We start from the raw sequence: 115,343 nt of genomic DNA, 5'->3' as shown, positions 1-115,343 counted from the left end.
TTCTTGTATCCGATTTATCCCTTGTGAGTTGCTGGCTCCTGTCGGGTTGTGCGCACATTTCAACTGGGTTGTCATGGCTGCCTGTCGGGGGATCCGTTATGGTGTGAGAAAGGTTGGCAGGGGTCGCCATCCTCCATCTTGGCAGGGAGAATCACTAGATATGGAACATCTTACCCCGAGCGCGGCTCATCCTATGGTGCTGCTGGTTGATGATAAGAGTGGCTGCCACAAGTTGATGAATGCGCTGCTCGGTGAGTGCCTTTTATTGCACGTCTTCACCTGTGAGGCGGTGCTGATGATGGTCAGGCAGAACGATGGAGTATGCTGTCAACCATGAAATCGCGTCTCTGGCACATTGCTGCCGTGCTGTTGCTCTCCCTGATGTTGGCCACGCTGGTCGATGCCTTCTATCTGGAGCTGGAGCGGCAGGAGTATCGCCAGTCGCTGGATACCCGCATTCAGCGCGAGGGCGACAATCTGCAGCAACTGACCCTCTCAAGCAAGGGGATGGGGGCAGTGCAACTGGCTGGCCGCCTCAACCGCGAGATCCAGCAATCGTCACTGCTCGAGCGGGGGGAGCTGAGCCCGAGCGAAGCTCTGCAGGTGTTGGCGCAGGGGGTGAAGGCCAATCATGCCTTTGTTACTAATAAAGCAGGGGTGATTGTCCGTGATTGGGATGCGCTTGGTCGCCATGTCGTCGGGCAGGATGTGTCGTTTCGCTCTTACTTCAGACAAGGGATCCTGGGGCTGGAAACGGTAGATGCCGGGGTTAGCCTCAATACCGGCAAGCGGATGATCTATGTGGCGGCGCCAGTCTCTCACGATCGGGCGCAAGGAAGCGACATTACTGGGGTGGTGGTGGCGCGTTACGAGATGGCGCTGCTCGATACCTTTCTGGCCGGGTGGGGCGATACCATCGGTTTGCTGGTCTCGCCAGATGGAGTGGTGATGGCCAGCAACAAGAGCGACTGGCAAATGGCGGTGGTGGGGCCGAACTCTGCCGCCAGGCAACAGCAGCTCTTTGCCTCTCGCCTATATGGACACTACTTTGCCCCGGATCGCAAACCGGTGGTCCTGCCTGCACTCGATGGCAGTGAAGTTCGGATAGGGAAAGATAGCTATCTGGTGAGCCGCATGCCTATCGAGTGGCACGATGCCAAAGGGCAGTGGACGCTGCTGCTGTTGGGCAATGTGGAACAGGCCGTGTCAGGATGGCGGCGAGTGGCCTTGTTCGGCACCGCCCTGTTGATATGTCTGAGCTCGGCCCTGCTCTGGCAGGGGCGGATGTTGCGTCGCCGCAGTATCCGCGAGCGCAACGAACAGTTTGCCTTCCAGCAGGCATTGATCGATACCCTGCCACATCCTCTCTTCTATACCGATAATCAGGGTCGCCTGCTGGGGGTAAATCGCGCCTTTACCAGCTCATTTGGTGGTGCCCGCCCGCTCGAGGGCAAGCGGTTGGCGGAGTTGCCCCAACTTGCCGGGTTGGACTCGGCGGATGAGGACAACACCTTGTTGAGGGTGGCTGGCAGCCAGGCCAGAACGCAGCATGAGGTGCGCCTGTTTTCGCCGGATGGCCGTCCTCTGGACATGCTCTATTTTCTCTCGGGGATTGAGCTTGCCGAGAGCGAGCGAAGCGGTGCAGTCGGCAGCCTGGTCGACATCACCCCGATCCGTGCCGCCGAGCAGGCCATGCGGGAGGCTCATGACCGGATAGCGGCAGATCGCCAGCGGCTGCACGAGAGCGAGCAGCGGATCCAGTCCATGGTGCGCAACGTACCGGGTATGGTCTATCGCTGCTTGCCTCATCATCCCTGGACCATGTTGTTCGTCAGCGACGAGGCGGAAAAATTAACCGGCTATCCCGCCAGCGATTTTGTCGATAACAGCCGCGATTTTGGTGACTTGATCCATCCTGATGACCTCGAACTGAGCAACCGCAACACCATCGATGCCATTGCCGAACATCGGCAATACATCAACGAGTACCGCATCTTCGATCGCTGGGGTCAGCTCCGCTGGGTCTACTCCATCGGACTCGCCACCTATGATGCCGAGGGTAAGGCCATCTATCTGGACGGGATCATCTTCGATTTCAGCGACCGCAAGCAGGCTGAGGCCGCCATGCTAGAAGCTAGGCAGATCGCCGAAGATGCCACCCGAACCAAGAGCGAATTTTTGGCCAACATGAGCCATGAGATCCGCACGCCAATGAATGCCATCATCGGCATGGCCCATCTGGTGCTGCAAACCAACCTCTCCCCCGAGCAGCACAACTATGTGAGCAAGATAGACAGAGCGGCGAACAACCTGCTCGGGATCCTCAACGACATCCTTGACTTCTCCAAGATGGAGGCGGGCAAGCTGCAACTGGAGAAGGTGGATTTCCAGCTCAACGAAGTGTTCGAGTGGCTGGCGGATCTTACGGCGTTTCGGGCGCGGGAAAAGGGGCTGGCGCTGCTGTTCGATCTGGCCGCTGATCTGCCTGACCGTTTGTGCGGCGATCCCCTGCGGCTTGGCCAGATCCTGCTCAACCTGACCAGCAATGCCATCAAGTTCACCGAGCAGGGAGAGGTGATTGTCCGGCTGGCCCGCAGTAACGAGCGAGATGGCAAGATCTGGCTGCAGGGCAGTGTGCAGGATAGCGGTATCGGCATGACAGCCGAGCAGTGCCAGCGTCTCTTCCACTCCTTTGAACAGGCTGACAGCTCGACCACCCGCAAATATGGTGGCACCGGTCTTGGTTTGGCCATCACGCACAATCTGGTGCAACTGATGGACGGTGAGATCCGGGTGGAGAGCGCCCCGGGGCAGGGCAGCGAGTTCCACTTCCGTATCTGTCTCGCCACCCTGGCGGATCAGGGTAAGGAGAAAGAGCTACGTGTGGCTATGCCGCTGGCGCCGCAGCGTCTGCTGTTGCTGGAGTCGTGTCCTGCTTCGCGAGCGGCCATTCTCCACCACCTGGCGGCGCTGCCTGTTGAGCTTGTCTGCGCGGACGAGCCCGCCGCACTGCTGGCACTGCTGCATCAAGGCATCGCGGCGGGCAAACCCTGTGATCGAGTTGTGCTGGGCTGGCAGGAGGGGGAGAGCTGGTTGTCAGAGGTGCTGCAGGAGGTTGGCACGCTGGCAGCGCCGCCCGCGATCTTGCTGATCACCTCGGGCGATCCCGCACCGCTTGCCAGCAATGTTGCTGCGCTGGGGTTGGCGCCGTGTGATGTGCTGGCCCATCCGTTTACCCCGCAGGCACTGTGTCAGGCATTGTGTAAGGCGCAGGGGGGCGATGCCGTGGGACGAGAGGCGTTATCGGATGCAAGCCCCCATCATCAGGTTGCGCTGCCCGCTCATGGGCTGGCGGGGGCTCGTCTGCTGTTGGTGGATGATAACGACATGAACCGGGAGGTGGCGCTGGCCCTGCTGGGCAAGGAGCAGATTTCCCTGGTCTGTGCTTGCGATGGGGCACAGGCGCTCGCCCTGTTGGCGCAAGATCGCGGGTTTGACGGCATCCTGATGGATTGCCAGATGCCGGTGATGGACGGGTACACCGCGACCCGGTTGATCCGCGCCGATCCGGCGCTGGCCCGGATCCCCATTATTGCCATGACCGCCAGCACCATGGCCGGGGATAAAGAGAAGGCGCTGGCGGCAGGCATGAATGACCACATCGCCAAACCCTTGAATATGCCGCTGTTGCTGGCGACCCTCTCGCACTGGATCACACCCGCCAGACCTCTGGCTGCCGCCAGCAAGTTGCAGGTGACTGACGATGCGACCCCTTGGCAAGGCGTGCCCGGCCTTGACGTGCAGTGGGGCATGGCCGTGATGGGGGGCGACAGTGCGCTCTACCGCAATATGTTGCAGCGCTTTTGTAACGGGCAGCAGGGGTTTGAAGCCAGTTTCCACTCGGCGTGGGCCTCGGATGACAACGTCACGGCCCGGCGTCTGGCTCACACCCTCAAGGGCAGTGCCAGCACCATAGGGGCGACCGGTGTGGCGGATCAGGCGGCGCTGCTCGAGCAAGCCTGTGAAGAGGGGGATGATGCAGGGGTCGCAACCCGCTTGCCATCCCTGATGGCCGAGCTGAAGCCCCTGCTGTCTGGGCTGGAAGCCGCGCTGGCAGTGTCCCCTGTGACGATGGGCGCTTCCCGAGGCATCGATGCCGGGATGCTGGAGGCGCAACTCCAGCAGTTGGGTGCCTTGCTGGCACAGAGCGATGCCCTGGCGTTGGCGCTTTGTCAGCAGATTGAGGCTGATCTGGCTGGCAGTGCATTGCCGCTGCGTGCTGCATTTCAAGAGGTGAGCCGGGCGGTCAACGAGTTCGAGTTCGATAAGGCGCTGCAGTTGCTGGCACCACTGCTTGGGTGATGGTTAACACCCTTATCGCTTGTCATGTTCATCGTCATCCCAACTCATTTTTTAGGGTTGCCATTGAACAAGAACAATTATCATCTATATCGATAGAGATGGATATTTACGCTCTGGTTAATTACGCAGGGTGACGTGAAGGTAAATAGTGTAAATGTGGGCGGTAACATCTGTAACCGGATGAGCGAATGTATCGCGAGTTAAATATGTTCACTATGTTGCAGGCAGCCTTCCACCTTGCCTTTTCTCTCATTATTAATTTGAATGCAGATTCACGATGATGCGTAAACATATCCGTGATCGCGATATTTTACTCACTAGCATCCAGGACAATAAAGAGTGGGGGGAGCGTATTGATATGCATACCTCGGCGGCATCTTTTCACTAAGCTGCGTTAAACGGCAGGGAGGCCAAGCGGGGTTGTGCTGTGTGGGCTAGCAGGAGCAATCATCGCCCTTCAGCGCAGGCAAGATGCAAGCAGATATCAAGCGACAGCAGGTAAATCGTGCCGTGCAGGCCGTGCTTGCTACCGGTGGCAGCTGGCCGTGAGACAGTTCTGGTGTGGGGAGGCAAGTCAGGAGGTTGTCCCGTGGATGACTGCATGAAATATGCAATGAGATGAGTAAAGATATATTCAACGGATCATTTATTGGTGGGCATCAGTATTGTGAAATGAGCGGTATAGCCAAGATTTCAATCATGTTAATTTGGCTCACAGTGAAAGAGAGGATATGCGGTGATTAATTATTTAATATCCAATTAAGTTCATAAAATTTACGGTGTCGCTAAATATCCCTTAGGGGGTAATTAATTTCATTTGTGATGTGGCTCGCTATGAAAATAGGGGTAAGCCGGTCGAAATTGATAGAGATCAATACTGCAGGGTGGGTGAGTCCTTAGCATTTCCGCTATTAAGCATTTATCAAACAAGTGCTCACTACGGGAATAAGTAGAATGGTCGAGGATAATTTTTTATCGGCTCATGGGATTAATCGCCGTGATTTTATGAAATTGTGTGCCGGGATGGCCGCAACCCTGGGATTAAGTCAGCATGCCGTCGCCAAGATGGCCACTGCGCTCACCAGCCCCGAACGGCCGCCGGTGATCTGGATTGGGGCGCAGGAGTCACACCGGCTGTACCGAATCGCTGCTGCGCGCCACCCACCCCACCATCGAGAACCTGATCCTCAACACCATTTCGCTGGAGTACCACGAGGTACTCTCGGCGGCCTTTGGTCATCAGGCTGAAGAGAACAAGCACAACGCCATCAAGCGTTATAAAGGCAAATATGTGCTGGTGGTGGATGGCTCCATTCCGCTCAAGGATGGCGGCGTCTACTGCATGGTGGCCGGTGAGCCTATTGTCGACCATATTCGCCGTGCTGCCGCCGACGCGGCTGCGGTGATTGCCATCGGCTCCTGTGCCGCCTGGGGCGGAGTGCCTGCCAGCGGCGGCAACCCGACCGGCGCGGCCAGCCTCGAAGAGGCCCTCGGCAATATCGGTACTCCCATCATCAATATCCCGGGCTGCCCGCCCAATCCCCACAACTTCCTCACCACGGTTGCCTACTACATCACCTACGGCAAGCTGCCAGCGCTGGATAGCAAAAAGCGCCCGCTGTTTGCCTATGAGCGGCTGATCCACGAGAACTGCGAGCGTCGTCCGCACTTCGACGCGGGGCGTTTTGCCAAGGAGTTTGGCGACGAGGGCCACCGTCAGGGCTGGTGCCTATACCATCTGGGCTGCAAGGGGCCGGAGACCTATGGCAACTGTTCAACTCTGGAGTTCTGCGATGTGGGCGGCGGCATCTGGCCGGTCGGCATCGGTCACCCCTGTTATGGCTGCAACGAGCAGGGGGTCGGTTTTAGTAAGGGGATCTTCCAGCTCGCCAAGGTCGAGAACCCGACCCCGCGGGTGGATAAACCCGACGTGAAAATTCAGGAGGGGGGCTATACCTCGCCCACCGCGACCGGCCTTATCGGTGGCGCCCTCGGGGTGTTGGTGGGGGTGAGTCTGATGACGGTGCGTGAACTCGGTCGCCAGCAGAAACGCCACGAAGCCGGGCAGCACCCATCACGGGAGGAGTAACCGTGAACAGACGCAACTTCCTCAAATTCGCCTCCGTCGGTGCGCTGGCGGCGGGCACAGCCGTACCCGGCACCGCAATGGCGGCGGCCAAGAACAAGCCGCCCATTCCCGGCGCACTCGGCATGCTCTACGACTCCACCCTCTGCGTTGGCTGTCAGGCCTGTGTGGCGGAGTGTCAGCGCCTTAACGGCAATCCGGCCAATCCAGCCGGGGCGCAAACCTGGTCCAACAACGACAAGCTGACCCCCTACACCAACAACATCATTCAGGTGTGGAAGAGCGGCACTGGCGAGCACAAGGATCAGCTGGTGGATGGCTACGCCTACATCAAGAAGCAGTGCATGCACTGCGTCGATCCCAACTGCGTCTCCGTCTGCCCGGTGCAGGCTCTTAAAAAAGATCCCAAGACCGGCATCGTTCACTACGACCCGAGCGTCTGCACCGGCTGTCGCTACTGCATGGTGGGCTGCCCGTTCGATGTGCCCAAATATGACTACGACAATCCGCTGGGGGCGATCCACAAGTGCGAGCTCTGCAACCAGAAGGGGCTTGAACGGATCGATCAGGGCAAGTTGCCTGGGTGTGTCGAGGTGTGCCCCACCGGCGCCGTCATCTTCGGCACCCGCGAGGAGCTGATGGCAGAAGCCAAGCGTCGTCTGCTGGCGACTCCGGGCAGCGAATATGCCTATCCGCGCCAGACCCTCTCTGCCAACGACCCTTACCTGCACGAAGTGCCCCACTACCAGCCTTACGTCTATGGCGAGAAGGAGGGGGGCGGCACCCAGGTGCTGGTGCTGGCCGGGGTGCCCTACACCAGGCTCGACATGCCCGACCTGCCGGAGCTCTCCTCCGGTGCCCGCTCCGAGCATATCCAGCACACCCTCTACAAGGGGATGGTGCTGCCCATGGTGGTGCTGACCGGCCTCTCGGTGCTGATCCGCCGCAACACCAAGAATGGTCACGATCACCATCACGATGATGGCCATGATCAGGGGAGTGCGCAGATCAAGGATCAGGGCACCACAAAGGGAGGCAAGGATCATGAGTAATCACAAGGCACATCCCCTCGGCGGCAAGCTGGTCAGCTGGCCTGTGCTGGTGCTGGCCCCCTTTGCCGTGCTGTGCGGCATGTTGATCTTGAAACGCCTCGTCTTCGGGCTGGGCTCGGTCACCGATCTGAATGGCGGCTACCCCTGGGGGCTCTGGATCTCGTTCGATCTCTTGATCGGCACCGGTTTCGCCTGTGGCGGCTGGGCGCTGGCCTGGGCTGTCTATGTGTTCAACCGGGGCGAGTATCACCCGCTGGTGCGACCGGCCCTGTTGGCGAGCCTGTTTGGCTACTCGCTGGGCGGCCTCTCCATCACCATCGACGTGGGGCGTTACTGGAACCTGCCGTACTTCTACCTGCCCGGTCACTTCAACACCTCCTCGGTGCTGTTCGAGACGGCGGTCTGCATGACCATCTATATCGGGGTGATGGCACTGGAGTTCGCTCCCGTGCTGCTGGAGAAGTTCGGCTGGAAGGCGTCCCTCATTCGCCTCAACAAGATCATGTTCTTCGTGCTGGCGCTGGGGGCTCTGCTGCCCACCATGCACCAATCCTCCATGGGATCCTTGATGATCGTCGCGGGGGAGAAGATCCATCCGCTCTGGCAAAGCTACGAGCTGCTGCCGGTCTTTTCGCTGCTGACCGCATTTATCATGGGCTTCTCCATCGTGGTATTTGAGGGCTCTTTGGTGCAGGCCGGATTGGCGGGGCGGGGCCCCAACGAGAAGTCGCTCTTCTACAAACTGACCCAGGTGATCGATATCTTCCTGATCCTGTTTGTGGCGCTGCGCTTTGCCGAGATCGTCATCCACGACAAGTCGGAGTATCTCTCCGAGTTAAATCGCTTCTCCATCATGTTCTGGAGCGAGATTGCGCTGATGATCTTCCCGCTGCTGGTGTTCCACTGGGACAAGAGCCGCCGGGATTCGCGCATGTTGTTCCTGGGGGCCCTCAGCATGCTGCTGGGCGCCGCCCTCTGGCGACTGGATTACTCCCTGCTCGCCTTCAACCCCGGCAATGGCTACCACTATTTCCCCTCCGCTACGGAGGTGCTGATCTCTCTGGGCTTTGTTGCCATCGAGGTGTGTGCCTATTTGCTGTTGATCCGGCTCTTGCCGGTACTGCCATCACTTGAACGTGTTCACCAAGATTATCAGGCCCGAGGGAAAGCCAACGTATGAGCCAACGTATCACCATAGACCCCATCACCCGCATTGAGGGGCACCTGCGTATCGACTGCGAAATCGAAGGCGGTAAAGTGACCAAAGCCTGGTCGTCCGGCACCATGTGGCGCGGGATGGAGGAGATCGTCAAGGGCAACGACCCGCGCGATGCCTGGATGATAGTGCAGCGCATCTGCGGGGTATGTACCTCCATTCACGCCATCGCCTCGGTGCGGGCGGTGGAGAACGCCATCGGCGCCAAGGTGCCGGTCAATGCCCAGTACATCCGCAACCTCATCATCGCGGCCCACAACATCCACGATCACATCGTCCACTTCTATCAGCTCTCCGCGCTGGACTGGGTGGACATCACCGCGGCCCTTGAGGCCAATCCGCAAAAAGCGGCAGACATGCTCAAGGGGGTATCGACCTGGTCCCTTAACAGTGCCGACGAGTTGACCAAGGTGCAGGAGAAGATCCGCGCCCTGGTGGCGAGCGGCCAGCTTGGCATCTTTGCCAACGGCTACTGGGGTCACAAGGCGATGAAGCTGAGCCCGGAGGTGAACCTCATCGCCGTGGCGCACTATCTGCAGGCACTGGAGTGCCAGCGCGATGCCAACCGCATTGTCGCCATTCTGGGGGGCAAGAGCCCGCACATCCAGAATCTGGCGGTGGGCGGCGTGGCCAACCCCATCAATCTGGATGCACCGAGCGTGCTCAACCTGGAGCGGCTGCTCTACGTGAAGAGCTTTATCGACCGGCTCGGCGAGTTTATCGAGCAGGTCTACAAGGTGGATGCCGCCATCATCGCCGCGCACTACCCCGAGTGGCTGAGTCTGGGGCAGGGGGCCAAGCACTACCTGAGCGTGCCGGAGCTCCCCACCGACGGTGACGGCGGCAGCTTCCTGATGCCGGGCGGCTATATCGAGAATGGCAATCTGGCGGGTTATCGCCCCATCGAGAGCCATCAGGATGGCTGGCTGATGGAGGGCATCGCCGAGAGCAACAAGCACGCCTGGTACAAGGATGACGAGCCCCTCAAGCCGTGGGAGGGCAAGACCGAGCCGAACTACACCGGCTGGCAGGATGACGGCAAATACTCCTGGGTCAAATCCCCCACCTTCTACGGCAAGGTGGTGGAGGTGGGGCCGCTTGCCGACTTGCTGGTGAAGCTGGCCGCCAAACACCCGGAGACGGTGGCGCATTTCGACCAGTTGAATGGCATCTACAAGGCGCTCACCGGCTCGGCCATCAAGACCGAGCAGCTGCACTCCACCATGGGCCGCATCATCGGTCGCGCGGTGCGCTGCTGTGTGCTCAAAGATACCCTGTCCCATCAGTGGAAGGCGCTGGTGGACAACATCGGCAAGGGGGACACTACCGCCTATATCAAGGCCGAGATCCCGGCGGATAAAGAGTTTCGCGGAGTGGGCTTTGAAGAGGCACCGCGCGGCATGCTCTCCCACTGGATCGTCATCAAGGGCGGCAAGATCGAGAACTATCAGGCGGTGGTGCCATCGACCTGGAACTCGGGCCCGCGCAACTTCAACGACGAACCAGGCCCCTACGAGCAGGCGCTGGTGGGCACCCCGGTGGCGGATCCCGCCAAGCCGCTGGAGGTGGTGCGCACCGTCCACTCGTTCGACCCCTGCATGTCCTGCGCGGTGCATGTGGTGGATACCCAAAATGGTGAAACGACTCAGGTGAAGGTGTTGTGATGAACATCCTGATCCTGGGCGTCGGCAACCTGCTCTTGAGCGATGAGGCGGTGGGGGTTCGCATCGTCGAGGCGCTGGGGCGCAACTACCGTTTCGCCCCCGGCATCGAGCTGCTCGATGGCGGTACCGCCGGTATGGAATTGCTCGAAGCGATGGCCAGTCGCGATCACATCATTCTGGCGGATGCGGTGCGCAGCGGTAATCCGCCGGGCACCGTAGTGACCCTGAAAGATGAGGAGATCCCGACCCTGTTTGGCCGCAAGATCTCCCCCCATCAGCTGGGGCTGGCGGATGTGCTCTCGGCGCTGCACATGACGGGGGAGTCGCCCAAGCGGCTCACCCTGATCGGCATAGAGCCCGAATCCCTCGAACCCCGCATCGGCCTTACCCCTGTGGTGGCGGCGGCCATGGGGGAGGCGACGGATCGGATCTTGACCCTGCTGGCCAGTGTCGGTGCCCCCGCCATCCCGCTCTCTGAGCAGGAGAAAGCTGAACAAGCGCGGGAGGGCCTATGGCGCAGTCCCATTTAAGCGAGGTTGATAGAGTGCTGGAGAGAGTACCGGAGATGGCGCAGGAGTTTGCCGGTTTTGCCCGCAATCCCGCGCCCCTGCTGGTAGCCCAGTACGAGCGGATCGCTCGCGAAGAGATGCAGGCGTTGCCCTTCTATCACGCCACCATGCCCATAGTTGCGGAGTGCACGTTGTTTGAAGGTCAGTGGCTCGGCTGTGTGCTCACCCCCTGGATGTTGAGCGTGGTGGTGCTGCCGGGGCCGGATCAGCTTTGGCCGGTGCGAAGCAGCAGCGATCGGCTCGCCCTGCAGCTCCCCTGCGGCAACATGACCTTTATGGTGGGTGAACTGCCCGAGACGGGACAGTTGCTGGCCTGCTCCCTGATGTCGCCGCTCGATCCCCATCTCGGGGCCGGGGAGGGGCGCGCACTGGTGAGCAGCACCCTCAAGATGCTGCTCTCCTTGCCGGTGCAGCAAGGGGCTGGCGATGTGGATCTGGGCCGCAGACGGCTATTCGGTGCCCGGCGCGGTCAACCGGCATAGTCGCTAGGTTTCACGCGAAATCAAGTTTAGAATAGGGGGCCATTTTGGCCCCTCACTCCCATGTTCAGACACGCATTGCGCCTCTTTTTTGAGTGATGATCCGTGAGTGGTACAAAACAAGAAGGATCCCCATGACTGTTTCTCGCAATTCCCTTCGCCATTACGCCAGATCCGGCGCTACCGCCCTGTTGACCCTGCTGCTGGGCACTGCCTCTCACGCGGTGCTGGCCGCCGCCCAACCTGTGCCTGCCGAGCTCAAGCTCGCCATCGGAGCCGAACCCACCGAAGGGTTTGACCCTCTGCTTGGCTGGAGTCACGGCAGCTACCTGCTGCTGCACAGCCCGCTGCTCAAACAGATTGCTGGCGATAGTGCCGATCTCAGTTGGCAGAATGTGCTCACCCAATCGGTGACCCCGAACAAGGATGGCAAAGGGTGGCTTATCACCCTCAAGCCTGACCTGAAATTCTCCAACGGCGCGCCGCTTACCGCCGAGGATGTGGCCTTTACCTACAACAGCGCAGCCCAGGGCGGCGGCAAGATCGACATGGGCAACTTTGTCTCGGCCAAGGTGCTCTCACCCACCGAAGTTGCCATCACCTTGAGTGCCCCCCAGAGCACCTTCGTCAACGTGCTGGGATCCTTGGGGATAGTGTCGAAGCAGGATTACGACGCAAAAGCGTACGCCCAAAAGCCGGTCGGTGCCGGCCCTTACCGGTTGGTGAGCTTCCTGCCCGGTCAACAGTTGGTGGTGGAGGCGAACCCCTATTACGCCGGCGGCAACAACGATTTCAAACGGCTGGTCTTTGTCTTTATCGATGAAGAGAGCGCCTATGCCGCTGCCCAGAGTAGCCAGCTTGATGTGGTGCGCATCGCCCCGTCGCTTGCGCCAACCGTGCCTGCTTCCCTCAAGCTCTGGGTGCGGCCGAGTGTAGAGAACCGCGGTATCGTCTTCCCCATTCCGCCTGCGGGCGGCAAGGATGCCAAGGGTTATCCCATCGGCAACGACGTGACCTCGGATGTGGCGGTGCGCCGCGCCATCAACTACGCCATCGACCGCAAGCTGCTGGCCGACCAGCTGCTGGAAGGACATGCCATCCCCGCCTACAGCGCGGTAGAAGGCCTGCCTTGGCTGAACAAGGCCACCGCCTTCAAGGATGGGGATGCGGCCCACGCCAATGCCCTGCTCGACGAGGCGGGCTGGAAGATGGGCAGTGACGGCATTCGCCACAAGGGCTCCCTGCGTGCCGCCGTTACCCTCTGGTACACCAGTGGCGACAGCACCCGCCGGGATTTGGCAGAAGCGGTGCGGGCCATGCTCAAACCCATCGGCCTCGAGGTGAGCCTCAAGTCCGGCAGCTGGGAGCAGGTGGAGCGGGAGATGCACGCCAATCCGGTGCTGATGGGGTGGGGGAGTCTGGATCCCATGGAGCTCTATCACCACTACCAGAGCGGCTCCGGTGGTGTAGAGTTCTACAACCCGGGCTACTACAGCAATCCTGTGGTGGATGGCCACCTCAAGCAGGCGCTGGATGCTCCGAACTGGCAGGCGGCCGTGCCGTTCTGGCAACAGGTGGAGTGGGATGGCAAAACGGGCGCCGGAGTGCAGGGAGATGCCGCCTGGGCCTGGCTGCTCAACGTGCAGCACACCTATCTGGCCAACCGCTGCATCGATCTTGGCAAGGGGGCGCCGGAAATTCACGGTAGCTGGTCCCTGCTCAACAACCTGCAGGATTGGCGGTGGACGTGCCGTTAAGTTCGCCTTTGAGTCATTCAGGTTATCTGTTGCTAAAAGCCCTGCTGCGTCTGGCAGGGCTGCTCTGTCTGGTCTCGGTCGCCACCTTTGTGCTGCTGAGTTACTCCCCCATCGACCCCATCAAGGCCTATATCGGCAACGATCTGCTCCATGTGCCGCCGGAGCAGTACGCCCGCATTGCCGCTCGCTGGGGGCTGGATCAACCGCTCTGGCTGCGCTACTGGCACTGGTTTACCCAGGTGCTGCAGGGGGATCTCGGTTACTCCATGCTCTACAACGCGCCTGTGGGTGAAGTCATAGGCCAGCGCTTTGCTGCCTCCTTCCTGCTGCTGGCGGGCGCCTGGCTGCTCTCCGGCTTTTTCGGGATTTTGCTGGGCCTCTGCGCCGGTCGCTATCTCAACCGCTTGCCCGATCGCCTGATTTGCCGTTTTGCCTATCTGCTCGCCTCCTTGCCCACCTTCTGGGTCGGCCTGTTGCTGCTCGCCCTGTTTGCGGTGCACTGGCCGCTACTGCCGGTCTGCTGCGCCTGGACGCCGGGACTGGCTGCCGATGAGGCGGATTGGGTCATGCGGTTGCGTCATCTGCTGCTGCCGGTGACCACGCTCGCCTTGCTCGGGCTGGGCAATATTGCCCTGCATACCCGGGCGCGGGTGGCCGAGGTGCTGGAGAGCGACTTTATTCGCTACGCCCGCGCTCAGGGCGATGGCGGCTGGCCCATGCTGCGTTTTCATGTGCTGCGCCACGCCCTGACCCCGGCGCTCTGCCTGCAGTTTGCCTCCCTTGGCGAGCTGATTGGCGGATCGCTCTTGGCCGAAAAGGTCTTCTCCTATCCGGGGCTCGGCCAGGCCACCGTGGATGCGGGGCTGCGGGGCGATATCCCCCTGCTGATGGGCATAGTGCTCTTCTGCACCCTGCTGGTCTTTATTGGCAACACTGTGGCCAGTGTGCTGTTGGCCCGCATCAATCGGGGCTGGGAGGGTGAGCATGCTGTTTAATCCGTTTCCCTCCATACTGCGGCTGGTTTTTGCTCTGCTCGGATTGGCGCTGCTGGCCACTTACGGCTGGAGCCTCTCTCATCAGGATGTGCCGATGGATCTGCTGGCCCGTCAGCAGCCCCCCTCGCTGGCCCACTGGTTCGGCACCGATCAGATGGGGCGGGATCTCTGGTTGCGGGCCTTTCAGGGCACCCTCACCAGTCTGGAGCTGGGCATCAGCACGGCACTCTGCAGTGGCCTGCTGGCCATGGTGGCGGCAAGCCTTTCGCTGGTTCATCCCAGATGTGATGCGGCGGTGCGAATGGTGATCGACGCTATGCTGGCGTTGCCCCATATGCTGCTGCTGATCCTTATCTGCTTTACCGTGGGGGGTGGTATGCGCGGGGTGATCCTGGCGGTGGCGCTCACCCACTGGCCCAAGCTGGCGCTCATTCTCTGCGCAGAAGCGCGGCGGATCGCCTGCAGCGACTATGTGGTGCTGGCCCGCTGTCAGGGGATGGGGGCGCTGCGTCGCTGGCGTACCCACCTGTTGCCGGGGCTGTTGCCCCAATGGTTTATCGGGACTTTGCTGATGTTTCCCCATGCGGTGCTGCACAGCGCGGCCTTGAGCTTTCTCGGCTTTGGGCTGGCGGCCCACGAGGCCTCGCTGGGCCTGCTGCTGGCCGATGCCCTGCGTTATCTGGCCGGCGGTGGCTGGTGGCTAGCCCTCTTCCCGGGACTGATGTTGCTGCTGCTGGTGTTGCTGTTTGATCAGGCTACCCGCGCCTTGCAACAGCTGTTGTGGCACAGGAGTGAACCATGCTGAGTTTTGACCATGTGACCATAGAGGCGGCCCACTACTCCTGGCTGGGGCGGCGCAGCTGGCAGCCTTTGCTGACCGATATCAGCCTGCAACTGGCGCCTGGGGAGATAGTGGCGCTGGTGGGGGGAGCGGCGAGGGCAAGAGCCTGCTGTTGCAAAGCGCTCTGACCCTGCTGCCGGACAACCTGAGGATGCGCGGCACCATCTCCCTCGATGGCGTGCCCCTGTGTGATGCCAGTAGGGCCGGTCTGCGCGGCCACACCCTCTGCTATGTGCCGCAGGGTGTAAGCGCCCTCAATCCGCTGCTGACGGTGGAGCGCCAGCTGGGCCGTGCGGCACGTCTCTGCGGCCAGAGCGGTTCTCGCGAGCGGCTCGGCGAGCAGCTGCTGCGCTACCAGCTGCCCGCGACCACCCTGGACAGGTACCCGCGCCAGCTCTCCGGCGGCATGGCCAAGCGCATTCTTGCCTGCACTGCGGCGCTCGGCGGTGCCCGCTACATTCTGGCAGACGAGATCACCGCCTGGCTCGACGAGGGGCTGGCCTGCCAGCTGCTCGGCCAGTTGCGTGAATTGGCCAATCATGGCAGCGGTATCCTCTGGGTGACCCACGATCTGGCGCTGGCGGCCCGCTTTGCCGATCGCATTGTGGCGCTGCATCAGGGGCAGGTGAGCGATACCTTGAGTTGCCACCATCTGCGCCAGGGGCAGGGGAGCGAGATGCTCCGCACCCACTGGCAGGCGCTGCCCGAGTTCAATGCGCTCTTCTCTGTGCCGGAGGTTTCCTGATGTTTGAAGTACGAAATCTCACTATCGCCCAGGGGGAACGTCCCCTCTGGCAGGGGTTATCGCTGACGGTGAAAGCGGGCGAGCGACTCGGTATCTCTGCGCCGAGTGGCCATGGCAAGACCACGCTGGGGCGGGTATTGGCGGGTTGGCAACCGGTTGGGGCTGGCGGGCGGATCCTGCTGGATGGGCAGCCTGTACCTGAACAGGTAAAAGGTTATAACCCTATCCAGCTGGTGCCCCAGCACCCGGAACTCACCTTCAATCCCTATCGCACCACCGGGCAGGCGTTGTGGGATGTATGGCGCCCCGATGAGGCCATGCTTGCCCGCTTTATGGTCAAACTTGAGTGGCTCGGCCGTAAACCCGGTCAACTCTCCGGCGGCGAGCTGGCCCGCATCGCGTTGCTGCGCGCCCTCGATCCCCGTACCCGTCTGCTGATTGCCGATGAGGTGACCGCCCAGCTGGATCCGCAAATCCAGCGCCAGCTCTGGCGGGAGTTGATGATTGAGTGCGAGCAGCGCGGGCTTGGCATGGTGATCTTCAGCCACCAGCAGGCGCTGTTGCGTCAGATCTGTCATCGGGTGCTGCGCTTTGGTGAGCCGCCTGCGGAGCAGGAGGCGATGGCCCGTAGCGTGGCCTGAGGATTGGCTTCCACCTCATCCCCAGCCCTTCTCCCGCAAGGGGAGAAGGGAGCAGAAGGTGCCATTTCGCCAGGCTCGGGGTTTAGGGTTTGGAGAACCTTGGGGTTTGAAAATATGGCTGGTTGTTATGCTCGAAGCCCCCTGAGGGGTTTGAGGGCATCGTATAGCCGCGGCATCCACAAACCGATTCCCTCACCCTGGGGAGAGGGCCAAGGTGAGGGGGCGCGAGTATGAAACGTTGGCCATTCTGTATACAGAGAGAATCGTTGGCAAAGCGCGCAGATAAAAGAGAGGGAGGCATCAGCCTCCCTCTTTTGTTTTCTACCGTTATCAGCGGCATTTAACCGGTTCTGGTTCAGGCCGTGGCCAGCCAGTTAAGCCAGGCATCCATCCCTTCGCCTGTGGTGGCGCTGACCTGGATCACCTGAATATAGGGGTTGACCCGTTTGGCGTTCTCGATGCAGCGGGCCACGTCAAAGCTGACGTAGGGCAGCAGATCGATCTTGTTGATCACCATCAGCTGGGCGGCGGCAAACATGTCCGGGTATTTCAGCGGCTTCTCTTCCCCCTCGGTGACGGAGAGGATCGCCACCTTGTACTTCTCGCCGAGATCGAAGCTGGCGGGGCAGACCAGATTACCCACGTTCTCGATAAAGAGGATGCCCCCTTGATTGGCGGGCAGCTGGTGGCAGGCGTCGTGAACCATTTTGGCGTCCAGATGGCAGCCCTTGCCGGTGTTGATCTGCACGGCAGGGACGCCGGTGGCACGAATGCGATCCGCATCGGCGCTGGTCTGCTGATCCCCTTCGATCACCGCGCAGGGGCGTTTTTCGGCTAGCAGGCGCAGGGTTTCGCACAGCAAAGTGGTTTTGCCTGACCCCGGACTAGAGACCAGACTGAGCACCAGCTGGTCGGCGGTTGTGAAGTGCTCGCGGTTGTGGGCGGCCAGCGCATTGTTCTTGGCCAGCACATCCATCTCGATGGCGATCAGCTGGCGCTGCCCCATGCCGGGCACCGACAGTCCCGCTTCCCCTTTGCCGTAGTGCAGATCACCCTGCTGGTGGTCATGGTCATGGTCATGGTCATGGCTGTGATCATGGGGATGCGCGTGGGAATGGCCGTGGTCATGAGAGTGGGCATGATCATGATGATGGTGGTGGGGGTGATCATGATGGTGCTCATAGGGCTGATCATGCCCCTCATGGCTTATGGGAGCCCGTACCCCGTGGTAGTGGTGATGGACATCCCCCTGATGGTGGTAGTGGTGGTGAATGATCAGGGTGCGCGGTGCACTCTGCTCGTGATCATGATGGTGATGGGCGTTATGAGCATGATGATGGTCGTGTTCATGACCATGTTCATGGTGATGTTCATGCTCGTGATGATGCTCATGATCGTGCTCATGGCCGGCGATTCGCGCCTGGCCGCATCCGCATATGCTACACATATCAACTTACCTCGATGTCGGTGATGCGCAGGCTATCACCCTGCGCGACTCGTAATTTGTATCCGCCACACTCGGGGCAGGCCTGCCCGCGCTCGGTGAGGGTGACCGTCTGGTTGCAGTCGTAACACCAAGCCTCTGCCGCTTGGCGCTGAAAGTGCAGCTGGGCCCCTTCGACGGCGGTGCCCTTGGCGGCCGCCTCGAAACAGAAGGCAATGGTGTCCGGGTCGACGCAGGAGAAGCTGCCGACCTCGAGCCAGAGGGCGGTCACCCTGGTAAAGCCCCGCTGGGTGGCCTGTTCGGCTGCCAGATCGATAGCGGCCATGGCCAGAGACATTTCGTGCATGGTGGCTCCTTAACCGATATGGGGAGGAGTAGTGACTCCTCCCTGTAAATGACGGAACGGCATGGCTGCTCAACAGATCCGCGGCAGCAGCTCACCTTGCGGCAGCTCCAGATAACGGCGGCTGCCCCAGGGGTTGTTGAGGATCACCTTGTGGCGATCGCTCGCCTGCACCACGCCGATTTGGCTGGCGGCGGGGTTGAATTGCCGCAAGATGCCCAGTGCGTCCTGCGCCTGCTCGGCAGGCAGGGCCAGCACCATGGTTCCCTCGTTGGCGAGATCATGGGGCTCGAAACCGTAGAGCTCGCAGAGGCCCCGCACCGGATCGCACACCGGAATGGCGGACTCCTCCAGCTCGATGGCAACACCGGAGGCGCTGCTCCACTCGTTGAGCACGGCGGCAAGGCCACCGCGGGTGGCGTCGCGCAGGGCGTGAGGGGTAATGCCAGCCTGCAGCAGCGCTTCGACCTGCGGCCAGAGGGTGGTGCAGTCGCTCTTGAGATCGGATCCTAGTTGCAGGGCGTCACGGGCCATCAGGATGCAGGCGCCGTGGCTGCCGATATCCCGCGACACCAGAATGGCGTCACCGGCCTTGAGGTTGCGTACCGAGATGCCCCGGCTCTGTTCAGGCCGCGGGAAGGTACCGACCCCGCTGGTGTTGATAAAGATCTTGTCGGCCGCCCCCTTGGGCACCACCTTGGTGTCGCCGCAGACGATGCGGGCGCCGCTCTTGGCAAGCTCGGCCGCCATCGACTCGACGATGCGGGCGAGATCGGCGTAGGGGAACCCCTCCTCGATGATAAAGCTGCAGCTCAGATACTCGGGCTTGGCCCCCATCATGGCGAGATCGTTGACCGTACCGGCGATGGCCAGCTTGCCGATATCCCCCCCCTCGAAGAAGAGCGGCGAGACGGTAAAGCTGTCGGTGGTGAAGGCTACGGGGCCGTTTACCGGCAGCAGGGCAGCATCTTCACCGCGCAGCAGGATCTCGTTGCCAAAGTGGCGAAAGAAGAGCTGATTGATCAGCTGGTTCATTTCTACACCGCCGCCGCCGTGGCTTAACTGAATTTCTCTCATTGGATCCCCATATATCGGTAGTAGGCATTGCAGGCCCCTTCGGAGCTGACCATGCAGCTGCCCATGGGCTGGGTCGGGGTGCAGCCCCGGCCAAAGACTTTGCACTGGTTCGGTTTGGCCAGGCCGCGCAGGATATCGGCGCACTGGCACGCCTTGTGGTCATCGATGGGAGTCTGATTGAGCGCGAAGTGGCGCTCCGCATCACGTTTGGCAAAGGCATCGCGCAGGCGCAGGGCGGAGGCGTTGATATCGCCGAGGCCTCGCCAGCGAAAGTGCTCGCGGGTCTCGAAAAAGCGCTCGACCAGCCGCTGGGCGGCTTTATTGCCGCTGGCGGTGACGGCGCGGCTGTATTGCACCTCCAGCGCGTAGCGACCCTCCACCTTCTGGCGCACCATCATCAAGAGTGCCTCCATCACATCCACCGGCTCGAAGCCACTCACCACCACCGGTACCTGATAACGATCGACGATGGGCAGGTAGATATCGGCGCCGGTGATGACGCTGACGTGGGAGGGGCCGATAAAGGCGTTCACCTTGGCCACCCCGTCAGCCATCACCGCATGAATGGCGGGGGGCACCAGCACATGGTTGATATGAAACAGCAGGTTCTCAATCCCCTCAGCTTCAGCGGCAGCCAAGAGTGCCGCTGTCATCGGGGTGGAGGTCTCAAAACCGATGGCGAAGAAGACCACGGTTTTCTCCGGATGCTCTTTGGCGATACGCAGGGCATCGAGGGGGTCATAGACCGGGCGGATATCGCTCCCCTTGGCCCGTTGCTGGGCCAGCGTGCCCCTGGATCCCGGCACCCGGATCATGTCCCCCAGGGTGACCAGAATGACGCTGGGCTGGCTCGCCAGCTCGATGGCCTGATCGATGCGCTCTTTGGGCATGATGCAGACCGGGCAACCGGGGCCGTGGACAAACTCGATGCTGGCCGGCAGCAACTGGTGCAGGCCGTACTTCATGATGGTGTGGGTATGGCCGCCACACACCTCCATCACCCGCAGCGGCTCGGGGAGATCTTTGGCGAGTTCATTAATTTGGGCGGCGAGGGCGCGGATCACCTCGGGCTGGCGAAAGCCCTGAAACAGATCATTCAAGGTCAGCATGGCAAGATATCCTGCTTGGGCATCAGGGCCACCATCTGGCGGAAGCTCTCGAGGCTGGCCTGCGCCTCCTCTTCGTCAATCTTGCTCATCACAAAGCCGATATGGAGCAGCACATAGTCGCCCACCTGGAGAGGCTCTTCGAGCAGCATGCAGCTGACGCGCCGCTGCACCCCAAGGGTGTCGACGGTGACGCAGTTATCTTCGGGGTGCAGTTGCACCACCTGAGAGGGGATGGATAGACACATGAATTTCAGGACTCCGACAAGGTGGCACAACCGGCTGTGGCAGGCTGGTGCGTGGCAAGATGGTGGATGGCAAACCAGAGCTGACCGGCGGCGATGCCACCGTCATTGAGCGGCAGGGTTTCGCTGGTCAATACCTGCCGACCGGCGGCTTCGAGCGCGGGCACCAGCTGATCCATCAGCACCCGGTTTTGAAAGACGCCGCCCCCGAGTACCACCGGATAGCCGGGGAAGCGCTCGGCCAGAGCGATGACCAGAGCGCTGATGGCGCGGATAAAACCGGCGGCCAGGCTGGCGGTGGAGGTGCCTTGGCGCCGCTCGCTGACAAGGGTATTGATGAGCTCGGCCCACTCGATATGCAGTGGCCCCTCTGCTGATTGGCTGAGATCAAAGGCGAGGGGGAAGGGCTGTTCATCGGGGGTCAGCTGCAAGGCAGCCGCCTCTAGCAAGAGTCCCGCTTCGCCCTCGTAATCCGGGGTGTCGATCACCCCCAAGAGCGCTGCCACCACATCGAACAGCCGCCCGATGGAACTGGTGTAGGGGGCGTTGCGACCCAACTGCCAGAGCTGGTGCAGATTGCTGATCCGTTCAGCTGGCAACTTGTTGATCAGCGGAATATCGAGGGCGCGGATCTCCTCAGGACTGTGCGATTCAAACAGCAGCCCCAGCAGCTGGCGCACCGGCTCGCGGATCGCCGCTTCGCCGCCGATCAGCTTGAAGGGGGCAAGGTGGGCAACCCGCTCAAATCCCTGAACGTCTGCGATCAGCAGCTCGCCGCCCCAGAGGGTGCCGTCATCGCCAAGGCCGGTACCATCGAAGGCAACCCCCAGCACCGGGCCCGTGATGTTGTGCTCGGCCATCACCCCCAGCAGGTGGGCGTGATGGTGCTGCACCTCGAGGTGGGTCACCCCCTGATTGCGGCAATAGCCCTTGGCCCACTGATGGCTGAGGTAGCCCGGGTGGCGATCCGACACCAGCAGTTCTGGCTTGAGATCGTAGAGGTCGCGAAAGGTCGCCAGGGTCTGCTCAAAGTGCTCCTGCATCGGCAGGCTATGCAGATCGCCGATATAGGGGCTGTAGATGCGCTGGCGGCTGAAGGCAAGCGCCAGCTGGTTCTTCTGCTGCGCCCCGACCGCCAAGAGCGGTACCTTGACCGCCTCTTGCAGGCTGGGGGTGCAGGGGGCATAGCCCCGGGCGAGGCGCAACGTCTGGCGTCGCCCGCCTGCCCACTGCACCAGACTGTCGTCGCAGGGGTGCAGGATGGGGCGATTGTGATCCAGGATGCCGTCAATCTCACTGCCGAGCTCCCTGACCACCACCTCGGATTCGATAAGGATTGGGCTGCCGCGACCATTGGCGCTGGTGGCCACCAGCGGCATGGCGCACGCGTCCAGCAGCAGCTGATGGAGCGGGGTATAGGGGAGCATGACCCCAAGGTAGGGGATGCCGGGGGCGATCCCCTCGGCCAGCGGCGCGGTTGTCAGTAGGGATTCTGAGTGCCGATCATCGTTAATGCGCTTGCGCAGCAAGGTGATGGGTCTGGCCTGAGAGGCGAGCAGCTTCCACTCTGCCTCGCAGCCGGTGACATGCAGTTTGGCCTCGGCAAGGGAGCCCATCATCACCGCCAGCGGCTTGCGCGCGCGCCGTTTGAGCGTTCGCAATCTGGCCACACTCCGTTCATTGCGGGCATCGCATATCAGGTGATAACCCCCCATCCCCTTGACCGCAATCAGGGCTCCCGCTTGCAGGGCGCGGGCGGCTTCGAGCAGGGCATCCTCGCGCTCGGCCAGGGCATCGCCGCGACCGCTGCGCCAGGTCAGATGCGGCCCGCACTCGGGGCAGCTCACCGGCTGGGCGTGGTAGCGTCTGTCCAGCGGGTTTTCATAGGCCGCCGCGCAGCGCGGACACATTGCAAAGCCGGCCATGGCGGTGTGGGGGCGGTCGTAGGGGAGGCGGCGGATAATGGTGTAGCGCGGACCGCAGTGGGTGCAGTTGGTAAAGGGGTAGTGGTGGTGGCGATCTTTGGGGTTGGCCACATCGTTGGCGCACGCCTCGCACATCCCCTGATCCGGCGAGATGGCGACCGTGGCGGCGCTCTGCTGCTGGCTGGCTTTGATATGAAAGGCGCCGTTGTAGTCGGGATCATGAGCGAAGGGCAGTTCCCGTTCGCTGAAATGATCGATACGGCTCAGCGGTGGTGCCAGTTCCCGCAGTTCGCGGGCAAAGCTGGCCAGTTGCTCGGGGGAACCCTCGGCACCTATGGTGACGCCATTGGCATCGTTCAAGACATAACCGGCAAGGCCGTGGCGCAGTGCCAGTCCATAGACGAAGGGGCGAAAGCCGACCCCCTGCACGATACCGTCGATATGAAATTCGCGGCGCAGCCTGTTGGTCACAGGATTGGCAGAGCCAGAGGGGGCAATGGTGGCGCTCATGCCGGCTCCATCTCATCTTGAGTGGCTGGCAAACGCAGCACCCGGCGCTCGTTCTCCTCGCGCCGCACCCAGCCATCCATCTCCATGCGCAGGCAGAACGGAATGGCGTATTTGCGCGACAAGCCGGTGATCTCCTTGAAGGATGCCATGTCGATCAGATCTCCCACCTGATGGCCCGCCAGCACGGCGGCGACCATCTGGTTGTAAAGGGCGGCGTCGTAGTAGATGGGGCCATCGAGCTGCACCAGATACTTGAGTCGCGCCAGGTTGCGAAGCTGCTTTTGCAGGGCACCTTTTTGCTGCAAGGCCTGCTGCAAGGCCTGCTGCAGGGCCGCGGGCAGCTTGCGGGTGATAAAGGGATCCAGCGCCACGCCGCCGGGGCCCAGTTTACCGGGCTCGTACCCCTCCTTGCCTTGATCTCGCACCACCTTGAGCACCAGCTGTGCCTCTTCTCCCAGATCATCTTCCGACTCGCCGCTGCCCGGCTGCCACTTGTCATGGTGCAGGCGGATTAGCTGCTCGCTCTTGAGCTGCTGGAGCAGGGCTTGCATGACCGGCAGGGCGATACCAAAGCGGGTCGTGAGCTCCGCAGCGCTGAGCGGTTCGCTGGCCAGGGTGGCCAGCAACTGGTCGCGGCGCTGGGCCAGCCAGCAGCTATCCAGTAGCCAGTCACCGAGAGGGGTGACCTGTTCGGGCCGCTGGTCAAAGCGGCTGGCCAGCACATAGCCATTGAGCCCCAGCTGCAGGGTGGCCGGGTTGTAGTGATCGAGCTCATCTGGCAGCTCGCCCAGCAGGGCGTGCAGCGCCTTGCGTCTGGCGGGATGGATGTCGCCGCACCAGACGATGCGGGCGCCGTGCAGCAGTTCGCTGCTGCCGTGGCGAATGATGGCGAGTGGCTGGCCGAAGAAGCAGGGGATGGGGCTGGCAAAGATCAGCCGCGCAAGCCGGGTCTCTTTTATCGGTACAAAGCGCGCACGGCCATGCCAGCTGCCAAGGGCCACCTCGATCTCCTGCGTGCGTAGCGCCTTGTCGCTCAGGCTCTCGGCGTTGAGTCGCACGATAAGGTGGGTCGCCGCCTCGCACTGGCCGACAGTGCTGGTGAGGCAGTGACCGCGGGCCACCTCCTTGTGGGGCACTTTTTTCAGGCCCACCGCCACCCGGCAGACGGCGCCGATCTCGTCGACGCTCTGGTGATAGGCCTGCAGGGAGCGCACCTGCACCTCCCGATCGGCGGGGTAGAGGCGCAGCTTGTCCCCCACTTTGAGACTGCCCTGTTGCAGGGTGCCGGTGAGCACAGTGCCGGTACCATTGGCGGTAAAGACTCTGTCTACATACAGTCGCGGGGAGGCCTGTTCGCGGGGAGCATGATGCTCAGCCATATCTCCCAGCTGGCAGACGATGGCGGTGTGCAGGGCAGTCATATTCTCGCCGGTTTTGGCGCTGACGCTGACGATATCGGGCACCATGCCGCTCTCGTCCATCACCCGTTCCAGCAGACTCTCTTCAAGCAGTAAAAGCTCGTCGGGGGAGACCAGATCGCACTTGTTGATGCAGACCAAGAGGCGCGGCACCCCCATCGCCTTGAGCAGGCGCAGGTGATCGCCGGTCATCGGCATCCACCCCTCGTCGGCGGCAATCACCAGCAGCACCAGATCCAGACTCCAGAGCCCCGCCACCATGTTGCGGATATAGCGCTCGTGGCCGGGCACGTCGATGACGCCTAAGGTGTTGCCCTGACTGTCGTCGAAGTGGGCAAAGCCGAGATCCTGGGTCATGCCGATGGCCTGCTCGTGGGCGCGGGCGGTGGTGATGCCGGTGAGGGCCTTGATCAACAGGGTTTTACCGTGATCCACGTGGCCGGCAAGACCGATAACGGCGCGATAGGGGGTCATGGGATCAGGGCTCCTCGGTCGCATTTGTTGCATTGAACGGGGCGGGCTGCAGCAACTCCCTGAGTTGGGCGATCAACAGCTCCATCTCCGCCGGCTGCAGGGTGGCCATATTGAGCAGCACCTTTTGCTGGCGCACAGTGGCGATGACCGGGACGGGGAGTTCGCGCAGAGCATCGAGCAGCTGCTGGGCCGGACGCGGGTCGGTGCATTCGAGCGCAGGGGCCGGGTAGAACTCGTCCGGCAGGGTGCCGCCGCCCACCACCAACTGGGCGGGGACCGGCACAAAGCAGCCGGGCAGGGCGGCCATCAGCTGGGAGGCTCTCGCCTGCATGGCTGCCGGGTTGCTTAAGGTGCGCTGGGCGATGCCTTCGCCGACGGGGGACTTGTTGAGCTTGTGGATGAGCAGGCGTTCCAGCAGGGAGTAGACGATGCGGCTCGGGCGGAAGGTGCGCATCATGGGGTGTTTTTCCAGCCGCTTGATGAGGTCGCTGCGGCCGCTGATGATGCCCGATTGCGGGCCCCCCAGCAGCTTGTCGCCGGAGTAGCAGACCAGATCCGCCCCCGCCTTGATGTACTGGCGCACCGAGGTTTCATCCGGCGCAAACTCCTCTGTGGTCAAGCCCGAGCCCTGATCCACCGCCAGCACCACGTGCTCGGGCAGGGCGCGGGCTACCTCGCCAATATCGGGGGATTCGGTAAAACCGCGAATGGCGAAATTGGACTTGTGCACCATCAGCACCAGCGCGGTCTGATCGGTGATGGCATCGAGGTAATCTTTGGCGGTGGTGATATTGGTGGTGCCCACCTCCACCAGTTTGGCGCCGGAGAGGGCCAGAATGTCGGGGATGCGAAAGCCGCCGCCAATCTGGATCTGCTCGCCGCGCGAGACGATCACCTCGCGCCCCTTGGCCACCTCCTGCAGCAGCAAAAAAAGCGAGGCGGCGTTGTTGTTGACCACCAGCGAATCCTCGGCCTGGGTGAGGCAGCCTAGCAGGGGAGCGATCAGCCCCTTGCGCCCGCCGCGCTTGCCGGTGGCGAGATCCAGCTCCAGATTGTTGTAGCCGGTGTTGAGGTCGCGCACCTCGTCCCACAGATCGACACTTAGCGGTGAGCGCCCCAGATTGGTATGTACCAGGGTGCCGGTGGCGTTGATCACCCGGGTTTGACGCTGGCGCAACTGCTGTTGGCAGCGTTTGGCAATCAGCGCCTCGATCTGCTCGGGGGCGACGCCGTGCTGGCGAAAATCTTCGCTCTGGCGCAGCTCGCTCAGGGTGTCGCGCACCGCCTGAGTCACCAGCGGGCGGCTCAGCGCTTCGATAAACCCGGCGAGAAAGGGTTGCTGCAGCAGCTGTTCCACTTGCGGCAAACGGCGCGTTGGTTGCTGGCTGGGCTGTTGCTGTGAATCTGGCAGTGAATCGTCGGCAGCCGTACCTGATGCGGGCTGGCGGTGGGGGATAGCTGACGCGTGAGACGAGTTCGGCATGGGATTACCAGTGCAGTGCGTGGGTTCGGGATGCGCATCGGTTTGCCGATAGAGAGGCCGAGCTGACGGGTTATGGCACTGCTGGCGATTTGCGGATGACTGCAAACTGGGTGCATCAATGAGCGGGTATAAATTAATGCTGCATCGATGCTGATAAATTAATTTTTGGCCAGCGAGATAACCTGAGTTCGGATTATATTGGCAAGCGGCAAGCACCTTTTTTGAAGTATTACTTCAAACATATTGAACAAACAATGGAAATAACATCCAGACTGAAAAATTCAGCGGGAGAGTATTTGTTCAATAGATAAATTTGGCGGAAGAGGCAGGAATCGAACCTGCCAAAGCCTTCTCGGCTCACATCGGTTTTGAAGACCGAGGAGGCCACCAGACCCCATCAACTTCCATAACGGTCGCCATTTTGTGGCAAATTTCTGTGACTGGCAACGCTTTTTTTGTCATAAAAAAGCGAGAGTTAGCGATTTTTTGAAAAAATCAAAGAACCTTGTTTTATATCAAATTCAGCACAATTAGCCCGATGTTTTTAATTTAACATCGGGCCTCGATCACATTGCCGGAACCGTCGGTCAATAACGGTCGTTAACAACTCGCTAAATAATCACCGCTTGGCGTTGGCAATATTCCACTGATCCAGTTTATCTATTAACAGACCGGTATCCCTGGCGGCATCAAGATGCTGATAAAGATAATCCATCGCCTCGCTCACCATCTCGGTCATCGGGAAGGAGAACGCCACGATGGCCGGTTGTACCCCGACAAAGATCACCTCGGGGATAAAGGTCTTGAGCTCGTCGATCAGGAAATTGAGCGGCATATTGTGGGTCGAGAAGATAAACATCTCGGCGATGGTCTCGGGGGGGATCACCTGCAGGGTTCCCGCCTTCTCGCCGATCTCGGCGGCATCCACCAGCACCACCCGCTCCGGTTGCAGCTCCCGCACCTTGTAGACCACATTTTCCGGCGCGATGCCGCAGTCGATATGGATCCAGCCGGGCAGGGAGGCGGCCAGCAGCTTGTCGGCGAGATAGGGGCCAGCACCGTCGTCCCCCATCATGGCATTGCCCACGGTCAACACGAGATTGCAGCCCATCAGCGGCTCCTTACCATCAGGTACATATGGGGGTCGTTAAAGAGGGCGGTGAGTTGATCCATAAAGGTATTGGTCCAGCCCAGCTCCTGCTCATCGAGCAGATTGTCGGCTTTGCGCAGTCGGTCGAAGGCGCAGGCCAGCATATGGCAGTGCTCGCGATAGATGGTGATCTCGCCAAAGGTGAGAAATCCCTCCATCTTGCGGCGTGCTTCACTTCCCTCTGGCAGCTTGGCCACCCAGTCGCGATAACCGATCAGCGAGCAGACCAGGTCTGCTCGCAGGCAATCGACGATGCCAAGGTGATGGCCGATGGCGAGGCTGTAGTACATCACCTCCCTGGCCTCTTCCGGCACGTCGAACTGCTCGTCGACGAACTTGCGCGAGAGTCGATAGAAGAAAACCTCGTCAGCCATGCACCGCTTCTCCCTTGCCGGCCGCCCGGTTGAGCAGGCGTTTGCGAGGTTGTTGACGATCTCCGCCAGGCGCGGATCGTCGTGCTGATCGAGGTAGCTCTGGATGCGCAGATCCACATCCTGCTGGGTCGCCCCTTCGAGCAGGGCCATGAACTCGTCGGCGATGATCCGCCCCTGCCGGTAGCCGGCCATGCGGCGTGCTTCGCGCTCGATCATTACCCGAATTTCGTTGGGGATGCCGGTGTGGCGCAGTTCGACCCGCTCACCCGGTTGCACTTCGTGGCTGGTGGCTTTGAGTTTCTGCTCAAGCATACCGAGCGCCACCGCAAAGCCGTAGATGGTGGCTGCCGGAGTGGGGGGGCAGCCGGGGATATAAACATCCACCGGCACGATCTTGTCGGTGCCGCCCCATACGCAGTAGAGGTCGTGGAAGATGCCACCGTCACAGCCGCAGGCGCCGTAGGCGATGCAGATCTTGGGATCGGGCGCCGCCTCGTAGGCACGCAGGGCCGGCACCCGCATCGCCCGGGTCACCGCGCCGGTAAAGAGCAGGATGTCGGCGTGGCGGGGGGAGGCGACCACCTTGATGCCGAAACGCTCGGCATCGAACAGCGGGGTGATGGTGGCGAAGATCTCGATCTCGCAGGCGTTGCAGCCGCCGCAATCGACCCGGTAGACATAGGCCGAGCGGCGAATGTCCTTGAGCAGGGTCTTCTTGAGTTTGGTGATCTCGGGATCCTGTGCCAGCGGCACGGCGCGGGTATGGGCATGGCCGACAACCGGTTCTATGCCTTTGATCTTGCTCATCATATCCACTCCTTTTGTGCGGCCATCGGTGTGGCTATCGGTGTGATCAGGGCCGAGTCAGGCTGGCTCAGCATGCTCTGTTTTCGTTTGCAGTCGGGGCAGTGGTGCAGCCGCTCCGGGGTGGCCAGCGGTGTGCCCGCCTGCTTGAGGGTGTCCTCCACCAGCGCCACCAGCTTGCTCGGGGCAAAGTAGGTGCCGCACAGGGTGCAGGGGGCCAGCGCGAAGCGGGCCTCCTCATAGAGATCGGCCTTGTTGGTCACCGCCAGCTCGAACTCGGGGGAGAGGGCGATGGCGCGGGTCGGGCAGACCTCTTCGCAGCGGCCGCAGAAGATGCAGCGCGCCATGGAGATCTCCCAGCGCCGTTCGCCGGTCTCCATGTCCACTTCCATCACCAGCGCATTGGCCGGGCAGGCCTTGGTGCAGGCGGCGCAGGCGATGCACTGATCCGCCTGATATTTGGGTTTGCCGCGAAAATCCCGGTTCACCTCAATAGGGGCGAAGGGGTACTTGGCGGTTGGGGTGCCAGCCTTGAGGATGGTCTTGAACAGCTTGATCATGATGACCCCTTATTTCAGCGGAGAGTTTTTGCGATCGATGCCGTAGCGCTCGATCTCCTTGTAGGAGACCACGGTGGATTTGCCCTTCCTGGGGTCGACCAGAGTGACCCGGTCGGTACAGGAGTAGCAGGGATCCAGACTGCCGCTGATGAGCGGTGCATCCGCCACGGTATTGCCGCGCAGCATGTAGCGCAGGGCGGGCCAGTTGGCGTAGGTGGCGGCGCGGCAGCGCCAGCGGAACAGCTTCTGGTTGTCCCCGGTCATGCTCCAGTGGACGTTCTCGCCGCGGGGCGCCTCGGTAAAGCCCAGCGCAAACTTGCCCGGCTGGTAGGTGAACCCTTCGGTCAAAAGCGGCCCCTCCGGCAGGTGCTCCAGGCCGAACTCAATCATGTCGAGGGAGTCGTAGAGCTCGTGGATGCGCACCAGCACCCGGGATTGCACGTCGCAACCCGCCTTGGTCTGGATCTCCATCGGCAGCTCGCGGTAGCCGGCAAAGTCGTGAACCCGACGCACGTCGCGCTTGAAGCCGCTCGCCCGCACCATGGGGCCGACGCAGCTGAAATCGCGGGCAATCTGCGGGTCGAGCTTGCCGATACCGATGAGGCGGGAGGAGATGTTGGCGGTATCCAGCAGCATGGCCACCAGGGGTTTGAGCTCATCACGGAGCTCGCGCACCAGCTGGGCACCCTTGATGCGATCTTCCTTGAAGATGTCGCGGCGCACCCCGCCAATCAGGTTGAGGCCATAGGTCTTGCGCGCGCCGGTGAGCAGCTCGGCCAGGGTCATGGACTTCTCCCGCACCCGGAAGAACTGCATGAAGCCGGTGTCAAAACCGGTGAAGTGGCTCGACAGGCCGATGTTGAGGATATGGCTGTGCAGGCGCTCCACCTCCAGCAGCACGGCGCGGATCATCTTGGCCCGCTCCGGCACCGGAATACCCATGGCGTTCTCCACCGAGGTGGTGTAGGCGACGCTGTGGGTAAATCCGCAGATGCCGCAGACCCGATCGGTCAGAAACGCCACTTCGTTGTAGCCCATACGGGTTTCAGCCAGCTTCTCCATGCCGCGATGGACATAGAAGAGGCGGTAGTCGGCATCGATGATGTCTTCGCCATCGACGAACAGCCGGAAGTGGCCCGGTTCATCGGAGGTGATGTGCAGCGGGCCGACCGGCACGATGCGGTTGGCATCACTGCCGAGCTCGTTGACGAAGGGGTAGGTCTCGGTGTCGGTGGTGGGCATAGGGCGCTGGCGATAATCCATGGCGTCCTTGCGCAGCGGGTGGATATCGTCCGGCAGCACCAGACGGCGTTCGTCCGGCAGGCCGATGGCACGCAGGCCGTACATGTCGCGGATCTCCCGCTCACCCCACACCGCTGCCGGAATGGTCGGGGTGATGGAGGGGTACTCCTGGGTATCGGCATCCACCAGCACCCGGACGGTGATCCAGCACTTGGTGTCGCCCTCCATGGAGAAGACGTGGTAGACGGCGAAGTGACCGTTGAGGCTGCGCTCGTCATTGGCAAAGGAGAGCGGAAGCCAGCCCCCCAGCTGATGGAAGATCAGGCTGGCGGTCTCGACCAGACTGGTGGGTTTGACGGTAATGGTGGCCTGATCGGCGGTTTGCCACTCCTCGTCGACGATGGCGTGGGGCAGTTGTGCTCGCACCTGCTGGATGTAGTCGCAGCCGATGCGATCCGAAATGGCGATGGTCATGCAGTTCTCACTTTAATGTTCGGGAATGAGCATTCGGTAAAGGTGAAATCGGAAAAAGTCGCTGTGCTGGCGGGCATGATTCAGATCCCGACCAGATAGGCGAGCAGCGCCAGCAGGGCCAGCCCCAAGGCGTAGCGGGTGAGCTTGTGGGTGCGCACAAACTGGGTGCGGGCCATGGCGTTTTCGATGATGCCGGCAAGCCCAAAGGCAACCAGCAGCTTGCAGGCGAGGATCAGCGCCGCGCCGATGAGCGCGGGCAGACTCCAGTTGGCCGCCTTGCCGAAGGGCAGGAAAATCACCAGAAAGAGCTGCACCACCACCAGCTGCTTGAGGCCGATGGAGAGCTTGAGCAGGGCCAGGCCCGCACCGGAATACTCGGTGAGCGGCCCCTCCTGCAGCTCCTGCTCGGCTTCGGCGCAGTCAAAGGGCAGCTTGCCCATCTCGACAAACACCGCGAAGGCGCAGGCGGCGCCGGCCAGCAGGGTGGCGATGGGGGCGGCCAGCGGCTGGGTCGCCACATAACTGCTGATATTGCCCAGATCCGAGCTGCCCACCATCATCGCCATGATGAAGCAGGCGAGCACCAGAATGGGCTCCACCAGAATGCCGAGAGTCAGCTCGCGGCGGGCACCGATCCCTGCAAACATGCTGCAGCTGTCGAGCCCCGAGAGGGAGAAGAAGAAGCGGAAGATGGCGAACAGATAGATATCGGTGATGAGATCCCCGGCGATGGGGAAGGGGGACTCGTGAGTCAGGGTCGGCAGTGCCATCCCTACCAGCAAGAGGGCGGCGATCAGCAGCGCAGGCATCAGGTTGAAGAGGATGCCGGCAGGCTCGGGGGTCACCTCCTGGCGGCGCAGGAGCTTGGCGATATCCCGGTAATCCTGCAGCAGGCCCGGCCCCTGACGGGAGTGCATCTTGGCCCGCAGCACCCGGTTGAAACCGGTGGCGAGCGGCGCCAGCGCCAGCATGGCGATGGCCTGGGTCAGGGCGAGGGTAACCATGCCCCAGCTCGGCATTTCAAGAACAGGCATATCAGACTCCTACAGCCATCAGGATAAAGAGCGCCAGCACAATGCCGTGCAGCAGCCAGCCGGTCGTCCCGCTGGTATCGCTCACCCCGTGCAGGGCGCTGGCCAGATCGAGCTGCGGCTGCTTGCGATAGAGCGGCGCGCAGAGTTGGCGCAAGGTGTGGGTGACACCGCCGGAGGTAAGGCTCATGCGCTCCTCATAGGCGTAACCACTGGCCCACGGGGTGCCAGCGTGACGACGACCCAGCTTGGGCCCCTTGAAGATGGCCAGTACCAGCAACGGGATGAGGAACAGACCCAGCAAGGTGATGGCGATAACGGGTGGGGAGAGGATCGCCTGGCTGCTATCGAGTGGCAGCAGGGTGGCGCCGGTGGCGACACTCATTTGGCTGGCAACCAAGGCTTGGCCATAGCTGGCGATATGGGGGGCAATCCAGGGGGCGCCCAGACCCAGCACCAGACAGACCGCGGCCAGCAGCAGGGTGCCTGCCACCATGGTGCCCGGCACTTCGCGGGCGTGGCTCGCGTGTTCGCTGCGCGGTGCGCCGCAGAAGCAGATGCCGTACACCTTGACGAAACACATCACCGCCATGGCGCCGGTCACCGCCAGCATTACTACCGCGAGCGGCGCGACGACAGAGGTGCCGAGTTTGGTCATGGAGAGCAGCGACTGGTAGATAAACCACTCGCTGACAAAGCCGTTGAGCGGCGGCAGCGCCGAGATGGCCATGGCACCGATGAGGAACGCCAGCGCGGTCCAGGGCATCAGCTTGGCGAGGCCCCCCATCTTGTCCATGTCGCGAGTGTGCAGGCGGAACATCACAGAGCCGGTGCCCATAAAGAGCAGGCTCTTGAAGATGGCGTGGTTGAGCAGGTGATAAAGCGCGCCGAGCAGCCCCAGCACCACCAGCGCCGGCTGCTGGTTGGCGATGCCGATCATGCCGATGCCCATCCCCATCAGGATGATGCCGATGTTCTCCACCGTGTGGTAGGCGAGCAGCCGCTTGAGGTCATGCTCGGCCAGCGCAAACAGCACCCCGAGCACTGCCGAGCAGGCGCCGAAGATCAGTACCACATAGCCCCACCAGAGCTGGCTGGCGCCGAGAAAATCGATGCTGACCCGCAAGATGCCAAAGAGACCCAGCTTCACCATCACACCGGACATCAGCGCCGAGATATGGGACGGCGCAACGGGCTCGGCCACCGGCAGCCAGCCGTGCAGCGGCACGAAACCGGCGCGCAGGCCAAAGCCGCAGAAGCTGAGCAGGAACACCAGAGAGGCCAATGCGCCCGCCAGATGGTGCTCGCGCAGCGCGGCGAACTCCAGCGAGCTGCTTTCGCGGCAGAGCAGCCAGAAGGCGATCAGCACCAGAGCCATGCCGATATGGTTCATCACCAGATAGAGGCGGCTCTGTTTGGCGGCCTCGGGGTTGGTCTTGACCAGCCAGTAGGTGGTGAGGGTCACCAGCTCGTAGCAGAGCAAGAAACCGAGCGCATTGTCGGCCAGTACCATGCCCACCATGGCAAAGAGGAAGAGGTTCATCAGCGCGCCGATGGCCACATCGCCCTTGCCCTGATATTCGCGGATATAGGCAAAGGAGTAGAGGGCGACGGCGACGCCGACAGTGCTAATCACCAGCAGCATCAGCGCGGCCAGCATGTCGAGATGAACCGAGCCCAGCAGCCAGAGCTGGCCGTCGACGGGGGCGCCTTGGGCAAAGATCTGGATGGCGGCGACCAGACCCGCGAGCGAGCCCAGCAGGGCAAAACCGCTGTTGAGACGGTTGGCCAGTGCGGGCAGCTTTTGCAGGAGCAAACCGGCGGCAGCGCCCAGCAAAAAGAGCAGGAGCGTGGCCATAACAAGGGGGGACAACATCAGCGAACTCCCTCTGTGGTGGATAAATCGGAGGCAGGGATCGCCGTGGCAGGCGCCGAGAAGGCGGAGGCCCCTTGCGGGTTGGTGTCGGCCGCTTGCTGGCGACGGATACGGGCGGCGCGTTCGGTGTCGCCGTCATTGACCAGCTTCAGTGCCTGGGAGGGGCAGGCTCCGACACAGGCCGGGCCGTCGGTGCGAAATTCGCACAGGTCGCACTTGACGGCGATGCTGCGCACCCCCGGCTCCCAGCTCAGCAGATCCTCGCCAAAGCAGCGCAGGCCAGCGGAGGTGGAGGGGTTGCTGGAGCGGATGGAGCAGGGGATATAGGTGTCGTAACTGGTGGCCATGGCCACCGGACGGCTGCCGCCGCTCTGGATGGCGCCGAACGGGCAGGCCACTGCGCAGAGATTGCAGCCGATGCAGAGCGACTCGTTGAGTTGCACGCAATCGCCGGTCTGGCGAATTGCCTCGACCGGGCACACCTTGATGCAGGGGGCATCGTCACAGTGACGGCACTGAACCGGCATGGTCGCCTGCTCGTGTCGTATAACGGTTAAACGGGGGGCTTGCTGCAAACCTTGCGCCTTGTGTACCTCGCTGCAGGCCGCCATACAGGTGCCACAGCCGATACAAAGCTTGGGGTCAGCGATAACGAAGCGGTTCATAGCCTACCTTGTCGTGTCGCGAACGGAGAAAGTAGGGGCAGGTTGGCAAGATACGGGCCAGATTGGTTTTTGCAGCAAAATTGGTTTTAAGTTGCTGTTTTTAAATAAATAAAAATCTTGGTGTGGTTGGGTGAAAGGGCTGGCATGGCTGTCGAACTGTGACGTTCGTCACTTGTGACGAAGCCGCCAAGAGGGTTCGTCACCTTGGAAAACGCAGCATAAGCAGGGTGTAAAGAACGCAGTGAATTGCACCGCTATCAAATATGTTCGCGGTGCACGGCGCTGCGCTTGTTGCACCCTACGGTGGGATGTCTATGGGGGGCGCCGTGGTTTGCCCCCTTCTCCCCTTGCGGGAGAAGGGCTGGGGATGAGGGGGGCGGTAATCGGGGTTAACGGAAAAAGAGAGGGAGGCTAATGCCTCCCTCTCTTTTTGCTGACGTTTTTTATGCCATCAAAAGGCCATCAACCCGCCATCAGATATCCACCTGCGAACCCAGCTCGATAACTCGGTTGGGCGGGATTTCGAACTGATCCGGGGCGCGCAGGGCGTTGCGCTGCAGCAGCATAAAGAGCTTGCCGCGCAGATAGAGATACCAGGGGCGGTCTTTCATGATGAGCGACTCGTGGGCCATAAAGAACGAGGTCTCCATCATCCGGCAGCTGAGCCCCTCGGCGTTGCAGCGGTGGAAGATCTCCTCCACGTTCGGGGTCTCGCGCCAGCCGTAGCTTGCCACCACCCGCCAGAAGGTGGGGGAGAGCTGCTCGATGCAGACCCGGCGCACATTGTGGACGTAGGGCACATCCTCCACCCGCAGGGTGAGCAGGATGATCCGCTCGTGCAGCACCTTGTTGTGCTTGAGGTTGTGCAGCAGCGCATGGGGGATCACATTGACCACCCGCGACATATAGACGGCAGTGCCCGCCACCCGGGTCGGCGGGGATTTCTCCAGCGAGGCGATCATCGGCTCAAGGGAGTTGCCGTGCTCGTTCAGGCGACGAATAAGCTGGAAACGCTCGCTCTTCCAGCTGGTCATGACGGTGAACATCACCGCGCCCAGAGTGAGCGGCAGCCAGCCACCGGAGAAGATCTTGGCGAGGTTGGCGGCAAAGAGCGGCACGTCGATACAGAGCAGCGCGGCAAACAGGATGGCCACCAGATACTTGTTCCAGTGCCAGCTGTTCTTGGCCACCGAGCAGGAGAGAATGGAGGTGAGCACCATGGTGCCGGTCACGGCGATGCCGTAGGCCGCCGCCAGATTGCTGGAGTGCTCGAAGCTCATGATGACGATCACCACCGAGATATAGAGCATCCAGTTGATGACCGGAATATAGATCTGGCCGGACTCCTGCTCGGAGGTGTGAACGATGCGAATGGGGGAGAGATAACCGAGGCGCACCGCCTGCCGGGTCAGCGAAAAGACCCCGGAGATCACCGCCTGCGAGGCGATCACCGTCGCCATGGTTGCCAGCAGCAGCAGCGGCACCAGCGCCCATTTCGGCGCGAGCAGGAAGAAGGGGTTGGCAATGGCGGCGGGGTTACTCAGCAGCAGCGCCCCCTGACCGAAGTAGTTGAGTACCAGCGAGGGTAGCACCACGATAAACCAGGCGAGGCGGATTGGATTCTTGCCAAAGTGGCCCATATCCGCGTAGAGCGCCTCCACCCCGGTGATCGCCAGCACCACGGCGCCGAGGGCAAAGAAGGAGGTGGTCTGGTACTGGATAAAGAAACGCACCGCCCAGATGGGGTTGAGCGCACCCAGCACCTCGGGGTTGTGGATGATGCCGCGCAGCCCCAGCACCGCCAGCGTCATAAACCAGATCAGCATGATGGGGGCAAACAGCTTGCCCACCATGGCAGTGCCATGTTTCTGGATGGCAAACAGCAGGGTCAGCACCAGCACCGAGAGGGTGACGATATAGGGGTCGAGGGCGGGGGTGAGAATGCTCAGACCCTCGATGGCCGACATCACCGACATCGCCGGGGTGATCACCACCTCGCCATAGAAGAAGCTGCCGCCAATCAGGCCGAGGATGATCAGCAATGGCGTCCAGCGGGTGGAGGCGTTGCGGGTCGCCAGCGACATCAGGGTGAGAATGCCACCCTCGCCGGCGTTGTCTGCCCGCATCACAAAGGAGAGGTACTTGACCGACACCACCAGGATCAGCAGCCAGAAGATCAGCGAGAGAAAGCCGAGAATGGAGGCCGGCTCGACGCCGAACCCGAATTGACCTGACAGGCACTCGCGCAAGGTATAGAGCGGGCTGGTGCCGATATCGCCATAGACTACGCCAATCGCCGCCAGCATGACGCCGGACATGGCTTGTTGTTTATCACAGTTCATGAGTTCATCTTGTCAGTTTGATGTTTACACGTTTGCCACAGCAGATCGCCCCGAACACATCAGGTATGTGTGGATACAACATCGGGGGAAATCAAAGGATTGCGATGGGAAGGGAGCTAATCGGATATAAAGATGCGTTTCATGGGACACAGTCTGTTCATCTGTCGTTAAGCTTATAATGACACACACTCTGCGGGACTATGCTCAGTTATAAATAATCAAAAGTTCAATTTGAGTAAGGGAATTAATTATCCGGCGATTGAAATAGGCCGCGACAATGCAGGCAACTGTTTGTTTTATCTAGCGAAGTGGTTTGGCTACTCTCTTTTACCAAAATGGATAATAAATAGACGATAAAGTAATCACTAATTAAATGCTGGCAGGATGGCAAAGGGGAGAGGGTTGGGTATCAATGGAGTCTTTATTTCCTAAAGGAGAAAAGGGTATGATGCAATGAACGAAGTGAATTGCATCAAGTATTAAAAGAGGCAAGAGGTGCAATGCTTTATGTGGGTGTCTCGATGTGAAATGCAAGGTGCAATATTTTCTATAGCACCTTGCGATTATATTTTTATTTTTAGATAGTTAGCATTCTTTTATATCTTTTTTGAAGTGCTAACTCTCCACCTTCCATAATTTCACATACATTTTTCCTAACATTAATTTCTTGCAGCGCGCCAGATGCAGTTTGTATTATCTGGCCCTTATCCGCTAAAGCGATGACATATTCTGAATCACCATTCACAACAATGTTTGGATTGTGAGTTACAACTATTATTTGACGTTTTGATTTGCTTTCATGTAGCTTCGACACTATCAGATTTGTAATTAAACCATTATCTAAGTCATCTTCAGGTTGATCCAAAATGAGAGGCTCAGTTCCATATGAAAGAAGAAATGAAAGAATAGCAGATGCTTTTTGACCGGCGGATCCTTGAGATACATCTTTATATCTTTTCCCATCGAAGAACTTTATTGTTAACTTATCATCAGGGAACCACAAGTTTAGTTCATCAAATTTCTGTGGTTGCTGCTGAGCCATAAAGTCAATAAAGCGCTTTCCAACTTTCTCACCAAGAATATCTCCGGAATTAAAATTAAATAGCTTTCCTTTGAAATCGTGAAGTGCTGAAAACCTCAAAGACAAATCATCTCTCGGTTCAAGATTTAACATCAATTGATTTAATTTGTATAAAAATCCACTCTTTTTCTCTGAGTCAAAAATATCTGATGCGAATGCACCATCTAAGCGTCCAATCACATCTCTAAAAGAATGCTCTATATTTTCAGTATCACCTAAAGGAGTGATTTCAATTTTAATTCCACTTTGTTCTTTTATATTTTCTTTTAAAAATTGTAACCTGTTATAAGTAAGGTTTCCTCTTAATTCTACTATTGAGGCATAAGCAGAGTTCATTTGAAGGTTGAGGTCAGCAATTTTTGACTCAATAACAGTTAATTCATTAATTGACTTAATTAAGGAGCTTTTCGTATCTATTAACTTAGAGTATTCTGCAGGGTTATTCACTCCCTGTGTTTAATGTTGTCATTAATTCATTGTATTTATTGTAAACATCAATGTGCTTTCGATTAAAACTACTGCCAGCATACCACAGCTTGAATTTTACAAGCTCATTTTCAAGTTCAGAGCCTGCCGACTCAATTGCGGTTTTAAATAATGTAACTTTATCTGAAAGTTGATTCATTTCCTCTATGATTTGAAGTTCTGAATCAGCATGAACATCAAACACATCACTATCAATTTCAGGAGTTTTAGCTGAGGTTAAATAGACATTTAAATCCTTAGCTAACAGCTCAACATCACTTTCTAATTTCGCTACGATAGACCTCTTTGTGCTGAATTGTTGAAACAAACTAAAAATCTCTTTATTTTCAGAGTTCTCTAGAGTTTTTAATTTCTGTTCAACATCAGATAGCTGACCGAGTAAAATATCTTTATTGGATAGTCTAGATTTCAACTCTCTAATTTGACTGCTTAATGTAAGAAAGTGTGAGCATTTATCCTCCCAATCCATTTTCCATTGCTGACTTTTAACAATAGATGACTCATCCATTAGTTTTAAAAGTGCATTAGGGTTTTTGGCTAAATCAAAAATTTGCTTCTGACTGAATATTTTAATTGGGAACCTAGAGTGTGCTTCACCATTTTCTAAAATCCATGAATCATTATCCTTACGTGAAATTGATACAGAGTTGGTCGACTTATTCCAATTCAGCTTGTATTGGATATTGTCTCTAATATAAATGCAGCTTATTTCAGAGTCATCAAGTAGGACCCCCTCTGATTCTCTAGATGCCGATGTTTTAATAAAGCTTTCAAATGAACGTCTGATTTCATTATCAGGTTTTAATAAAGTAAGATCTTTGCTTCTATCCATTCCTATTCGGATAAATTCAAGAACAGAGGATTTGCCACTTCCTCTGCCACCAATAATTGAATTCAACCATGGATTGAAAGTTATTTCTAAAGGTGATTTTCTGCCAGCATACTTTGTATTTTTTATTGTGATAGAGTGTAGAGTGGTGCTGGAGTATTGATTGGGATTCCCTGATTCTGCATCAGAACGAATTAAAGACGATACTCCATCAACTAAAGCTAATTTTAAACCATCAATAGAAGGGGTAGACATCTTTACCCATGTATAAGCACGATTAATATCATTAGGGTGATGAGAGTCAGAGCCAATTATTGAAGGTAAATCAAGGTCGAGATTATTAAACCGTGACAATCTACTTGGCTCGGTGTCTTTATCTGGATAAATAATTTCAACCGCATTAGATAATTCACATGCTTGTTTGATGGTGTTAGAGGATGTAATCTGGCAAAGGCCTGCTTTCATATCAATGTGTGCAGGAATTGCAACGCCACCCGAACGTACTATTTCTCGTATTATATTCTCTGCACTTTCTTCGGCAACCGCATCACTATCACCTTTTGTCCCTCTGAATTTTGTCGCACCTACGATAGCACTTATATCGGAGCTAGTGAATGTAGGATCAAAAATTCCAATAATATGAATATTTGAATTTGCGGTAATTTCAACCCCTGGGAAAATATATATTGAATGCCCTTCCGATCTTAAAGTTTCTGCGGCATCTTTTAGTTTATCAACCCATTCACCGGTGTTATGATCTGTTACTGCTACACACTCTATATTGTTTGAGATAAAGTCGAGCAACCACTCTCTAGGATTTTTATTATATCTTAAGTCGTGATCCCCCTTCCCATAATCACAAGAAGCCGGTGAGTGGGTATGAAAATCAAATTTCCACCATCTTGCGCCAACGACATTCATTATTGATTCCTTACTGAAAAATTACAGTTCTATATAAATTTTTTCAAAAATCATGTGGCATAAACGGAGCTGGTTGCCAAGTGGCACATATTAACCGGAGGGATAGAAAACAGAAGGGGCAGGGGCCTAAAACCGGCTCTGGCTCAATAAATTAGTCAATAAGTGGCTCATTTCTGTTCTGTTTAACTTGATGATTGCCTTCCAGCTAGATAGAAAAATCAAACAACTTGGCCGCCGCTCCAAGCCGTTTTTGCGTGCTGCACAGTCCATTTTGGATCCTTGGTATGGTTTTTCTCCCCGGATGTCGTTCCTCCACTTGTCCGGTTTGGGGCGGCCGATCCTGGTTGCAAACTCCTTCGAATGGTTCCGTCACACGACTGGGGCAGGGGTTGGTCAGCCGGTGTCGAGCTCGTCACTTTTGTCGTGTCGATCACACTTCCCACCCCGTCGTCACCCTCGTCAGTTGTGGCATGCAGCACGTTTCTCTTTCTAATTAACCCTTTATTTTCAGTTACTTGTGAATTTTTATCGCACCCTTGGCCCATTTTGGTCTGATAAATGCTTTGTGGGGGGCTGGCCGCCTCTTTGCCTGTCGGCGGGCGGCCCGGTGTAACGAACCATTTAGGATCCCTCTCTATGAACAGCTTCGTGATTGCAGATCCCAGTCTCTGTATTGGGTGTCGTACCTGTGAGGTGGCCTGCGCCGTTTCACACCAGTCAGGGTCTTGCAGCGGGACCCTTGAGCGGGAGGGCGGCCTGCATCTTGCCATCGAGGATGGACATCTGGTCTCCAAGGACAGCTACTTTCAGCCGCGCCTGAAGGTGATCGTGGGCAGCAAGGTGACCACGCCGGTGCTCTGCCGCCAGTGTGAAGACAAGCCGTGCGCCATGGCCTGCCCGAACAATGCCATCGTCAGCGAGGATGGTTGCGTCAAGGTGTTGCAGGAGCGCTGCATCGGCTGCAAGTCCTGCGTGGTGGCCTGTCCTTACGGCGCCATGGCGGTGGTGCTCAAAGAGGTGGCACCCGCTGCCGATTCGCTCTTCAAGCGTCCGCAGACCAAGGCGCAGGCGCTCAAGTGCGATCTCTGCCGTCACCGCGAGGCGGGCCCGGCCTGTGTCGAGGTGTGTCCGACCCAGGCGCTGCGGCTGGTCACACCGGAGCATCTTGAAAACCTGAACCGGCAGAAACAGCTGGCCAGTGCCGAGGCACTGCTGGCGATGCCGGCGCGGGTGTGAGCGGGCTTGCCGAGCCGTTTTTCGTTAACAAACAAGAGTGTGAGTCATGAAAAAAGTCATTACCGTGTGCCCCTATTGCGGCACCGGTTGCAAAATCAACCTGCTGGTTGAAAACGACAAGGTGGTGGGGGCCGAAGGCGCCAACGGCCGGACCAACGAGGGGCAGCTCTGCCTCAAGGGCTATTACGGTTGGGATTTTTTGAACGATACCAACCTGCTGACCCCCCGTCTCAAGAGCCCGATGATCCGCCGCGAGCGCGGTGGCAAGTTCGAGGCCGTCTCCTGGGACGAAGCGATCGAGTTCGCCAGCAGCCGTCTGGCTGCCATCAAGGCGAAATATGGTCCGGACGCCATCATGACCACCGGCTCTGCCCGTGGCCCCGGCAATGAAGCCAACTATGTGATGCAGAAATTTGCCCGAGCGGTGATTGGGACGAACAACGTCGACCACTGCGCGAGGGTGTGACACGCACCCTCAGTCTCCGGTCTGGAGACAACTGTAGGCAACGGCGCCATGAGCAACGCCATTCCCGAAATTCAAGAGACCAAGTGCCTGCTGGTGTTTGGTTACAACGCTGCTGACTCTCACCCCATCGTCGCCCGCCATATCCTCAAGGCGAAGGCAAGCGGGGCCAAGGTGATTGTGTGTGATCCCCGTATGGTGGAGACCGCCCGCATCGCCGATCAGTGGCTGCCGCTCAAAAACGGTTCCAACATGGCGCTGGTTAACGCCTTCGCCAACGTGTTGATCAATGAAGGGCTCTACAACAAGGCATTTGTCGCCAACTACACCGAAGGGTTCGAGACCTTCAAGGCGACGGTGGCCAAGTACACCCCGGAATATGTGGAGGGGATCACCGGCCTGAAAGCTGCCGATATCCGCGCCGCCATTCGCACCTATGCCGAGTCGCCTGCGTCCATGATCCTGTGGGGCATGGGGGTGACCCAATACGGTCAGGCGGTGGATGTGGTCAAGGGGCTGGCGGGTCTGGCGCTGCTGACCGGCAACTTTGGTCGTCGCGGTACCGGTTGCGGGCCGGTACGTGGTCAGAACAACGTGCAGGGCACCTGCGACATGGGGATGCTGCCCCACCAGTTCCCGGGTTATCAGTCGGTGGCCGATCCCGCCATCAGCGCCAAGTTCGCCAAGGCGTGGGGCGTGGAGTCGCTCTCCCGGAAACCCGGCTACCGCTTGACCGAGCTTGGCCACAAGGTGGAGGAGGGCAAGTGCAAGGCTTTCTACATCTTCGGTGAAGATCCGGCCCAGACCGAGGCTGACTTGGGTCAGTTCCGCCGCACTCTGGCGGGGATGGAGCTGGTGATCGTGCAGGATATCTTCATGACCCAGACCGCCGAGATGGCCGACGTCATTCTGCCCGCCACCAGCTGGGGCGAGCACGAAGGGGTCTACAGCTCGGCGGATCGCGGCTTCCAGCGCTTCTACAAGGCGGTGACGCCCCCCGAGAACGTGAAACCGGACTGGGCCATCTTCTCGTTGATGGCGACCGCCATGGGTTATCCCATGGAGTACCACAACACCGAAGAGATCTGGGACGAGATGCGTGCGCTCTGCCCGCTCTACGCCGGGGTCAGCTACGACAAGATGGCCGATCTCAAGAGCGTGCAGTGGCCCTGTCCGACCGAGGATCACCCGGGCACCAGCACTCTGTTCGAGGGGAATGTGTTCACTACCCCGAGTGGCAAGGGTCAGCTGATTGCCTCCGAGTGGCGGCCGCCGCTGGAGCAGCCCTGTGCCGAGTACCCGCTGGTGCTCTCCACCGTGCGCGAGGTGGGTCACTACTCCTGCCGCTCCATGACCGGCAACTGTTCGGCGCTGCAGACTCTGGCCGATGAGCCGGGCTATGTGCAGATCCACCCGAGCGATGCCAAAAAGCTCGGGGTGAAGGATCAGGCGCTGGTGTGGATCTCGTCGCGCCGTGGCAAGGTGATCACCCGCGCCAACTACAACGATCGGGTCAACGCCGGGGTGGTCTACATGACCTACCAGTGGTGGATCGGGGCCTGTAATGAGCTCACTATCGAGCACGTCGATCCCGTCTCCCACACGCCGGAGTACAAGTACTGCGCGGTGAAGATCGAGCGCATCGACAATCAGCCTGAGGCGGAAGTGTACGTCCAGACTGAATACAGCGCGCTCAAGGCGAAATTGCGCAGCGCAGCCAAGGGCTGATCGCCCTAAAAAAGAGGTTCTGCACAAATAAGGGAACCCGACTCGGATTTATCGAGTCGGGCACCCTTTTATTACCCAAAAAAAGGGGAGTAAATGATGCAACATGAAATTGGTCGCTTATTCGGACTTTTCTATATTGGCACCTATCTGGCGGCGATATTGCTGGGAATAGGTTGCTATATTTGGCGCGACGAGATGATATTTCTGCTCGGCTTCGGCTTTTTCGGCTGTTTTATGGCGGCGCGGCTTGCCATGAGCAGCGTATTTTCTGCCTTGAGTATTTCCAGTGCCTGGCTGATCGGGTTTATCTCCACCACCTTGATCAACGGCCTGCTGCTGGGGGTGATCACCCTGCTGATCTACCTCACGCACCAGAGCGTCGCCGTCGAGCTTGCCGATAACGCCAGCTGGCTGCTGATGGCCTTCCAGAGCCTGTCGGCCCTCTTTATCTTCGGTGGCCTGAAGTGCTGCCACAGCCGGATCATCACCTCGTAAATTGCCGATGGATGGGCAGCAAACGCCATCTTGAAACCCGCAGCCAGCGAAGAGGAAAGGGCAGATCTGACAGTTGACGGCGGCCCACTTTTCAGGCGCCTTAATTGAGATCAAGAACTGATGAAATAACCGGTTAAATATGGCCATCAGATATATTAAATCGGATTGTAATGAAATTTGAGCTCATCTATGATGAGTCGCCATTCCAATATATCCCCCGATAACGATGTTACTTTTTGTTGTCGTTCGTTAATAACAACTCTGGAATTGCAACATGCGACAAGTGTCGTCACCGCCTTCCTTTTGGCAGCGTTGATAGTGCGCTGCGGCTATTAATTCTGGTGAAACGCTTGTGTCGCGATGCGATGGCATGGACAGCCTGACTGGTGACTGAAATTGATATAACGTGAGGCCGCAATGCTTACTGTGAGTGCCATCCCCCTGGACGAGATCTCTCCCATCTGGGACGACGGTTTCCTCCTGCTCTCCAAATCCCTCCTGTCGGCCGTGACGCTCGATGACTTTATCCACAAACTCAACAAGATAGATGCCGGCTTTGGCGGCGTAACCCGGGTCAACCTGATCCTCAACCGGGGCTCCGGCGAGGAGGCCACTTTCTGTTATATGGGAGAGAGCGGCCCAAAGCACCTTGTCTGCCGCAAGGCAGACCTGCACGCTCCCACTGATGGCACCGAGCAGGCGATCATCCTGCCTGCCGCCCGTTTTGCCAACCGCTGCGCCCCCCTCGATTCCGAAGGGATTTATGAGGGGCTGCGCTCCTACTGCCAGCTCCCCATCACCACCGCCCGCAGCCATCTGGGCGGGGTCGAGTTCATCAATACCCGCCTCGACAGCTTCACCATGGAGACCTTGGCCAAGCTGACCCAGCTTGCCGCCATCATCGCCATTGCGCTGGAGAACGTGCAGGACAAGGAGCGCACTCTGGAGCAGGCCAACTCCCTGCGCCTTGAGCGCGACAGCTGCAAAATTCTGGTGGATGTGACCAATGCGGTGATCAAGCTGGTGCGCATCGCCGAGCTGCCCAAGAGCCTGTTTGCCATCCTGCACCACCACTTTGGCATCAGCAGCCTCTGTCTGGCCGAGTACAACGCCACCTCGGACAGCTTCAAGAGCTATCTGGTCAATCAGCAGCAGAGCGAGCAGCCGGGGATCATCGATCACTCCTGCTTCGAGAAGAACTGCCTGCAGGGGGCGCTGCGCCACAGCGAGCCCTTCTTCGTTTATCGCGAGCAGGGCCACGGCTGCCAGTCGAGCTGCCGCTTTACCTCCCAGATCCTGCCCCCCGAGGCCGACAGCTCCTGCATTTTGCCGCTGCGCTATCGGGGCAACCTGCTGGGGGTGCTGATCCTCTCTCACCCAGAGGCCAACTTCTTCGCCGATATCGATATCTCCCTGCTGGAGCAGGTGGCGGCACGTACGGCCATTGCCATGAACAACGTGCAGGCGCAGCAGGAGATCTCCAACACCAACGGTGCAAAAGAGAAGACCATTCGCATCAACGAGCCGCAGATGCAGGGGGAGTTCCCCCACATCATCTACCAGAGCGCGGTGATGGCGAACGTGCTGGAGAAGGTGCGGCTGGTGGCCGAGAGCGACAGCACCGTGCTGATCCTCGGCGAGACCGGCACCGGCAAGGAGCTGATCGCCCAGGCCATTCACGCCCTGAGTGCCCGCCATGACCACGAGATGGTGAAGGTGAACTGCGCCGCCATCCCGACCGGCCTTATCGAGAGCGATCTGTTTGGCCATGAGAAGGGGGCTTTTACCGGCGCCCTGACCCAGCGCATCGGCCGCTTCGAGCGGGCCCACAAGGGGACCCTGTTCCTCGACGAAGTGGGGGATATGCCGCTGGACTTGCAACCCAAATTGTTGCGGGTATTGCAGGAGCACGAGCTGGAGCGGGTGGGCAACAGCAACCCCATCGCAGTGGATGTGCGGCTGGTGGCCGCCACCAACTGCGATCTGCTCTCCATGGTCAAGAACAAGCGTTTCAGAAGCGATCTCTACTACCGCCTCAACGTCTTTCCCATCGAACTGCCGCCGCTGCGCGAGCGCCGCGAGGATATTCCGCTCTTGGTCAATTTCTTTATCAAGAAGATCGCCAAGCGGATGCGCCGCACCATCACCTCGATCCCCGCCGATGCCATGAAAATGCTGGTATCGCTCCCCTGGTACGGCAATATCCGCGAGCTGGAGAACGTCATCGAGCGCGCCGTGGTGATGACCCGCGGCCATGTGCTCAACCTCTCGCCGGAGGAGCTGATGCCCCTCAAGGGCTACCACAAGATTGAGACCCTGGTTTATGACGAGCCCGCCACGCCGCTCTTTGCCGAGGAGGGGCCGACCGATGAGCGCGAGGCGATCATCGCCGCCTTGCGTGACTGCAACGGCATTGTCGCAGGTGAGCGGGGGGCGGCCAACCGCCTTGGCATGAAGCGCACCACCTTGCTCTCCAAAATGAAGCGGCTCGGCATTTCGGCCAGAGATCCCGAGATCATTGACGGGGTTGCACCATGAGAGAGCTACTTGAGCTGGAGGCGCAGAACGAGCTGGCACGCTGCGCCATCCATCGCGAGGTGGTGCACTACCGCGCCGATGCGCTGACCTGCGACAGCGAGATGGCGCTCCCCTCCGAGACGCCGGTGGCGCTGGTCTACAACGGTATCGCCCACAGCGTGATGATGTGTTCGGCCTCCGATCTGGAGGATTTCGCCATCGGTTTCTCGCTATCGGAGGGGATCATCGACAGCCTGCTCGATATCCACGACATCGAGCAGATTGAGGGCTGTCAGGGGATTGAGCTGCATATCACTCTGGCCAACCGCTGCGTTCATCGCCTCAAAGAGAAGCGGCGCACCCTGGCGGGGCGCACCGGTTGCGGCATCTGCGGCAGCGAGAGTCTGGAGCAGGTGATCCGCACCCAGCCAAGCTTGCCAGACAGCCAGCGTCTGGCGGTAGGGCATATCGACAAGGTATTGACCGCGTTGCGCCCGCTCCAGCTGCTGGGCCAGCGCACCGGCGCCACCCATGCGGCAGTGCATCTGGATGGTGAGGGCAATATTCTCGCCATCCGCGAGGATGTGGGGCGCCATATTGCGCTGGACAAGCTGGTGGGCCATCTGTGCCGCACGGGTCGCCGTGACGGCGCCATTCTGGTGACCAGCCGCGCCAGTTTCGAGATGGTGCAAAAGTGCGCCAGCGCCGGGGTGGAGATCCTGCTCGCCATCTCCGCCGCCACCGAGCTTGCGGTCGAGCGGGCCGAGCAGACCGGGCTCACCCTGGTGGGTTTTTGTCGCCCCGGGCGGGCCGAGATCTACAGCGGCTGCCAGCGAATCCTGCTCAAGTAATGGCAAGGCCGTGAACCCGTTAAACGGGTCATAAAAACAGGCAATGAAAAAGGGCGGGGAGTGTGACTCCCCGCCCTTGTTGTCTCTGCTTTTGTGGCGGATTAGCGCGCCAGCAGGATACGCAGCATGCGGCGCAGCGGCTCGGCGGCGCCCCACAGCAGCTGGTCACCCACGGTAAAGGCGGCCAGATACTCCGGGCCCATGTTGAGTTTGCGCAGACGGCCCACCGGAATGCTGAGGGTGCCGGTGACGGCAGCCGGGGTCAGCTCGCGGGCGGTGATGTCGCGATCGTTGGGGATCACTTTCACCCAGTCGTTGTGGGCAGCCAGCAGCGCTTCGATCTCCGCCAGCGGCACGTCCTTTTTCAGCTTGATGGTGAACGCCTGGCTGTGGCAGCGCAGGGCACCGATCCGCACACAGAGACCATCCACCGGAATGACGGCGTTCTCGATACCCAAAATCTTGTTGGTCTCGGCCTGACCCTTCCACTCTTCACGGCTTTGGCCGTTGTCGAGCTTGGTGTCGATCCAGGGGATAAGGCCACCGGCCAGCGGTACGCCGAAGTTGTCCACCGGCAGGGTGCCGGAGCGGGTCTTCTCGGTGATCTTGCGCTCGATGTCGAGAATGGCGGAGGCGGGGTCTGCCAGCTCAACCGCCACTTCGTCGCGCAGCATCCCCATCTGGGTCACCAGCTCGCGCATATGGCGGGCACCACCACCGGAGGCAGCCTGATAGGTGGCCACGCTCACCCACTCCACCAGATCGGCCTTGAACAGGCCACCGAGGGCCAGCAGCATCAGACTGACGGTGCAGTTGCCGCCGACGAAGGTCTTGATGCCATCGTTCAGAGCCTGCTCGATGACGTCGCCGTTGACCGGATCCAGAATGATGACGGCGTCTTTCTCCATCCGCAGGGAGGAGGCGGCGTCAATCCAGTAACCCTGCCAGCCAGCGGCTTTCAGGCGCGGATAGACATCCTTGGTGTAGTCGCCGCCTTGGGCGGTGATGATGATATCCTGCTTGGCCAGCGCCTCGATATCGAAGGCGTCCTGCAGAGTACCGGCATCGACGCCGAAGTTGGGAGCGGCCTCACCGGCCTGGGAGGTGGTGAAGAATGTGGGTTGAATATGGGCGAAATCCTGCTCTTCCTGCATCCGGCTCATCAGAACCGATCCCACCATGCCACGCCAACCGACCAAACCTACTTTTTTCATAATGTCCTACCCTGGATTGCTGCTAAAGAAACTCGCGATGACACCCGTAACCCCTTGTCTGGCGACGCCTGTTTACAAGCGGTTTACAGGCCATTTAAAAATATGCGCTGCGAAAAATGCGTCTATCCACATTACGGATTGTGGCGGCTTGCGCAAGTCGAATTGCGCAATATTCTGTGCCGTTTGCTGCATTAACCGGCAGCCAGAGCACCGCTCAGGCAGACGGGGAGCGAGAAGGTCAACATCAGACGAAAAGGCCACCGTTTATGGCGGTGGCCTGTCAATAAAGCGGTTGGGAACGTCCTGTGCTGTTGTCTGAGGGCGCAGTCGGCGAGTGAAACAGCCCGACCTGTTAGGCGCTTAGCCGTAACGGGCCAGGGTGAGCCCCTCATCGCTGATAGCGGGTTCGCTGCCGCTGATAAGATCGCACAACAGCTGACCCGAGCCGGCCGCCATGGTCCAGCCCAATGTGCCGTGGCCGGTATTGAGCCAGAGGCCGGGAATGGGGCTGGGCCCCACCAGTGGGGTGCCGTCCGGCGTCATGGGACGCAGGCCGGTCCAAAACTCGGCTTGGCTGATATCGCCCCCCTCGGGGAAAAGATCCCCCACCACCATCGCCAGGGTGTCGTGACGTCTGGGGTTGAGAGCGAGGTTGTAGCCCGACAGTTCCGCCATGCCGCCGACCCGGATCCGCTCGTCAAAACGGGTGATGGCCACCTTGTAGGTCTCGTCCAGCACGGTACTGCGCGGGGCGGCCTCGGCATTGATCATCGGCAGGGTGAGGGAGTAGCCCTTGACCGGATAGACCGGCAGCTCCAGCCCGAGCGGGCGCAGCAGCGGCCGCAAAAAACCGGTGGCATAACTGCCGAGCGCACAGACGATGGCATCGGCGCGATAGCGCTGCTCGCCCGCCCGCACCGCCACGGCGCGGCCGCGGGCTTGCTCAATCTCGTCGATGTCGCAGTTGAAGACGAACTTGACCCCGAGCTTCTCGGCTTCAAGGGCAAGGGCCTTGGTGAAGCGGAAGCAGTCGCCGGTCTCGTCGCCGGGCAGACGCAAGCCGCCGACGATTTTGCCACGCACCCGCGCCAGCGCAGGCTCTGCCGCTTCACAGCCGCTGGCATCCAGCGACTGGTAGGGGACGCCATACTCCTCCAGCACCTCGATATCGCGCTGACTGGCATCGAGCTGGGATTGGCTGCGAAACAGCTGCAGGGTGCCGAGCTGGCGCCCTTCGTAATCGATGCTCAACTCGTCGCGCAGCAGTTTCATGCAGTCGCGGCTGTATTCGGCCAGACGCACCATGCGCCCCTTGTTGGTGGCATAGGCGGTCGGAGTACAGTTGGCGAGCATTCTGAGCATCCAGCGTAGCTGGAAGGGGTCGGCAGTGGGGCGCACGGTGAAGGGGGCATGCTTTTGCAGCATCCACTTGGCGGCCTTGAGGGGGATGCCGGGGGCCGCCCAGGGGGCCGCATAACCCGGGGATATCTGCCCGGCGTTGGCATGGCTGGTTTCAAGGGCGACGCCCCCTTGTCGCTCCAGCAGGGTCACCTTGTGACCCGCTTTGGCCAGATACCAGGCGCTGGTTACCCCAATCACGCCGCCACCGAGAACCACTATCTCCATATCGTCTTTCCTTGACTGATCTCCTGATGTGGCCACCACCATAATCAGCCGCCACAGGATATTCAACCGCTCTGCGCAGGATTGGGATCTCCATCTGCTTGCAAGTCACAGGCTGGTGTTTGGTGCGATGGTGAGCCTGATTGCCAGCGCAAAGCGCTGCGCTGTTGTGAGGGACATGGCCCGCTTACAACTGCTCCAGCTTGATCAGGCAGTGCTCCGCCGTCGCCAGAATGGCCTGCTGTTGTTCTGCGGCTTGGCCATCCCAGTTGGCATAGGGGAGGGCGAGGCGGGGATTGCCGCCCAGTTTGTCCCGATTGCGCCAGAGAAAGTGCCAGTAGAGGCTGTTGAAGGGGCAACTTCCGTCGCCGTGGCGGGCTTTCACCTGATAGTGGCACCCCTTGCAGTAGTGGCCCATCCGCTCGAGATAGGCGCCGCTGCTGGCGTAGGGCTTGCTGCCCATCAGGCCGCCATCGGCAAACTGGCTCATGCCGCGGGTGTTGGGCAGCTCCACCCACTCGATGGCATCCACATAGATACCGAGATACCACTGATCCACCTCGTCAGGATCGATCCCCGCCAGCAGGGCAAAGTTGCCTGTCACCATCAGCCGCTGGATATGGTGGGCGTAACCGTGCTTAAGGGATTGCTTTATGGCGTGACGCACGCAGGCCATCCTGGTTTCTCCATTCCAGAAGAAACCGGGCAGCGGTCGGTTGGCCCCGAGAAAATTGGTCTGCTTGTAGTCGGGCATCTTCTCCCAGTAAAGGGCACGGACAAACTCGCGCCAGCCGAGGATCTGGCGGATAAAACCCTCCACCTGCGCCAGCGTGATGTCGGCCTGATTGGCCTGCCAGTGGGTCTCTGCGGCGCGGATCACCTCAAGCGGATGAAGCATCTTGCTGTTGAGGGAAAACGACAAGCGGCTGTGAAACAGGCTCCAGCCACGCTCGCTCAGGGCATCCTGATAGCGGCCAAAGTGAGGCAGGCAGTGGGTGAGAAAATGGGCCAGCAGCTCACGACTCTGGCGCCTTGTGATGGGCCACGGCAGGCTGCTGGCATCCGCCTCGCCGATGGTACTGACCCCGTGGCGGGTCAGCATGGCATCAATATCGCTCACCTCGTTGGCAAAGGTGAGGGGTTCCGGGATCGGCTGACGCTCCGGCAGCTTGGCGCGGTTCTCGTCATCAAAATTCCAGCGCCCGCCAAGGGGTTGGCCGCGCTCATCAAGCAGTACTTGATATTGCTTTCGCAGGGCGCGGTAGAAGAACTCCATCCGGCTGTGGGGATAGCGCTGCCAGCCATCACGGGGAGTGAGAAAATGTTCGCTCTCCACCTCGGTGGTTGGGATGGCAAGGCCCGCCGCCCAGCTTTTCAACTGGCTGGCGAGGCGCCACTCGTCCGGGCTCTGCCAGGCGAATCTGTCGGCATGATGTGCCGCGATTTGGGCTGCCAGCAGGCTGGGCAAGTCTGGCCAGCGGGCACTCTCATCAAGAGTCAGGTAACACACGCGGTGGCCCGCTTGGGTGAGGGCCGCTGCGAAGGCGCGCATGGCGGCAAAGAAGGCCAGCACCTTCTGGCGATGGTGGTGGCAGTAGTCAGTCTCCTGACGTAGCTCTGCCATCAGATAGCAGATTGCCGGATCCGGGGTGCGAAACCAGCTGTGACCGGCGTTCAGCTGATCGCCGAGAATCAGGCGCAGCTCCATCAGACTCGCTCCCCCTCAGGTTGCTGGCTGCTGTGACGAGCGTGGCGACAGCGCTCGCTGCAGTAGCGAATCTCCTCCCAGCTGCGCGCCCACTTGCGCCGCCAGCTGAAGGGGCGTTGGCAGACGGGGCAGATCTTCTCGGGCAGATGGGGTTTGCGATGCATGATGGCTTCCGGCCTTGGCTGATGGGGGATGTGGCGTGTGGGTAGGGAGAATAACGAACCGGGGGCGCGGGCGGATCAACCTCACTGCCAGTTTGCCGCGCAGATGCGCACTTTGTGAGCGGGCGCACAGCCCGTCGGTGCACCCCTTGTTTGCAAATTAACCAGCCGTTAACGTGGCGAGGCTGCCTGTTGGCAGCACCCATCAATGGATCTTGTTGGCCACCGACTGTCTACAACCGATATGGAGGGGAGTGATGCCAATCATGACAGCTACGCCCCGGGCAGCTTGCCTGCTCGCCCACTGGTATACCCGAGATCCCATTCTCACCTTCGACTTTCCTCACCGCTGATTGGCGGCACCCGCCGTTTGAATTTGTCAGCCGGACGACCCTGATCGCCCCGGCCTCTTTGCCAATCCCGATTTCAAACACACTGGCCCAGCGCCGGTGAGGAGTCTTTTATGCGTCGTATACCCGAGCCGTTTCGTATCAAGATGGTCGAGCCCATCAAACAGACCACTGGCGCCGAGCGCCGCGCCGCCCTCGAGGTCGCTGGCTGGAACCCCTTCCTGCTGCTGGCCGAGGATGTCTATATCGATCTGCTGACCGACAGTGGCACAGGCGCCATGTCCGACCGCCAGTGGGCCGGTATCATGATGGGGGATGAGGCCTATGCGGGCAGCCGCAACTTCGTCGAGTTGGAGCGAACGGTGCGCGACATTTTTGGTTACCAGCATGTGATGCCCACTCACCAGGGGCGCGGGGCGGAGCAGATCCTCTTCCCCGAGCTGGTCAAACGCTGCAAAGGCAAGGCGCCGGTCTTTATCTCCAACTACCACTTCGACACCACCAAGGCCCATGTGGAGTTGGCTGGCGCGCGGGCCATCAACCTGCTCACCCCGAAAGCTCTCGACACCACTGCCCCCTACGCCTGGAAAGGGGATTTTGATCTCCCTCGCCTGACCGACACCATCGAGACCCTGGGGGCCGACAACGTGGCCGGCATCATCATCACGGTGACCTGCAACAGCGCCGGTGGTCAGCCGGTCTCCATGGCCAATATGGAGGCGGTCTCCGAGCTGGCCCGTCGTCACCATATTCCGGTGGTGATCGACGCTGCCCGCTTTGCCGAGAATGCCTGGTTTATCAAGGAGCGGGATCCGGCTTATGCAAAGTGCAGCATCAAGGAGATAGTGCGCCAGATGTTTGCCCTGGGGGACATCTTCACCATGTCGGCCAAGAAGGACGGGTTGGTCAATATCGGCGGGCTCTGCTGCTTCAAAGAAGATCTCGACCTGTTTCGCGCCGTGCAGGTGCGCTGCGTGGCGATGGAGGGGTTTGTCACCTATGGCGGCCTTGCGGGGCGGGACATGGCGGCGCTTGCCATCGGTCTGCGGGAGGGGATGGATGAGGAGTATCTCACCTATCGCATCAGTCAGGTGGCCTATCTCGGCGAGCGGTTGGCCGAGGCGGGCATCCCGATCCAGACCCCCACCGGCGGCCATGCGGTGTTTGTGGATGCCAAAAAGCTGCTGCCCCATATTCCGACCGAGCAGTTCCCCGCCCATGCGCTCGCCTGCGAGCTCTATCTGGAAGGGGGCGTGCGCGGGGTGGAGATTGGCTCCCTGTTGCTGGGGCGTGATCCCGCCACCGGCAAGCAGGAGGCGGCAGACTTCGAGCTGTTGCGGCTCACCATTCCGCGCCGGGTCTACACCCGGGATCACATGGACTATGTGGCCGACTGCCTGATCGCGGTGAAAGCGCGGGCCAGCGACATTCGCGGGCTCACCTTCGACTACGAGCCGCCGCTGCTGCGCCACTTCACGGCTCGGCTGAAACCGGTCTGATCAGCAACCGGTTAGACGGGGTGATCAACCGAGCCAAGCCGTGAAGATCACCGGCCACTCCCGGTTAAACGGCCAAGTAAAAAAGCCCCCGCACCAAGGTGCGGGGGCTTTCGTTTATTGAAGCAAACTGGGTCAGACCGCCTGATACTCCAGCTCGACGGAGCCCAGCGCCTTGAGGGTGGACTGGGCGGAGTCACGCTGGCTGATCTGGCCGTTCTTGTTCTCCAGCAGCACGGCGCGGCGGATGGTGGCAAGCTCTTCGCCATTAAGCACTGCATGGGCGCAGGCCATCTGCATCGGCGGCAGGCTGGGGTTGAAGGCGGCGTTCTCGGCGTAGCGGCCAGAGAAGATGCGGCCATCGGCAAACTGCAGCGCCACCGCGGCATAGCCCTGGCTATAGGGGGCGTAGCTTTGACGGGCGGAGGCCAGCGCGGCTTGCCACAGCGGGTCTTCGCTTTGAAGTTCAAGCTCTGCGTGATCCTGCGGGCTCATCAGCGCATCTGTGATGTCGAGATCCGCCGGGCCAAACGAGTGGGGCAGGAAGGATTGCAGGGCGCTCAGGTCATCGGGCAGAGAGACTTTCAGGATCTTGGCGGTGCTCAGCTCGTTCATAAACTGACGGCAGTGGCCGCAAGGGGTGTAGTTGACGGTGATTTCAGAGATCCCGGTCTCGCCACCCAGCCAGGCGTTGGAGATGGCGGACTGCTCGGCGTGGACCGAGTGGAACAGACCTTGTCCTGCAAACTCCATGTTGGCACCGAAGTACCAGGTGCCGCTCAGGCCGCAGGCGATGGCACCGACATAAAACTTGGAGATGGGGGCCACCGAGCAGGCGGCGGCCAGCGGCAACAGGGCGAGACGCAGAGCGAGATCATCAAGACCTGTGGCGGCTTTCAGGGTGGCGACTTGCTCCGGCGTGAAGCGGGCGTTGAAGTCGGCACTATCCAGCATGGGCTGCACGGCTGCTTTGAGCGGGGCAGAGAGGGTATCGAATGGCTTGGCAAAACGGGGATGCATAGTGTGTCCTCAAAGGCCAATTGGGCGGCCATTGTAGGGAGCAAGCTCGGGTAAATGTGTGAGCAGGCTCACGCCCTGACGGGCAAACGGAGGGGGATGGTAATGGAAACGTTTGTCTTGTGCAAATTGTGCGGCAGGTCGCACCCCGAGAGGCCAGCAGGCCCCTCGGAATGGTCAACAGGTGGTCAATGGGGTGATCAGATCAGCCAGTGATAGATGGCAAACAGCAGCGGCGCGACGGCAGCGGTGAGGATCCCGCACACCACCATGGCCAGCGATGCAAAGGCCCCCTGGGTGATCCCCTTCTCGGCGGAAGTAGCTGTGCCGATGGCGTGGGCACAGGCCCCCATGGCGAGCCCTTGCGCTTCCGGATCGGTCACTTTGAACAGTTTGAGCAGCGGGTAGCCGATCAGGGCACCGACAATCCCCACCACCACCACCACGGCGGCCGCGATGGCGGGAATGCCGCCGATGGACTGGCTGACGCTCATGGCGAGCGGGGTGGTGATGGATTTGGTGGCAAGGGAGGCGAGCAGTGCCGGATCTGTGCCCATAAAGTGACCGATCAGCAGGGTTGTGCACACCGAGATCAAGACGGAGGCGAGGGTACAGATTAGGATGGGCTTGAGCTTGGCTTGGATCTGGCGCGCCTGCTGATAGAGCGGCAGCGCCAGCGCCACCACTGCGGGTTCTAGCAGCATGGTAATGGGGCTGCTGCCGCGCTCGTACAGCTCAAGGGGCAGATCAAACCAGAGCAGCAGGCCGATGAGCACCGCGGTCGGCACCAGCACAGGGTTGATGATGGGCCAGGGCAGGCGTCGATAGAGGGCGCGGGTGGCGAAATAGAGCGCCAGGGTCAGGGGAATTGCGAGCCAGAAGATCATTTGTTCATCCTCTGGTAGAGCCGACCGACGGTGGCGAGGATCAGCACGATCCCGAGCACGATGCAGAGCATGATGACGCCGAAGGATTGGCGCAGGGGCTCAAGCCAGGCCACCAGCCCGACCGCGACTGGCACGAACAAAACGCCCATGTGGCGCAGCAGCAAGCCAGCGCCCAGCTCGACCCAGTGCAGCTTGATCAGTTGCAGGGAGAGCAGCACGAAGAGCAGCAGCATGCCGATGATGCTGCCGGGAAAGGCGAACGGCAGGATGGCTGCCACGGATTTGCCTGCCAGCAGGCAGGCGACGATGACCATAAAGTCACGAAAGTACAGCAAGGCGCGTTGCGCGATCACGTGAACCTCATCGACTGGGAAGAAAAATCGCAGTTTACCAGAGAGGCCGGGTCGCGGCATTAAAACAATAACAACTGAAATCAGTTCATTTGAAGCTGATTTGATTGGCATTTTTTGAAAAGTGCCTGATAGAACCCTTTTTGAACTACAAGGAGTAGTGATGACATCCCTCTTGTCCCGAGTTCGCCAGCTGGCGAACGATAATGCGTTGCCACCCCATCTGCTGCAAACCCGTCAGTGGGAAGGGCCCCTGTGTCGGGTGCGACTCGACAACACCGGTTCTGATGCCACCCCGGTCGAGCGCTGGGTGCTGTTTGACGGCAAGCTTGGCCTGCCGGTGGAGAGCTCCATCTATGGCGAAGGATTCCAGATGCTGGCCCAGACCATGGGGTGCTGGCAATCACCGCAACATGTCGGCCGTTGTCCCGATGCCAGCGTCTATCGCATCACTGATGACAATGACTATCACACCATTCACAACCTGCTGCTGGTGGAGCATGGCAAGGGGTGGCTGCTGCTCGCCTTTGCCAGCTGCCACCGTTTTGGCGGGGAGTTTCGTCTCTATCCCGATGGTCGCTTGCAGATCCTGATGAATTGCGAAGGGCGAAAACTTGCGGCTGGTGAGCATTGGCAGAGCGAGGCGCTGATCTGCCTCGAAGGGGCGGAGCGCGAAGATCTGCTGGCCGAACTGGCACGGCTGATCGAGGTCGAACATGGCTCGCTGATCGGCAAGGTGAGTGAGCGCCCGAGCGGCTGGTGCTCCTGGTATCACTACTACGCCGAGGTAAGTGCCGCCGATATTCGCGAAAATCTGCAGGTGCGTGCCGAGCGTTTCCCTGCCCTGCGTTACGTGCAGATCGACGACGGCTATCAGGCTAAAATGGGCGATTGGCTTACTCCATCGGCCAAGTTCGAGCAAGGCGTTGCGGCACTGGCTGCGGAGATCAAACAGGCTGGCTGCGAGCCCGCCCTCTGGGTCGCGCCCTTTATTGCCGAACCCGGTTCACAGGTGTTTCAGGAGCACCCCGACTGGTTTGTGAAGGGGGATGACGGCCTGCCGCTCCCCTCCGAGCGTGTCACCTATGGCGGTTGGCGTTGTACTCCCTGGTATGTGCTGGATGGTACCCACCCCGAGGTGCAGGCGCACCTTGAGCAGGTGTTCCGAACCCTGCGCGAGCAGTGGGGCATCCACTACTTCAAGCTAGATGCCAATTTCTGGGGCGCCATCCACGGTGGTCGTTTCCACGATCCGGCCGCCACCCGGGTTGAAGCCTATCAACGCGGTATGGCGGCCATCCTGCGTGGTGCTGGTGAAGGGGCTTTCCTGCTCGGTTGCAACGCCCCCATCTGGCCAAGTCTTGGGCTGGTGCACGGCATGCGGGTGAGTGATGATGTGGAGCGCAACGGCCACCGCTATCGCCAGATCGCCCGCGAGGCCTTCTGCCGCGCCTGGCAGAACGACAAGCTCTGGGCCCTCGACCCCGACTGTATCTGCCTTCGGGATCTGCCGAGCCAGCAGGCAAGCAATGCGGATTACAGCTTCCATCTGGCAGCGTTGGTGGCGAGCGGCGGCATGATGCTGGCCGGTGATCGACTGCAAGATCTCGATGAGGAGCAGGCGGTGCAACTGCGCAAGCTGCTTGAGCTTTGTGCGTCCCGTGCACCCTCTGCCCGTTTCGAGTCGATGGACTTTGCCTGTGGTGAAGTAAGCCTGCCCGAGGGCGGCACCTTGCTCTGTCTGTTCAACTGGGAGGAGCAACCACAGGAGTTTCTGCTGCCGGAAGGGGGAACTGATTTTTGGCATGGGCAGGCAGTCGGTACGGCTGTGACCCTGCAAGGGGGCGAAGGGCGGGTGATCCGCTACGCCTGATCACAACCTCACCATAAACAATTCAGGCTCCATCACGGAGCCTGAATTGTTTCAATCAGCGGTTATCAGTAACGCCACTCAAAGCCGACGGCGTATTTGGCTGAGCCATAGCCCGGGATGTCACTGCCGGAGGCGATCGCCTTGAGGGTCAGCAACGGGGTGATGGGCACCCCCAGACCAAAACCGATGGCCAGTTGATCATTGGGGTTCCCCATCAGATCGACCCGCATCACCCGATAGAGGGACATGTCCTCGCTCAGGTGCATATAGGCTTGCGATGCGCGGTTATAGACCTGACCAAACACCTCCAGCTGGAAACCTGACTGGGCGCTGATGGCCAGCGGTACCCCGACAAACTTGTAGAGATGGGAGCCGTTGAAGTAGCTGTTGGTGATCAGGGGAGTGAAATCAGTCTGCTGATAAAGGGTATTGAAGTTCTGTTCTACGATGCGATAGGTCTGCTCGGGCAGGCGAGCAAGATAATCCGGCACATCGAACCGGTATGCGGCGTTGGCTGCCAGCGGCAGCAGGGCCAGTAATCCGAGCAGTGCGTGGTGACGAGGCATCAGCAAATGGCTTCCATTCGGCCAAAGAGATCTCTTGCTTGGGAGACATCCGCTCAGGATGTTGCAAGATATTGGTTTTTGGGGAAATCCCCTTCGTCATTATGACCTGAAGAAGGGGACGGGCGGGAAGGATTTATTGTGAAACTACTCACAACTCATAAATCTTCCAGATAGTGATAGAGACTCTTTAGAATCGCAAAGTTCCGTTCGTTACTCTGGTTCTGCTCGGCCAGCGCCTCGAGACGGGGCACATAGTCCGGCAGACGGCGGCTGAAGTAGTCGCTGCAGTGCAGGCGCCAGCGTTTCTGCTCCGCTTCGCTCAAGGTGTGCGGCCAGTTGCGGGCGCGATAGCGGAACAGCATCTCCGGCAGCCGAGCGTCGGTAAAGGCGAACTCCCGTTCACCCAGCAGATCCGCGGGGGTGGCACGCACCAGATCCATGGTGGACTTGTCGCCATGGCCAAAGAATCCTGCGTAGAGCTGGGTATCGGGGTCGCTCTCATTGCTGCCGGCGAACTCCTGATTGAACACCTCCACCAGTTTTTCCCGCACCTCGGGGTGGGCGCGCAGCAGATCCAGGCTCTTGCGGCACTGCTCCCGATTGATGCCGAGCTCGTCGGCCCGTTCCGCCGTCAGGGTGGCGGCCGGCGCCAGCACCGGGCACTTGTTGATGTGCACCAGTTTCACCGGAATGCCCGCCAGATCCCCCAGCTCCTCTTTTTTGGTATAGAGGCGTTCGCGGATCTCCTCACTGGAGAGTTCAATGAGCGGGGTGGGGTCACGGGTCAGATCCACCATGATCACCGCGTTCTGGTTGGTGGGGTGCCAGGCAAGTGGCGAGACCCAGCTTGCACAACCCTGCCAGGGAGAGAACATGCCGGAGACATGCACCAGCGGCTTCATGGTCACCACGTCAATCAGCGCCTTCACCTTGTTCTTGTTGCGAAGGTCAAAGAGGTAACCAAACAGCTTGGGTTGGGCTTTTTTCACCAGCTTGGCCATCTCGATGGTGGCCAGCACGTCGGAGAGCGCATCATGAGCATTGGCGTGGGCGACGCCGTTGGCGACCGTCAGCTTCTCCAGCCGGAAACTCGGCTTGCCCTCATCGTCAAACGCCCACTCGATCCCCTCCGGGCGCAGGGCATAGCAGGCCCGCAGCATGTCGAGAATATCCCAGCGGGAGTTGCCATTCTGCCAGCTGTAGGCATAGGGGTCATAGAAGTTGCGATAGAGGGTGTAACGGGTCACTTCATCATCGAAGCGGATGCTGTTGTAGCCAAGCACACAGGTATTCGGCGTGGCGAACTGCTCGTGGATCTGGTGAATGAAATCTGCCTCGCACAGCCCGTCCTTCATCGCCTTCTGTGGCGTGATACCGGTAATCAGGCACGCCTCCGGATCCGGCAGATAGTCCGCCGGAGGCTTGCAATAGATGACCAGAGGCTCGCCAATGATGTTGAAATCCGCATCGGTACGAATACCGGCAAACTGCGACGGCCTGTCCTTGGCGGGGCTGATGCCGAAGGTCTCGTAGTCGTGAAAGTAGAATGTTGGCTCGTTGCCCGCGTGTGCTGTTTTGCTCATGTTGCTCGAGATGAGGTATCCGATGACGGTAGCGCCTGGCGCTAGGGTGGGCGGTGCCAGGCACCACAATTGTGTGCATGGTAAACCATAGCGCAGGCAGAACGAAGGGCGAGCCGCGCAGGTGGCGGTTTATTGGGCGGTTGCTCCCGATATCTTATGCACTTCTGTCTTGCTCACCGAAACTATAAGGCCAATCTATCTCTCAGGATATGATGATTGTTTAGTGATATCTGTAGTGACCGGTTAAGAGGACCCTCATTGGCGATCCTGTCCAGGTTCGGGGTCTGGTAGCCCATCATCCCCTGGTTGTAGGCACTGATGTTCCAGTAGCCGATGTCATCGCCCATGATGGCAAGAATATTGGGCTTGGCGGCTGCTGTGGCACTACCAGCGGTGGCCATTAAGGCAAGGCTCATGGCTATTTTGTTTATTTGAATGGCCATTATTGGCTCCACGCCTAATCTGATGTGAATTGGTACACAAAATAGGCGATGAAAGCAGCGTGCGTTTAACGCGGTGGAAATATCATCCCGTGCAGGCTTTTGGAGGGGATGGAATACCCGGATGGGCACATTCCCCTTTATCGCTGTCGTTATGACCTGCAAAGAGTGATATGACCTAATAGCTCGAGTTAACCGCAGCTTGGAAATCAGCTTTCAACAGTTTCAATCTATAAATCCCGTTTATCCTTGTCGCCTTATAGCGAATATAACCGCTGGTTATCCGATATTTTTTCTCCAACCTTTTGGTCGCAAGCTATCGGGTGGGCTCGAGCGAGCATGGGAAGGTGTATCCAGAAGGCGGAGGTGTCTACCGCTATCGATGGCGATAAGGCGAATAAATGGGTGATGGAGTTCACAGTTCGGCTAATCAATTTAGGGGATGAGAGCTGTTATTAGCGTTGTGGTGTGCCTTTATTCAAAATTCTTACTGGCCAACCGAGCACTCTTTAATTCTGATTAAGTCATAATTAAGTAAAGCTGGGGTGTTGATTGTTTCGCTTAGATATGAATTTTTAAAACTGCTCACAATGTCATCGCGAGATTTAAAAAGCCTGCTCGCATATTTTTGAACGTATACATATGACTTGAATGGGTGTGGCCAAATAAATCCAGCTGTAATCTTTGCCTTTTCAAGGTGTCAGGGTCATAAATGCCTATAAAAACAAGGTAAAAGGCTCGGCTATTGACTAAGTTGATAGAAGGCGAAGCATAAAACAGCGCCAGTTTGATACAACAACATCGCATGGGACCCGGATCATGGACAGAGCGCAGGGCGCAGCCCCCTTTTCATTGCAAGTGGATCTAAGGCAGGTGGTGTATGCCCTGTCAGCCTCGCTGGATCTGGTGGGCATTGGCGATGTGGCCCACGGTAAACGGGTCGGGATTATGGCTGCCGAGTGCAGCCGGGAGCTGGGGATGAGTGAGGCCGAACGCTGTCTGCTGTTCGAGCTGGGGGTGCTGCATGATATCGGTGTCTCCTCGACCATCACCCATCACCATCTGGTCAGCGAGTTCGATTGGGAGTCCTCCCAGCGCCACTGCGAGGTAGGGTATCAACTGCTCAAGGATTTCCGTTTGCTGGCCCCGCTGGCCCTGCCTATCCGTTATCACCATACCCACTGGCACCTGTTGCGCGAGATGGCCGATGTGGACCCCAATGTAGCCCGTCAGGCCAACCTTATCTTTCTGGTGGATCGCTGCGATGCGTTGGCGGCGCCCTACTATGGTGATGGTTCATTGTTGATGCATACCAACGAGATCCGCGCACGCCTGCAGGATTTCCGTGACGAGTTCTTTGCCCCTGAGCTGGTGGATGCCTTCCTCAAGGCGTCTCGCTCTGAGGCATTCTGGCTGCAGCTGGAAGCACGCTCTATCAATGATTACATGCTGGAGATGCTGCAGGTGCGGGAGCCTTGTCTGACCTTCAACGGGGAGCTAAAAGCGCTGGCGCAGATCTTCTCTGGCATTGTCGACGCCAAAAGCCCATTCACGATGACGCATTCACTCGGTGTGAGCAGGTTGTCTCGTGCGTTGGCAGAATTGATGGGAGTCAGTGCCATCCATTGTGACATGCTGGAGATCGCCGGTTTGCTGCATGATCTTGGCAAGCTCAGGGTGCCGGACGAGATCCTCGACAAGCCTGCCAGCCTGACGAAAGAGGAGCGGGCCATCATCAATACCCACAGCTTCGAGACTTACCAGATCCTGCGTCATATCGAAGGGTTTGAGGAGATTGCCTGTTGGGCGGCCTATCACCATGAGGAGCCTGACGGGGAGGGCTATCCGTTCCACCTGCCGGCATCCGCCATGGCGCTCGAAGCGCGGATCCTGCGGGTCGCTGATATTTTTCAGGCAATGGTACAGGACAGACCTTATCGGCGCGGCCTGCCTGCCCGTGACGCATTGACCTTTATGCAGCAACTGGCGGATCAGGGGCGGGTTGATCCAGCTGTGGTGGCGGTGCTGGCCGATCACCTGCCGCAGATGATGATGGCAGCCATTCCGGATCGCGAGCCGGATCATGCCATCAATTGAGGGAGAGGCTGGCCGCTGACTCATACTGCCGCGAGCCAGCTATGCTTGGAACAAGCCGAGCATGGTGCCGGTACCGGCGCACAAGACGCCAGCTTGATGGACTACCGTAGGGGAGCAGATATGGAATCGCTAAAAGCCAAGGATTATATGCAGAGCAGACCCATCACCTTCACTGCCGACATGATGGTGCAAGCTGCGGTTGAGAAATTTCTGAACAGTCATCAGCTCGGTGGCCCGGTGGTGGATGGGCAGGGTCATCTGATTGGCTGGATCTCCGAGCAGGATTGCATCGCAGTGCTGCTTAAAGAGGCCTATCACTGCGAACAGGTGGCGCAGGTCAAGGATGTGATGCGCAAGGAGGTGTTGTCGGTGGGGCCAGATACCAGCATTTTGAGCCTGGCGGAGATGATGATGGGGCAAAAGCCGAAAATCTATCCGGTAGTGGAGGAGGGGCGTCTGCTCGGGGTCATCAATCGCCACAACGTCATGCAGGCCATTCACGCCCAGCTCACTACCTGTTTTGTCCATCACACCCACGGTTAACCCTGTTTTCCTCTCTCCCAAGGCAAGCTTCGGCTTGCCTTGGCTATTTCATATGCTGCCATTTATCTATGTTATGCCATCTTACAATGGTTGTTTTGTCATGTTTGAGGAGCGGCCAATCTCTCTGTCTTCCCATATATAACGCTACGTTAAGGCTTGCACCGCCCCCGCTCGCTCTTTAGGATCGCTCCCAGCTTATCGATATGGCCCCTCTGGGCACCTATTTAAGGAATTTGTACCTTGTCTCTCTCTATCGAGGCGCTGCGCCGCCGTCTCTCTGCCTGCATGAATCTCGACGCCCGCCGCCTTTCCAGCCGTCTGCACGGGGTCAAGAAGCTGCCTGAAGGCAAACAGGCCGCCGTGCTTGAGACCATCGCCGCTGATTTGGCCGCCGCCGAAGTGCGCTATCAAACCCGTCTGGCCGGAGTGCCCAAGGTCACTTATCCGGACAACCTGCCGGTCAGCCAGAAGCAGGCTGAAATCGCCAAGGCCATTCAAGAGCATCAAGTGGTGATCATTGCAGGGAAACCGGCTCGGGCAAAACCACCCAGATCCCCAAGATCTGTCTGGCGCTCGGGCGCGGAGTGAAGGGCTTTATCGGCCACACCCAGCCACGCCGTTTGGCGGCCCGCACCGTCGCGGCCCGTATTGCCGAGGAGATGGAGTCCGAGCTTGGCCACTACGTGGGTTACAAGGTGCGCTTTACCGATCAGGTGAGCGAGCAGACCCACATCAAGCTGATGACCGACGGTATCCTGCTGGCGGAGATCCAGAATGACCGGATGCTGACCCAGTACGACACCATCATCATCGATGAGGCCCACGAGCGCAGCCTCAATATCGACTTCATCCTGGGCTATCTAAAGCAACTGCTGCCCAAGCGCCCTGATCTCAAGGTGATCATCACCTCGGCCACCATCGACCCCCAGCGCTTCTCCCGCCATTTCAACAAGGCGCCGGTGATCGAGGTCTCCGGCCGTACCTATCCGGTGGAGGTGCGCTACCGCCCACTGTTTGTTGATAAAAAAAGCAGTGACAAGAGCGAGGGGCTGGAGGAGCGCGACGAACTGCAGGGGATCTTCGACGCGGTGGAAGAGCTGTCCCGCGAGGGGCTCGGGGACATCCTTATCTTCATGAACGGCGAGCGGGAGATCCGCGATACTGCCGATGCCCTGCGCAAACTCAACCTGCGCGATACCGAGGTGCTGCCGCTTTACGCCCGCCTCTCCAACGCCGAGCAGAACAAGGTGTTCCAGCAACATGCCGGACGGCGCATCGTGCTCGCCACCAACGTGGCGGAGACATCGCTGACGGTGCCAGGCATTCGTTACGTCATTGACCCGGGCACCGCCCGCATCAGTCGTTACTCCTGGCGTACCAAGGTGCAGCGCCTGCCCATCGAGCCGGTCTCCCAGGCCAGTGCCAACCAGCGTAAAGGACGCTGCGGCCGGGTGGCAGATGGTATCTGTATCCGTCTCTACTCGGAGGAGGATTTTAACAGCCGTTCCGCCTTTACCGACCCCGAGATCCTGCGTACCAACCTGGCATCGGTCATCCTGCAGATGCTGGCGCTCGGCCTTGGCAATATGGAGGCGTTCCCCTTCGTCGAGCCGCCGGAGTCCCGCCATATCAAGGATGGTCTGACTCTCTTGAAAGAGCTGGAGGCGGTGCGCGAGCTGCCCGCCACCGGCGATCGCGAAGCCAAGTTGCAGCTGACCGAGACTGGTCGCCAGCTCTCGCGCATCCCCCTTGATCCGCGTCTGGCGAAGATGGTGATCAGCGCGGCGCAAACTGGCTGCCTGAGCGAGGTGATGGTGATTACCGCGGCCCTCAGCATTCAGGATCCCCGCGAGCGGCCTATGGAGAAGAAGCAGGCCGCCGACGAGCAGCACAGGCGCTTTGAGGACAAGGATTCCGACTTTCTCGCCTTCGTCAATCTGTGGAATTACCTGAAAGAGCAGCAGGATGCCCTTGGCAGCAATCCGTTCCGCCGCATGTGCCAGAAGGAGTTTCTCTCCTATCTGCGGGTGCGCGAGTGGCAGGACATTCACTTCCAGCTGCGTCAGACGGTCAAGGAGCTGGGTTTTAAAGCCAACCATGAACCGGCAGATTTCAAGACGGTGCACTGCGCGCTGTTGACCGGCCTCTTGAGCCATATCGGCAACAAGGATCTGGAAAAACCCGAGTTCCTTGGCGCCCGCAACGGCCGTTTCCACCTGTTCCCGGCTTCGGGTCTGTTCAAGAAGCCGCCCAAGTGGGTGATGGCCGCAGAATTGGTGGAGACCTCGCGCCTCTATGCCCGCATCAACGCCAAGATTGAACCCGAGTGGGTGGAGCCGCTGGCGGGGCACCTTATCAAGCTGCACCACAGCGACCCCCACTGGTCGAAGAAAAATGGCGCAGTGATGGCCAAGGAGAAGGTGACGCTTTATGGCCTGACCCTAGTCAACGAGCGCATCATCAACTTCAGCCGCATCGATCCGGCGCTGTGCCGCGAGCTGTTTATCCGCCGCGCGCTGGTGGAGGGGGATTTCGAGACCCGTCACCGTTTCTTCAGCGATAACCGCAAGCTCCTGGCCGAGGTGGAGGCGCTGGAGCACAAATCCCGTCGGCGCGACATCCTGGTGGATGACGAGGATCTGTTCCGCTTCTACGATGCCCGTTTGCCGGAGGAGGTGATCTCCGCCCGCCACTTCGACAAGTGGTGGAAAGAGGCGCAAAAGCAGGATCCCGAGCTGCTCAACTTCGAAAAAGAGATGCTGATGAAGGGAGATGCCGCCCACATCAGCGATCTCGACTACCCCAACGTCTGGCAGCAGGGGCGCCTCAAGCTCAAGCTGACCTATCAGTTCGAGCCGGGGGAGGCCGCCGATGGCGTGACCCTGCATATCCCGCTGCCGCTCCTGAATCAGGTGGAGGTGAAGGGGTTTGAGTGGCTGATCCCCGGGCTGCGCCATGAGCTGTTGGTGGCCCTTATCAAGTCGATGCCCAAGCCGATGCGCAAGAATTTCGTGCCGGCGCCGAACTACGCCGATGCGCTGCTCGCCAGCATCAACCCCGAGCAGGGGCCGCTGCTGGACGAGATGGAGCGCCAGCTGCGGCGTATGACCGGTGTGACCGTGCCCCGCGAATCCTGGGACTGGTCTGCGGTGCCCGATCACCTGAAACTCACCTTCCGGGTGGTGGACGACAAACACAAGAAGGTGGCGGAAGGGAAAGATCTGGAAGCCTTGAAAGAGTCGCTGCGCGGCAAGGTGCAGGAGACGTTGTCACAAGTGGCGGACGACGACATCGAGCAGTCCGGCCTCACCCTCTGGAGCTTTGGCGAGCTGCCGAAGGAGTACAGCCAAAAGCGCAGCGGTTTCGAGGTGAAGGCCTATCCGGCGTTAGTGGATCAGAAAGATTCGGTCGCCATCCAGCTGGTGGAGAGCCCGGTGGTGCAACAGCAGCTGATGTGGGCCGGTCAGCGCCGGCTGGTGCTGCTCAACGTGCCATCTCCTATCAAGTATCTGCAGGAGAAGCTGCCCAACAAGGCCAAGCTGGGGCTCTATTTCAACCCCTTTGGCAAGGTGGCCGAGCTTATCGACGACTGCATCGCCTGTGGCTGCGACAAGCTGATCGATCAGCATGGCGGGCTGGCTTGGGACGAGGCCGATTTCGAGGCGCTCAAGGAGTTTGTCCGCGCCGAGCTCAACGATGCGGTAGTTGAGGTGGCCAAGCAGGTGGAAGCCGTGCTGACGCTGTCCCACGAGATCAAGAAACGGCTCAAGGGCAAGATGCAGCTCGACACCGCTTTTGCCATGTCGGATATCCAGCAGCAGTTGGGCAACCTTATTCACAAGGGCTTTGTCACCGAGACCGGCTGGCAGCGGCTGCCGGACCTCTTGCGTTACCTGCGGGCCATCGAGCGTCGCCTGGAGAAGCTGGCCATCGATCCCAACCGGGATCGGGTCTACATGCTCAAGGTGCACAGCGTGGAGTCGGAGTACAAGGCGCTGCTGGCCAAGATCCCCAAATCCCAGCTTATTCCCACCGAGGTGGCCAATATCCGCTGGATGATCGAGGAGCTGCGGGTGTCGTTCTTTGCCCAGAATCTGGGGACCCCTTATCCGGTCTCCGATAAACGGGTGCTTAACGTCATCGCTCAGTGCTAAGCTGCTATCTAACTGTTTTAACAGCATGATAGCGGGTGCTGAGAAGGGGTTGCCGGTCAGGTAGCCCCTTCAAACCGCAAGTCAGGGAGGCAAGGATGCTGGGGATCTGGTTGAGTGTGGCGCAGGTGGTGATCAGCGGTTATCAACCCATCGCGGAACAAACCTGGGTGCAGTTGAACCCGGAATATTACCCGCTGGCGCGCACGCCGCCTGCGATGTTTGTGGCCTGGCGTGGCAATCAGTTTCCGCCGCTGGCCCAAAAGCAGAAGCACGGTCGCTGGCAGATCCTCTTTCCCGCCCGGCTGGTCCCCCCTTTCGATCTGTTCGAGGGGGAGGCGCAGCTCTCCAAAACCTATCTGGCAAGGCTGCGGCGCATCGACGAGATGGCTTACGGGGTTGTCCCCGGGCAGGCTGTTGCGGCTGGTGCAATCGTGCAGCAGGGGAGTGGGTCCCCTGCTTATCACGCGCAACCTGTCGCGCCCTTTATCGCCGAGTTCCGTACACCCCAAGACGCGTTCGGTGGTGTTGATATGCCCAGCGACCCCGACGCGAGCGAACCTCTGCTCGCTCAGCTGGGGGTGACCTTTCGCACAGCGGGGATGAGTGGTGCCCAAGGATATGAGGGAGTAGCGAGCACCGATATGGCGCTCGCCAGCCACACGGCTAGCTTATCCGCAGGCAGTGACGCCATGCTTACCCTCTCGGCTCCTGCGGCCGGCGGTCCACAAACCGTGTGTCATCAGGTCGCCGCAGGGGAGACCCTGTGGCGTATAGCGAATCAGTTATCCAGTGCCCGGGGAGCCGATACCTACAGCTATTTGCTGGCGCTGGTGGCAGAGAACCAGCAGCGGCTTGGCAAGAGCATTCGAGTCAGAACGGGGGAGGGTCTCTACTGTCCGCGCGCCGAGACCCTGGCGCGGTTTGATGCCCTGAGCCCGGCTCAGCGTCAGCAGCAATTCGCCCGGTTGGAGCAGGGGCGCTAAATGCAGAATCGGTACCTTGTATCCGAATTTGGCCCGTGGTAGTATTCGCGCTCGTTTTGCGAGGTGCTGACCGGTCGCAGTTAGCACCATAAATTCATCCAAAAGAGATACATACTATGTCTTTCGTATTCCAAGCTGAAGTCCGTTCTGACCTGGGGAAAGGTGCGAGCCGCCGCCTGCGTCAAGCTGACCAAGTTCCTGCCATCGTTTACGGTGCAGGCAAAGAAGCCCTGTCCATCACTGTTGACCACAAGAAAATGATCCTGGCTCAAGAGAAGCCGGAATTCTATGAGTCTGTACTGACTCTGGTTATCAACGGTGAAGAAGTTAACGTAAAAGTGAAAGCTATCCAGCGTCACCCGGTACGTTACAAGCTGATCCACCTGGACTTCGTTCGCGTTTAATAGCGAACCGTCAGGTCGAAGAAAAGCCACTCTCAGGAGTGGCTTTTTGCTATCTGGCATCTTGTGATCGGGCTGAAAGAGCTACCTTGTCAGCCCAGCAAGCTGGTTATCCCAGCTGGCTAAGGGCCTGTTGGCAGCGCTGCTCGGCGGCATCCAGCTCCAGCAGCACCATCCTGATATCTTCCATCTGCTGTTGAAGTGTCTGCCGTTTTTCCTCAACCAGTCCCAGCATGGTTTGTAACTGGGTGCGGCTGCTCTTGTCGGCATCATAGAGATCAAACAGCTCGCGGATCTCGGCGAGGCTGAACCCGAGCCGCTTGCCGCGCAGGGTGAGCTTGAGGCGAACCCGATCCTGCTTGCTGTAAATGCGGGTTTGTCCCTCTCGGGCGGGATTGAGCAACCCCTGATCCTCGTAGAAACGGATACTGCGCGTCGTAATATCAAATTCCCGGGCCAGCTCACTGATGCTGAAGCGCCGTCCTTCATCCTTGTTGTTCATACAGACTTCTTGGCGAACTAAATCCTGTCTGCACCTTACCTAAACGTAAACTGCACTGCAACTCTTGTTCCATCGCGTCAGAACCCCTATGTTATGGCCATGTAACAAACAGAGGCAGGCAAATGGATATTGCAATTGTGGCGGCAAAACGGACTCCGATGGGGGCGTTTCAGGGGGTATTGGCAGAGGTAACTGCGCCTGAGTTGGGTGCCTGTGCCATTGAGGCGGCACTACTGCAAAGTGGGCTGAGTCCGGAGCAGGTCGATGAAGTGTTTATGGGCAATGTGCTGGCGGCGGGCGTGGGGCAAGCGCCAGCCCGGCAAGCGTTGTTGAAAGCAGGGTTGCCAGATAGTGTGCCTGCTACCACGGTCAACAAGGTGTGCGGATCCGGCATGAAAGCAGTGATGCTGGCGGCGGATACCATCCGCCTTGGGGACAACAGGGTAGTGGTCGCGGGGGGGATGGAGAGTATGAGCCGTGCCCCCTATCTGCTGGATAATGCCCGCAGCGGCTTTCGGATGGGGCATCAAAAGGTACTGGACCACCTATTCCTCGACGGTTTGCAAGATGCCTATGATGGCCAGCTGATGGGGGGGCATGCCCAGCGCAGCGCCGATCTGGCTGGTTTGACCCGCACTGCCATGGATGAGTTTGCTCTTGCGTCGTTGCAGCGTGCCCGCGATGCGCAGCAAGCCGGCGCGTTTGCATCCGAGCTGGCAAGTGTCTATCGCGGTGATCGCTTGTTGCTGGCCGAAGACGAGCAGCCTGGCAAGGGCAGACCGGAGAAGATCCCGACCCTGAAGCCTGCATTTGGCAAGGAGGGCACCATTACGGCGGCCAATTCGAGCTCCATCTCGGACGGTGCGGCGGCGCTGATATTGATGGATGGCGCCACGGCGCAAGCCTGGCAGGTACCAGTGCTGGCACGGATCGTCGGTTATCAGAGCCACGCGGCATTGCCCGCCGAATTTACCTCTGCGCCCATTGGCGCCATTTCACGCTTGCTGGCGCGTCTTGCATGGTCGGTGGAAGAGGTGGATCTATTCGAGATCAACGAGGCCTTCGCCATGGTCACCATGCTGACCATGAGCGGGGTCGGCATCCCTCATCACAAGGTTAATGTGCATGGTGGGGCCTGTGCGCTTGGTCATCCGCTGGGGGCGAGTGGCGCACGCATTCTGGTGACGCTGATCGCCGCGCTGCGGCAACGGGGTTTGCAGCGAGGCGTGGCCGCGCTCTGTATCGGGGGGGGGGAGGCGACCGCTATCGCGGTCGAAGTGAATGACGAAACGAATTAATTGGTGGCTTCCATCGCCAGCAGTTGTTCCGTGACCCAGGTGGTGGCGGCCAGATAGAGGTGACTCACCTTATCCTCGCTCAGCCCCAGGCGGGCTGTTCTGGCCGTGACCCGTGACCAGTTGGCGCTCTCGTAATCTTCACAAAACGCGAGGTAGAAACCGAGATTGCCTTTGCGCTCCAGCAGCGCCAGCCGAATATCGTCGATAAGAGGGATAGTGCCGAGCAGTTTGTCCATCGGCTGCTCCATCAGTACATCCAGCAGGGAGAAGAGACCGGTGATAAAGGCTTGTTGTGCCTGCTGGCTCGGGGCGTGGGCATGGGCCAGCAGTTCACAGAATCGGGCTCGGATCATCGACATCTGGTAGAGCTCGGCGCTCTTGCCCTTGCCCGCACTGGTCGCGGCTACCAGCGAAACAAAGCGCTTTAGCTGGGTGTTGCCCAGATAGATGGCAGCCTGGCGAAATGACGAAATAGGGTTGGTGTGACCTTTGAGATGGTTGACATAGCGCAGCAGCTTGAGGGAGAGGGAGATATCCTGACCGAGTAGCTGCTCAATCTTGTTGATATCAGGCTCTGCCTCGTTGACCACGTTGAGCAACTGCATCACCACGACTTGTGCTGGCTCCATGGTGGCTTGCTTGACCATCTCGGGTCTGCTGAAGAAAAAGCCCTGGAACAGCTGGATCCCCAGCTGTTTGACCCGCTCGAACTCCGCCTTGTCCTCTACTTTTTCCGCCAGATAGGTGAGCCCCAGCGTCTGATGCCGCTGGATAAACACTTTGATCTGCATCAGGGGGGTGGCACGAAGATCAAACTTGATGATGTGGATAAAGGGGAGGAAGCGCTCCCAATCCGGTGACATGGTGAAGTCATCGAGTGCCAGTTGATATCCCAGCTTGTGCAACTGTTTCACCTTTTCCAGCAGGGCATCATCCGGTGGGGAATCTTCCAGGATCTCAATCACCACTTTTTCGGGCGGCAGGCACTCTGCCAATCCCTCCAGTAGCAGTGAGTGGGGAAAATTGATAAAGCAGGGACGGCCCCCCAACAGTTGATCGATATTCTGTTGCAGGAATTGTTCGACCACCAGGCGTGACGTCGCCTGTTGGGAGGAGATGCTCGGGAAGACATTATTCAGACTATCGCGAAAGAGCAGCTCATAGGCATGAGTTTTGAGGTCTCTGTCGAGGATCGGCTGTCTTGCTACGTAGGAATACATGCCTTGCTCCAGTAAAGGTACTGGGTTGATTTTATGGTGTTGCAGAACACTATGCCAGTGTTCACCTTATTGAGTAAGGCAATAATTGGCATAGCGTTTTTTGCAGGGAAGGAATTTAGAAGAGATAGCTCAATTGTGCACCAGCCAGCCAGGCATCCCCTTCGGAAGTGCCCTGGAAGGTGGAGGTCGTCATCGGATTACCCGGTTGCAGCTCCATTTTTTCAGTGACATCCACCTTTTTGCCATCGATCAGGGTCAGCCCCAGATCCACGGTCAGGTTGGGCGTGAACTGATACCCCATTCCCAGGCTGTACCAGAGGCGATCGGCATCCGGGATGGAAATGGTACGACGATCGGCTGGCACAGGGCTGGCGTCATAGGCCACACCGGAGCGCAGTTGCCATTTGGGAGTGACCTGATAGGTCATACCGATGGCGTAGCGCCAGCTATCTTCCCAGTGCTCGTCCTTGATGTGCATGTTCTGCAAATTGTTGAGATCAGCTTCCAACTGAACGAATTTGCTCCAGTTGGTCCAGTTCAGGCTGCCGTGGAGAGCCAGCTTGTCAGTCAGCTGATGGAACGCCGCCAACTCTGCCGTCGCTGGCAACGGCAGATCCAGACTACCGGTATCTCTGATCTCGGTAACGGAGCCATCTGCATTGGGTCGGCCCAGGATAGCATCTCCCGAGAGGGTCAAAGTGACATCGTGACGGTAGGAGAGGCCAATTCGGGTTTGTTCGGACAACTCCAGCAAGGTGCCGACATTCCAGCCCCATGCCCAGCCATCCCCTTGCAAATGTTTTGCGATCAGGTTGCGAGAAGGGAAGGTGCCACCGACTTCGCCTTCGCCCTGAATAGCAGAGATCCCGGCACCAATTGACCACATCTCATTGATGCGATAGGCGAGTGAGGTACCCAGATCCATGGTCTTGATATCGGAGACATTGCCAAAGTGTCCCGCGCTGTAGTTATCCGGCATCTTGACGCCAAGGCCGTAGTAAGAGGTTGCCGAGAAGCCTAGTCGCCACTGCTCATTGAGTGGAATGATGAGATAGGCGTTGGGTACCCAGGCTGCGGCGGCGATATCGTGTGCACTGGCATCGGAGGTGACGACACCGGCTTTGGTCGGCAAGCGGGTGTTGCCTTCAATATTGACGTCAGGACTGACATAGATGACTCCGCCAGAGAGCGCCATCTGATCGAAGCGGGTCATGGCTGCTGCATTGCGGGAGAGTACACTGGCGTTATCCGCGATGGCTGCCTCACCGGCAAAGGCGCGTCCCAGTCCTGTAGCGGACTGTTCAGCCAATTGGAACCCGGCGGCATGGGTCTGACCCGCGATCACCAGCAGGGCGATGGCGGACGGTTTGATGATGGGATGCATGGCAAAATCCTTGCTGTTACCCGAAGGTTCAATCGGTCATATGAATGAAGGCAGGATTTTATATGGTATGACCAGCAAGGCAACGGTAATGGCCAGTATCTGGATAAAACAAGATTAAATGCTGGGATGATGCACTCTAATAGCTTGATTGGAAAAGAAAAATAAACACGTGTGTGCTACATGTGTGCGCTGAAATCTAAGTTATGGATAAAAAAAGAGCGCCTGGCGGCGCTCTTTCCATTCTATCAATAATCAGAACTTCATGTTGAACTGGGCAGAAGCCAGGAAGGCGTTGCCGTGGGAAGTTCCTTTCCAACGCAGGCTGTCGGAGTGGCTACGCAGACCTTCGTTGACGTCAACTTCTTTACCGTCCAGATAAGCCATACCAAAGTCAACGCTCATATCGGTGTTGATATGGTAGGTGGCACCGGCGCTGTACCAGATACGGTCTGAGTCGGGAATGCTCAGGCTACGGTATTCGGCTTCGATCGGGGTGTTGTCATAGGCAAAGCCCATGCGAGCTTCCCATGCCGGGTTGATATACCAGGTACCGCCGATGGAGTAGCGAGTAGAATCTTTGAACTTCTCATCTTTTTGCAGACATACGCCGCCAGCACATTGGCTGCTGGTTGCTTTCAGCTCCTGGAAGGCGCTCCAGTCAGTCCAGTTTACAGAGTAATGAACAGCAAACTGCGGGCTCAGGCGATGGTAACCAGCGAACTCGGCTTGTGCAGGCAGATCCAGCTTCAGGTTGCCATCCACGGTGCGATTCAGTGAGCTTGCACCTTGGAAATCACCGTCAAAGCTCATATCGACTTGTGAACGGTAGGTCAGTGCAAAGCGATGGTTTTCATTGACTTCATACAGGGTACCAACGTTCCAGCCAAAGCCCCAGGTGTCGCCTTTCAAGTGAGCCAGACGAGTATCTGTCGGCAGCGGGCCACCTTGGCTAGGTGGGTTCAGCGGGCCCAGCAGACCGGCATAGCGGTTGAGTTCGGCGGCACCGTAAACGGCGTTGATACCAGCACCGACACTGAAGTGTTCGTTGACACGATAGGCAATGTTCGGGTTGATATTGAAGGTCATCAACTCGGTATCACCAGCACCGGCACCAGCCGGGAAGGTTTTGGAGTATTCGGTGGAGAGACCGTAGTTGGAGAAGATGCCAATACCCCAAGCCCACTGGTCATTCAGCGGCTGAATAAAGTAGGAGGCGGGAACGAAGGCTGCCGGAGCAATGCCACTTTCGCTGGCTGGAGCCATTTTGTTCGCGCCAGCGTAAACAGCACCATCCACATCGACATCCGGTTTGATGTAGGTGCCGGAGACAGAAACTGCCATCTTGTCGAAGGTGGTCATGGCGGCCGGGTTACGGGCCAGAACAGAGGCGTTGTCGGCGATAGCCGCTTCACCGGCATAGGCGCGACCCAGACCGGAGGCCGAGTGCTCGTTCAACTGGAATGCCGCGGCATGGACTTGACCGGTGGCCAGCGCGATGGTGGCGGCAATCAGGCTCTTCTTGAAAATAGTTGTCGTCATGGTGTTCTCTCTTGTAGGCAGATTTTTTTGCCGATATTGGCTGCACGTTCAATGCAAACCTCGACAAAATCCGTTTTTATTTCAGCTTCTTCCCAATCAATTCTGGCGTGATTCTATGGATCTGGTAGGAGGTAAGAAATCAGACCAGTGACAGCAGAATACATAAAAGTGATCGATGTGTTAATCATTTGTTTTAACTTGCTGTTTAATTCATCATTTTGAGGGTGTAAAGGTGGATTATTGACCTGGATTGCCGATCTCCGTCACAAAAAAAATTTTGTCAATTTTTCGAAATCTTGAGGCAAATGAGTGACAAAGGGGAGTAATCTGGGGGGGAACAGGCAGCGGCTCGTGACCGCCGCCTGCTATTGAGGATGGATCTGAGGTTGTTAACCAGCGATGTTAAATGTCCCACTGCAGACGTGACTGCAGGGCGTTGGCAACGGGGGCAAGTGGCTCTCTCATCTCGCCAATCAGTACCATATTGGCGCCTTTGAGCTGGACAATCTCTCCTTTGAGGGTGCCATCTTCAAAGGTGGCCTGTTGCAGGGTTAATGGCACATGTTTGGGCACTAAAAAGAGAGTGACTGGCCCCATCTTTCCCTGGATCACCATGTGCAAGGCTGGTCCCTGATAAAACGAGCAGTGATTGACATAGGTCACCTTGAGCCCATCCATCCCGCTTAAGGTGGCGCCATACTTCTCCATCTTGGCATTGATGTTATGCAGATTGACCTGCTCATCGACACCTTCAATAAAGGGTTCTTCGCCATAGACATGAGCCATCGCCACCTGTGCGAGGGAGAGGGCCGCAGGAGCCGTTTCTGGCAGCGTGATCCAGCGGGTGCTCATTCCCAGCAGGAAGGCGACCGATGCAGCCAAGGCGATCTGGCGCCAGGATGTCGATGTCCGGAGCTTGACCGGCGCCGTGCCAAGGGGTCGGGATGGCGGCATATCATCTGGCGCATCACTGTCTTGCAGCATGGCTTGCCTGAGCAGGATCCGCTCGGCCAGTCCGGCGGGAACCTCTACCTGCATGGCACGCTTGAGGCTTCTGTCGAACTGCTTCATCTCGTCGAGGTAGTTCCGATTGGCTTGGCTTGCTTCAGCAGTTTTGAGAAAGTCCGGTTGTTGATCGTTGGGCTGGATCATGGCGTTGCGGCGAAATTCGAGTTCATCCATGTCCGTGTCCTCTTGCTTGGTTCTTCTGCTCCATCGCCTCCTTGATCTGGTTGCGGGCGCGAAACAGTCGGGTCATGACGGTGTTTTTGTTGAGGCCGAGCATCTCGGCAATCTCCTCACCACTGAATCCTCCCACAACTTGCAGCAGCAGTGGCTCCTGATACTCCTCGGGCAACCGGGCGATGTGACGGTGCAACCACTCGTTCTCCATCTCCTGTTCGCTGTGCAGTGCATCGTGCTGGGGTTGAGGGTGATCGTCGAGATCAACCAGCTCCAGCTGTTTGCGTTCAAAGCGGCGGGCGTTTTCCCGTCTGAGGATGGTGATCAGCCACCCCTTGGCCGCCTTGTCATCCTGCAGGGTGTCGATAGCCTTCCAGGCGCGCAGGAAGGTCTCTTGCACCAGATCTTCCGCCACGTTGGGATGCCGGGTCAGCCAGTAGGCATACCGGTATAGATCGCCATGCAGCGCATGAACCAGTGCTTCAAATTTGGTTTGTTTGTCAGCCATGGGATCAGAGACCGGCGAAGTGGCCGGATCATTTCCACCAATATGCTGCTGAGCACGTTTTTTTCTAAAAAACAGTAGTGCCATAGGGCAATCCTTGTCAGGGGGCGTGGCGGCGGGAGCGGGAACTCCCGTGCGCCAGCAGGTAAATCAGGTACGCAATACCGGCCGTTTCATCAGCCCTGAGGGTACGCGCCAGAGCGCGCCACTCGATGGGCGGGCCAGAAGAGGGCCGTGCAAAACAGGCTCGCTCGAGTGCGGCGAGCGCGTTGCCGAGCCGATTATGCCCAGCGTCAGGCAACTGGCCTAATTGATAATAGGAGACCTGCCAGCGCATGGTCGCCCACTTGATCAGCGCCTTGCGACTGGCATCCGGCTGGTGTTGGGCAAGGGCACGTTGCAGTTGATAGAAGGCGCGCCAGCGGGGCCAGCGAGGCCAGTGGCGCCATAGCGCACGCAGCGTTATGGCCAGCACGACCCACCAAAGGCTCTCTCGCAGTGCCATCTGCGATGTCTGCTGATCAGGTTGCCGATTTGTCGTTGCCTGAAACGTCAGCGTGATGGCAGGCAGGCTGGCCTGCTCAATCCGGCCACTTTGGGTATTAAACCAGGGCAGATCAATGGGGGGCAGCTGGTAGTCGCCGCTCTGCTCCGCGACCAGAGTCTGGCGCCACTGTCGCTCAAACAGCAGCTTGCCATCTCGGTAACGCTCCTGCTGTTGCTCGCCATCGGGATGTGCCTGTATGCCGTTTGGCAGTTGATGGGCCATCAGGGGGGCAAGCTGTATCTGGCCGCTGTCACCATTTTCCATGGTCAGGGTGAGGATACGGATCAGTGGTTCACCCACTTCCCCCGTGGAGGCCGGTTCAAGCCGTTGACTCAGGGTCAGCCGGGTGGCCACCGGCGTGGCGGGGGCTTTGTCGACCCGAACCTCGAGTGGTGCCGCGCGGGCCGAGAGTTTTTGCGGCTTGTTCCCTTGCTGCGTGAGCTGCCCCTGCAAGCGGGGTGAGTCGAGGAGCCATAGCCCAGGCGCTTTTGCCTGAATGAGCCAGCTGCGGGTGAGCCGGCCGGGTAGACCAGCCTGAACGGGGGCGATCCACTCGTCGCTACCGAGGCGACGGATGGTAAAGTGGGCAGAGCTGAGTTCGCTCAGGGCCGGGTTTTGCATACTGGTGGGCAGCCATAGTGTCAGCCGGTAGATCACCGGCTGGCCGGGATAGAGCGGGCCCTGATGCTCAAGGCGGGCCTGCATCTCGAGGGGCGAGGGGGCTGCGGGTTGCGGCAGCGCCGCTGTTTTCACCTCTCTCAATGGCAGGGTGAGCGAGGGAGTGAACTCATTTCCCAGCTTGAGCGGGGCAATCACCACCTTTGTATTAGCGGGTGAGTCGCTCTGGTGCAGCGGGATCTGCCAGCGAGTCAGTTGTTGTACCGGGGTGGTGACCCGGCTCATGGTCACTCTGCCCACTGCAAACTGGCGCAGTAGGGGGGTGATCTCCAGTTCGCTGCTCTGGCGCTCGCCATCCGCTTCGATGATCAGCAGCCAATCGCTGGGGTCGGCCCCCGGCAGCAGCTCTGCCCGTGGGGGCAGGGCCCAGCAAAGTAGACTCGCTAGTGCGAGCAACAGCCCCCATCCTGCCCGTGTCACCAGGGCTCCTCCACCTTGATCAGATCCCGGCGTAGTGCCTCTTTGCGCAGTCGCTGCTCCAGCAGCAACACCGGGGGAGAGGGGGGCAGGGGCATTGCTGCTGCCTGCTGAGCTGCCGATGGCTTGGGTTGCTTGCTGATGCTGGTATCGGGAGCGGCGGCCGCACCGCCTTGCAACAGAGAGAGGTTATAGAGCGCATCTTCATGGCCGGGCTCCAGTGCCAGAGCGACCAGATAGGCCTCTTTGGCGGCCGCAAACTCCCCCAGTTGCAACAGGGCATTGCCGCGGTTGTAGTAGGCGGTGGCGCTCGCTGCTTCCTGATAGGCTGCGATGGCTTGCCGGTAGGCACCAGCTCGATACCAGGCGTTGCCGCGCCAGACAGGATCGTTGAAGGTGCGGGCAGCCCGTTGAAAATCCCCCTCTTGATAAGCCTGCATCGCTTGCAGATCTCCCTTCTCTGCTGCTTGCAGATCTTGCGGCGCAAGCAGCTGAATTCCCACCATCAGCGCCACCATCAACCGGACGCCGACTCTGGCCAGCAAGGCGAGCGGTAACAAGGGGATTAGCAACCAGGGGCCAAGATCCAGTGGCGCCGGGGTGAGGGCCGAGGTAGTGGTGGGCAGCGGTGCAAAGCGGGGGACATCACTGGCAAGCCACTGCAGCTCACCGCCGAGACGGTTGGCCAGTGCGGCAATGGCCTGACTATCGGGGGCGGGCAACTGCGCGGGCATGCGGGCGGCAAATCCCAACTCATTGGCCGGAATGGCGGGCATGGGGGCCGGTTGACCACTGCTGGCGAGCAGAATATCGAGGCGTGCTGACTGGGTGTCGCGGCAGAGAAGGCGTTGCTGGCAGGGCCACAGGGCGGCGATTTGGGTCATCTGATTCCGGGTGAGGTCGTCGGTGATCAGCAGCAGACGCGCTTGTTCTCCAGGGGCCAGCTGCTTCATGGCAAGTGCCACCGCCCGTGCCGGGTTGCTGCCCTGCAGCGGCATGATATCGGGGCGCAAGTCGGGCAGTAGCAGCGAAAGGGCTTGATGATCCCGAGTGGGCGGCATGGCGAGGTAGGCATCGCCTGCGTAGAGGATCAGCGCAATGCGCTCGCCCTTGGCGCGGCTCAGCAGCTGCTGTAATTGCCATCTGACCCGGGTTGCCCGATCCGGTTTGAGATCGGTGGCGGTCATCGAGCGTGACAAGTCGAGCAGCCAGATATCGAGCGGTGCCGCAGGCTGCTGTTGCAGCTCACCGCGCAGTGCGGGACCACTCAGGGCCAAAATCACGGGCAGGGTTGCCAGCCAGAGCCAGGGGCGCTGAGGACGGGAGGCTGGCAGCAGATAAGCCTGCATCGCAGGTGCGAGCAGCGGGGGCTGGCGACGACGGTGCCACCCTTGCCAGAGCCAGGGGATGAGTGCGATCAGCCACAGGGGGCGGAGCAAGATCAGCTCCATTTGCGCGCGCCTCGTGCCAGCCAGTTACGCACCATGCGAAACTCCAGTCTGCCGTGTCCTGATGGCAGAAGCAGCAAGCCACAAAGCAGTGCCAACGGCCAGGGGTAGAGCTCTATCACCGGCTGGTACTGGGCAATCGGCATGGGGGCAGGTTCAAGGGTATTGAGGGTCGCATTGATGGCATCGAGATCGCTTTGGGTTCGCGCCCTGAAATAGCGCCCCTGTCCTGTTTTTGCCAGCTCTTTCAGGAGCGGTTCGTCCAGTTCGCTGCTGGGATCGGCCTGACCGCTGCCTGCCTCATCATAGGGTTGGATAAAGGTATCGGGATCGGCCCCGACCCCCAGCGTGTAGATCCGTATTCCCTGCGCTGCGGCGAGTTTGGCCTCCTGCAGCGGGTCGGCATTGCCTGCGGTATTGCGGCCATCAGTGACCAGCAGCAGGGCGGTGGGGCGACCAGGATCCCCATGCTGACGTGCCAGCTGGATCGCCTCGCCAAGGGCGGTGGTTCGGCCGACCAGATCAAAATCGAGCTCGTCGCTCAAGGTCAACAGCGCCGGGATCTCCTGAGTGAGGGGAGAGAGCAGGTAGGCGTGATCGGCAAAGACGATGAGGCCCACCCTGTCTCCGGCCCGTTTGGCGATCAGCGTTTTGATCTGCTGACGCACCGCCGTCAGCCGCGCTTGCTGCTCGCCGTTATCGAGCATATCAGGGGTGCGCATGCTGTCTGACAGATCCACTGCCAGCAGCAGATCCCGACTCCCTTCATATTGGAGCACCGGTTCCCCCCACCACTGGGGGCGGCAGAGGGCGAGGATAAGGGCGCACCAGAGCAGCATGGCGCGCCAGAGCGGCAATCCGGCGTGGGGGCGCAGCAGCGCAAACCCGGGGTGAGCCAGATAGCCGCGGCGCAGGGGTGGCAAGCCGAAGCGCACCAGCAAGGGGAGCACCAGCGCCAGCGCAAACCAGGGCCAGGCCAGGATCATGGATGCCTCCGTCCGGCTTTACGCCCCGAGCGGGGGGGAAGTTGGAAGAAGAGGGTTTGACCCCAACGGCGATAATGTTGCCGAAGCTGTTCACACTGCTCGCGAGTCGGGTTCTGGCTGCCATAGAGCCAACTGCTCCAGTGAGATGAGAACTGGCTGAAATTGCTGTCCCCGTGACGATCGACGAAGGCGAGCCACGCCTCTCCCTGCAGCTGGCGCGCCTCGGGCCAACGTTGCAGTGCTTCATGACGCAGGGCCTCCTGTATGCGTGCCACCAGCAGTGCCGGCTCTCCCTCCAGCTGACGACACCAGCGGCGGTAACGTATCACCCTGCGGGCAATCAGGACGATCAGCAGCAGCAATAACGCTGTGATCAATAGCCACAATAGCGCCTGCACTCTGGGGTCAAGACTCTGTTCAATCAGATCCGGCCCCGGGTGGATGTCTCGCATCAGGGCGGCCAGCGGCGGAGTGATGGCCTCGGAGGCGGGACTGGCGTTGTCGAGTTCGGTGGGCGAGCTCATCTCTGATGACATAACCCCTCCTGCCACTGTTGTTGCAGCGTCTGGCCGTTATCGAGCAGATAGAGGCGCTGCACCAGCGGCAGCAACTGCTGCTTGCCGTGGGCCAGTTGCTGTTCGGCAGCTTGCTGGTAGCGGCGGGAGAAACCGGCATGGCCCCCATCCAGCCAGCCCTGATAGTGTTGCCCTGGCCGATCAATGGTCACTGGCAGTTGGCCATCAGAGGGAAGGGCTGCCTCGAGGGGGTCACGGATCTGCCAATAGTGGATATCGTGGCGACGGGAGAGCAGCTGCAATTGCTGACAGAGCGCCGACTCGCAGGGTCGGTGATCGGTGATGATCGTCAGCTTGGCACCGTGAGGCAGCTTGACGCCGGATAAGGTGTCGGCCAGCGAGTGAGAAAGCGCCCGGCGGGCCAGTCCTTGCTGATAGTGATGGCAGAGGGATTCGAGCAGGGGCAGCACGCTGCCGCGCTGGCTCTGGTGATGGGGGATAAGCCCGTGGTAGATCAAGGTGTTGTGCTGCTTCTCCCCTTGCCAGAGCAGGGCTGCTGCCAGCTCGCACCCCAGGCGCGCCTTGAGCTGCAGCGTAGAGCCGAAATACATGGCGGGAGAGAGATCGAGCAGCAGCCAGTGCGCCTGATCGAGCTCCTCGCTATAAAGACGGGTATAGGGACGACCGAGGCGCGCCGTCACTCGCCAGTCGATATGGCGTACCTCGTCACCAGCCTGATAGGCGCGCAGCTCCCGAAACGTGAGTCCGGGAGAGCGGCCCGGTTTGCCGCGTTCGCTGCTGCTTCTGCCTGCGTGAGGTGGCTTCCTGGCCTTGGCCCAGAGCCGGATATTGAGCAGCCGTGGCAGTGACATGGCGATGTCGGGATGCAGACCGGGTTCTAGGGGCATGGCACCTGATCCAGCAGTTGAGCGATCAGGATATCGTTATCCAGATTGTCGGCCAATGCCTGATAGCTGGGAATAAGGCGATGGCGCAGCACCGGATAGGCTTGCAGCTGGATATCTTCCGGCAGCACATAATCTCGTCCGGCGAGCCAGGCGCGGGCGCGGGCGGAGCGAGCCAGCCCAAGTGTGGCGCGGGGGCTTGCCCCCACGACAATCAATGGCTCAAGGGCAGGGCACAGGCCACTGCCCGGGCGGGTAGCGCAGACCAGCTCCACCAGATAGTGCTCCAGTCGGCTTTGCATGGCCACCGCCAGCACTTCGCTGCGGGCTCGTTGCAAGGTGGTCTGGCTCAGGGTCACCGGCGCCGCACCAAGCAGTTCGCCGCTGGCGTTGAGCTGGAGGATGGCCAGCTCCATGGTGGGGCTCGGGTAGTCCACCATTAACTTGAGCAGAAAGCGGTCGAGCTGGGCTTCCGGCAGGGGATAGGTACCCTCCTGCTCGATGGGGTTCTGGGTGGCGGCCACCATAAAGAGGGGTGGCAGCCGCCAGCTCTTTTTGCCCACGGTGATCTGGTGTTCGGCCATGGCTTCCAGCAGCGCTGATTGTACCTTGGCTGGCGCCCGGTTGATCTCGTCCGCCAGCACCAGATGATTGAACAGGGGGCCCGGTTGGAATACAAAACTGGCATCCTGCGGGTGAAACACCTCACTGCCGGTGAGATCGGCGGGAAGCAGGTCGGGGGTAAACTGGATACGGGCAAAGCGTCCCTCGACGGCGCCAGCGAGCGCCTTGACGGCGCGGGTTTTGGCCAGCCCGGGGGCCCCTTCGATTAACACATGTCCTTCACATAACAGGGCAATCAGGAGCCCTTCTATTAGCTCCTCCTGCCCCAGGATCTGACTGCCAAGATAGTCCCTAAGTGCTCTGAACTCGGCCGCTGCCATGTGATAAACCCGTTGTTTTTATGGAAGTTGATCTTTTTATACTCCAGTTGCTTCCCAAGGGCGAGCAAAGGGGCCTTGCCGCGCTTAATTTAGTTTCAATCAGCTGTATGAAACTTGTGATTGGATTGTTAATATGTGGCGCAATGAGGTCAGACCTCTGCCTTTTAAACCAAGGAGCCAGGATGAAACAGCCATTGAAACTGACGACTCGCCAGGGCGAACGGATTGCCGTCGTGGCGGGGCTGCGTACCCCCTTTGCCAAGCAGGCCACCGCCTTTCATGGTGTGCCTGCAGTCGATCTCGGCAAACTGGTGGTGAGCGAAATGCTTGCCCGTACCGATCTCGATCCCAAGCTTATCGACCAGCTGGTGTTTGGTCAGGTGGTTCAGATGCCGGAAGCCCCCAACATTGCTCGAGAGATCGTGCTCGGTACCGGCATGAGCGTCAATACCGATGCCTATAGCGTCTCTCGCGCCTGCGCCACCAGTTTTCAGGCGGTGGCCAATGTCACCGAATCCATCATGGCCGGTACGGTAGATATCGCCATCGCCGGCGGTGCTGACTCCTCCTCCGTACTACCTATCGGAGTGAGCAAGAAGCTGGCCCGAGCCCTGGTGGATCTCAACAAGGCGCGCAATCTGCAGCAGCGCTTCAATATTCTGCGTCAGCTGCGGGTCAAGGATCTGCTGCCGGTGCCGCCTGCCGTGGCGGAATACTCTACTGGCCTCTCCATGGGGCAGACCGCCGAGCAGATGGCCAAGAGTCACCAGATCAGCCGCGAGGCGCAAGATGCGCTGGCTCATCGCTCCCACACCCTGGCCGCGCAGGCTTGGGCAGATGGCAAGCTCAGCGGCGAGGTGTTTACCGCCCATGTGCCGCCTTACAAGTCGCCGCTGGAGCGGGACAACAATATCCGTGAAAGCTCGGATCTCGCGAGTTACGCCAAGCTCAAACCGGTGTTTGACCGGGTTCATGGCACAGTCACTGCAGCCAACGCCACGCCGCTGACCGATGGCGCCGCTGCTGTGTTGCTGATGCGGGAAGGTCGCGCGAAAGAGCTGGGACTCGAACCGTTGGGTTTTATCCGCAGCTTCGCCTTCTCGGCCATCGATGTGTGGCAGGACATGCTGATGGGGCCCTCCTATGCCACGCCGCTGGCGCTGGACAGAGCCGGTATCACGCTCGGTGATCTCACCCTGATCGACATGCACGAAGCCTTTGCCGCCCAGACTCTGGCCAACCTCAAGATGTTCGCAAGCCACGAGTTTGCCCGTGACAAGCTGGGCCGCGATCAGGCCATTGGCGAGGTGGACATGGAGAAATTCAACGTCCTCGGCGGTTCGCTGGCCTATGGCCACCCCTTTGCCGCGACCGGTGCGCGGATGATCACCCAGACCCTGCACGAGCTGCGTCGTCGCGGCGGGGGATTGGGGCTCAACACCGCTTGTGCGGCGGGTGGATTGGGCGTGGCTATGGTGTTGGAGGTTGAATGATGAGCGCTAAGACTTTTTCCCTGGATGTTCGCAAAGATGGCATCGGCATCCTCACCATGGATGTGCCGGGCGAGAGCATGAATACCCTCAAGGCCGCCTTTGTGGAGGAGATCCGCACCGTGCTGGCCGAAGTGAAACGCAACAAGGATTTGATCGGTCTGGTGGTCACCTCCGGCAAAAAGGACTCCTTCATTGCCGGCGCTGACATTACCATGCTGGCCGCCTGCACCAGTGCCAAGGATGCCGAGACCCTGTCGCGAGAAGGGCAGGAGATCTTTGCCGAGATCGAGGGGCTGACCATTCCGGTGATCGCCGCCATTCACGGCCCCTGCCTCGGTGGCGGGCTGGAGCTGGCGCTGGCCTGCCATGGTCGGGTGGTGACCGATCACGGAAAATCTGTGCTGGGATTGCCGGAAGTGCAGCTCGGTCTGCTGCCGGGCTCTGGCGGTACCCAGCGTCTGCCGCGCCTTATCGGAGTGGCCAAGGCGCTGGATCTGATGCTGACCGGCAAGCAGGTTCGCGCCAAACAGGCCAAGAAATTGGGGCTGGTGGACGATGTGGTGCCCCCTTCCATCCTGTTGGATGCCGCTATCAAGCTGGCCAAGAAGGGCAAACCGCGCCATCAGTTGAAACGGGATCTGCAGGGCAAGGTGCTGGAGACCAACAAGCTGGGTCGCAAGGTGCTGTTCGATCAAGCCAGCAAGGGGGTGAAAGCCAAGACCCGTGGCAACTACCCGGCGCCGGAGCGGATCCTCGAGGTGGTGCGCATAGGCGTGGAGGAGGGGATGAAGGCCGGTCTGGCCGCCGAATCCCGCCACTTTGGCGAGCTGGTGATGACGGCTGAGTCTGCCGCTCTGCGTTCCATCTTCTTTGCCACCACCGAGATGAAGAAAGAGGTCACCTATCAGGGGGCCGAGCCGCGCAAGGTGGGCCACGCGGCCGTGCTGGGCGGTGGTCTGATGGGGGGCGGCATTGCGTTCGTCACCGCTACCAAGGCGGGCGTGCCGGTGCGGATCAAGGATGTGGCAAGTAGTGGCATCGGTAATGCCATGCGCTACAGCTATGACATTCTGGCCAAGAAGCTCAAGCGTCGTCACATTCTGCGCAGCGAGCTGGAAAAGCAGATGAGCCTGTTGACCGGCACCCTCGACTACTCCGGTTTCCACCGGGTCGACATGGTGGTGGAGGCGGTGTTTGAAGATCTCAATCTCAAACACCAGATGGTGAAGGACGTGGAGCGTGAGTGCGGTGAGCACACAGTGTTTGCCTCCAACACCTCCTCCCTGCCCATTAACCAGATTGCGGCAGAGGCGGCGCACCCAGAGCGAGTCGTGGGGCTGCACTACTTCAGCCCGGTGGACAAGATGCCGCTGGCGGAGATAATCCCCCACGCTGGCACCAGTGCCGAGACGGTCGCTACCACCCTGGCTTTTGCCCGCGCCCAGGGCAAAACCCCCATCGTGGTGAAGGACGAAGCCGGTTTCTACGTCAACCGCATCCTGGCGCCCTACATGAATGAGGCGGCAAGACTGGTGCTGGAAGGGGAGCCGGTGGAGGTGCTGGATAGCGCGCTGCTGGACTTTGGCTTCCCGGTTGGCCCCATCACCTTGCTCGATGAGGTGGGGATCGATGTGGGCGCCAAGATCTCCCCCATTCTCGAGAAAGAGCTGGGCGGCGAGCAGTTCCAGGCGCCCAAGGCGTTTGACAAGCTGCTGCAAAATGATCGCAAGGGACGCAAGAACGGCAAGGGCTTCTATCTCTATGGCAAGGCGGCACCGCGCAACAAGCTGACTGGCAAAGAGGGCAAGAAGACGGTGGACGAGAGCGTCTATGGCGTGCTCGGCATCAAGCCGTCTGCCAAGCTGGCTCGTCAGGAAATCGCCGAGCGCTGCGTGCTGCTGATGCTCAACGAAGCGGCGATGGCGCTGGATAGCGGTGTGGTGGCCTCGGCCCGTGATGGCGATATCGGGGCCATCTTCGGCATCGGTTTCCCGCCTTTCCTTGGCGGCCCGTTCCGCTACATGGACACCTTAGGAATTGATCATCTGGTTGGCCGTCTGGAGTATTACCAGAAGCGCCATGGTGATCGGTTCGCCCCCTGTGCACGTCTCAAGGCGATGGCCGCAGAGCAGCAGACCTTCTACTGATAGCCGCTGCAGATTAACTGCAAGACAAAGAGGCCCGCATACAGTGCGGGCCTCTTTCTATGTTGTGATTTATTCAGGTTGTGCTGCGATGATGCAGGCAGAGGCGAAAGCTGATAAAAAAACGGCCCACCGAAGTGGGCCGTCGAGATATCACGTCACGGGTCAGATCCCCGGTTTGCGCTCCGGGCAGCGGCCGATAATATCGGGCGGCAGCTCGCCGTTATCCTGCTCCAGCACCACATCGAATCCCCACAGTTGATGGAGGTGTTTGAGCACCTCATGGCGAGAGTCGCCAAGGGGAATGCGGTTGTGGGGCACATAGCGCAGGGTGAGGGAGCGATCCCCCTTCACGGCGACGTTGTACACCTGAATATTGGGCTCCAGATTGCTCAGGTTGTACTGGGCCGACAGGGTATTGCGCACCTGACGGTACCCCTCGTCATTGTGGATGGCAGAGACCTTCAGATAGTTCTTCAGATCGTCGTCATCAATGGCGAACAGCTTCATATCCCGCATCACTTTGGGACTGAGGAACTGGCTGATAAAGCTCTCGTCCTTGAAATTCTGCATGGCAAAGTGGAGGGTGTCGACCCAGTTGCTGCCGGCATAGTCGGGGAACCAGTATCTATCTTCCTCGGTCGGGTTCTCGCAGATGCGGCGCAGGTCGGTAAACATGGCAAACCCCAGCGCATAAGGGTTGATCCCCGAGTAGTAGCGACTGTTGTAAGCAGGTTGATAGACCACGTTGGTGTGGCTGTGCAGCACCTCCATCATGAAGCGATCGCTCAGCTTGCCCTCGTCATAGAGGTGATTGAGGATGGTGTAGTGCCAGAAGGTGGCCCACCCCTCGTTCATCACCTGGGTCTGCTTTTGCGGATAGAAATACTGGCTGATCTTGCGCACGATGCGCACCACTTCCCGCTGCCAGGGCTCCAGCAAGGGAGCATTCTTCTCGATGAAGTAGAGAATGTTCTCCTGGGGCTCTGCGGGGTAGCGCCTGTCCTCCACGCCAGCCGCTTTATGCTGTTTGGGCAGGGTTCGCCACAGCTCGTTGACCTGAGTCTGCAGATAATCTTCCCGCGCCTTCTGACGCCGCTTCTCCTCAGCCATCGAGATCTTCTGGGGACGCTTGTAGCGATCCACCCCGAAGTTCATCAGGGCATGGCAGGAGTCGAGCAGTTGTTCCACCGCCTCAATGCCATGCTTCTCTTCACACTGGGTGATGTAGTTCTTGGCAAACAGCAGGTAGTCGATGATAGATGAGGCATCGGTCCAGGCCTTGAACAGGTAGTTGTTCTTGAAGAAGGAGTTATGACCGTAGCAGGCGTGGGCCATCACCAGCGCCTGCATCGGCATGGTGTTCTCCTCCATCAGGTAGGCGATACAGGGATCGGAATTGATGACGATCTCGTAGGCCAGCCCCATCTGGCCGCGCTTGTAGTTGCGCTCGGTATGGATAAAGCGCTTGCCGAACGACCAGTGCTGATAGCCGATGGGCATGCCGACGCTGGAGTAGGCATCCATCATCTGCTCGGCGGTGATCACCTCGATCTGATTGGGGTAGGTGTCCAGCTTGTAGAAACGGGCGACCCGGGCGATCTCCTGGTGATAGGTCTCCAGCAGATCGAAGTTCCAGTCTGGTCCGTCATCCAGTGGCGCTACACGTTTTTCTGTTTCGATCATGTGACCTCCTCACGCCGCTTGTTTCTTGAACAGCTCGCGGAACACCGGATAGATATCCTCGACCTTGCGAATGTGCTCCATCGCAAAGTGGGGGAACTGGCTGGCTACCGACTCATATTCGTGCCACAGGGTCTGGTGGGCACGGGTGGTGATCTCGATGTAGGAGTAGTACCTCACCCTTGGCATGATGTCCCGCGCCAGAATTTCACGGCACTGCGGTGAGTCATCAGCCCAGTTGTCACCATCCGATGCCTGCGCCGCATAGATGTTCCACTGGTTGGCGGGGTAACGCTCATTGATGATGTCATTCATCATCTTGAGGGCGCTGGAGACAATGGTGCCGCCTGTCTCCTGGGAGTAGAAGAACTCGTGCTCGTCCACCTCCTTAGCCTGGGTATGGTGGCGGATATAGACCACCTCGACGTTCTTGTAGGTCCGGCTGAGGAACAGATAGAGCAGGATATAGAAACGCTTGGCCATCTCCTTGGTGGCCTGATCCATGGAGCCCGAGACGTCCATCAGGCAGAACATCACCGCCTGGCTGGAGGGGACGGGCCGTTTGACGAAGTTGTTGAATTTGAGATCGAAGGTGTCAATAAACGGCACCGCATCGATCCGTCGTTTCAGCTCCCTGATCTCCTTCTCGAGCAGGGCGATCTCGGCAAAGTGCTCGTTGGGATCGGTGGCCAGCAGAGCCAGCCGCTCTTCCAGTTCGTGCAGTTGGCGTTTCTTGCCCGCTTGCAGCGCCATGCGCCGCGCCAGCGAATTTTGCAGGGAACGCACCACGTTGATGTTGGCGGGCACCCCGTTTGAGGTGTAGCCCGCCCGATAGGTTTTGACCTCCATCAGCTGATTGAGCTGGGTTTTCTGCAGCCTGGGCAGCTCCAGATCTTCAAACAGCAGATCGAGATACTCATCCTTGGAGATCTGGAACACGAAATCATCGGCCCCTTCACCCTGATTGGATGCCTGTCCCTCGCCGGAACCCTGTCCACTGCCCCCTCCTTTGGGGCGGTCAATCTTGTCACCGGAGACGAACTGATCATTGCCGGGATGCACCATCTCCCGTTTACCACCGTGCCCCTGATGAAAATGGGGCTCGCCGATATCCTTGGTCGGGATGCTGATGCTCTCGCCCTTGTCTACGTCCTGAATGCTGCGCTTGGAGACAGCATCCGAGACCGCTTGTTTTATCTGCTTCTTGTAGCGGCGGATGAAGCGCTGCCGATTGACAGCGCTTTTGTTTTTGCCGTTGAGCCTGCGGTCGATAAAATGCGCCATAACTCCCCCTTGAACAGTCAGGGTCAGGATGACTTGCGTACCCTGAGATACCATTCGGAGAGCAGTCGCACCTGTTTGCGGGTGTAGCCTTTCTCCATCATCCGTTCGACAAAGTTATCGTGCTTCTTCTGCTCCTCGGCCGAGGTTTTGCTGTTGAAGGAGATAACCGGCAGCAGCTCTTCCGTGTTGGAGAACATCTTCTTCTCGATCACGGTGCGCAGCTTCTCGTAACTGGTCCAGTTGGGGTTACGGCCTGCATTGTTGGCCCGGGCACGCAGCACGAAGTTGACGATTTCGTTGCGGAAATCTTTCGGGTTGCTGATCCCGGCAGGTTTTTCAATTTTCTCCAGCTCGCTGTTGAGAGACGCTCTGTCAAACAGCTGGCCGGTTTCGGGGTCACGGTACTCCTGATCCTGGATCCAGAAGTCGGCGTAGGTGACGTAGCGATCGAAGATGTTCTGACCGTACTCGGAGTAGGACTCGAGATAGGCGGTCTGGATCTCCTTGCCGATGAACTCCACATAGCGTGGGGTCAGATAGCCCTTGATGAACTCAAGGTAGCGATCGTGCAGCTCTTGCGGGAACTGTTCGCGCTCGATCTGCTGCTCCAGCACATAGAAGAGGTGCACCGGGTTGGCGGCCACTTCCGCGTGGTCGAAGTTGAAGACGCGGGAGAGGATCTTGAACGCAAAGCGGGTAGAGAGACCATTCATCCCTTCGTCTACACCGGCGTAGTCGCGATACTCCTGATAGCTCTTCGCCTTCGGATCGGTGTCCTTCAGACTTTCGCCATCATAGACCCGCATCTTGGAGTAGATGCTGGAGTTTTCCGGCTCTTTCAGCCGTGACAACACAGAGAACTGGCCCAGCAGCTCGAGGGTGCCCGGGGCGCATTTGGCCTCGGTCAATTCGCTGTTGATCAGCAGTTTCTCGTAGATCTTCACCTCTTCCGAGACGCGCAGGCAGTAAGGCACCTTGACGATGTAGACCCGGTCGAGGAAGGCCTCGTTGTTCTTGTTGTTGCGGAACTGCTGCCACTCGGATTCGTTGGAGTGGGCCAGCAGAATGCCGTCAAAGGGGAGTGCGGAGAGCCCTTCGGTACCGTTGTAGTTACCCTCCTGGGTTGCTGTCAGCAGCGGGTGCAGTACTTTGATAGGCGCCTTGAACATCTCCACAAACTCCATAACCCCCTGGTTCGCTTTACACAGCGCGCCTGAGTAGGAGTAGGCATCGGCGTCATCCTGGGCGAAGTGCTCCAGCATGCGGATGTCGACCTTGCCGACCAGCGAGGAGATATCCTGGTTGTTGTCATCGCCCGGTTCCGTTTTGGCGATGGCAATCTGATCGAGAATGGAAGGGTTGACCTTCTCCACCTTGAACTTGGTGATGTCGCCGCCAAACTCGTGCAGGCGTTTTGCCACCCAGGGGGACATGATGGGACGCAGGTAGCGGCGCGGGATGCCGTACTCTTTTTCCAGGATCTCCCCATCCTCTTCGATGTCGAACAGGCAGAAGGGGTGATCGTTGACCGGTGAGCCCTTGATGCGATAGATGGGTACCTTCTGCATCAGGGATTTGAGTTTCTCTGCCAGCGAGGATTTACCGCCGCCAACGGGGCCCAGCAGATAGAGGATCTGTTTCTTCTCCTCCAGCCCCTGGGCGGAGTGTTTGAGGTAGGAGACGATCTGTTCGATGGCCTCTTCCATCCCGTAGAAATCCTTGAAGGCGGGATAGCGTGCCACGACGCGGTTGGAGAAGAGTCGGCTCAGTCTGGGGTTGGCTGAGGTGTCTACCATCTCCGGCTCACCAATGGCGGTCAGCAGACGTTCGGCTGCGGAGGCGTAGCAGGCTTTGTCCTGCTTACACATATCCAGGAACTCCTGGATGGTATATTCCTCTTCTCTCGCTTTTTCATATCGCTGTTGGTAATGCTCGAATATGCCCATAACTTTGCCCTCGTTATAGTCGCTTACCCTGAAAAAAGTGGATGACTGCTTTTGTGTTGTGCGCTTTTAAAGCCTAGTCAACAGACTCCAGTAATCCATCACGGTTGATAGGTTAAATTCTGAAGAAACCTGCCCGATCCTTGTGCGGGGAGGGTCAGTCAACAACACCGCTATGTTACTGACTGTTAAATTATTTTTGCCACGATAGTGAGGTAAATGTCAAAGACATAAAAAATAAATGTTTATGGGAAACAGGGAACTTATTGCGAAAAGATTAAGGGGTTTGACGAAAGGCAATGGGGCTGCGGGTTGGCGAGGTTATGGATGAGAATGTCATTACGTGAACGTCAACGTAAGTTACTTTGTTTGGAGTTTTGGCTCTAATTTTTACATTGACGCTACATTTTGAGTGCCCTAGATTGGCGATGTGTGAGCAGCAAGACGCTTTAGCAAGAGAGTTGACTGTTGCCTCACCAAGCTCTGTTTAAGCACGTTTCCGTTGGCTTGACCCTCGCAACCGCGAGGGTCTTCTTTTTCTGCGTCTGTAAACGCTTGTTTCTGCTGGTGGCTATTGACGCCGCCAGCACTCATCTAGCAAGGGTAGGCTTGTTGCACTGCCGCCAGGACGCGGGCAAACGGGTGGGCGGCCAATTGGCCTGCGCCCGCCAGCGATTTGGCCTTAACCCGGCTGGTCAACGGTGTGGCGATACCGCACAAGAAGCGGGCCAGAACACGAGCATCCACGAAACCGGTTTTAGTAATCAGCGGATCGCACCAGGCGCGGATCCCCGCCTCGTTTGGCATGGTCAGTGAGGGCAGGGGCGGGAGATGCGCCACCTCGCCGCGACAAACCGAACAGTGGCCACAATGAACCGGCGCCACCTCATCGGCAAAATAGCGGGCGAGGCGGTGGCTCAGGCACTCACTTGAGGTGAAAAAGTCGAGCATGGCTTGCAGTCTGGCCAGCTCACTCTGCTCTTTTTGCAGGAACAGGGCATGCAGGGCATTTGCTTCCTGCTCGTTGTCCCATTCCTGACGGGTGATCCGGTAGACCTCGGTCATCTGCTTGCTTTCAAGCTCGATCCAGCCTTGCTGCTGCAGGTAGTCGAGCGCCGCAACCGCCCGCTGTCGCTCCCCCTGATAGCCCTGCCAGAGGGCGTCAAAGTCCATGGTGCACCAACTGCGGGCTTGCGGGGCACAGGCGAACAGCTGCTCCAGAAACTGGCGGCGTTCCGGATTGAAGCGGCTCACTATCTCGCCTTTATCCAGCACAAACTTGAAGCGGTAATCTGCGTAGTAGCTGTAGGCCGGGGTGATGATGCCCGCCATCTCCAGATAGACCAGCAGGGTTTTAAGGGGCAACTGGCGTATATTGGTGTCGTTGGATAGGCGCAGCAGGGTGAATTCCCACTCGTTCCCGCTCTGCTTGATGATGGCAAGGAGCTGGAGGATGGCACTCAAATCCGGCGTATCGCCGTAGACGAAGTTCTCCAGCACCGGCAGCTGGCTCTGGTTGGCCAGCACGATACAGCGCGATGGCTGGCCATCCCGTCCGGCGCGGCCAATCTCCTGGCTGTAGTTCTCGATAGATTTTGGCAGATCGTAGTGAATGACCCGCCGGATATCCGCTTTGTCGATCCCCATGCCAAAGGCGATGGTGGCGACGATGCAGTCCACCTTGCCCGCCATGAAGTCGTGCTGGATCTGACTGCGCAGCGCCGAGTCGAGTCCGGCATGATAGGCGCGGGCGTTGATCCCTTCTCTAATGAGGTGCTCGGCACAGGCTTCGGCGGTGTGTTGCAAGGTGACGTAGACGATGGTGGGGGCCGTCGGATCGTTGGCCAACTCCTGCGCGAGCCAGCTATCCCGCGCGTCGGGCGACAGGGGAATGACGGCCAGATCAAGATTGGGGCGATAGAAACCGGTGACCACGACCCCCTCCGGCGCGATGCCGAATTTGGTCTGCATATCCTGAATCACCGCCGGTGTGGCGGTGGCCGTCAGCAGCAACACCTGTGGGATCTTCAGGTCATGGCGATAGCTCGGCAGCTTGAGGTAGTCGGGGCGAAAGTTGTGGCCCCACTCCGAGATACAGTGCGCCTCATCGACGACCATCAGCGAGAGCGGCACTTGCTGGATAAAGCGGCGAAAGCGCTCATTCTTGAGTCGCTCCACCGAGATCATCAGGATCTTGAGCTGTCCATCCAGCGCCTGCTGCATCACTCGTCGGCTCTCCTCCGGGCTCTGGCTTGAGTCGAGGGTAGCAGCGCTTATTCCCTTGCTTTTAAGGAAGGCGAGTTGATCGTGCATCAGCGCCAGCAGCGGCGAGATCACCAGGGTCAGGTGAGGCAGGGCGAGGGCAGGCAGTTGATAACAGAGGGACTTGCCGGAGCCGGTGGGAAAGATGGCGGCGGCACTCTGACCAGCCAGCACCCGGCTGATCACCGCCTCCTGACCTGGCCTGAGTGCGGAGAAACCAAAATATTGGTTGAGCAGGGATGTGATCATGGCAAGGCTCCGCAGCAAATGGGGGATGATAGCACAGCGATTCCGGTCATGGATGACACAGGAATGGTCGTGAGGGTGAGGGCAGAGAGTGTCGATAAAACGTACAAAAATGGGTGGTTGCGCTGTGGTTAAGGTTTTGTTGCGGTTTTTTGTGATGGAAACGGGATATTTTTTGGTGAGTCTCTGGAAAAAAAAGATGGCGAATGGGATATTCCGTCATGCAATCCGGTGACTGGCGGATCGGCCCGACAGAAGGCTGGCCACAGACACCACATTCGGGCGACAGGGGTCTCCCGATGAGTGGTTGCAGACAGGACTCATGATTCATGCACTACGGTGCTTAGGGACTTTTTTGATGACACAACAACACCCCCTCCTTCGGCTGGTCAATAGCACCAGCCTGGTCAGCCAGATCCTGGTTGGTCTGGTATTCGGTATCTTGCTGGCACTGTTTGCGCCCGAGTGGGCGAAAACGGCAGGTCTGCTTGGCAGTCTGTTCGTTGGTGCACTGAAAGCGGTAGCTCCGCTGCTGGTATTCGTACTGGTGATGGCGGCCATCATTGGTCACAAGCAGGGTCAGAAGACCAATATTCGCCCGCTGCTGGCGCTCTACCTGTTTGGTACCTTCTCTGCGGCCGTGGTCGCGGTGATTGCCAGCTTCCTGTTCCCCTCCAACCTCCATCTGGTGGCCAATACTGCCGAGATCACCCCGCCAGGCGGGATCACCGAGGTACTGCAGACCCTGCTGTTCAACGTGGTGACCAACCCGGTCAAGGCGTTGATGGATGCCAACTATATCGGGATCCTTGCGTGGGCCATCGGTCTGGGTATCGCCATGCGCCATGCCAACGAGAGCACCAAGGCGCTGATCACTGACCTGTCTCACGGTGTATCCGCCATCGTGAAAGCGGTGATCCGCTGTGCTCCGCTCGGGATCCTGGGTCTGGTTGCCTCCACTCTGGCAGAGACCGGCTTCGATGCCCTGTTTGGCTATGCTCAACTGCTGGTGGTGCTGATCGGCTGCATGCTGTTTATCGCCTTTGTGGTCAACCCATTGATCGTCTTCTGGAAGATCAAGCGCAACCCCTATCCGCTGGTGCTGACCTGCCTCAAAGAGAGCGGCGTGACCGCCTTCTTTACCCGCAGCTCTGCCGCCAACATTCCGGTCAACATGGCGCTGTGTGAAAAACTGCGCCTGCCCAAAGATACCTACGCGGTCTCCATCCCGCTGGGTGCCACCATCAATATGGCGGGTGCCGCTATCACCATCACTGTGCTCGCCATGGCGGCGGTACATACCCTGGGGATGGAAGTGGACATGGCAACGGCCATTCTGCTCTCCGTGGTCGCCACCATCAGTGCCTGTGGCGCTTCCGGTGTGGCGGGCGGCTCCTTGCTGCTGATCCCGCTGGCCTGTAGCCTGTTTGGCATCAGCAATGACATCGCCATGCAGGTGGTAGCAGTCGGCTTTATCATCGGCGTGCTGCAGGATTCTGCCGAGACGGCGCTGAACAGCTCCACCGACGTGCTGTTCACCGCCGCTGCTTGCATGGCCGAAGATGAAACCCTGCTGGAACCTTCCGCGCTGCCCAGCAGCGAGGCGTGAGCCGGTAGCTCGATTTTTCGATTCAGCCCCTCTCTGTGAGGGGCTTTTTATATCAGCGGGCCTAAATGTGTTGAGGAGAGGAGTGCGCAAGAAAACATTCATTTTGATGAAATGTTTGGTTACAAATAGCCGACAGACAGTGCGGGTGCTGCCCCGTTAAAATAGCTGCGGAATAATAAGGTTCAGGCTAAAAAACGAGATTAAATAATGAAAAAAACTACGCTTTCGTGGGCAATTATTGGTGCATTAGGTTTGGTTGGTTGCGGTGGTGGTGGCGGAGATAGTGGTGGTGGTGGTACCACGCCACCGGAGCCGCAACCGAGGGCGCTGCCGGTGGCTGGCGTCTATCTCCCCGTCCTGATGGACGCTCAGGGGCAGTTAATCAACCGTCCGGTCAACGACAGTTATCGTGCGGTCGGTCTTGTCTATCCGGCGTCCACAGAGGGCACGGGTTGGGCGATGAACATTGCTGAGAAAAGAAGTGCCACAGTCAGCACTTATACCTTCCCTCAAGGCTTCTCTTCTCTGAATAAAGGTGAGGGTTACCCACTGACGTTGTCGTTGCTGGTGAACAAAAGCCAACCCAGTACCTTCGACTCGGCTGAGCAAAAGTCCAATACCAATGTCGATGGGTTGGTCAAGGTGGCGTCTGTACCAGATACGGCGGGAAGCAGCCAGTCACTCTGGGTACTCGATTATCGACCCGTCAAAGCCAAAATCGATTCTGCACTCACTATTCAGAATTGGGGCGGCCAAGTGGCATTGCAGCCGATGGTCACTGCGCCTATCAACGCGGACTCATGGTACAACCTTGGGGAGAGTGCACTGTTTCAAGATTTCAAAACCGAGCGCAGCAACAATGGTTTGGGGATCAAGCTGACCATCCTGTTTAAAGAAGGGTGTTCTGTAAGCGGTGAGACAGAGGCCAACACTCAAGGTTTGAACAAGCTGACGTTGACTGGTTGGAACAATCGGTCATGCAGTTTCAATACCTTGACAGGGCCTGCTGATATCAAAGAGGGAAAAATTTATGAGGGGCTCTGGGAAAAAAGGATGCGCGAATTTGCCGATCGCAACGCCAGTGTCACTGCATATCTGACCATGAAACCGGGTAGCAATGGTCAGAAAGACACCCTGGTGCTCGGTATTCCGGAAATCACCGGTATCACGCCGTTCCTGTTGGAAGCGCAACCACTCTAATCAGCCAGAGATAGTGCGTGTTTATCAAGAGATGCCAGTCGCTTACCCGACTGGCATTTTTGTTGGTCGAGGTTCGGTGCGAAGCCCTGAAACATCATGATGTGGTTGCCGGATAAGGGTTGTTTCCTTGGTTGTTGTGTGAGTTCAGGTGCTGTGGCTGCAATAACTGCGTGATGAGTGGCAAGATTATTCAGGACGGGACAACGCAATAAAAAAAGCCAGCCGAGTGTTCGGCTGGCTTTTTGCTATCAGCGGCAGGTAGGGGATTAACCGACCAGCTGATAGAGGATGGCGGAGATGGCGATCATGCCCATGGTTGCAACGAAGACGTTGCTGATATGGCCCTGATATTTCGCCATAGCCGGTACGCGCTTAATGGCGTACATCGGCATGATGAACAGGATGGTAGCGATGATCGGGCCGCCCAAGGATTCAATCATGCCCAGGATGGAAGGGTTGGCAATGGCAGTGCCCCACAGGGTCAGGATGAAGAAGGCGATAATGAACATCTCGACTTTCTTGGCGTTCGGCTCTTTGCCGGACTTGCGCATGTTCTGCACGATCATCCCTTTCAGACCTTCACGGGCACCCAGATAGTGGCCGAAGAAGGAGGATACGATGGCTACGAACGCAACCAACGGACCGAAGTAGGAGATGATGGGGCTGGCATGCTGGTTCGCCAGATAGGAGAGCACGGCGATGTTCTGGGCCTTGGCTTCTGCCAGCTGGGCCGGTGTCAGGCTCATGACGCAGGAGAAGACGAAGAACATCACGAAGCCCAGCAGCACCATGGCGGTACGCTTGAGGATGGCATCGGCTTTCTCGACAGCCTGATCGCCGTGGTTGCGGCGCTGGGCCAGGGAGAAGCTGGAGATGGCCGGGCTGTGGTTGAAGGAGAAAACCAGTACCGGGATGGTCAGCCACAGGGTAGTGGCGAAATCCTTGGCAGAGGGCACTTGCTCCAGCGCAGCACCGGTCCAGTCAGGGATCAGGTACAAAGAGATACCGGCCAGAATGGCGATCAACGGATAAACCAGCAGCTCGGTCACTTTCAGCATCAGCTTTTCACCGGCCAGCATCACCGACATCATGCCCATGATCAGCACGATGGAGAGGATCCAGCGCGGCGGGGCACTCATCTGCAGCTGGTTGACCATGAAGCTTTCCACGGTGTTGGTGATGCCCACGCCGTAGATCAGCACGATGGGGTAGATGGCGAAGAAGTAGAGCAGGGTGATTAATTTACCAGCACCCACGCCAAAGTGTTCTTCCACCACTTCGGTGATGTCTGCATTTGGCTTTTTGGAGGAGAGCACGAAGCGGGCCAGGCCACGGTGGGCCAGATAGGTCATGGGACCTACCAGCAGCGCCATGACGACCAGCGGCCAGAAACCGCCCATACCCGCGTTGATCGGCAGGAACAGGATCCCCGCGCCAACTGCGGTCCCGAACAGACTGATGACCCAGGTAGAGTCGCGTTTTTCCCAACGAGTGGTTTGAGTAGAGCGGATCCCTTGCTCTGTTGACGCCGCAACTCCCTGCGTGCCAGTGACTGTGTTTGACATCTATCTCACCCCGAATGTGTGGTTCTTATTAAGTCGGCGCAAGGATACGGTTTTTCTAATCAAAAATGTTGATCAAATTCATCTTTACGGCACGAAAAACCGCACTTTCTTATGGAAATGTGATCAAAACAAGAAAAATTCAATTATTGTTTATCAATTGGCACGTTATTTTAGTGTTAATGATTAAATCTCGCTCAGACAAATGTAGGTAAATTGTTATTTTGCGAGATGCTGGGCTAGCTGGTTAATCATGCTGGCGGTGGCCCCCCAGATAAAGTGCTGTTGCCAGGGGATCCAGTAGATGGTGTGTGCTTTCCCCCCTCTGGAAAGGGTCAGGGGGATGTGGTTGCGCCGATCCAGCAGATGGGTCAGCGGCACTTCGAAGGCGTGATCCACCTCATCCGGACTCAGGATGAGGGGATAGTTACCATCGAGCAGCCCCAGCACCGGCAGCACCTCGAATCGTGACACCGTATTGAGCGGGTTGAGGGTGCCGATCACCTCGATCAGCCGGGCCGGAATGCCGAGCTCCTCTTCGGTCTCCCGCAGCGCCGTGGCAATCAGGTTCTCGTCGCCGGGATCCTGTCGCCCGCCGGGGAAGCTGATCTGCCCCCCATGATGGCGCAGCCGTGGGCTGCGCCGGGTCAATAACACGCTGAGCCCCTCATCGCGCATCACCACCGGGATCAACACCGCCGCTGGGCTGAGCCCGCCAATTGTGAGGCGATGGGCCGGGGCGGGTCGCTGCAACTGGAAGCGGATCAGCAGTTCGTGGCGATCCATGGCGGGGAGCTCTCCTGTGCGTTGGCCAGACAGTGGGGAGGGTTACAGCGCCGACAGCGGCGGCAGGATGCGGGCGACCTTGTCATAGGTCTCCTGATATTCGCTGTCGGCGTCGGAGTCGGCGATGATGCCGCCACCGGCCCAGCAGTGCAGACGACCCGCTTCGGCAATCAAAGTGCGAATGCAGATGCTGGTATCCATCCGGCCATGCTGGCTGAGATAGCCGATGCTGCCGCAATAGGCATTGCGGCGCTGGGGCTCCAGCTCTTCGATGATCTCCATGGCGCGGATCTTGGGGGCGCCGGTGATGGAGCCACCCGGGAAACAGGCGCGCAGCAGATCGACTCCTTGCCAGCGTTCATCCAGCTCACCATGGATGGTGGAGACCAGATGATGTACCGCCGGAAACGACTCCACCGCAAAGAGATGAGGCACGCTGACCGAGCCCGGCCGGCTGACCCGACCGATGTCGTTGCGCAGCAGATCAACGATCATCAGATTCTCTGATCTGTCCTTGTCGGCCTGCGCCAGCTCCCGCGCGACTTGCCGATCGGTGGCCGGATCAGGGTGGCGAGGGCGAGTGCCTTTGATGGGTTTGGTTTCGATATGACGGCCATCGAGCAGCAGGAACCGCTCGGGGGAGAGGCTCAGCAGTGCGCTCTCCGGCAGGCGGATAAAGGCTGAGAAGGGTGCCTTGTTGGCGGTTGCCAGCAGACAATAGGCCTGCCACTCATCCCCCTGATAGGGGGCGCTGAAACGCTGGGTCAGGTTGATCTGGTAGCAATCCCCCGCGGCGAGATATTCCTGAATGCGGGCAAACTTCTCGCCATACTCGGCGCGGCTCATATTGCTCTGCCACGTCCCCTGCAAGGCAAAAGCGGGGGCCGGTTTGGCCTGCTGCTGTTCTAGCCAGGTCAGCCGGTTGGCCAGTCCCGCTTCATCCCCCCAGTGCACCAGCTGCCAGTCGCCGGTCGCCACATTGCGCAGCAGCGCCCAGTCGTAGATGCCCACTGCCATGTCTGGCAGCGCGATATCGGCGGCGGCCTGCATCGGCAGTCGCTCGAAGCGACGGCCCAGATCATAGCCAAACAGGCCGAGGGCGCCGCCAATAAAGGGCAGGTTAGTGGCGCACAGTTCCAGCTCCCCCAGCAGCTGTTGCTGGGTATGGGCCAGCAGAGCGAGGGGATCTTCGCTGTGTTCGCTGCTCTTACCATGCCAGGTGAGAGTGGTGACCTGGCCGCGGGTTTCGAGGGTCGCCAGCGGATCGGCAGTGATGATATCAAAGCTGTTATCGGCGCCGAGTGGTCCCGCCGATTCCAGCAACATAGCCCACGGCTGATGTTGCAGGCGGGCAAAAAGCTGATGGAGTTCAGCACTATGGTCTAGATGATGGATATGAAGTGTTGGCGTCATTTTATGTTACACAGGCAACAGTTTGGTTCCCGAACCCTAGTCGGTGCTGGTGGGCAAGCGTATCATAGGTGTCGGTGACTTAAGAAAAAACTGCCGTGTCGTTCGTTTTTTGCTGGTTGATAGTTTTTAGCCAGCACGTCAGCATGGCCCATCATATGGAAGCCCTTGCCCTGCTCCGTGGCAGAGACAAGGACCAGTGAGGATGATATGAGCATTATAAAAAAACAGGATTTCATCGATTCTATCGCAGATGCCCTCCAGTACATCTCCTATTACCACCCGTTGGATTTTGTTCAGGCTGCCAAAGCGGCGTATGACCGTGAGGCCAACCCGGCCGCCAAAGATGCGCTGGCCCAGATCCTGATCAACTCCCGCATGTCCGCCGAAGGTCATCGTCCGCTCTGCCAGGACACCGGCATCGTGACCTGTTTCGTCAAGATTGGCATGCAAGTCCAGTGGGACAGCGACATGACGGTGCAGGAGATGGTGGACGAAGGGACCCGTCGTGCCTACACCAATCCTGACAACCCGCTGCGCGCCTCCGTGCTGGCCGATCCGGCCGGCAGTCGCAAAAACACCAAAGACAACGCCCCTGCCGTGGTCCATATCGACATGATCCCCGGCAACAAGGTGGAAGTGAGCATCGCGGCCAAAGGCGGCGGCTCCGAAAACAAATCCAAGATGGTGATGCTCAACCCCTCTGACGATATCGTCGAGTGGGTACTGAAAACCGTGCCGACCATGGGCGCAGGCTGGTGCCCACCCGGCATGCTGGGCATCGGCATCGGCGGACCGCCGCCGAGAAAGCGGCGGTGCTCGCCAAAGAGGCCCTGATGGAGCACATTGACATTCAGGAGCTGATCGCTCGTGGCCCGCAAACCACTGAAGAGAAGCTGCGGGTCGAGCTCTACGACAAGGTCAACAAGCTGGGTATCGGTGCCCAGGGTTTGGGCGGCCTCACTACCGTGCTGGATGTGAAGGTGAAATCTGCGCCGACTCATGCCGCCTCCAAGCCGGTGGTGATGATCCCCAACTGTGCCGCGACCCGCCACGTTCACTTCGAGCTGGATGGTTCAGGCCCCGCCGAGCTGACCCCGCCGAAACTGAGCGACTGGCCGGAGATCACCCGTGAAGCGGGTGGCAACGTGCGCCGCGTCAACGTCGATGGCATCACCAAGGCCGAACTGGCCAGCTGGAAGAGCGGTGATACCGTGCTGCTCTCCGGCAAGATCCTCACCGGTCGCGACGCTGCCCACAAGCGCATCGCCGACATGCTGAAAAATGGCGAAGGGCTGCCGGAAGGGGTCGATTTCACCAACCGCTTCATCTATTACGTTGGCCCGGTCGATGCGGTGCGTAACGAAGTGGTTGGCCCGGCTGGCCCCACCACCTCTACCCGGATGGACAAGTTCACCGACATGATGCTGGGTGAAACTGGCCTTATCGGCATGATCGGCAAGTCCGAGCGTGGTCCGAAAACCGTCGAGAGCATCAAGCAGCACAAGGCCGTCTATCTGATGGCCGTGGGCGGCGCAGCCTATCTGGTGGCCAAGGCTATCAAGAAGGCGCGCGTGGTGGCCTTTGCCGATCTCGGCATGGAAGCGATCTACGAGTTTGAAGTGGAAGATATGCCGGTGACCGTAGCGGTCGATTCCGAAGGCAACAATATCCACGAAACCGGCCCGGCCTACTGGTCGGCCAAGATTGCCGAGCTGGACGGCAAGCTCTCCTCCTGAGTGACCGTTTTCGCTGCCGGTTAACGGTATCGGCCCTGTAAAGAAGGCGCGTCCATCCGGATGCGCCTTTTTGCTTTGGCTGGCCTGTTATGGGCTCAAGTTGGCCGTTTGCGGCAAGCAGGTATAAAAAAGGATGGCGTGACGCCATCCTTTTTGTTGTGCTTGTCCCGTCCTGAATATGGTTTACACCTTTCCCCCCAATAAATGGAGAACCCGATGGGACAAGGTGTGAAACGGACACAGCGCGATTACTCGCTGACTTTTAAACTGGCACTGGTCGAGCAGATTGAAAAAGGCGAGCTCACCTACAAACAGGCTCAGGTGCGTTATGGCATTCAGGGCCGCTCCACCGTTCTGGTATGGTTGCGTAAACATGGTCGGCAAGATTGGAGCCAGGGGGCTTCTGTGCGCACCGGCAGGAGCATCACCATGCCTGACCCCGACAACCAGACGCCCGAACAGCGCATCAAGGAACTCGAGCAGCAGCTGGCGCTGATGAGCCAGAAGGCCCAGTTCTTTGAGGCCGTCGTCGATGTACTGAAGAATGACTACGGCGTCTCTATCGTAAAAAAGCGACCCGGCAAGCCCTCTCGCAGCGGCAAGTCGAGAGGCTGACCATTGTCAGGGCTTGCCTGTTTCTGGGGATAAGCCGGCAGGCTTACTACAAGCGCAATCGTGTCGCCGACGAGCGCCATGCCCAGGGATTGCAGGTGGTGCGCTTTGTGCGTCAGGTTCGACTGCGACAACCTCGGGTGGGCACGCGCAAGCTGCATTATCTGCTGCAGGGTCAGGATGATGGCGGGCTCAAGGTAGGGCGTGACAGGCTGTTTCAGATATTGGCCGAGCACCGCCTGCTGGTGCAGCCCAGACGGGCGTATCACAAGACTACCCACAGTTTTCACCGTTTCTACCGTCATCCCAACTTGCTCAAGGCGGGACCAGAGCAGGTTACGCCGGTGGCCCCGGAGCAGGTCTGGGTCGCAGATATCACCTATCTGCCAGCCAGGAGCGGGCCACTGTACCTGAGCCTGGTGACGGATGCCTACTCACGCAAGATAGTGGGCCATCACGTGCACGAAGGAATGCATGCCGAATCGGTGGCGATGGCGTTCAAGAAAGCACTGAAGCAACGACGTGGCAGCGGTGAACTCATCCATCACTCGGACCGCGGCGTGCAGTATTGTTCTGGGCTGTATCAGTCACTACATGAACGGTACGGGGTGAAATGCTCGATGACGGATGGGTATGACTGTTACCAGAATGCGTTGGCGGAGCGGGTGAACGGGATTTTGAAAGGAGAGTTATTGTTGCAAAGCCCGCAAGATTTAACGCAAGCGCGGGAAATGGTGCGTGAAGCAGTGGATATTTACAACGCGGAGCGGCCGCATCATGCGTTGAAATACAGAACCCCCGATGCGGTACATAGGGGGTTCTGAGTAGAGAAATGCTAGTTGAAAATGTGTAAACCTATTTCAGGACTAGACAGCTTGTGCTCTGGCAGTAGACAGCAGAGCAATCGCCCTTGGCTTAGGCCTTTTTCAGGTAGGCGGCCACCAGTACGATCTGCACGCCGTTGACCTTGCCTTCGATATGGAGCGGGTTGTTGGTCAGACGGATGCCCTTGACCAGAGTGCCGCGCTTGGCGGTGAAACCGGCGCCTTTCACGTCCAGATCCTTGATCAGGGTAACGGAGTCGCCCTCTTGCAGCACGGCGCCGTTGGAGTCAACGGTCGGTACGCTGTCGTCATCTTCGTCAGCAATACCAGCTTCAGCCCAGGCCTTGGCTTCGTCTTCCATGTACATCATGTCCAGCAGATCCTGAGCCCACACTTCACCCTTGCCGGAGAGTGCTTTCAGCTGGCGCCATGCCATCACCTGCACCGCAGGCACCTGGCTCCACATGCTGTCGCTCAGGCAACGCCAGTGGTTGACCACCAGGGTATCCGGTTGTTCCAGCTGACCACGGCAGGTGTCACAGATAGCAACGCTGTGATCATCGTCGCTGGCGGGGGAGTGAGGCACCACGAAGGCGGTCAGCGCCTGCTCGGCGCTGCACAGTTCACACTTGGCGCCCGCGCGCGCTTGCAGAATGGCGTTGATGGTCATGTTGTTGGTCCCATAGCTAGTGGTAAAGCGACCCGCGTTGGGCGGGGCGCGTGAAAGAGGGGGCGGAATATAGCATAAAACCCCGCACTTTGTCAGGTCTGCCCTGGCTCACAAGGTTGGCTGTGCTGTTGCGCGGCGCTGATCGTTTGGTATTAAGAGTGCAATTTGAAGCGGGATCGCTAGAATGAGCCTCCTTTTTGACTGCAAGGCAGGGGCATTCGTGCTGGCTCAACGTTTTCAACACCTGGATCGACTGCTCACCCGCTACCGACGCTGGTGGCAGTATCAGCCATATCATCATCTGACCATGGCCTTTGCCGATGAGGCGCCCGAACTGGCGGCGTTGCTCAATGGGTTGACGCAGACCCAGTTGGCAGAGCTCGATGCAGATATGGGCGCCCTCAGCAGTCTGCTTGCCCCCTGGATTGCCGAGGGAGCCGAGCTGCAGCAACTCAGCCAGCTTGTCCCGTTTACCCCGGATCCCATCACCTGCAGCAAGGAGATGGCGCTGCATATGCCGGGGCGCAAGAAGGCCCAGATCGAGTCGTTTACCGCCTGTTTGCCGGCCCATCAGGGCCCCTATCTGGAGTGGTGTGCCGGCAAAGGGCATCTTGGGCGGCTGGTGTCACTTCATCGACAGGCTCCTATCCTCAGTCTGGAGTTGCAAGGGCAGCTTTGTAACGAAGGTCGGCTGCTGGCCGAGCGGGATGGCGCCAATATGACCTTTACCTGCGCCGATGCCTTTGCCCCCAAGTCGGCGGTGCTGATCGCACCCGAACATCACGCTATGGCACTCCATGCCTGCGGCGAGCTGCACACCCATCTGCTGGAGCGGGTGGCCGAGCGCAGTGCCAGCGGCGTGACCATCTCTCCCTGTTGTTACCACCTGATCCGTACCAGCCACTATCGCCCGCTGTCAGCCGCGGCCAGCGCCAGCGAGCTGGTGTTGAGCAAGGCGGATCTCAAGTTGCCGCTACAGGAGACGGTGACTGGCGGTGCGCGGATCGCCCGCCTGCGCGAGCAGGAAGTGGTGTGGCGGCTCGGGTTTGACTGCCTGCAGCGTCAGGTGCGCGGGGTGGATGAGTATCTGCCGGTGCCCAATATGCAAAAGAGCCTGCTGACTGGCAGTTTCGAAGCATTCTGTGGCTGGGCTGCTGAACGCAAAGGAATTGTGCTGCCCGCCGGGCTCGACTACCCCGCCTGGTTGGAGCACGGGGAGCGTCGCTTTGGCGATGTCGCCCGCATGGAGCTGGTGCGTCATTTGTTTCGCCGTCCCCTCGAGATCTGGCTGGCGCTGGATCGCGCGCTCTTTTTGCAAGAGCAGGGCTATCGGGTCGAAGTGGGGGAGTTCTGTGCCAAACCCATGACCCCGCGCAATATCCTGATCCGTGCCGTGCGTGTCTGACATCCGGCTATTTTGAGCATTTTTCTTGAACATTGATGATGGCTGACAGCTTGAGCTTGTCAGCCATTTTTTTCATCACGAACAATGACCGTATGGCAGGCCACCTTGCCGTCTCGACTGTTCTAAAAATGGGCGAAAGATCACGCTGCGGCGTCTTCGTTTGGGTTCTCTTTCTTTGTTTCAGCTGCACTGAATATCACAAGGTGAAATGGCTCACAAATTCTGCTTATTTCTTAATTCTCATCGTGAATTTAGTTGTTGAAACACCTACTCTTGGAACGCATTAATTCAAACAAGGACGATAAACATGTTCAAACCCAAGCGTTGTGCCTGGCTGATCGCTGCCGCCTGCGCATTGCCAAGCTATGCCGCAATGAGTGCAGCCATGAATATTCAACCCGATCCGCAAAATGCGGGAGGATATGTGATTGCGGCCCCGGATCTGGCAGCCATGGAAAAAGCCAAGACGGCCAATCCCATGTATGCAATATGGGCCAAGGCATTGGCGACCCGGTCAAATAAAATCGTTGATGCCATTGAACCGGGTCTGGCAAGCAATCCTGACAACGTAAAACGGGTTGAACGGGTATTTCCCCAATCTGAATGGGAATATTTAACCCAGATGGCAGCGCCGGAATATACTTATGTCCGCTTCTTGCGAGCCATCGGTAAATTCCCTGCGTTCTGTGGCGAATATACCGACGGTCGCGACTCTGATGCGATCTGTAAAAAATCCATTGTGACGGCCTTTGCGCACTTCTCTCAGGAGACCGGTGGCCATATTGCCAAGGAGAACGTCTCCGATAACCCGCTGGGGTTGGAGGAGTGGCAGCAGGCGCTGGTGCATGTGCGGGAGATGGGCTGGTCAGAGGGACAGACCGGCTACACCACAGGCTGCGGCCAGAACGACTGGCAGAACAAGAAGTGGCCCTGCAGCACGGGTCAGGGGTATTTCGGCCGCGGCGCCAAGCAGCTTTCTTACCACTTCAACTACGGCGCCTTCTCCGAGGCGATGTTTGATGGCGATGCCTCCGTGCTGCTCAACAACCCGGGGCTGGTGGCGGACTCCTGGCTTAACCTCGCTTCTGCCATCTGGTTTTTCCTCACCCCGCAGGCCCCGAAACCGGCCATGCTGCACGTGATTGATCGTACCTGGGTACCCTCCAAACGGGAAGCTGACGCCGGTATCGGCTATGGCTTCGGTACCACCATCAACGTCATCAACGGCGGCATCGAGTGTGGCGAGCAGAACAAGGACAAGGGGCAGCCGGTCAATCGCATCCGCTACTGGGAAGGGCTGGCCAACCACTACCAGATCCCGATCAAGGCGGATGAGAAGAACACCTGCTGGCAGCAGACTCCCTATGGCAGCCTCAATCTTAACGGCGCTACCGACGTGCTCTACACCAACTGGGATGGCAACTGGAAATACTATCCGGATCGCCCAGGCGGCTACTCCTTCGAGTGCGAGCTGGTGGGCTTCCAGACCGCCTACTCGGCGCTGGTGCCAGGCGATTACCAGAAATGCGTGACCAACTTCTACGGCTCCCACGCCAACTGGCCGAAAGTGCGGGTCGTAGACAAACTGACCCCGCCGCCGGTCGATCCGAGTGACCCCCCCATCGGTGGCAACCCGGCTTGGGAAGCGACCAAGGTCTACACCGCGGGCAGCAAGGTGAGTTACAAGGGTGCCGTCTATCAGGCCAAATGGTGGACACAGGGGGATGATCCCGCCAAAGGCGGCCCCTGGGTTGTAGTTCCTGCCAAATAAGATGGCGTAATTTAACTCCCAAAGAGGAGAGGGCGGATAACTCCTTCTCCTCGTTAATTATCAACAGTGCATTACTGAATATTATCTTGTATTTTCAATGGTTCTTATGTTCTAACTGATAAGGTGAGTTTCTATCTGAAAACTGAAATGAAATAGTGTTGAATCAAAGTTAAGAATAAAATTTATATTCAGGTTCGTTAGCCCCCATAAAGTAGCGTCTTATGATGAGTGTAGTGCGCTACTTGCGAATTCATTTTCCACCATAAAATGAAACATCTCATAGCGAATATGAGGAGTATCTTCTCTATTGGTAAACTGTCATTTATCACCTGAAATGGTGAGGTCTTGCTATATCACTCAGCTTTATCTCGGTACATTGTCGCTTATTCCCTTGAGAAAATAGATGTAAACGGCCGGTTTATATTGGTAATCTCTTTGGCTTGTGCAACATTGCAACGAGGGGGCGAGATGAAGGGGGGTTGTCATTGCGGGGCGATCCGTTATGAGATGCTGACTGCACCTTTTGCGGCCGATTTTTGTCACTGTCGGGATTGCCAGCGCACCACGGGGGCACCGGTCGGGGCCTGGATGGACTTTCACGCCGAACAGGTGCAGTGGTTATGCGGCAAACCGACCGAGTATGCGTCTTCAGATTTTATCCGACGGGGATTTTGCGCCGAGTGTGGCTCCACCCTCACGTATCGCAGCACCCAGTACCCTGACTATCTCACGTTGGCTATCGCCTCTCTCGATAATCCAGAGGCTATTGCGCCAACCTATCACATCCATACTGACAGCCAGCTGCCCTGGTTGTCGATCCAGGACGAGCATCCCCGTTATCGTAAAGGGAAGTAAAACCAAGGTAGCCCCAACAAGGGAGGTTGACATGGAGCTGGTCGTTATCCGCCATGGCGAGACGCAAGCCAATGCGGAAGGACGGTATCAGGGCGCGCTGGATATCGGGCTTAAAAAGAGTGGCCAGAGGCACATTGCCCGATTGGCTGACGAGATAGCGGCCACTCAGGCCCCGTTCGATCGGCTGCTGGCGTCCCCCCTGCTTCGAACAAGGGAGAGTGCTGCCATCTTGTCTCGTCAGTTGGGATTGCCTGTGGAACTTGTGCCTGCCTTTCGTGAGCGGGATGTCGGCCTGTTTGAAGGGCTGACACAGGCAGAAGCGAGGGAGCGCTATCCCGAACTGTGGGCGCGCAATATCACCCGGCGCTGGGCTGAAGCTCCTCCCGGTGGTGAAACCATTGATGAGGTGATTGCCCGGGTCTCGCAGGGACTCACGGAACTTGCTTCGATCATGCAAGGGGAGCGGATACTGCTGGTGGCGCATGGTGTAGTCGCCAAGGTGATCCGCGCCGTAACGATTGCCGGATTTGATGACTTCTTCGAGTGGCAATTGCCCAACGGCGGCATGCTGTCGGTGAGGCTCTCTCTGGCTGATGGTAGCCCACTGCGCTTTAGCCGTCCTCTTGATGGTGGTGATTGAAAAGTGCACCAAAAGCATGACGAGAAAAAGCGCTACCGAAGAGATTAGCGCTGTCTTTTGTATTCGTTGCGGTTGGTTATCTCTGCAGGCACAGGTTAGCAGTGTCACCAGAGGGCAGGGGGGGGCGCCATCAGGTCGGTTCCGGCTCCTCTTTGCGGCAGCAGTTGCGCCCCTGTTTCTTGGCCAGATAGAGGGCGGTGTCGGCCCGTCTAACCATCTTCTCTACAGTGTCATGGCTGCCCTTGCTGGCGCTGATCCCGATACTGATGGTGAGGGAGATCTCAAGAGCCCCCTCCAGTGCATGGTGCTGGGATTCGATGGCGAGCCTGATCCGCTCGGCGCTGGCCCAGGCGAGCTCGAGGGAGGTTTCCGGCAGCAGCACGATAAACTCTTCGCCACCCCAGCGACCCAGCATGTCCACCTCCCGCAGCTGTTTGCTGATCCGTTTCACCAGACTCAGGATCGCCAGATCTCCCTGCTGATGGCCAAAGGTATCGTTGACTTCCTTGAAGTGGTCGATATCGATCAGCAGCAGGCTCATGGTATGGCCAAAACGCTGGCAGCGCTGCATCTCGGCATTGACCAGTTCGTTGAAGCGGCGCCGGTTGGCAATGCCGGTGAGGGGATCCGTGGTGGCGGCGACCTTCAACTCCTCCACCAGTCGGGCTCGCTCCGAGATATCCCGCAAGATGGCGGTCATCTCGGTGGTCGGGCCCAGATTGATCTTGGCGATGGTCACCTCCAGCGGAAATTCGCTGCCGTCACGGCGCAGACCCATCACCGAGGCGCGGGCATGCATCGGGCGCGAATTGATGGGGGAGCTGCTGAAGGCTTTGAAATAGGTCTCATGATTGGCGCGAAAACGCTGTGGCAGCAGGGTTTCCAGCCGCTTGCCGAGATAGCTTTCGTCGATGCCGAACATCTCGCAGGCGGCGGTATTGATAAGCTCGATGCGTGACTCGCTGCTGACACTGATGATGCCGTCATAGGCGGAGTTGACCACCGCTTCGAAGCGACGGCGACTGGTGGTGAGCGCCTCTTCCAGCTGCTTTTTGGCAGTGATATCGATGGCGGTCACGATGATCCGGTTGATCCGTGCCTGCTCGGGGATGATGGGGGAGAGAATAAAGCGCCACCAACTGGTGCGCGAGAGGCTGTCGATGGGCAGCTCGCTCTCGAGCCCGGTCTGCATGCGCACACACTCGTGCATTGGCGGCTCGATGGTATTGGTGATGTAGCGGGGAAACATCTCGCTCAGCTGTTTGCCAATGCTGCCAAGGACATCCAGCTCGAACGCCTTGGCAAAGGTATCGTTGGCAGAGACCAGCACAAAGTGATCATCCTTGTCGAGGCTGAACACCGCCACGGCAGCGCCGATGGCGTCGAGAGATGACTTTATGTCGGCATGGGAACCCTGTGTAAACATGCGACCTCCACGGCGAATAACATATTGATATTCAGTATAGTGTGGTCGTTTGGCTAACTACTCTTCGATATCCAGCAACACCAGAATGGCGCTGTCGCCGCCCCATTCGCGGGGGGCCTGATGGAAGGCGCGCACATTGGGGTGCTGGGCCAGCCAGCTGGGAATGCGCTGTTTGAGAATATGTTTGCCGATGCCGTGCATCACCGAGGCGACGTGAATGTTCTCTTTTTGGCAGAGGGTGAGCAGGGCCGCCAGCTCCTGTTTTGCCTGCTGCTGGTTCATGCCGTGCAGATCCAGGTAGATCTCCGGCGGATAAATGCCCCGCTTGAGCTTTTTCAGCTCAAATTTTGACACATCTTCCCGCACGTAACGGGTCGGCCCATCATCGTCGAGATGGGGCTGATACTCATCGCTGAAATAGTGGTCAACCCCAAGCTTTTCGCGGGTTTCGCGCAATTCGCGTTTCTGCTTGACCGGGCGTAACTCGGCCCTTATGGTATCTTGCTTGATTTTCCGGGTACCTTTTATCGCATCGCGGAACAGCAGGTTTTCCTCGTCTGTCGGTGAGGGCGTTTTTTTCATCAGATGCTCATGTATTAGGTATGCGTCTTGCCCGCAACGTAAACGGGGCTCGGGCCGGATATTACTCGACTTGGAGGTGGATTTGGACAAGATATTTATCGATGAGGTGGTTGCCGAGATGCACACCATCCAGGACATGTTGCGTTGGGCCATGAGTCGTTTCAACGACGCCGGGATTTTTTACGGTCATGGAACCGACAACGCCTGGGATGAAGCTGTGCAGCTGGTACTGCCCGCGTTACATCTGCCACCGGATGTAGACCCGGCCATGCGCCACTCCCGTCTCACCAGCAGTGAGCGTCACCGTATCGCCGAGCTGATTATCCGCCGCGTACAGGAGCGGGTACCGGCCGCCTACCTGACCAACAAGGCCTGGTATGCCGGTTGGGAGTTCTACGTGGACGAGCGGGTGCTCATCCCCCGTTCCCCCATTGCCGAGATGGTCGCCAACCGTTTCGCGCCCTTCCTCAAACATGAACCGACCCGGATCATGGATCTGTGCACCGGCTCAGGTTGCATCGCCATCATCATGGCCCACGAGTTCCCGGAAGCGGAAGTCGATGCCATCGACATCAGCATCGATGCGCTGAACGTGGCCGAGCGCAATATTAACGATCACGGGCTGGAGCAGCAGGTCATTCCGATCCGCTCCGATCTGTTCCGCGATCTGCCGGCGGGCGACAAGTACGATCTCATCGTCTCCAATCCGCCCTATGTGGACTCCGAAGATATGTCGGATCTGCCGGACGAGTTCCGTCACGAGCCCGAGCTGGCGCTGGCGTCCGGCTCCGATGGTCTCAAGTTGACCAAGCGTCTGCTGGCCCATGCGGCCGATTTCCTCAAGGATAACGGCGTGCTGGTGGTCGAAGTGGGCAACAGCATGATCCATCTGGAAGCCCAGTTCCCCGAGATCCCCTTTACCTGGGTTGAATTCGAAAACGGCGGTCACGGCGTCTTTGTGATGACCCGTGAAGAGCTGGTGCAGTATCAGGATCATTTCGCCATCTACAAGAACTAAGCAGGAGCGCGCATGGCAGGGAACAGTTTTGGTCAACTTTTTCGGGTCACCACCTTTGGCGAGAGTCACGGTCTGGCGCTGGGCGCCGTGGTCGATGGTTGCCCGCCGGGGCTGGAGATAAGCGAGGCGGATCTGCAGGGAGATCTGGATCGGCGCAAGCCGGGCACTTCCCGCTACACCACACCGCGCCGCGAGCCGGACGAGGTGAAGATCCTCTCCGGAGTGTTCGAGGGCAAGACCACCGGCACCTCCATCGGGCTGCTCATCGAGAATACTGATCAGCGCTCCAAGGATTACTCCGACATCAAGGATCTGTTCCGGCCGGGTCACGCTGACTACACCTACCACCAAAAGTATGGTCAGCGGGACTATCGCGGCGGTGGTCGCTCCTCGGCCCGCGAGACCGCGATGCGGGTAGCGGCGGGGGCGATCGCCAAGAAGTACCTCAAACAGGTGCATGGCATCGAGATCACCGGTTTTCTCTCCCAGCTCGGCCCCATCAAGGCTGAGGCGTTTGACGCGGCGCAGATCGAGCAGAATCCCTTCTTCTTCCCCGATGCGGGCAAGCTGGAAGAACTGGATCAATACATGCGCGACCTGAAAAAAGAGGGCAACAGTATCGGTGCCAAGGTGCAGGTCATTGCGCGCAATGTGCCGGTGGGCCTGGGTGAGCCGGTGTTTGATCGCCTAGACGCCGATATCGCCCATGCCATGATGGGCATCAATGCGGTGAAAGGGGTGGAGATCGGTGACGGCTTTGCGGTAGTGGAGCAAAAAGGCTCCGAGCATCGCGACGAGATGACCCCGGCGGGCTTTGCCAGCAACCATGCGGGCGGCATTCTGGGTGGGATTTCGTCGGGTCAGGATATCGTGGTGAGCATGGCGCTCAAACCGACTTCCAGCATCACTGTGCCGGGCAAGACCATCAATACCGAAGGCGAGGCTATCGAGATGGTCACCAAGGGTCGTCACGATCCTTGTGTCGGCATCCGCGCCGTGCCCATCGCCGAAGCCATGCTGGCGCTGGTGTTGATGGATCATCTGCTGCGCCATCGCGCCCAGAATCAGGGGGTGTTGACCCATACCCCGCAACTGCGCTGATCGCTGTTGCTGCTCATCGACTGATCGCTCCCTGTTTGGGGAACAAGTTCGGCAATACCAAAAAGGCGACCTTCGGGTCGCCTTTGCTATTTCAGGTGGCGGCTTATCCCATCATTGCTTGCGGAGGGTGCGGGTCAGCAGATCCGCGGCGCCCGGATCGGCATTGAGGCGACACCTTGGGGGGGAGAACTTGTTGTGGGGGTTGGGCAAGGCATGAATGGCCTCGTTGACTTTGAGGATCTGTTCTTCGCTCACGCTGTTTTTGGCAAACATCAGACTGACCGGCTGGTGGTGTAGCAACAGTTGGCAGCTGATAAACTCTTCGGCCCCCAGCTGGGCCAGCCGGTACCGAGCATATTGCCACTCCATGATGATGCCATCGAGGCGGCGAGCCAGCAGCAGATCGATCATCCGCTCATCGGCGTTGTATTCGGTCGCCATTTTAAGCGCCGGGCAGCTATCCATCTGATGCATGGGGCGGGTGCCGCGCAACTTGCCTATCTTGAGCCCTTTCTCGTTGCACAACGCGGACAGGTTATCGAGCTGCGCCCAGCGATCCTGATGGCCCGGGATAGGGTCATTGCTCAGCAGCACATAGGCACTCTGGCGGTAGGGGGTCGAGAAGCGGGCATAGCTCTGGCGCTCCGGCAGGGGGAGGGCGGCCATCGCCACATCCAGCTGGTCGTGCTCTACCAGATGCAGTGCCCGCGCCCAGGGAAGTTCGCGAAACTTGGGGGCAAAGCCCGCCTGGGTGAGGATCTGGCGGGTCAGGCTGACATCCAGCCCATCCAGCTCACCCCGGTTGTTGATTTGGCTGAAGGGGGGCCAGTGACTCCACGCCACGGTCAGGGTCTGACTGGCCTGCAGCATAGGGCTTAGCAGCAGAAGCAGCAGGCCAATCCTTGCCTGCCAGCTGCCGCGGGGACGATATGGCGTGGTCATAGCTAAACCTCGTTATTGTGTTCTTCTATCCCGTGCTTTTGCCCCGCGAGTCATGCCTGCGAGGGCTGATATTGTGTTGCCAGTTAATAGTGTGGTGCGTGCTACATCAATCAACGGGATTATTCGGGGGGCAGGAGGGGAATTTTCTGTTCGTGCTGGGAGGAGCATCACATTTTTCTCGTTTATCCCGGGCAACTCCGTTAGACTGCGCCTCTATTCTTTCCCCTTTGCTCTGCTCCCCGGGGAAATCGTTGTTTTCTCAATAGGCCCAGATCTTGTGAGATGGCATCGGCTCAGCAGAGGAGCCCCACCACAAATCCCCGGCGCCCCTATCTCTAGCAGGTAATTATGAGTTTTACTTCCCTCGGTCTGGCCGAACCCTTGTTGCGTGCCGTTGCCGAACAAGGCTACGACACCCCGTCTCCCATTCAGCAGCAAGCGATCCCCGCCGTTTTGGCTGGCCGCGATCTGATGGCGGCGGCCCAAACAGGGACCGGCAAGACCGCAGGCTTTACCCTGCCGATGCTGCAACGTCTGATGGAGAGCAAGCGCAAGGTTTCTCCGAACCGCATTCGTGCGCTGGTGCTGACCCCGACTCGCGAGCTGGCTGCCCAGGTGGGTGAGAGCGTGCGTAACTACGGCAAACACCTGCCGATGCGCAGCCACGTCGTGTTTGGCGGCGTCAGCATCAATCCGCAGATGATGGCAACTCGCCGTGGTCTGGACGTGCTGGTGGCCTGTCCCGGCCGCCTGATGGATCTTTACAACCAGAATGCCGTCAAGTTCGACGAGGTGGAGATCCTGGTACTGGACGAAGCGGATCGCATGCTCGACATGGGCTTTATCCGCGACATCCGCCGCATCCTGACCCTGCTGCCGAAGAAGCGCCAGAACCTGCTCTTCTCCGCCACCTTCGCTGATGAAATTCGGGAGCTGGCCACTGGCCTGCTGGACAACCCGGCGGTGATCGAAGTCGCACCGCGCAACAGCACTGCCGAGCGTATCGAGCAGCTGGTGCACCCGTGCGACAAGGCCAACAAGATCGCGCTGCTGAGCCATCTGG

Annotated in this window: 84 protein-coding genes, 1 tRNA gene and 7 pseudogenes (1 of these 92 only partly in view); 40 read left to right on the top strand and 52 right to left on the bottom strand. The window is 58.9% G+C overall.

All coding sequences use genetic code 11. The features are described 5' to 3' along the window. Positions 1-160: 160 nt before the first annotated feature. From ACTG2O_RS15950 to ACTG2O_RS15890, 13 genes and pseudogenes are all read left to right on the top strand, one after another. Complete coding sequence (locus ACTG2O_RS15950; protein WP_439976320.1) at positions 161-337, top strand: hypothetical protein; 177 nt, start codon at positions 161-163, stop codon at positions 335-337. Beyond that, positions 334-4,362, top strand: coding sequence for an ATP-binding protein (locus ACTG2O_RS15945; protein ID WP_439976319.1), 4,029 nt, complete (start codon positions 334-336; stop codon positions 4,360-4,362). Before ACTG2O_RS15950 ends, ACTG2O_RS15945 begins: the two co-directional genes overlap by 4 nt. A gap of 954 nt (positions 4,363-5,316) precedes the next feature. After that, positions 5,317-6,451, top strand: a pseudogene (hybO, locus tag ACTG2O_RS15940) (hydrogenase 2 small subunit). A 2-nt stretch (positions 6,452-6,453) separates the two neighbouring features. Further along, a complete protein-coding gene (gene hybA, locus ACTG2O_RS15935) occupies positions 6,454-7,500 on the top strand; it encodes a hydrogenase 2 operon protein HybA (RefSeq protein ID WP_439976318.1) in 1,047 nt (348 codons plus the stop codon). Further along, complete coding sequence (hybB, locus tag ACTG2O_RS15930; RefSeq protein WP_439976316.1) at positions 7,493-8,680, top strand: Ni/Fe-hydrogenase cytochrome b subunit; 1,188 nt, start codon at positions 7,493-7,495, stop codon at positions 8,678-8,680. The genes hybA and hybB overlap by 8 nt, the downstream gene beginning before the upstream one ends. Continuing rightward, positions 8,677-10,380, top strand: a complete 1,704-nt coding sequence (gene hybC, locus ACTG2O_RS15925) for a hydrogenase 2 large subunit (protein WP_439976315.1) — start codon at positions 8,677-8,679, stop codon at positions 10,378-10,380. The genes hybB and hybC overlap by 4 nt, the downstream gene beginning before the upstream one ends. Continuing rightward, positions 10,380-10,910, top strand: a complete 531-nt coding sequence (locus tag ACTG2O_RS15920; RefSeq protein ID WP_064337829.1) for a HyaD/HybD family hydrogenase maturation endopeptidase — start codon at positions 10,380-10,382, stop codon at positions 10,908-10,910. Before hybC ends, ACTG2O_RS15920 begins: the two co-directional genes overlap by 1 nt. Further along, positions 10,892-11,431, top strand: coding sequence for a hydrogenase-2 assembly chaperone (gene hybE / locus ACTG2O_RS15915; RefSeq protein ID WP_439976314.1), 540 nt, complete (start codon positions 10,892-10,894; stop codon positions 11,429-11,431). Before ACTG2O_RS15920 ends, hybE begins: the two co-directional genes overlap by 19 nt. A gap of 131 nt (positions 11,432-11,562) precedes the next feature. Beyond that, entirely contained in the window at positions 11,563-13,185 is a 1,623-nt protein-coding gene (locus tag ACTG2O_RS15910) for an ABC transporter substrate-binding protein (RefSeq protein WP_439976313.1), read from the top strand. Continuing rightward, positions 13,170-14,180, top strand: coding sequence for an ABC transporter permease (locus tag ACTG2O_RS15905; protein WP_208736286.1), 1,011 nt, complete (start codon positions 13,170-13,172; stop codon positions 14,178-14,180). The genes ACTG2O_RS15910 and ACTG2O_RS15905 overlap by 16 nt, the downstream gene beginning before the upstream one ends. After that, positions 14,170-14,985: an ABC transporter permease gene (locus ACTG2O_RS15900; RefSeq protein WP_208736287.1), complete on the top strand. Its 816-nt coding sequence runs from the start codon at positions 14,170-14,172 to the stop codon at positions 14,983-14,985. The genes ACTG2O_RS15905 and ACTG2O_RS15900 overlap by 11 nt, the downstream gene beginning before the upstream one ends. After that, positions 14,979-15,766: pseudogene (locus tag ACTG2O_RS15895) on the top strand (ATP-binding cassette domain-containing protein). Before ACTG2O_RS15900 ends, ACTG2O_RS15895 begins: the two are co-directional and overlap by 7 nt. After that, on the top strand, positions 15,766-16,407 hold the full coding sequence (locus ACTG2O_RS15890; protein ID WP_439976312.1) for an ATP-binding cassette domain-containing protein: 642 nt from the start codon (positions 15,766-15,768) through the stop codon (positions 16,405-16,407). Before ACTG2O_RS15895 ends, ACTG2O_RS15890 begins: the two are co-directional and overlap by 1 nt. Before the next feature lie 355 nt (positions 16,408-16,762). Here ACTG2O_RS15890 and hypB read toward each other — a convergent pair. Next, positions 16,763-17,536, bottom strand: a pseudogene (gene hypB / locus ACTG2O_RS15885) (hydrogenase nickel incorporation protein HypB); the annotation flags it as partial. On the opposite strand from hypB, the gene ACTG2O_RS15880 reads away from it, so the two are divergent. Next, positions 17,450-17,878, top strand: a complete 429-nt coding sequence (locus tag ACTG2O_RS15880) for a hypothetical protein (RefSeq protein WP_439976669.1) — start codon at positions 17,450-17,452, stop codon at positions 17,876-17,878. The pseudogene hypB and the gene ACTG2O_RS15880 overlap by 87 nt on opposite strands. Here the strand turns inward: ACTG2O_RS15880 and hypA are convergent. The 18 genes and pseudogenes from hypA to ACTG2O_RS15790 form a co-directional block, all read right to left on the bottom strand. After that, complete coding sequence (gene hypA / locus ACTG2O_RS15875; RefSeq protein WP_439976311.1) at positions 17,856-18,197, bottom strand: hydrogenase maturation nickel metallochaperone HypA; 342 nt, start codon at positions 18,195-18,197, stop codon at positions 17,856-17,858. The two genes, ACTG2O_RS15880 and hypA, sit on opposite strands and share 23 nt — an antisense overlap. A 69-nt stretch (positions 18,198-18,266) precedes the next feature. Further along, positions 18,267-19,271, bottom strand: coding sequence for a hydrogenase expression/formation protein HypE (gene hypE / locus ACTG2O_RS15870; RefSeq protein ID WP_439976310.1), 1,005 nt, complete (start codon positions 19,269-19,271; stop codon positions 18,267-18,269). Beyond that, on the bottom strand, positions 19,268-20,380 hold the full coding sequence (gene hypD / locus ACTG2O_RS15865; RefSeq protein WP_439976309.1) for a hydrogenase formation protein HypD: 1,113 nt from the start codon (positions 20,378-20,380) through the stop codon (positions 19,268-19,270). The genes hypE and hypD overlap by 4 nt, the downstream gene beginning before the upstream one ends. Next, positions 20,374-20,625 (bottom strand): HypC/HybG/HupF family hydrogenase formation chaperone, encoded by a 252-nt coding sequence (locus ACTG2O_RS15860; protein ID WP_040065728.1) that lies wholly within the window; start codon positions 20,623-20,625, stop codon positions 20,374-20,376. Before ACTG2O_RS15860 ends, hypD begins: the two co-directional genes overlap by 7 nt. Before the next feature lie 5 nt (positions 20,626-20,630). Further along, entirely contained in the window at positions 20,631-23,057 is a 2,427-nt protein-coding gene (gene hypF, locus ACTG2O_RS15855) for a carbamoyltransferase HypF (RefSeq protein ID WP_439976308.1), read from the bottom strand. Beyond that, complete coding sequence (gene selB, locus ACTG2O_RS15850; RefSeq protein WP_439976307.1) at positions 23,054-24,949, bottom strand: selenocysteine-specific translation elongation factor; 1,896 nt, start codon at positions 24,947-24,949, stop codon at positions 23,054-23,056. The genes hypF and selB overlap by 4 nt, the downstream gene beginning before the upstream one ends. Positions 24,950-24,953: 4 nt before the next feature. Continuing rightward, positions 24,954-26,432, bottom strand: coding sequence for an L-seryl-tRNA(Sec) selenium transferase (selA, locus tag ACTG2O_RS15845; RefSeq protein ID WP_439976306.1), 1,479 nt, complete (start codon positions 26,430-26,432; stop codon positions 24,954-24,956). 314 nt (positions 26,433-26,746) lie between these two features. After that, positions 26,747-26,838 (bottom strand) — tRNA-Sec (locus ACTG2O_RS15840). Positions 26,839-27,051: 213 nt separating this feature from the next. Further along, entirely contained in the window at positions 27,052-27,543 is a 492-nt protein-coding gene (hycI, locus tag ACTG2O_RS15835) for a hydrogenase maturation peptidase HycI (protein WP_439976305.1), read from the bottom strand. Next, on the bottom strand, positions 27,543-27,956 hold the full coding sequence (locus ACTG2O_RS15830) for a formate hydrogenlyase maturation HycH family protein (RefSeq protein WP_071910396.1): 414 nt from the start codon (positions 27,954-27,956) through the stop codon (positions 27,543-27,545). Before ACTG2O_RS15830 ends, hycI begins: the two co-directional genes overlap by 1 nt. Beyond that, positions 27,949-28,763: pseudogene (locus ACTG2O_RS15825) on the bottom strand (NADH-quinone oxidoreductase subunit B family protein). Before ACTG2O_RS15825 ends, ACTG2O_RS15830 begins: the two are co-directional and overlap by 8 nt. After that, entirely contained in the window at positions 28,763-29,320 is a 558-nt protein-coding gene (locus tag ACTG2O_RS15820; protein ID WP_439976304.1) for a formate hydrogenlyase complex iron-sulfur subunit, read from the bottom strand. The pseudogene ACTG2O_RS15825 and the gene ACTG2O_RS15820 overlap by 1 nt, the downstream one beginning before the upstream one ends. A gap of 9 nt (positions 29,321-29,329) precedes the next feature. Continuing rightward, a complete protein-coding gene (locus ACTG2O_RS15815; RefSeq protein ID WP_439976303.1) occupies positions 29,330-31,036 on the bottom strand; it encodes a hydrogenase large subunit in 1,707 nt (568 codons plus the stop codon). Between the two features lie 80 nt (positions 31,037-31,116). Continuing rightward, entirely contained in the window at positions 31,117-32,070 is a 954-nt protein-coding gene (locus tag ACTG2O_RS15810) for a respiratory chain complex I subunit 1 family protein (protein WP_439976302.1), read from the bottom strand. Between the two features lies 1 nt (position 32,071). Beyond that, positions 32,072-33,943: a hydrogenase 4 subunit B gene (gene hyfB / locus ACTG2O_RS15805; RefSeq protein ID WP_439976301.1), complete on the bottom strand. Its 1,872-nt coding sequence runs from the start codon at positions 33,941-33,943 to the stop codon at positions 32,072-32,074. Next, positions 33,943-34,608 (bottom strand): 4Fe-4S dicluster domain-containing protein, encoded by a 666-nt coding sequence (locus tag ACTG2O_RS15800; RefSeq protein WP_439976300.1) that lies wholly within the window; start codon positions 34,606-34,608, stop codon positions 33,943-33,945. The genes hyfB and ACTG2O_RS15800 overlap by 1 nt, the downstream gene beginning before the upstream one ends. A gap of 473 nt (positions 34,609-35,081) precedes the next feature. Next, the gene (gene kup / locus ACTG2O_RS15795; RefSeq protein WP_024944982.1) at positions 35,082-36,950 is read right to left on the bottom strand and encodes a low affinity potassium transporter Kup; all 1,869 of its coding nucleotides are present in this window, start codon (positions 36,948-36,950) and stop codon (positions 35,082-35,084) included. Between the two features lie 577 nt (positions 36,951-37,527). Beyond that, positions 37,528-40,267, bottom strand: a pseudogene (locus tag ACTG2O_RS15790) (TrlF family AAA-like ATPase). A 636-nt stretch (positions 40,268-40,903) separates the two neighbouring features. Here ACTG2O_RS15790 and ACTG2O_RS15785 point away from each other — a divergent pair. The 5 genes from ACTG2O_RS15785 (at position 40,904) to fdhD (ending at position 47,557) form a co-directional block, all read left to right on the top strand. Then, on the top strand, positions 40,904-41,503 hold the full coding sequence (locus tag ACTG2O_RS15785; protein ID WP_033112617.1) for a 4Fe-4S dicluster domain-containing protein: 600 nt from the start codon (positions 40,904-40,906) through the stop codon (positions 41,501-41,503). A gap of 46 nt (positions 41,504-41,549) precedes the next feature. Next, a complete protein-coding gene (gene fdhF, locus ACTG2O_RS15780; protein ID WP_204383121.1) occupies positions 41,550-43,694 on the top strand; it encodes a formate dehydrogenase subunit alpha in 2,145 nt (714 codons plus the stop codon). A 96-nt stretch (positions 43,695-43,790) separates the two neighbouring features. Then, positions 43,791-44,189 (top strand): hypothetical protein, encoded by a 399-nt coding sequence (locus ACTG2O_RS15775; protein WP_439976668.1) that lies wholly within the window; start codon positions 43,791-43,793, stop codon positions 44,187-44,189. Positions 44,190-44,606: 417 nt separating this feature from the next. Continuing rightward, complete coding sequence (locus ACTG2O_RS15770) at positions 44,607-46,727, top strand: sigma 54-interacting transcriptional regulator (RefSeq protein WP_439976299.1); 2,121 nt, start codon at positions 44,607-44,609, stop codon at positions 46,725-46,727. Beyond that, positions 46,724-47,557 (top strand): formate dehydrogenase accessory sulfurtransferase FdhD, encoded by an 834-nt coding sequence (gene fdhD, locus ACTG2O_RS15765; RefSeq protein WP_439976298.1) that lies wholly within the window; start codon positions 46,724-46,726, stop codon positions 47,555-47,557. Before ACTG2O_RS15770 ends, fdhD begins: the two co-directional genes overlap by 4 nt. Before the next feature lie 101 nt (positions 47,558-47,658). On the opposite strand, the gene asd is transcribed toward fdhD, so the two are convergent. From asd to ACTG2O_RS15745, 4 genes are all read right to left on the bottom strand, one after another. Continuing rightward, positions 47,659-48,771 carry an aspartate-semialdehyde dehydrogenase gene (gene asd, locus ACTG2O_RS15760; protein WP_005345266.1) on the bottom strand — a complete coding sequence of 371 codons (1,113 nt, stop codon included), beginning with the start codon at positions 48,769-48,771 and terminating at the stop codon, positions 47,659-47,661. 360 nt (positions 48,772-49,131) lie between these two features. Beyond that, on the bottom strand, positions 49,132-50,439 hold the full coding sequence (locus tag ACTG2O_RS15755) for a D-amino acid dehydrogenase (protein ID WP_337738132.1): 1,308 nt from the start codon (positions 50,437-50,439) through the stop codon (positions 49,132-49,134). Between the two features lie 142 nt (positions 50,440-50,581). Next, positions 50,582-52,102: a cryptochrome/photolyase family protein gene (locus ACTG2O_RS15750; RefSeq protein ID WP_439976297.1), complete on the bottom strand. Its 1,521-nt coding sequence runs from the start codon at positions 52,100-52,102 to the stop codon at positions 50,582-50,584. Then, positions 52,102-52,266: a DUF2256 domain-containing protein gene (locus tag ACTG2O_RS15745; protein ID WP_005351594.1), complete on the bottom strand. Its 165-nt coding sequence runs from the start codon at positions 52,264-52,266 to the stop codon at positions 52,102-52,104. Before ACTG2O_RS15745 ends, ACTG2O_RS15750 begins: the two co-directional genes overlap by 1 nt. Before the next feature lie 460 nt (positions 52,267-52,726). On the opposite strand from ACTG2O_RS15745, the gene ACTG2O_RS15740 reads away from it, so the two are divergent. Next, entirely contained in the window at positions 52,727-54,112 is a 1,386-nt protein-coding gene (locus ACTG2O_RS15740; RefSeq protein WP_439976296.1) for a tryptophanase, read from the top strand. A gap of 132 nt (positions 54,113-54,244) precedes the next feature. Here ACTG2O_RS15740 and cdd read toward each other — a convergent pair whose 3' ends face one another. The 3 genes from cdd to ACTG2O_RS15725 form a co-directional block, all read right to left on the bottom strand. Then, on the bottom strand, positions 54,245-55,129 hold the full coding sequence (gene cdd, locus ACTG2O_RS15735) for a cytidine deaminase (protein ID WP_439976295.1): 885 nt from the start codon (positions 55,127-55,129) through the stop codon (positions 54,245-54,247). Between the two features lie 197 nt (positions 55,130-55,326). Then, positions 55,327-56,013 carry an LrgB family protein gene (locus tag ACTG2O_RS15730; protein WP_439976294.1) on the bottom strand — a complete coding sequence of 229 codons (687 nt, stop codon included), beginning with the start codon at positions 56,011-56,013 and terminating at the stop codon, positions 55,327-55,329. After that, entirely contained in the window at positions 56,010-56,366 is a 357-nt protein-coding gene (locus ACTG2O_RS15725) for a CidA/LrgA family protein (protein ID WP_005333279.1), read from the bottom strand. The genes ACTG2O_RS15730 and ACTG2O_RS15725 overlap by 4 nt, the downstream gene beginning before the upstream one ends. A 160-nt stretch (positions 56,367-56,526) precedes the next feature. Between ACTG2O_RS15725 and ACTG2O_RS15720 the strand changes: the two genes are divergently transcribed. Then, positions 56,527-58,236, top strand: coding sequence for a glycoside hydrolase family 36 protein (locus tag ACTG2O_RS15720; RefSeq protein WP_439976293.1), 1,710 nt, complete (start codon positions 56,527-56,529; stop codon positions 58,234-58,236). A 65-nt stretch (positions 58,237-58,301) separates the two neighbouring features. Here the strand turns inward: ACTG2O_RS15720 and ACTG2O_RS15715 are convergent, their stop codons facing one another. From ACTG2O_RS15715 to ACTG2O_RS15705, 3 genes are all read right to left on the bottom strand, one after another. Beyond that, complete coding sequence (locus ACTG2O_RS15715) at positions 58,302-58,802, bottom strand: hypothetical protein (protein ID WP_005360277.1); 501 nt, start codon at positions 58,800-58,802, stop codon at positions 58,302-58,304. A gap of 155 nt (positions 58,803-58,957) precedes the next feature. Beyond that, positions 58,958-60,385, bottom strand: a complete 1,428-nt coding sequence (gene sbcB, locus ACTG2O_RS15710) for an exodeoxyribonuclease I (protein WP_439976292.1) — start codon at positions 60,383-60,385, stop codon at positions 58,958-58,960. A gap of 182 nt (positions 60,386-60,567) precedes the next feature. Next, positions 60,568-60,828, bottom strand: a complete 261-nt coding sequence (locus tag ACTG2O_RS15705; protein WP_234829651.1) for a hypothetical protein — start codon at positions 60,826-60,828, stop codon at positions 60,568-60,570. 816 nt (positions 60,829-61,644) lie between these two features. Between ACTG2O_RS15705 and ACTG2O_RS15700 the strand changes: the two genes are divergently transcribed. The 5 genes and pseudogenes from ACTG2O_RS15700 (at position 61,645) to rplY (ending at position 69,006) form a co-directional block, all read left to right on the top strand. After that, positions 61,645-62,922, top strand: coding sequence for an HD-GYP domain-containing protein (locus ACTG2O_RS15700; RefSeq protein ID WP_031227597.1), 1,278 nt, complete (start codon positions 61,645-61,647; stop codon positions 62,920-62,922). A 120-nt stretch (positions 62,923-63,042) separates the two neighbouring features. Continuing rightward, positions 63,043-63,465: a CBS domain-containing protein gene (locus tag ACTG2O_RS15695; protein ID WP_005333273.1), complete on the top strand. Its 423-nt coding sequence runs from the start codon at positions 63,043-63,045 to the stop codon at positions 63,463-63,465. A gap of 240 nt (positions 63,466-63,705) precedes the next feature. After that, a pseudogene (hrpA, locus tag ACTG2O_RS15690) lies at positions 63,706-67,619 on the top strand (ATP-dependent RNA helicase HrpA). 95 nt (positions 67,620-67,714) lie between these two features. Further along, positions 67,715-68,602, top strand: coding sequence for a hypothetical protein (locus ACTG2O_RS15685; RefSeq protein ID WP_439976291.1), 888 nt, complete (start codon positions 67,715-67,717; stop codon positions 68,600-68,602). Between the two features lie 116 nt (positions 68,603-68,718). Then, complete coding sequence (gene rplY / locus ACTG2O_RS15680; protein WP_005333252.1) at positions 68,719-69,006, top strand: 50S ribosomal protein L25; 288 nt, start codon at positions 68,719-68,721, stop codon at positions 69,004-69,006. 106 nt (positions 69,007-69,112) lie between these two features. On the opposite strand, the gene ACTG2O_RS15675 is transcribed toward rplY, so the two are convergent. Next, positions 69,113-69,505, bottom strand: a complete 393-nt coding sequence (locus tag ACTG2O_RS15675) for a MerR family transcriptional regulator (RefSeq protein ID WP_129504111.1) — start codon at positions 69,503-69,505, stop codon at positions 69,113-69,115. 122 nt (positions 69,506-69,627) lie between these two features. Between ACTG2O_RS15675 and ACTG2O_RS15670 the strand changes: the two genes are divergently transcribed. Then, positions 69,628-70,803 (top strand): thiolase family protein, encoded by a 1,176-nt coding sequence (locus ACTG2O_RS15670; RefSeq protein ID WP_439976290.1) that lies wholly within the window; start codon positions 69,628-69,630, stop codon positions 70,801-70,803. Here ACTG2O_RS15670 and ACTG2O_RS15665 read toward each other — a convergent pair. From ACTG2O_RS15665 to ACTG2O_RS15615, 11 genes are all read right to left on the bottom strand, one after another. Next, positions 70,800-72,023 carry an EAL and HDOD domain-containing protein gene (locus tag ACTG2O_RS15665; RefSeq protein WP_005333249.1) on the bottom strand — a complete coding sequence of 408 codons (1,224 nt, stop codon included), beginning with the start codon at positions 72,021-72,023 and terminating at the stop codon, positions 70,800-70,802. The two genes, ACTG2O_RS15670 and ACTG2O_RS15665, sit on opposite strands and share 4 nt — an antisense overlap. A gap of 115 nt (positions 72,024-72,138) precedes the next feature. Further along, the gene (locus tag ACTG2O_RS15660; protein ID WP_019446748.1) at positions 72,139-73,407 is read right to left on the bottom strand and encodes an OmpP1/FadL family transporter; all 1,269 of its coding nucleotides are present in this window, start codon (positions 73,405-73,407) and stop codon (positions 72,139-72,141) included. Positions 73,408-73,659: 252 nt separating this feature from the next. Further along, on the bottom strand, positions 73,660-74,946 hold the full coding sequence (locus ACTG2O_RS15655; protein WP_019446747.1) for an outer membrane protein transport protein: 1,287 nt from the start codon (positions 74,944-74,946) through the stop codon (positions 73,660-73,662). Between the two features lie 402 nt (positions 74,947-75,348). Continuing rightward, the gene (locus tag ACTG2O_RS15650) at positions 75,349-76,128 is read right to left on the bottom strand and encodes a DUF3379 domain-containing protein (RefSeq protein ID WP_439976289.1); all 780 of its coding nucleotides are present in this window, start codon (positions 76,126-76,128) and stop codon (positions 75,349-75,351) included. After that, the gene (locus ACTG2O_RS15645) at positions 76,121-76,720 is read right to left on the bottom strand and encodes a sigma-70 family RNA polymerase sigma factor (RefSeq protein WP_069526875.1); all 600 of its coding nucleotides are present in this window, start codon (positions 76,718-76,720) and stop codon (positions 76,121-76,123) included. The genes ACTG2O_RS15650 and ACTG2O_RS15645 overlap by 8 nt, the downstream gene beginning before the upstream one ends. 13 nt (positions 76,721-76,733) lie before the next feature. After that, positions 76,734-78,254, bottom strand: coding sequence for a hypothetical protein (locus ACTG2O_RS15640; RefSeq protein WP_439976667.1), 1,521 nt, complete (start codon positions 78,252-78,254; stop codon positions 76,734-76,736). A 20-nt stretch (positions 78,255-78,274) separates the two neighbouring features. After that, positions 78,275-79,726 (bottom strand): VWA domain-containing protein, encoded by a 1,452-nt coding sequence (locus ACTG2O_RS15635; RefSeq protein ID WP_439976288.1) that lies wholly within the window; start codon positions 79,724-79,726, stop codon positions 78,275-78,277. Beyond that, a complete protein-coding gene (locus ACTG2O_RS15630) occupies positions 79,717-80,709 on the bottom strand; it encodes a VWA domain-containing protein (RefSeq protein ID WP_439976287.1) in 993 nt (330 codons plus the stop codon). Before ACTG2O_RS15630 ends, ACTG2O_RS15635 begins: the two co-directional genes overlap by 10 nt. Beyond that, positions 80,706-81,245 carry a DUF4381 domain-containing protein gene (locus ACTG2O_RS15625; RefSeq protein WP_439976286.1) on the bottom strand — a complete coding sequence of 180 codons (540 nt, stop codon included), beginning with the start codon at positions 81,243-81,245 and terminating at the stop codon, positions 80,706-80,708. The genes ACTG2O_RS15630 and ACTG2O_RS15625 overlap by 4 nt, the downstream gene beginning before the upstream one ends. Further along, entirely contained in the window at positions 81,230-82,132 is a 903-nt protein-coding gene (locus tag ACTG2O_RS15620; protein ID WP_439976285.1) for a DUF58 domain-containing protein, read from the bottom strand. Before ACTG2O_RS15620 ends, ACTG2O_RS15625 begins: the two co-directional genes overlap by 16 nt. Then, positions 82,123-83,073, bottom strand: a complete 951-nt coding sequence (locus ACTG2O_RS15615) for an AAA family ATPase (RefSeq protein WP_439976284.1) — start codon at positions 83,071-83,073, stop codon at positions 82,123-82,125. Before ACTG2O_RS15615 ends, ACTG2O_RS15620 begins: the two co-directional genes overlap by 10 nt. A gap of 182 nt (positions 83,074-83,255) precedes the next feature. Here ACTG2O_RS15615 and fadI point away from each other — a divergent pair, with 182 nt between their 5' ends. Then, positions 83,256-84,566, top strand: coding sequence for an acetyl-CoA C-acyltransferase FadI (fadI, locus tag ACTG2O_RS15610; protein ID WP_139476671.1), 1,311 nt, complete (start codon positions 83,256-83,258; stop codon positions 84,564-84,566). After that, positions 84,566-86,713: a fatty acid oxidation complex subunit alpha FadJ gene (gene fadJ, locus ACTG2O_RS15605; RefSeq protein ID WP_439976283.1), complete on the top strand. Its 2,148-nt coding sequence runs from the start codon at positions 84,566-84,568 to the stop codon at positions 86,711-86,713. The genes fadI and fadJ overlap by 1 nt, the downstream gene beginning before the upstream one ends. Positions 86,714-86,875: 162 nt before the next feature. Here fadJ and ACTG2O_RS15600 read toward each other — a convergent pair whose 3' ends face one another. From ACTG2O_RS15600 to ACTG2O_RS15585, 4 genes are all read right to left on the bottom strand, one after another. After that, complete coding sequence (locus ACTG2O_RS15600; RefSeq protein WP_040065652.1) at positions 86,876-88,396, bottom strand: SpoVR family protein; 1,521 nt, start codon at positions 88,394-88,396, stop codon at positions 86,876-86,878. Positions 88,397-88,405: 9 nt separating this feature from the next. Further along, positions 88,406-89,677 (bottom strand): YeaH/YhbH family protein, encoded by a 1,272-nt coding sequence (locus ACTG2O_RS15595; protein ID WP_427245444.1) that lies wholly within the window; start codon positions 89,675-89,677, stop codon positions 88,406-88,408. A gap of 23 nt (positions 89,678-89,700) precedes the next feature. After that, on the bottom strand, positions 89,701-91,623 hold the full coding sequence (locus ACTG2O_RS15590; protein ID WP_005333223.1) for a PrkA family serine protein kinase: 1,923 nt from the start codon (positions 91,621-91,623) through the stop codon (positions 89,701-89,703). Positions 91,624-92,214: 591 nt separating this feature from the next. Then, a complete protein-coding gene (locus ACTG2O_RS15585; protein ID WP_019445119.1) occupies positions 92,215-94,131 on the bottom strand; it encodes a RecQ family ATP-dependent DNA helicase in 1,917 nt (638 codons plus the stop codon). A 355-nt stretch (positions 94,132-94,486) separates the two neighbouring features. On the opposite strand from ACTG2O_RS15585, the gene sstT reads away from it, so the two are divergent. Further along, positions 94,487-95,737 carry a serine/threonine transporter SstT gene (gene sstT / locus ACTG2O_RS15580; protein WP_005351744.1) on the top strand — a complete coding sequence of 417 codons (1,251 nt, stop codon included), beginning with the start codon at positions 94,487-94,489 and terminating at the stop codon, positions 95,735-95,737. A 207-nt stretch (positions 95,738-95,944) separates the two neighbouring features. Next, positions 95,945-96,937, top strand: a complete 993-nt coding sequence (locus ACTG2O_RS15575) for a hypothetical protein (protein ID WP_021230165.1) — start codon at positions 95,945-95,947, stop codon at positions 96,935-96,937. 266 nt (positions 96,938-97,203) lie between these two features. Here the strand turns inward: ACTG2O_RS15575 and ACTG2O_RS15570 are convergent, their stop codons facing one another. From ACTG2O_RS15570 to pabB, 3 genes are all read right to left on the bottom strand, one after another. Then, complete coding sequence (locus ACTG2O_RS15570; protein WP_439976282.1) at positions 97,204-98,502, bottom strand: serine/threonine transporter; 1,299 nt, start codon at positions 98,500-98,502, stop codon at positions 97,204-97,206. 216 nt (positions 98,503-98,718) lie between these two features. After that, positions 98,719-99,285 (bottom strand): CoA pyrophosphatase, encoded by a 567-nt coding sequence (locus ACTG2O_RS15565; RefSeq protein WP_439976281.1) that lies wholly within the window; start codon positions 99,283-99,285, stop codon positions 98,719-98,721. Positions 99,286-99,327: 42 nt separating this feature from the next. Further along, positions 99,328-100,611, bottom strand: a complete 1,284-nt coding sequence (gene pabB, locus ACTG2O_RS15560; protein WP_439976280.1) for an aminodeoxychorismate synthase component I — start codon at positions 100,609-100,611, stop codon at positions 99,328-99,330. A gap of 294 nt (positions 100,612-100,905) precedes the next feature. On the opposite strand from pabB, the pseudogene ACTG2O_RS15555 reads away from it, so the two are divergent. Together ACTG2O_RS15555 and ACTG2O_RS15550 are read left to right on the top strand one after the other, a co-directional pair. After that, positions 100,906-102,434 (top strand): annotated as a pseudogene (locus tag ACTG2O_RS15555) (fumarate hydratase). Positions 102,435-102,650: 216 nt separating this feature from the next. Next, positions 102,651-103,870, top strand: a protein-coding gene (locus ACTG2O_RS15550) for an IS3 family transposase (RefSeq protein ID WP_439975186.1) whose coding sequence is annotated in 2 segments (ribosomal slippage) — positions 102,651-102,999 and positions 102,999-103,870 — 1,221 coding nt in all. Because the reading frame shifts where the segments join, the coding sequence is not laid out codon by codon here. A 91-nt stretch (positions 103,871-103,961) separates the two neighbouring features. Here the strand turns inward: ACTG2O_RS15550 and ACTG2O_RS15545 are convergent. Continuing rightward, entirely contained in the window at positions 103,962-104,540 is a 579-nt protein-coding gene (locus ACTG2O_RS15545) for a PhnA domain-containing protein (protein ID WP_005333203.1), read from the bottom strand. Between the two features lie 184 nt (positions 104,541-104,724). Here ACTG2O_RS15545 and ACTG2O_RS15540 point away from each other — a divergent pair, with 184 nt between their 5' ends. From ACTG2O_RS15540 to ACTG2O_RS15525, 4 genes are all read left to right on the top strand, one after another. Then, positions 104,725-105,945, top strand: coding sequence for a methyltransferase (locus tag ACTG2O_RS15540; RefSeq protein ID WP_439976279.1), 1,221 nt, complete (start codon positions 104,725-104,727; stop codon positions 105,943-105,945). 307 nt (positions 105,946-106,252) lie between these two features. Then, positions 106,253-107,716, top strand: coding sequence for a chitinase (locus ACTG2O_RS15535; RefSeq protein WP_019445124.1), 1,464 nt, complete (start codon positions 106,253-106,255; stop codon positions 107,714-107,716). A gap of 468 nt (positions 107,717-108,184) precedes the next feature. Continuing rightward, the gene (locus ACTG2O_RS15530; protein ID WP_042083008.1) at positions 108,185-108,571 is read left to right on the top strand and encodes a GFA family protein; all 387 of its coding nucleotides are present in this window, start codon (positions 108,185-108,187) and stop codon (positions 108,569-108,571) included. A 31-nt stretch (positions 108,572-108,602) separates the two neighbouring features. Then, positions 108,603-109,211, top strand: coding sequence for a histidine phosphatase family protein (locus ACTG2O_RS15525; protein WP_439976278.1), 609 nt, complete (start codon positions 108,603-108,605; stop codon positions 109,209-109,211). Between the two features lie 130 nt (positions 109,212-109,341). On the opposite strand, the gene ACTG2O_RS15520 is transcribed toward ACTG2O_RS15525, so the two are convergent. Beyond that, positions 109,342-110,637 (bottom strand): sensor domain-containing diguanylate cyclase, encoded by a 1,296-nt coding sequence (locus tag ACTG2O_RS15520; protein ID WP_193860291.1) that lies wholly within the window; start codon positions 110,635-110,637, stop codon positions 109,342-109,344. 57 nt (positions 110,638-110,694) lie between these two features. After that, complete coding sequence (smrB, locus tag ACTG2O_RS15515; RefSeq protein WP_439976277.1) at positions 110,695-111,219, bottom strand: endonuclease SmrB; 525 nt, start codon at positions 111,217-111,219, stop codon at positions 110,695-110,697. A gap of 82 nt (positions 111,220-111,301) precedes the next feature. Here smrB and prmB point away from each other — a divergent pair, with 82 nt between their 5' ends. Together prmB and aroC are read left to right on the top strand one after the other, a co-directional pair. Further along, positions 111,302-112,237, top strand: coding sequence for a 50S ribosomal protein L3 N(5)-glutamine methyltransferase (gene prmB, locus ACTG2O_RS15510; protein ID WP_005345333.1), 936 nt, complete (start codon positions 111,302-111,304; stop codon positions 112,235-112,237). Between the two features lie 12 nt (positions 112,238-112,249). After that, complete coding sequence (gene aroC / locus ACTG2O_RS15505) at positions 112,250-113,338, top strand: chorismate synthase (protein WP_151285658.1); 1,089 nt, start codon at positions 112,250-112,252, stop codon at positions 113,336-113,338. Positions 113,339-113,449: 111 nt separating this feature from the next. Here aroC and ACTG2O_RS15500 read toward each other — a convergent pair whose 3' ends face one another. Further along, a complete protein-coding gene (locus ACTG2O_RS15500; RefSeq protein WP_330124326.1) occupies positions 113,450-114,280 on the bottom strand; it encodes a substrate-binding periplasmic protein in 831 nt (276 codons plus the stop codon). Between the two features lie 348 nt (positions 114,281-114,628). On the opposite strand from ACTG2O_RS15500, the gene ACTG2O_RS15495 reads away from it, so the two are divergent. Continuing rightward, positions 114,629-115,343, top strand: partial view of a DEAD/DEAH box helicase gene (locus tag ACTG2O_RS15495; RefSeq protein ID WP_416034868.1) — the 5' portion only. It continues 686 nt past the right edge of the window; 715 of the gene's 1,401 nt are visible here — the first part of the coding sequence; the start codon lies at positions 114,629-114,631; the stop codon falls past the right edge of the window.

The sequence above is a fragment of the Aeromonas sp. 61P genome (genome assembly GCF_051919545.1).
GTDB classification, from domain to species: domain Bacteria; phylum Pseudomonadota; class Gammaproteobacteria; order Enterobacterales; family Aeromonadaceae; genus Aeromonas; species Aeromonas veronii.
Note: the sequence above shows the minus strand (reverse complement) of the source record. Positions and strands in the feature narration are given on the sequence as shown.

Bases quoted from the DNA above. Each gene is read 5' to 3' on its own strand.
- ACTG2O_RS15950 (WP_439976320.1), top strand. From the start codon at position 161: ATGGAACATCTTACCCCGAGCGCGGCTCATCCTATGGTGCTGCTGGTT.
- ACTG2O_RS15945 (WP_439976319.1), top strand. From the start codon at position 334: ATGAAATCGCGTCTCTGGCACATTGCTGCCGTGCTGTTGCTCTCCCTG.
- hybB (WP_439976316.1), top strand. From the start codon at position 7,493: ATGAGTAATCACAAGGCACATCCCCTCGGCGGCAAGCTGGTCAGCTGG.
- hybC (WP_439976315.1), top strand. From the start codon at position 8,677: ATGAGCCAACGTATCACCATAGACCCCATCACCCGCATTGAGGGGCAC.
- ACTG2O_RS15920 (WP_064337829.1), top strand. From the start codon at position 10,380: ATGAACATCCTGATCCTGGGCGTCGGCAACCTGCTCTTGAGCGATGAG.
- hybE (WP_439976314.1), top strand. From the start codon at position 10,892: ATGGCGCAGTCCCATTTAAGCGAGGTTGATAGAGTGCTGGAGAGAGTA.
- ACTG2O_RS15910 (WP_439976313.1), top strand. From the start codon at position 11,563: ATGACTGTTTCTCGCAATTCCCTTCGCCATTACGCCAGATCCGGCGCT.
- ACTG2O_RS15900 (WP_208736287.1), top strand. From the start codon at position 14,170: ATGCTGTTTAATCCGTTTCCCTCCATACTGCGGCTGGTTTTTGCTCTG.
- ACTG2O_RS15890 (WP_439976312.1), top strand. From the start codon at position 15,766: ATGTTTGAAGTACGAAATCTCACTATCGCCCAGGGGGAACGTCCCCTC.
- hypA (WP_439976311.1), bottom strand. From the start codon at position 18,197: ATGCACGAAATGTCTCTGGCCATGGCCGCTATCGATCTGGCAGCCGAA.
- hypE (WP_439976310.1), bottom strand. From the start codon at position 19,271: ATGAGAGAAATTCAGTTAAGCCACGGCGGCGGCGGTGTAGAAATGAAC.
- hypD (WP_439976309.1), bottom strand. From the start codon at position 20,380: ATGCTGACCTTGAATGATCTGTTTCAGGGCTTTCGCCAGCCCGAGGTG.
- ACTG2O_RS15860 (WP_040065728.1), bottom strand. From the start codon at position 20,625: ATGTGTCTATCCATCCCCTCTCAGGTGGTGCAACTGCACCCCGAAGAT.
- hypF (WP_439976308.1), bottom strand. From the start codon at position 23,057: ATGAGCGCCACCATTGCCCCCTCTGGCTCTGCCAATCCTGTGACCAAC.
- selB (WP_439976307.1), bottom strand. From the start codon at position 24,949: ATGACCCCCTATCGCGCCGTTATCGGTCTTGCCGGCCACGTGGATCAC.
- selA (WP_439976306.1), bottom strand. From the start codon at position 26,432: ATGCCGAACTCGTCTCACGCGTCAGCTATCCCCCACCGCCAGCCCGCA.
- hycI (WP_439976305.1), bottom strand. From the start codon at position 27,543: ATGGGCTGCAATCTCGTGTTGACCGTGGGCAATGCCATGATGGGGGAC.
- ACTG2O_RS15830 (WP_071910396.1), bottom strand. From the start codon at position 27,956: ATGGCTGACGAGGTTTTCTTCTATCGACTCTCGCGCAAGTTCGTCGAC.
- ACTG2O_RS15820 (WP_439976304.1), bottom strand. From the start codon at position 29,320: ATGATCAAGCTGTTCAAGACCATCCTCAAGGCTGGCACCCCAACCGCC.
- ACTG2O_RS15815 (WP_439976303.1), bottom strand. From the start codon at position 31,036: ATGACCATCGCCATTTCGGATCGCATCGGCTGCGACTACATCCAGCAG.
- ACTG2O_RS15810 (WP_439976302.1), bottom strand. From the start codon at position 32,070: ATGCCTGTTCTTGAAATGCCGAGCTGGGGCATGGTTACCCTCGCCCTG.
- hyfB (WP_439976301.1), bottom strand. From the start codon at position 33,943: ATGTTGTCCCCCCTTGTTATGGCCACGCTCCTGCTCTTTTTGCTGGGC.
- ACTG2O_RS15800 (WP_439976300.1), bottom strand. From the start codon at position 34,608: ATGAACCGCTTCGTTATCGCTGACCCCAAGCTTTGTATCGGCTGTGGC.
- kup (WP_024944982.1), bottom strand. From the start codon at position 36,950: ATGAACTGTGATAAACAACAAGCCATGTCCGGCGTCATGCTGGCGGCG.
- ACTG2O_RS15785 (WP_033112617.1), top strand. From the start codon at position 40,904: ATGAACAGCTTCGTGATTGCAGATCCCAGTCTCTGTATTGGGTGTCGT.
- ACTG2O_RS15775 (WP_439976668.1), top strand. From the start codon at position 43,791: ATGCAACATGAAATTGGTCGCTTATTCGGACTTTTCTATATTGGCACC.
- ACTG2O_RS15770 (WP_439976299.1), top strand. From the start codon at position 44,607: ATGCTTACTGTGAGTGCCATCCCCCTGGACGAGATCTCTCCCATCTGG.
- fdhD (WP_439976298.1), top strand. From the start codon at position 46,724: ATGAGAGAGCTACTTGAGCTGGAGGCGCAGAACGAGCTGGCACGCTGC.
- asd (WP_005345266.1), bottom strand. From the start codon at position 48,771: ATGAAAAAAGTAGGTTTGGTCGGTTGGCGTGGCATGGTGGGATCGGTT.
- ACTG2O_RS15755 (WP_337738132.1), bottom strand. From the start codon at position 50,439: ATGGTGGTGGCCACATCAGGAGATCAGTCAAGGAAAGACGATATGGAG.
- ACTG2O_RS15750 (WP_439976297.1), bottom strand. From the start codon at position 52,102: ATGGAGCTGCGCCTGATTCTCGGCGATCAGCTGAACGCCGGTCACAGC.
- ACTG2O_RS15745 (WP_005351594.1), bottom strand. From the start codon at position 52,266: ATGCATCGCAAACCCCATCTGCCCGAGAAGATCTGCCCCGTCTGCCAA.
- ACTG2O_RS15740 (WP_439976296.1), top strand. From the start codon at position 52,727: ATGCGTCGTATACCCGAGCCGTTTCGTATCAAGATGGTCGAGCCCATC.
- cdd (WP_439976295.1), bottom strand. From the start codon at position 55,129: ATGCATCCCCGTTTTGCCAAGCCATTCGATACCCTCTCTGCCCCGCTC.
- ACTG2O_RS15730 (WP_439976294.1), bottom strand. From the start codon at position 56,013: ATGATCTTCTGGCTCGCAATTCCCCTGACCCTGGCGCTCTATTTCGCC.
- ACTG2O_RS15720 (WP_439976293.1), top strand. From the start codon at position 56,527: ATGACATCCCTCTTGTCCCGAGTTCGCCAGCTGGCGAACGATAATGCG.
- ACTG2O_RS15715 (WP_005360277.1), bottom strand. From the start codon at position 58,802: ATGCCTCGTCACCACGCACTGCTCGGATTACTGGCCCTGCTGCCGCTG.
- sbcB (WP_439976292.1), bottom strand. From the start codon at position 60,385: ATGAGCAAAACAGCACACGCGGGCAACGAGCCAACATTCTACTTTCAC.
- ACTG2O_RS15705 (WP_234829651.1), bottom strand. From the start codon at position 60,828: ATGGCCATTCAAATAAACAAAATAGCCATGAGCCTTGCCTTAATGGCC.
- ACTG2O_RS15700 (WP_031227597.1), top strand. From the start codon at position 61,645: ATGGACAGAGCGCAGGGCGCAGCCCCCTTTTCATTGCAAGTGGATCTA.
- ACTG2O_RS15695 (WP_005333273.1), top strand. From the start codon at position 63,043: ATGGAATCGCTAAAAGCCAAGGATTATATGCAGAGCAGACCCATCACC.
- ACTG2O_RS15685 (WP_439976291.1), top strand. From the start codon at position 67,715: ATGCTGGGGATCTGGTTGAGTGTGGCGCAGGTGGTGATCAGCGGTTAT.
- rplY (WP_005333252.1), top strand. From the start codon at position 68,719: ATGTCTTTCGTATTCCAAGCTGAAGTCCGTTCTGACCTGGGGAAAGGT.
- ACTG2O_RS15675 (WP_129504111.1), bottom strand. From the start codon at position 69,505: ATGAACAACAAGGATGAAGGACGGCGCTTCAGCATCAGTGAGCTGGCC.
- ACTG2O_RS15670 (WP_439976290.1), top strand. From the start codon at position 69,628: ATGGATATTGCAATTGTGGCGGCAAAACGGACTCCGATGGGGGCGTTT.
- ACTG2O_RS15665 (WP_005333249.1), bottom strand. From the start codon at position 72,023: ATGTATTCCTACGTAGCAAGACAGCCGATCCTCGACAGAGACCTCAAA.
- ACTG2O_RS15660 (WP_019446748.1), bottom strand. From the start codon at position 73,407: ATGCATCCCATCATCAAACCGTCCGCCATCGCCCTGCTGGTGATCGCG.
- ACTG2O_RS15655 (WP_019446747.1), bottom strand. From the start codon at position 74,946: ATGACGACAACTATTTTCAAGAAGAGCCTGATTGCCGCCACCATCGCG.
- ACTG2O_RS15650 (WP_439976289.1), bottom strand. From the start codon at position 76,128: ATGGATGAACTCGAATTTCGCCGCAACGCCATGATCCAGCCCAACGAT.
- ACTG2O_RS15645 (WP_069526875.1), bottom strand. From the start codon at position 76,720: ATGGCACTACTGTTTTTTAGAAAAAAACGTGCTCAGCAGCATATTGGT.
- ACTG2O_RS15635 (WP_439976288.1), bottom strand. From the start codon at position 79,726: ATGGAGCTGATCTTGCTCCGCCCCCTGTGGCTGATCGCACTCATCCCC.
- ACTG2O_RS15630 (WP_439976287.1), bottom strand. From the start codon at position 80,709: ATGATCCTGGCCTGGCCCTGGTTTGCGCTGGCGCTGGTGCTCCCCTTG.
- ACTG2O_RS15625 (WP_439976286.1), bottom strand. From the start codon at position 81,245: ATGTCATCAGAGATGAGCTCGCCCACCGAACTCGACAACGCCAGTCCC.
- ACTG2O_RS15620 (WP_439976285.1), bottom strand. From the start codon at position 82,132: ATGCCCCTAGAACCCGGTCTGCATCCCGACATCGCCATGTCACTGCCA.
- ACTG2O_RS15615 (WP_439976284.1), bottom strand. From the start codon at position 83,073: ATGGCAGCGGCCGAGTTCAGAGCACTTAGGGACTATCTTGGCAGTCAG.
- fadI (WP_139476671.1), top strand. From the start codon at position 83,256: ATGAAACAGCCATTGAAACTGACGACTCGCCAGGGCGAACGGATTGCC.
- fadJ (WP_439976283.1), top strand. From the start codon at position 84,566: ATGAGCGCTAAGACTTTTTCCCTGGATGTTCGCAAAGATGGCATCGGC.
- ACTG2O_RS15600 (WP_040065652.1), bottom strand. From the start codon at position 88,396: ATGATCGAAACAGAAAAACGTGTAGCGCCACTGGATGACGGACCAGAC.
- ACTG2O_RS15595 (WP_427245444.1), bottom strand. From the start codon at position 89,677: ATGGCGCATTTTATCGACCGCAGGCTCAACGGCAAAAACAAAAGCGCT.
- ACTG2O_RS15590 (WP_005333223.1), bottom strand. From the start codon at position 91,623: ATGGGCATATTCGAGCATTACCAACAGCGATATGAAAAAGCGAGAGAA.
- ACTG2O_RS15585 (WP_019445119.1), bottom strand. From the start codon at position 94,131: ATGATCACATCCCTGCTCAACCAATATTTTGGTTTCTCCGCACTCAGG.
- sstT (WP_005351744.1), top strand. From the start codon at position 94,487: ATGACACAACAACACCCCCTCCTTCGGCTGGTCAATAGCACCAGCCTG.
- ACTG2O_RS15575 (WP_021230165.1), top strand. From the start codon at position 95,945: ATGAAAAAAACTACGCTTTCGTGGGCAATTATTGGTGCATTAGGTTTG.
- ACTG2O_RS15570 (WP_439976282.1), bottom strand. From the start codon at position 98,502: ATGTCAAACACAGTCACTGGCACGCAGGGAGTTGCGGCGTCAACAGAG.
- ACTG2O_RS15565 (WP_439976281.1), bottom strand. From the start codon at position 99,285: ATGGATCGCCACGAACTGCTGATCCGCTTCCAGTTGCAGCGACCCGCC.
- pabB (WP_439976280.1), bottom strand. From the start codon at position 100,611: ATGTTGCTGGAATCGGCGGGACCACTCGGCGCCGATAACAGCTTTGAT.
- ACTG2O_RS15545 (WP_005333203.1), bottom strand. From the start codon at position 104,540: ATGACCATCAACGCCATTCTGCAAGCGCGCGCGGGCGCCAAGTGTGAA.
- ACTG2O_RS15540 (WP_439976279.1), top strand. From the start codon at position 104,725: ATGAGCCTCCTTTTTGACTGCAAGGCAGGGGCATTCGTGCTGGCTCAA.
- ACTG2O_RS15535 (WP_019445124.1), top strand. From the start codon at position 106,253: ATGTTCAAACCCAAGCGTTGTGCCTGGCTGATCGCTGCCGCCTGCGCA.
- ACTG2O_RS15530 (WP_042083008.1), top strand. From the start codon at position 108,185: ATGAAGGGGGGTTGTCATTGCGGGGCGATCCGTTATGAGATGCTGACT.
- ACTG2O_RS15525 (WP_439976278.1), top strand. From the start codon at position 108,603: ATGGAGCTGGTCGTTATCCGCCATGGCGAGACGCAAGCCAATGCGGAA.
- ACTG2O_RS15520 (WP_193860291.1), bottom strand. From the start codon at position 110,637: ATGTTTACACAGGGTTCCCATGCCGACATAAAGTCATCTCTCGACGCC.
- smrB (WP_439976277.1), bottom strand. From the start codon at position 111,219: ATGAAAAAAACGCCCTCACCGACAGACGAGGAAAACCTGCTGTTCCGC.
- aroC (WP_151285658.1), top strand. From the start codon at position 112,250: ATGGCAGGGAACAGTTTTGGTCAACTTTTTCGGGTCACCACCTTTGGC.
- ACTG2O_RS15500 (WP_330124326.1), bottom strand. From the start codon at position 114,280: ATGACCACGCCATATCGTCCCCGCGGCAGCTGGCAGGCAAGGATTGGC.